We start from the raw sequence: 114,202 nt of genomic DNA on the forward strand, positions 1-114,202 counted from the left end.
CGGGTTAGCCATGGCGGCCTCGCGACACCCCGCTCCGGCATGGCGCGATGGCAAGCCTGCGTGCCGCCGCGTTTGCCGGAGTGGCTTGGCACTGAACGAGCCCCGCGTCACACTCGGACGAACACCACTGCAAGGGCGCATATGACCGAGTCGGCCGAGCTGCTCAAGTCGCTCAAGATCGACCGTTCGGCTCCGCCGGAGCCACGGAAACGGGGGCCGTGGCTGGTCGCGGCCGCGGTGCTGCTGGTGCTGATCCTCGCTGCCGGGTTCTTCCTGCGCGGCCAGGGCGGTGTCGAGGTACGCACCGCGCCCGCGGTGGCGATGTCCAGCGGCAGCGCGGCGGTGCTGGACGCCACCGGCTACGTCGTTGCCCGCCGCATGGCCACGGTGTCCTCCAAGGTCACCGGCAAGGTGCGTGAGGTGATGATCGAGGAGGGCCAGCAGGTCGAGGCCGGCGACATCATGGCCACGCTGGACCCGATCGATGCCAACGCCGAGCGCAGCCTTGCCCGGGCCCAGCTTGCCGCCGCGCGCAGCCAGATCGACGCGGCCCAGGCCCAATCCCGCGAAGCCGGCGCCAACGCCGCCCGCCTCGCGCCACTGGCGCGGCAACAGCTGGTGCCCGCCGCGCAGTACGACCAGGCCGTGGCCGCGCGCGACGCCTTGCGCTCGCAACTGCTGACCGCGCAGCGCAACGCGCAGGTCGCCGCCGACCGCCTGGCCATCGCCGACAACGGCGTCGACAACACCGTGGTGCGCGCGCCCTTCACCGGCGTGGTCATCGCCAAGGCGGCCCAGCCCGGCGAGATCATCTCGCCGCTGTCAGCCGGTGGCGGCTTCACCCGCACCGGTATCGGCACCATCGTCGACATGGACTCGCTGGAGGTGGAGGTGGATGTCGGCGAGGCCTACATCGGCCGGGTGACGCCGAAAATGCCGGTCGAGGCCGTGCTCAACGCCTACCCGGACTGGCGCATTCCCGGCTCGGTGATCGCGATCATCCCCACCGCCGACCGCGGCAAGGCCACGGTGAAGGTGCGCGTCGCGCTGGACGAGAAGGACCCGCGGATCGTGCCCGACATGGGCGTGCGCGTCAGCTTCATGGAAAAGGCCGGCGAGGAAGCGCCGCCGGGGGTACGCGTGCCTGCCGCGGCCGTGGCGAGCCGGGACGGCAAGGACGTCGTCTTCGTGCTGGGCAACGACGACACCGTCGCCCTGCGGCCCGTCGAAGCAGGCATCACCACCGGCAGCGACCGCCAGGTGCTCGCGGGCCTGAAGGCCGGCGAGACCGTCGTGCTGGACCCGCCAGCGGAACTCAAGGACGGCGACAAGGTCCGCCTGGCCAGGGACGCGGCGCCATGACGCCGCTGGTCAGCCTGCGCAACCTGACCAAGACCTACCAGCGCGGGCCGGAGAAGATCGAGGTGCTGCACGGCATCGACCTGGACATCGCCGAGGGCGACTTCGTGGCCCTGATGGGGCCGTCGGGTTCGGGCAAGACCACGCTGCTGAACCTGATCGGCGGCTTGGACACGCCCAGCGGCGGCGAGATCTCCATCGAAGGCGAGCGCATCGACCGCATGGGCGCCGGCCAGCTGGCCAATTGGCGCAGCCGCCACGTGGGCTTCGTGTTCCAGTTCTACAACCTGATGCCGATGCTGACCGCGCAGAAGAACGTCGAGCTGCCGCTGCTGCTGACCTCGCTCAAGGCCGCGCAGCGCAAGCGCAATGCCCGCATCGCCCTGCAGCTGGTCGGCCTGGCCGATCGCACCTCGCACAAACCCAACGAGCTTTCCGGCGGCCAGCAGCAACGCGTCGCCATCGCACGGGCGATCGTGTCCGACCCGACCTTCCTGATCTGCGACGAGCCCACCGGGGACCTGGACCGCCATTCCGCCGAGGAGATCCTGGCCCTGCTGCAGTCGCTCAACCGCGACCACGGCAAGACCATCATCATGGTCACCCACGACCCGAAGGCGGCCGAATACGCCAGTCACACCGTCCACCTCGACAAGGGCGAGCTGGTGGACGCGCCCGGGCTGGCGCGCTGAGTCGGCGATGAAATACCTCTGGCTGGTCTGGGCCCAATTGCGGCGGAGCAAGACCCGCACCCTGCTGACACTTCTGTCGGTGGTCGCCGCCTTCCTGCTGTTCGGCATGCTCGACTCGGTCCGGGTGGCCTTCAATTCCGGCGGCAGCGTGGACGGTGCCAACCGGCTGGTGGTCGCTTCGCGGCTGTCGATCACGCAGACGCTGCCGATCCGCCTGCTGCGCCAGATCGAGGGCGTTCCGGGCGTGCGCAAGGCGACCTACGCGATGTGGTTCGGCGGCATCTACCAGGACCCGAAGAACTTCTTCCCCAACTTCTCGGTGGCCGACAACTACTTTGACGTCTACACCGACTTTGACCTTCCCGCCGAACAGCTGAAAGCCTGGCAGGCCAACCAGACCGGCGCGGTGGTGGGCGAGGCGCTGGCGCAGAAGTTCGACTGGAAGATCGGCGACACCATTCCGCTGCAGGCGACCATCTTTCCGCGCAGCGGCAGCAACGACTGGCCGCTGCAGCTGGAGGCGATCTACCGCGCGCGCGACCGCGACAACGTCGGCGCCGAGCAGCAGCTGCTGATGCACTGGAAGTACTTCGACGAGGCCAACGACTACATCAAGAACCAGGTCAGTTTCTTCACCGTGCAGCTGGCGGACCCGGGCCAGGCCTCGCGCGTGCCGCAGGCGATCGACGCGCTCTCGGCCAACTCCGACCACGAGACCAAGAGCCAGACCGAGTCGGCCTTCCAGCAGTCGTTTGCCAAGCAGTTCGCCGACATCGGCCTGATCGTCACCGCGATCATGGGCGCGGTGTTCTTCACCCTGCTGCTGCTCACCGGCAACACGATGGCCCAGGCGGTGCGCGAGCGGGTGCCCGAATTGGCGACGCTGAAGACGCTGGGTTTCCGCGACTCGACGATGCTCGGGCTGGTGATGGCCGAGTCGGTGCTGCTGGTGATGATCGGCGGGCTGACCGGGCTCACCCTGGCCGCGCTGGCGATGCCGGGAATCTCGGCTGCCAGCGGCGGGATGATCGGCCTGCCGCAGGTGCCGGCGCAGACCTGGCTGGTCGGCATCGGCCTGATGGTCGCCATCGGTGTGGTGGTGGGCCTGCTGCCGGCGCTGCGGGCCAAGCGGCTGAAAATCGTCGACGCGCTGGCGGGGAGATGAGGATGCGGGCCGTGAACAGGCAGCGCCTGTGGAACCTGCTGACCGTCGTGCTGCTGGTGGCCGGACTGGCCGCGTGGATCGTGCTGCCGTGGTGGGGCCTGCTTGTCCTTGCCGTCGCGCTGGCGACCTGGCTGGTGCTGACCCGCAGCGGGCGGCTATCCCTGGCGGCCACGCGGATCGGCATTTCCAGCCTGCCGCAGCGGTGGGGCGCCTGTTCGGTGATCATCGTCGGCATCGCCGGCGTGGTCGGTGTACTGGTCGCGATGCTGGCGATGGGCGAAGGCTTCAAGGCGACCCTGCAGGCGACCGGCAGCGACGACACCGCGATCATCCTGCGCGGCGGGTCACAGGCGGAAACCAACTCGGTCATCCTGCGCGACCAGGTGCCGCTGGTCTCCAGCCTGCCCGGGATCGCGCGCGACGCGGATGGCAAGCCGCTGCTGACCGCCGAGCTCTCGCAGGTGGTGGCGCTGAAGGCACGGTCCGATGGCAGCGATTCCAACGCGCAGCTGCGCGGCGTCGGCGAGGAAGCCTGGCAGGTGCGTCCGGGCGTGCGTCTGGTGGAAGGCCGCAGGTTCCAGCCAGGCCTGCAGGAGCTGGTGGTCGGCCAGGGCGCGCAGTCGCAGTTCCGCGGCCTTGAAGTGGGCAATACGCTGGAGTTCGCCAACCAGCAGTGGACGGTGGTCGGCAAGTTCGCCTCCGGCGACGCCTACGATTCGGAGCTGTGGGGCGACGCGCAGACCATCGCCTCGACCTACCGGCGCAATGCCTACCAGTCGATCACCGTGCGCACCGAGGGTGCGGACGGCTTCCAGCGCCTCAAGGCGGCGATGGACGCCGACCCGCGACTGAAGCTCGACGTGGAGACCACCCGCAGCTACTACCGCAAGCAGTCCGGCCAGCTGAGCACGCTGATCAGCGTGCTCGGCACGGTGATCGGCGCGATCATGGCGGTCGGTGCGGTGTTCGGCGCGCTTAACACGATGTACGCCGCGGTGGCCGGCCGCGCGCGCGAGATCGCGACCATGCGTGCGATCGGCTTCCGAAGCCTGCCCGTCGTGCTCGCGGTGATGTTGGAGACGATGCTGCTGGCGCTGCTGGGCGGCGTGCTGGGCGGCTTGATCGCCTGGGCGATCTTCAACGGCTACACAGTGTCCACGCTGGGCAACAACTTCAGCCAGGTGGTGTTCCAGTTCAAGGTCTCGCCGCAGTTGCTGTGGACCGGCCTGAAATGGGCGCTGGGCATCGGCCTGGTGGGCGGCCTGTTCCCGGCATTGCGGGCCGCGAGTCTGCCGGTGACGGTCGCGTTGCGCGACGGCTGAAACAAAGCGGGCACCCGAAGGTGCCCGTTCGACGCTTGCAGCGGGACAGGCCCGCAAGCCCGACCGCCGCTGGCCTTCAATCCGCCCAGTGCCCCGCGCGGGTCGAGATCGGCAGCACCAGCGCCGACAGCTTGCGGTCGTTGGCCAGCAGGTGGATCGCATCGGCCAGGATCGCCGCGGACTCCTGCAGCAACGGGTCGGGACGGTCCTCGGCGGCCTTCTCGCGCGCGGCGTCCTGGACGATGTCGCGCTCGTTGGCGGTCAGCCCGTCATCGGCGGAAATCAGCGCCAGCGGATCCAGCGCCAGCCCGAGCTCCTCGCGGGTTTCCTGTCGCTTCTTGCGCCGCGCCTCGCTGGCGTCGCGCTCGCGGCGCCGCTCGGCCTCGTTGAGCGAGATCGTGGTCTTCGCGGACTCCTCGCGGAAGCGCGCCACGTCCTCGCGCCACCACTGGAACTCCAGGTTGTTGGCGACGCGGGCGGTGTGCAGTTTGTCCAGCGTGCCCAGGATGTGGCTGAAGTCGCCGTAGACCTTGTGCGGCACCGCGGCGATCCGCGTCCACGGCAGCGCGTTGTCGTAGGTGCTCTCGCCGTATTCGGTGGCATCCACCGAGGCCGGGAACTGGATGTCCGGCACCACGCCCTTGTTCTGGGTCGAGCTGCCGCCGGGCAGGAAGAACTGGGCCACGGTCAGCTTGACCTGCCCGAAACGCTCCTCCTCACCGCCCGGCCAGCGGTCCAGGTCCACCAGGTTCTGCACCGTGCCCTTGCCGAAGGTGTTCTCGCCGATCACCAGCCCGCGGCCGTAGTCCTGGATAGCACCGGCGAAGATCTCCGATGCCGACGCGGAGCCGCGGTTGACCAGCACCGCCAGCGGTCCGTCCCAGGCCACGCCCGGCTCGTCGTCGCCATTGACGGTGACCCGGCCACCGGACTCGCGCACCTGCACCACCGGGCCCTGGTCGATGAACAGGCCGGTCAGCTCGATCGCCTCGTTCAGCGAGCCGCCGCCGTTGTTGCGCAGGTCCAGCACCACGCCGTCCACGCCCTGCTTCTTCATGTCCACCAGCAGCTTGGCGACGTCGCGGGTGGCCGAGGCGTAATCGCCGTTGTTGAGGCGGCGGCCCTCGAAGTCCTGGTAGAAACCGGGCAGCTCGATCACGCCCACGTGCTTGGCCGGCGCATCGCCGATGCCGGGAATCTCCAGCACCTTGGATTTGGCGGCCTGGTCCTCCAGGCGCACCTTGTCACGGGTGATCACCACCCGCACCGGCTCGCTGTCCAGGCCGGCGCTCGCCGGCACCACGTCCAGCCGCACCTTGGAATCCTTGGGCCCGCGGATCTTCTCGACCACGTTGTCGATGCGCCAGCCGATCACGTCTTCCATGTTGCCGCTGGTGCCCTGCCCGACCGCCACGACGCGGTCGCCGGGAGCAAGCACGCCGGACTTGTCGGCCGGGCCACCGGGCACGATCTCGCGGATCGCGACGATGTCGTCCTGCTTCTGCAGCACCGCACCGATGCCTTCCAGCGACAGCGACATGGACAGGTTGAAGTTCTCCGCCGATCGCGGGGTGAAGTAGCTGGTGTGCGGATCGATCGCGTTGGTGTAGCTGTTGAGGAAGGTCTGGAACACGTCCTGGCCTTCCAGCTGGGCCACGTTGTCAGCCAGGTTCGCGTAGCGCTTGTCCAGCGTCTTCGCGATGTCTTTGGACTCCTTGCCCGCCAGTTTCAGGCGCAGCCAGTCGTTGCGGACCGACTGCTTCCACAGCTCGTCCAGCTCGGCGGTGTCTTCCGCCCACGGCGCCTTCTTGCGGTCGTAGTGAAATTGCTCATCACCGCTGAAATCGAAGATGTCTTGCTTGAGCAGTCCGCGGGCGTGGCGGATGCGCTCGTTCACCCGCTGGCGGTAGAGCGCGAAGATCGCGTAGCCCGGCTCCAGCTTGCCGCTCTTGATGGCGTCGTCCAGCCGCGTCTTGTAGCGGTCGAACCCGGCGATGTCGGCGGCGGTGAAGAACTGCTTGCCGCCGTCGAGCGCCTCCAGGTAGCGCTTGTAGATGTCCGCCGAGAGCGCGTCGTCCAGCGGCTGCGGCCGGTACGCGTAGCGGCTGTCGGACAGCAGGCCGTAGACCAGCTTGGCGGCGGTGGCCTGGTCGGCGGTCGGGCCGCTGGGCAGCACCGCCGGCTTGCTGCCGCTGGCGCGAGCCACGGTGACCGGTGTTTCCACCGCGGTGGGCGCGACCATCGGTGCATTGTCGGCACGCGCCAGCAGCGCCAACGGGGCGGTCAACAGCAGGGCAAGCAGGGGGGTCTTGGCGATCATGAAATAGGGGCGGGGCGGCCGACTAGTGGGAGGGGGTGCAACGGACTGGCGCAGTACGGGAAGATCGAGATTGCAAGCAGCTTGGACTACCTGACAGTGCCGAAAGTTGCGGGCGCTGTCACCTCGTCAGGGCACGGTCAGGAAACGCTACGGCCTTGTCGCGCAAAGCCGAGACGGAAGCTTAGACAGGTGGATGCGAAGACCGCGTACGCACGACGCACGAGGCGGGCAAATTGCTGCGGCGATCGCCTGCTGCCGCACCCGGGTACTGATGCGACAGGGACGTCCGGCTCAGGCTGAAACCGCCAGGCCCGCCTCCGCCGCGCTGCGGTCGGCATGGTAGGAGGAGCGCACCAGCGGGCCGGACGCGACGTGGGTGAAGCCCAGTCCCAGGCCGAACGTCTCGAAGTGCTTGTACTCCTCCGGCGTCCAGTAACGCATCACCGGATGGTGGTGGGCGCTGGGTTGCAGGTACTGGCCGATGGTGATCATGTCCACGTCATGGGCGCGCAGGTCGCGCAGGGTCTGCTCGACCTGGTCGCGCTCCTCGCCCAGCCCCAGCATGATCCCGGACTTGGTCACCACGTCGGGATGCTGGGCCTTGAACTTCTGCAGCAGAGTCAGCGACCACTGGTAATCGGCGCCCGGGCGCACATTGCGATACAGCTCCGGCACCGTTTCCAGGTTGTGGTTGAACACGTCCGGCGGGTTGGCCGCGAGGATTTCCAGCGCGCGCTCCATCCGGCCCTTGCCGCGGAAGTCCGGGGTCAGGATCTCGATCCGGGTGCCCGGGCTCTGGGCACGGATGGCGGCGATGCACTCGACGAAATGGCCGGCGCCGCCGTCGCGCAGGTCGTCGCGGTCGACCGAGGTCACCACCACGTACTTCAGGCCCATGTCGGCGACCGTGCGCGCCAGGTTGGCCGGCTCGGCGGCGTCCGGCGGCTTGGGCCGGCCGTGGGCGACATCGCAGAAGCTGCAACGGCGCGTGCAGACCTCGCCCAGGATCATGAAGGTCGCGGTGCCGTGGCCGAAGCACTCGTGGATGTTGGGGCAGCTGGCTTCCTCGCAGACCGTGACCAGGCGGTTCGCGCGCAGCTTTTCCTTGAGCTTGGCGACCGCGTTGCCGGACGGGATGCGCACCCGGATCCAGGACGGCTTGCGCAGCACCGGTGCCTCGGCGAACTGCACCGGCGAGCGGCTGATCTTGTCGCCGGCCAGCTGCTTCACGCCCGGCTGCAGGGACGCCGGTGCGTCGCCGCCGACAATCGCGAGGGGAATGGACTTGCTGGCGCTATCGCTCATGGACAATCCGGGACGTGAATGCGGGGGTGCCGGTCAGAGCATGGGCAGGGCCGGCGACGGGGCCTCGTCGACCTTCAGGCCAAACTGCGCGGCGAAGTGTTCGACCAGCGCCGGCTTGACGGCCTGCAGCCCCGAGGGACCGCCCAAGTCTACCATCGAGGTCACCCGCAAACCCGCGTAACCACAGGGGTTGATGCGCGTGAACGGGGACAGGTCCATGTCGATGTTGAACGCCAGGCCGTGGAAGCTGCAGCCGCGGCGGACGCGAATGCCGAGCGCGGCGATCTTGGCCCCGGCCACGTACACGCCGGGCGCGCCGTCGCGGCGGCCGGCCTCGATGTTCCAGTCCGCCAGCGTGTCGATCACCGCCTGCTCCACCCGGGCCACGTAGTCGCGTACGCCGACCTTGACCCGGCGCAGGTCCAGCAACGGATACAGCACCAGCTGGCCGGGGCCGTGGTAGGTCACCTGGCCGCCGCGGTCGACCTGGACCACGGGGATGTCGCCAGCCGCCAGGACGTGCTCGGCGCGACCGCTCTGGCCGAGGGTGAACACCGGGTCGTGCTCCACCAGCCACAGCTCATCGGGCGTGTCGACGGTGCGGCGATCGGTGAAGTCCTGCATCGCGCGCCACACCGGCTGGTAGGGCTGCCGGCCCAGGTCGCGCAACAGGGCGTGCGGCAGCGCTCGCGCGGCTCCTACCGGGGCTGCCGGCGTGGGCGTGGGCGCGAGTGCGGATGCAGGCGCGGGTGCGTTCAAGGCGAATCCGCCATCGCCGGATTCCGAGGCGGTGGCAGCCGGCGTTACAGCGTCCACTTCACTTCCGGGTGATCGCGCAACAACTGGTGGGCATGGTCGTACTGCTCGCGGCTTTCGGCGCGGAAGGTCAGGCGCACCGACACGTAGCGCCCGTTGCTGGAGTGCTTCCAGTGGATGCGCTCGGTCAATACCTCGATGCCGCCATCGGTCAGGCGCTGCGGCAGTTCCGTCTCCAGCCCAGCGTCGGCCGCGCCCATCGCGCTGAGCTCGAACTCACCGGGAAACTGGAAACCGTGCTCGGGGTTGTCGGATATCAGTTCCATCGCTCACTTCGCTGTGGTCCGGGTCAGGGTGGGGGTCAGATATCGGGGCTCAGGTGGATTTCCACCACAGCAGCAGCTCGTGCCACAGGCGCTTGAAGAAGCCTGCGCGCTCGACCGCCTGCAGTGCCACCAGCGGGCGCTCGGCAACGACCTTGCCATCGAGCATCACCTTCACCGTGCCGATCGCCTGGCCCTTCTCGATCGGGGCGACCAGCGTGGCCGGCACGTCCATGGTCGGCTGCAGCTGCTCGTAGCGGCCGCGCGGCACGGTCACCAGCAACGGCTCGGCGACGCCGAGCTCCAGCGTGTCCACGGCGCCCTTCCACAGCTTGTGGGTCGCCACCTCGGTGTCGCCGTCGTACAGCTTGTGGGTTTCGTAAAAGCGGAAACCCCAGTTGAGCAGCGCCTGGCTGTCGCTGGCGCGCTGCTTCTCGGAGGTGGAGCCCATGACGACGGACACCAGGCGCTGCTCGTCGCGCTTGGCCGAGGCCATCAGACAGTAGCCGGCGCCGGAGGTGTGGCCGGTCTTGATGCCGTCCACGGTGCTGTCGCGCCACAGCAGCACGTTGCGGTTGGGCTGGGTGATCGGCCCGACCGTGAACTCCTTGATCTTGTTGTAGGAGTAGGTCTCGGGGAAGTCGCGCGACAGGGCGATCCCGAGCAGCGCCAGATCGTGCGCCGAAGACACGTGCCCGTCGTCCGGCAAGCCGGTGGCGTTGGCGAAGTGGGAGTTTTTCATGCCCAGTCGCTTGGCGTACTGGTTCATCAGCGCGGCGAAGGCGGATTCGCTGCCGGCCACATGCTCGGCCAGGGCGATCGCGGCGTCGTTGCCGGACTGCACGACCATGCCTTTTTCCATCTCCAGCAGCGGCGCGGTCTGGTTGACCTGGAAGCCCGAGTAGCTGCCGTCCGTGCCCGCCCCGCCCTTGCGCCAGGCGTTCTCGGTCATCATCACCTGGTCGGTCGGCTTGACCTTGCCGCCGGCCATCTCGGCGGCGATGACGTAGCTGGTCATCACCTTGGTGATGCTGGCCGGCTCCAGCGGTTCGTCGATGTTCTCGCCCGCCAGGACATTGCCGCTGGCGGCATCCATCAGGATCCACGCGGTGCCGACGATCGCCGGAGGCGGCGGTACCGGCAACGCCTCGCTGGCGGGCGCCTGTTCGGCGGCCTGCGGCTGGGGAGTCGGTTGCGGGGTGGGCTGCGGCGCCGGGGTCTGGGCGAAGGCGAGGCCGAAAGCAAAGGTGGTGAGCGCGGCGATGCCAATTGCGCGGTAGGACTTCATTGGTGAACTGCTCCGGGTCGGCGCGGGGCCGATGGGTATCGATATTGGAAGGGAAGCGAAACTACTCTTTGACGCGTTGGGGTGTGCCGAAGCCGAGGCCGGCGATGCGGCTGGCCAAGCCATTGGCGGCCGCCGCTTCCAGCGGACCGACCCGCACCCGCCAGACTTGGCGGCCGTTGGCCATGCCGTCGTGCAGGTTGGCGGCGGCGATGCCGGCGCCGCGCAGGGTGGCCAGGGCCCGGTCGGCATTATCGCGCGCGGTGAAGCTGGCCACCTGCAGGACCACGCCGTCGCCGACCTCGCTGGCCTGGATCACGCCAGCGGTGGCCGCGGCCGTCGGCGGCGGTGCACTGGATGGGGCGCTGGGCGAGCTGACGGCCGGTGCAGTCGATGCCACGGTCGCCTGTGACAGGGTTTTGCCGGGCACGGCATCGTCGCGTACGACCCGTCCACCAACGATGCTGATGTGGCGCTCGGCCATCCACGCATCGAAGTCGTCGGCGGTCATCGCCCGGCCATCGCGGCTCATCTGGAAGCGCCAGTCCTCGGTCCCGCCGGTGGTCGCGACGGGCGCGGCGGCGGCCACGACCGTCGGGGCAGCGACGGGCGCCACAGCGGTGGGCAATTTGGCGACCAGCGAATCCATCGATGAGTCCGGCACGCGCGCGGTGGCTGCGGGCCGGGTCGCGGCGGTCTGAACCGCCTTCGCCGGCGGCGGCGTTGCAGCGGCCGCATACCGGGTTGGCGGCGCCTCACCCGGCTGCAGCGCGCGCACCTCGACCCGGCCGGTACCGGCCGGATGGACGCCGAGCTTGACCGCCGCGGCATAGCTCAGGTCCACCACCCGGCCCTCGTGGAACGGGCCGCGGTCGTTGACCCGGACCACCACCGAGCGGCCGTTGTCCAGGTTGGTGACCCGCGCAAAGCTGGGCAGCGGCAGCGACTTGTGCGCGGCGGTGAAGGCGTACATGTCGTAGACCTCCATGTTGGAGGTGCGCCGGCCGTGGAACTTGTTGCCGTAGTACGAGGCCGTGCCGCGCTCGACGAACCCCCTGGTGTCGTTGAGCACCTGGTAGTTCTTGCCCAGCACGGCATAGGTTGGCCGGTTGCCGTAGGCCGACCGCGGCTCGGCGACCACTTCGGGCTCGGGAATCAGCGAGACATCGATGTCGATGTTCGGCGCGGAGTCCTTGATGTGTGGCGCGTAGAGCCCGCCGGCCGTGTAGTGGCCGCGCTTGGACAGGTCCTCCTGCGCCGGCGGATACGGCGACTTTCCGCGCACCGTGTGACCGGCCGCCTTGGCCGTGCCCGCCGTGTCAGCCGGAGGATCGGATTTCTTGCCGGGACCGCTGGCGCAGGCGGCCAGGCCGAGGACGAGACCGGCCCCCAGCAGCCGCTTCATGCGCCCGGACGGCCACTGGCCGGAACTGCCGCGAGCGGATTCTCCCGCCCCGCAATCGCCTCGGACAGCTGGTACACCGCCATCGCGTAGTGCTTGGAGATGTTGTAGCGGGTGATCGCGTAGAAGTTCTGGTAGCCCAGCCAGTACTCCGGCCCGTTCACGCCGTCCAGGTTGAGCAGGGTCGCGTTGCCGGGACCGGCGATGGGCGTCTGCGGTTTGTAACCCCGTGCAGCCAGCTGCTCCAGCGTGTAGCGCGGCTCCAGACCTTCCGGCTCGAACGCCGCGGCACCCTTGGCCCGCACCGCTCGCGAGACGATCGGCTCGCCGCGCTTCCAGCCGCCCTTCTTGACGAAGTAGTTGGCGACCGAGGCGAACACGTCATCGAGGTTGTTGAACAGGTCGACCTTGCCGTCGCCATTGCCGTCCACGGCGTAGTCGCGGTAGCTGGACGGCATGAACTGGCCCCAGCCCATCGCCCCGGCGTAGCTGCCCTTGAGCGCGGTCACGTCGAAGCCGTTTTCCTTGCCCATGGCGAACAGCTGGGCGAGCTCGTCGCGGAAGAACTGCTCGCGGTTGTTCTCGCGCTCGATCCGGCCTGGCTCGTTGGTGCGCGGATAGGCGAACGCGAGGGTATAGAGCGCGTCCACCACCGGATAACTGCCGGTGTTGCCGCCGTAGCTGGTTTCCACGCCGATGATGGCGACGATGATCTCCGCCGGGACGCCGTACTGCGCCTCGACCTTGTCCAGCGCGGCGCGGTGCTTGGCGAGGAACGCCTTGCCGGCGGTGATGCGCTGCTGGGAGATGAAGATCGGCCGGTAGTCCTTCCACGGCTTGGCCTCGGCCGGCCGCGACATGGCCGCGATGATGCCCTCGCGCATCTGCGCCTTGGCCATCACCGAAGTGATGTAGGCGGCATCGACGTCGTACTTGGCCGAGGTGGTGCGGATGAACTCGGGTACCGCGACCGCGATCGGCTGCGCGTTGGACACCACCGGCTGGCTCGGCGGCTTCGGCGGGGAGGTCTCGTCGGGCACCAAGATAGTGGACGCGGAGGAAGGCTTGTCAGTGGGCTGGACGGGCGTGGCGCAGGCGACCAGGGCGAACGGGAGCGCACATAGCAGGGCGCGGCTGGCAAGGGTTCGGCTCATCTGGATGAGGTTAGCACTTGTTCGCAAAGGCCTGAACCGCTCGCGCAGCATCGACGGCGTCCAGTCAGCCTGTGTTGTTGAAGCATCCGGGCCGCGCTTTTCAGTGCCCGTGGACCGGCCGGTGGGCACGCACCGCCATCACCACGCCCATCCCGGCCAGAAGCGACACCGCCGAGGTGCCGCCATAGCTGAGCAGCGGCATCGGCACGCCAACCACCGGCAGCATCCCGGCAACCATGCCGCCGTTGACCACCACGTAGACAAAGAACGCCAGCCCGAGCGCGCCGGTCAGCAGCCGCGAATACCCGTCGCGCGCCTGCGCCGATACCCACAGGCAGCGCCCGACCACGAACAGGTACAGGCCCAGCGTGATTGCCACGCCGATCCAGCCGAACTCCTCGCTGAGCACGGCGAAGATGAAGTCGGTGGTGTGCTCGGGAATGTAGTTCAGGTGCGACTGGCTGCCATCGCCCCAGCCCTTGCCGGTCAAGCCGCCGCCACCGATGGCGATCTTGGACTGGATGATGTTCCAGCCCGCGCCCAGCGGATCGCGCTCGGGATCCAGGAACATCAGGATGCGGTCCTTCTGGTAGGGCATGAACATCCAGAACCACGCCGCCGGCGCGGCCACCGCGATGCTTCCCGCCGCGGCAACGAACCACCACCACGACAGGCCGGCCAGGTAGAGCACGAACGCCCCGCTGATGCCGACCAGCAAGGCCGTGCCCAAGTCCGGTTGCAGCAGGACCAGCCCGGTCGGCAGCCCGATCAGGACCATCGCCACCACGGTCGCGCGGAAGGACGGCGGCAACGGACCACGGTTGAGTTGCCAGGCCACCATCATCGGCAGGCTCAGCTTGAGCACCTCGGCCGGCTGGAAGTAGAACACTCCCAGGTTGATCCAGTGCCCGCCGTGGCGGCCCTGGCCGATGAACAACACGATCAGCAGGGGCACGATCGTCGCGGCGTAGGCCAGCGGCGTCCAGTTGCGCAGTTGCAGCGGCGATACCCGCGAGAGCAGCCACATCACGCCCAGACCGATGACAAAGCGCGAGGCCTGCGCCATCACCAGCGCCTCGGACTTGCCGCCGGCGCTGTAGAGCACGGCCAGGCCGATGCCCATCAGCGCCAGCAGGGCGGCCAGCAACGGCAGGTCAAGGGTGCGCGTGAAGCGCGCAATCATATCCAGCAGCCAGCGCAGGATCGTCCTCATTGCGCCGGGTCCGTGGTGGAGTCAGCCGCGGCTTCGGCGTCCGCGCCCGCTTCCGTCGCAGCCTCGGCATCGTCCGCGCCCGCTTCCGTCGCAGCCTCGGCATCGTCCGCGTCCCGGGCCATCTCCACCGCCGCCTCCAGCGGATCGGTCACCACATCGTCGGTGGGCTCCATGCCCTCGGGCATCTTGCCCAGCAACCACGCATCGAAGATCGTGCGGGCGATGGGCGCGGCCGCGCTGCCGCCGTAACCGCCGTGCTCCACCACCACCGCCACCGCGATCTGCGGATCCTCGGCCGGGGCGTAGCCGGTGAACAGCGCGGTATGGCGCAGGTGGTAGGGCAGCGTGTGCGGGTTGAGGCTGATGTTGCCCTTGCGGCTGGAGCGCTGAGCGGTACCGGTCTTGCCGGCCATCGTGTACGACGCGCCAATGGCCATGCGGCGGGCGGTGCCGCCGGGCCCGTTGATCGTGGCGATCATGCCCTCTTGCACCGCGCGCAGGTTGGCCGGCTTGTCGGTGATCCGGTGGCTGGGCGTAGGCGGCAGGTCCTGCCACGGCGACTCGTAGCCGTCGCGGCGCGACTGCAGCAGGCGCAGCTCGTGCAGGTCGCCGCCGTTGGCGACCGCCGCGGTGGAGCGGGCGATCTGCAAGGCGGTGGCGATCCAGTAGCCCTGCCCGATCCCGGAGATCACCGTCTCGCCCGGGTACCAGGACTCCTTGCTGATGGTCCGCTTGTACTCCCGCGAGGGCACCACGCCGGCGTTCTCGCCCAGCAGGTCGATGCCGCTCTTCTCGCCGAACCCATAGAGGTGCATGTACTCGGAGAGCCGGTCGATGCCCAGGTCCAGGGCGAGCTTGTAGTAGTAGGTGTTGACCGAGCGGGAGATCGAATCGCGCAGGTCCGTCCAGCCGTGGCCGCCGCCGGAGGCATCGCGGTAGCCGCGCGCCTGGCCGGGGATGCGGAACTCGCCGGTGGAGAGGATGCGGTCGGACGGCGTGCGCAATCCGCTGTCGAGCCCGGCCAGCGCCATCACCGGCTTGATCGTCGAACCCGGCGGGCCACCGCCGAGCACATTGCGGTTGAACAGCGGGCGCGAGGGGTTGTTGATCAGGCCGTTGTAGTCGGCGTGGGAGATGCCATTGACGAACAGGTTGGTGTCATACGAGGGCAGGCTGACCATCGCCAGCACCTGGCCGGTTTTGGTATCCACCGCGATTGCCGAGCCGTCGGCATCGCCGAACGCCGCCACCATCGCGCGCTGCAGGTCCAGGTCCACCGACAGGCGCAGGTCCGCGCCGGGCACCGCCGGCACCCGGCCAACGATCCGCATCGGCCGGCCGTCGACGTTGGTCTCGACCTTCTCGTAGCCCAGCTTGCCGCGCAGCGCCTCCTCGTAGGAGCGCTCCAGCCCGGTCTTGCCGGTGTGGCTGAACACGCTGCCCGCCTCGCCCATCTCGGCCAGGTCGGCCTCGTCGATGCGGCCGACGTAGCCGATCACGTGGGCGAACAGCTCGCCGTGCAGGTAGCGGCGCTGCAGGTAGGAGACCACCTCCACGCCGGGGTATTTCCAGCGGTCCACCGCCAGCCGCGCCAGTTCGTCGGGCTTCACCCGCAGCTTGAGGATGATCGGCTTGTAGCTGCGGGTGACCTTGCGCGCGGCGAGGAAGTCCTCGATCTCCTGCTCGGACAGGTCGATGATGCCGGCCAGCCCGGGCAGCCAGTCTTCCGGATCACCGGCTTCGCGCGGGGTGACCTCCAGGCGGAACGCGGGCACGTTGTCGGCCAGGATGCGGCCCTTGCGGTCGTAGATCAGCCCGCGGCCGGGCACCACCGGGCGCAGCTTGATCCGGTTCTGCTCCGCGCGCGTGGCGTACTCGTCGTGATGCCAGACCTGCAGGCGGTAGTAGCCCAGCGCCAGTCCCGACAGGACCAGGGTCACGCCGATGAAAGCGATGATCACGCGGGTGCGGAAGTGGCGGACTTCGGCCGCGGCGTCCTTGAGCACGCGCCGTGGGCGGCGCCGGATCGGGCGCACTTCTCAGCTCCTGCGCCAGCTGCCCAGACGCAGCGCGTCCAGCAGCAGGAACACCGGCGGCCACAACGCCATCCCGGTCAGCGGTGCCAGCCAGAACATCGCCGGCAGCGAGGGAATGCCGAGGGCCACATGCACCGCGGCGACCACGATGCGGTCATTGAGCAACAGGCCGCCGATCGCCAGCGCCTGCTGCCACAGCGGAAAGAAGCGCAGGCGCGCGCGGAAACGCTGGATGATGAAGGTCATCACCACCAGCCGCAGTGCCTGCTCGCCGAGCAGGCCGCCAAAGGTGATGTCGGCCAGAACGCCGGCCAGGAACGCGAACCCCAGCCCCACGCGCTCGGGATCCTCGATCACCCAGTAGGCGACCACCAGGGCCAGCCAGTACGGGCGCAGGCCCTGCAGCAGCAGCGGCAGCGGCAACAGGCCCAGCAGCAGGGCGGCGACGATGCTGGCCGGCAGCAGCCACGGCTGGTAGCGACGGGTCACCGCCGGTCACCGGAGGCGGGGGCGGCCGCCGGTACGGGCGGCGCATCCGGGGCGGACTTCGGTGCAGCGTCCGCGGTGCCGTTCGCGGCGCCAGGAGCAACGTCCGGCGCTTCTTCCGCATCGCCGTCCAGGGAATCGCTTCCGGTGGCCCATGACCGCTCGTCCGGACCGCCGCGCAGCAGGAGTACGTCGCGGCCACGATCCAGCTGCGCTGCCGGCATCACCTCGCCGATCAGGAACGCGCGGCTGTCATCGGGCTGCAGGGACACGATCGTCCCCACCGGGAAGCCGGCGACGAAGCGCCCGCCCAGCCCGGAGGTCAGCAGGCGGTCACCGACCTTGACGTCACTGGACAACGGGATGCTGTGCAGGCGCAGCATGTCGCTGCGTCCCTCGCCGTAGGCCACCAGGCGAACGCCGTTGCGCTCGATCGCCACCGGCACCGCGTGCGCCGCGTCGGTGACCAGCAGCACGGTGGCCACCGCCGGCTGCACGTCGATGATCTGGCCCAGCAACCCGCCGGCGTCGATCACGCTCTGGCCCAGGCGGACCGACTCGTTGCTGCCCGCGCCCAGCACCAGCCGTTGCCGGGTGGGGTCCAGGTCGATGTCCAGGATCGGCGCCAGCTGCACGTCCAGCTGGTTGTTGTGGGCCGCATCGAGCAGTCCGCGCAGGCGCGTGTTGTCAGAGGCGAGCGTCTGCAGCCGGGCCATGCGCGCGCTGTTGACCAGCAGCTCGTTGCGCAGGCGGCGGTTGTCCTCGGTCAACTGGCGCATCGTGCCGGCGTCGTCGTACAGGCGGGTGATCGCCCGGCCCGGCCAGCCCGCGGCGATCCACAGCGGCTGCACCAGCAAGGTGGCGTGCCCGCGGGCCTGGCTCAGCCAGCCGCCGCGGTGGTCCAGCACGATCAGCACCACCGCCAGCGCCAGGTAGGCCGACAGCCACAGCGTTGCGGACACGTCGCCTGGACGGTTCGGAGTCGAAGGGCTGGCGTAGGAGCGCAATGGAAGGGAAACCGGTTGATCTGGCGTGACGGACCGTCAATGGTGGCACAGGCCGCCGGTCCACCCGCCGCGGCATGCTCCGGTGTGGCGGCGATCAGGCACGGCACCCAGACCGTGCCGGTCACCGCATCACCATTACTCGGGAGCGAAAAACTCGTTGCCGTGCATGTCCAGCAGGTCCAGCGCGCGACCGCCGCCACGGGCCACGCAGGTCAGCGGGTCCTCGGCGACCTGCACGTGGACGCCGGTTTCCTCGCTCACGAGCCGGTCGAAGTCGGCCAGCAACGCACCGCCTCCGGTCAGCACGATGCCGCGCTCGGCGACGTCCGCACCCAGCTCCGGCGGGGTCTGTTCCAGCGCCAGCTTGATCGCGGTGACGATGCCGGCCAGTGGCTCGTGCAGCGCCTCCAGCACTTCGTTGGCGGTGATGGTGATCATCTTCGGCACGCCCTCGGCGAGGTTGCGCCCGGTGATCTCCATGCTGGTGTTCTCTTCCTGCTGGTAGGCGCAGCCCAGCGTTTCCTTGATCCGCTCAGCCGTGGCCTCGCCGATCAGGGTGCCGTAGGTGCGGCGGACGTAGGCGATGATCGCCTCGTCAAACCGGTCGCCGCCGATGCGTACCGACGCGGCATACACGATGCCGTTGAGCGCGATGACCGCCACTTCGGTGGTGCCGCCGCCGATATCGACCACCATCGAGCCGCGCGCCTCGGCCACCGGCATTCCGGCACCGATCGCCGCCGCCATCGGCTCCTCGATCAGGTAGACCTCGCGGGCACCGGCCTCCTCGGCCGACTCCTTGATCGCGCGCCGCTCGACCTGGGTCGAGCCGCAGGGCACGCACACCAGCACCCGCGGGCTGGGCCGCAGGAAACGCGACTTGTGCGCCTTGCGGATGAAATGCTTGAGCATTTCCTCGGTGTAGGTGAAGTCGGCGATGACGCCGTCCTTCATCGGCCGGATCGTGGTGATGTGGCCCGGCGTGCGGCCCAGCATCAGCTTGGCCTCCATGCCGACCGCCGCGACGGTGCGGTTGCCGCCGACCACGCGGTCCTGGCGCACCGCGACCACCGATGGCTCGTTCAGCACGATTCCCTGGCCGCGGACGTAGATCAACGTGTTTGCCGTGCCCAGATCGATGGACAGGTCGTTGGAAAACATGCCGCGAAACTTCTTGAACATCGTCGATTGGGCCGTGGGAGGGGTGCCGGAAGCGGCCGACAAGACTAGCAACCGCCCCCTTGCCGGGCAAGGAGAAATGGCGTAACCCGTCGCTAATGGGCGTTTTTGGTCGCCCACCGCGGCGGCGATCCGGCGCCCTGCGCGGAAGCCCCTCGACCAGGGCGGCAACGCGGCGCGGCTGGCCGCGACCCCGGCCAGCGGATATTCTATGCGGTGCGCACCAAGCGGTGACCTGCGCCCCACCCATCCGTCAAACCACGCTCCCGCCAGGAACCTGCCGGCGGAGCTCCCCGGAGTGCGATTACCGATGTCAGCCCTGATCTGCGGCTCGCTGGCCTACGACACCATCATGGTGTTCCCCGACCAGTTCAAGAACCACATCCTGCCGGACAAGGTGCACATCCTGAACGTTTCCTTCCTGGTGCCGCGGATGCGCCGCGAGTTCGGCGGCTGCGCGGGCAACATCGCCTACAACCTCAAATTGCTGGGCGGCGACCCGATCCCGATGGCCACCGTCGGCCAGGATTTCGGCCCGTACCGCGAGTGGTTCGAGCAGCAGCAGATCCGTCTGGACCACGTCAAGGTGATCGACGAGCTGTTCACTCCGCAGGCGTTCATCACCACCGACCACGACAACAACCAGATCACCGCCTTCCACCCCGGCGCGATGATGCGCTCCTACGAGAACCACGTGCGCGACGTGCCCGGCGTGAGCATCGGCATCGTCAGCCCGGACGGCTACGAGGGCATGATCCAGAACGCCAACGAGTTCGCCGAGGCCGGAATTCCCTTCATCTTCGATCCCGGCCAGGCGATGCCGCTGTTCAACGGCGAGGAACTGCGCGCCTTCATCGAGCAGGCCGACTACGTGACCGTCAACGACTACGAGTCCAACCTGCTGCAGGAGCGCACCGGTTGGGACGAGGCGACAATCGCCAGCAAGGTCAAGGCCTACATCGCCACCCGCGGCCCCAAGGGCGTGATCATTCACGCCGACGGCCAGGTGCATGACGTCGCTCCCGCGCACGAGAGCCGCATCACCGACCCGACCGGCTGCGGCGATGCGTTCCGCGCCGGGCTGATCTTCGGCATCCAGAAGGGCTACGACTGGCCGACCATCGGCCGCATCGGCAACCTGATGGGCGCGCTGAAAGTCGAGCATCCCGGCACCCAGAACCAGCGCTTCGACTACGACGAGTTCGCCGAACAGTTCGTGCAGCAGTTCGGGTACGCGCTGTAGCAGCACGCCGACGGCGCATGCGAATCGACCGGTTTCCAGCGCGGTTCGCACTGCTTGCCGCACTGACGCTGGCGCTGGCGGGCTGTGGAATCCGGCAACTGGCGCGCGCCGAGGCCTTGGTGCCGGATCACGGTGGGCACGCCGTCAGGGTGCTGACGATCGGCAATGTGGCGCTCTACGACTTCATGTCGGTACTGCCCGGCGGCGCAGGTGATCGTTGTCCGTTGGCTGAAGCCAGCTCCAAAAGGATCACGGTTCGCGGCTGCGGCAGCGATGCGCGGGAGATGCTGCCCTGGCTTGAGGCCTCGCTGCCTGCGATCGAGGCCTACCTTCGGGAGATTCACGTATCCCGGCTGCGGGTGTCCCTGCACCGGCCCGGCTCCAGGGTGCTGAAGAGGGGATGGCGATCGTCCGCACTGGACAACATGACGGTGGCGATGTCATTTCGCTACGCGCCGGGGAGCGAGCGACATGCGAGATACGCGGTGCGCGTCCTGGCGCACGAGCTGACCCATGTCGCGCACAAGCGCAGACCCGCGCAGGGCGAATCAGAAGAGTATTTCGGCGCGATCGCCGAATCGTGCGTTGAGTACGCCGTATTCGGGTCCACGTCTGGCTACGCATTCGAAACCGACGTGAAGGGAACGATCTCCGACGACTTTGACGACGCGCAACGGGAATCGGCGACGGAGGCCCAGCGCGCTTACGGGTGGGTCATCGAGTTTGCGGGGGATGACGGAACCGTCCGCCAGCCCAACGGGCACTTTGAAGCGTTTTGTACTGCAAGCATTGGAGTCAGCAGGGCATGAGCATCGCGGGGGTCGCAACAAAGGCAAATTGCGCGACGCAACTCCGACGACCCGGCACTTAGTTCCAGCCGGGCATCCGCTCCGGATCCAGGCCACCGACTTCGAATGAGGCGGTGCGTTTGCCGCCGGCTTTGACCGGGAACTCGATGCTGAGCACGCGCGCCTGTTTGGCCAGCTTCCAGAGAGTCTTCTCGTCCTCGACGAACATCGCGATCGCATCATCGGTGTCGGGGCGGCTGCCGGCCATGGAGCGCGGCTTTTCCCCGTCGACGGTGACGGCGAGCTTGCAGCCCTTGTAGCAGTCGAAGTCACCGGCCTCCAGGACGAGGTAGCTGCTGCGGCCCCACTCGGGGTGGTCGCGGAAAATCAATCGCACGGGCCGGGCGGCGGTGCCGTCGGTCTCGACGTTTTCACGCGCGTAGATCGCCGCCGACAGTTGCTCCTTCTTGCCGACCGGCTGGGTCTGGTAGGACCACAGCCCTGTCAGCCGCCGCGTCTCCCGTATCTCATTGGCTTTGGCCGCCGCCTCCTCGTGCCGACCGGCGATGCGTTCGGCGGCCGCGCTGTCGGGGTATTCGGCGATCAGCACGTCGCCGTGGGCCTTGGCCAGATCCCACTTGCCGGCATCGAACTGGGCGTCGAACTCGGCCGCCATCGCCTCGGCCTGGCGGTCCAGCGCGGCGGCCTGCTCGGTGCGGGCGATCTCGGGGTCGGGCTCGGGCTTGCACCCGCCAAGGAGCACCGCGCACGTCAGGGCGACGAGCATCGGCAATCCGCGCGTCACTTGCGGACCGGATTGCGGCGAGTGGTCGGCGGGCTCGAACGGCTTACAGGTCATTGCGGGGTTCTCTTTCAGTTCAGGACTCAAGCGTGCCTGATTTTCAGTGGTTCTTCCCGCATGCGACGGGGCCGCCGTGGCTCTATAGCGTCGATGGGATCTTTGGTTGGGGCTTTCGCGGGAGAGCCGGGGATGAACGCCCTTGGGGCGAATGTCCCCCGGCACCAATGAAGCCGGTGCCTCCTCCTTTATTTCGCCCCAAGCGCATTCACCCCCGTCATGACGAGAACGCGGTAGTTGCAGGAGCGAGAATCCACCAGTTCCGGCGCGGTCTGTATGCCTTCCGGGCGAAGTAAAGGAGGAGGCCTGCGCCGCAGGCGGAGGCCGGGGGGACATTCGCCCGGAAGGCATACAGGCCACGCCCCGCGAAAATCAACCGGATGAGCGCGGAGACGAAAGCCGGATACAACGCGACCGCCCGGAGGCGGCCGCGAGGAGGACGTCCAATCAGCTGGCGATCAGTCGACCGGCTTGGTCACCGACTTGTCGCCCTTGGCCTCGGCGATGACGGCGTCCACCGAACCGGTGGTGATCGGGTGGTAGCCGGGACGTGCCTGGGCGAGCACTTTCTCGGCCATTGCCAGGCCTTCCGGAGTCTTCACCAGCTCGGCGTAGGTCGGCATGATCAGCTTGCGGCGACCGACGCGCTCCAGGAACGCGGCAATCGCGTCATTGGCTTCCGGATAGCCGCTACGCACGGTCAGCGGGTACCAGCGCATCGCGATCTCGCCGTTAGGCGTGCCGGTGAACTTGTAGGCGGCGTCCAGCGCGGCCAGCTGCTCGTGGCTCAGCGTCTGCGGCATGCCTTCCAGGAAGTGCAGCCACTCCTGCGTGCTCCACTTGGCGGTGACGTCGCTGGCCGGCAGGGTGCCGTCGTCCAGCCAGGCCTTGCGCACGGTGTCGACCGCGTCGAACTGCGGCGACTTGGTCACCGGCGCGGACCCGGGGATGCCCTGGCCGTAGATCCACTCGTCCAGCTCGGCCTCGGTGACCTTGCCGGGGTGCTTGGCCAGCAGGTTGTCCTTGGCGTACTGGATGAAGGTCGTGGTCGGGATCGACTGGAATGCGAAGTGGTCGAAGTAGCCGCGCAGGAACGGGTCGAAGTCCTCGCGGCCGAAGCGGTGCTCCAGGAACATCATGAACCAGGCGCCCTTGTCGTAGGCGACCTCGGTCAGGGTGTCGCCGGCCTTGACGTGGATGTCAGGACGGATCGCCAGCGCCTGCGCCTGCGGCTCCATGTCGCCGATGGTCTTGCGCAGCTCGTTCTGGGCGATCGCCGCTTCCATGTCGGCGAAGTCCTTGCCGTACAGCGACTCGATGATGCGGTTCTCGACGTAGCTGGTGATGCCCTCGTTCATCCACTGGTCTTTCGGGCTGGAGAAGGTCACCAGGTTGCCGGCCCAGCTGTGCGCCAGTTCGTGCGCGATCAGCGAGACCAGCGACTTGTCGCCGACGATCACGGTCGGGGTGGCGAAGGTCAGGCGCGGGTTTTCCATGCCGCCGTAGGGGAAGGACGGCGGCAGCACGAGGATGTCGTAGCGGCCCCAGCGGTACGGGCCGTACACGGCCTCGGTGGCCTCGATCATCTTCTCGGTGTCGGCGAACTCGGCGGTGGCCCTCTCGACCATGGCCGGCTCGGCCCACACGCCGCTGCGGTCGGAGATCGGCTTGAACTCCAGGTCGCCGGCGGCGATCGCCAGCAGGTAGGACGGAATCGCCTGCGGCATGGCGAAGGTGTAATCGCCGTCACGCTCGGCCTTGGGATCGTTGTCGGCGCTCATCAGCACCATCACGTCCTTGGGGCTGGTCACGTGCGCGGTGTAGGTGAAGCGCACGCGCGGCGTGTCCTGCAGCGGCACCCAGGAGCGCGCGTGGATCTGCTGCGACTGGCTGAACATGAAGGGCTGCTTGCCGCCCTCGGTCATCGCCGGGGTCAGCCACTGCAGGCCGGATGCGTCGGGCGAGGTGCGGTAGGTCACGCGGACGCGCTCGTTGCGGTCGGGCACCTGGATGGTCAGCTTGCTGCCCAGGCGCTTGTCGGCATCGGCCAGCTCGTACTTGAGGTCGGTCCACTTGTCGTCGCTGCGCTCACCGACCACCTTCTCGATGGTCAGGTCGCGGGTGTCGAGCACCAGTTCGTTGGCGTCATCGGCAACCCAGTCCAGGTCGTACGTCGCGCTGCCGCTGATTTCCCTGGCGTCGAAATCGACGTTGAGGGCGAGCGCGAGGTCCTTGATGCGGACCTTGTCGGGCTCGGCGTAGGAAAGCGAGTCGTACTCGGCCGGTGCGGCGGTGGCCACATCGGCATCGGGTTTGGCGGCCGTATCCGCGGCCGGCGCGTTGTCGCGCGAGCAGCCGCCCAGTACCACGGCGGCGGCAAAAAACAGGGTCAGGATCGAGGAGCGCATGGGCAGGCCCGGGGTTGCAGGACAATCCCCGAGTGTAGCCGCGCCCGCGCGGGGCGCGAAGTGACTTCCGTCCTACACCTTGTAGCCGGTGTGGATGGCGACGATGCCGGCGGACATGTTGCGGTAGCTGCAGCGGGCGAAACCCGCGCCCTCCATCATCGCTTTGAGCTCGTCCTGCGGCGGGTGCTTGCGGATGCTCTCGGCGAGGTACTGGTAGCTGTCGGCATCCCTGGCGAACAGCTGGCCCAGGCGCGGCAGGATCTTGAAGGAATGGAAGTCGTAGATCGGCTTGAACCACTCCGGCTTGACCTCGGAGAACTCCAGCACCCGTGCCTGGCCGCCGACCTTCAGCACGCGGTGCATCTCGGCCAGCGCCGCGTCCTTGTCGGTCACGTTGCGCAGGCCGAAGGCGATGGTGACCAGGTCGAAGCTGGCGTCCGGGAACGGCAGCTTCTCGGCATTCATCTGCACGTAGTCAAAGCCGGCGACCTTGCCCTTGTCGGTCATCCGGTCGCGGCCCACGCGCAGCATCGCGCCGTTGATGTCGCCCAGCACGATCGAGCCGGTATCGCCGACGCGATCCTTGAGCAGCAACGCGATATCGCCGGTGCCACCGGCCAGGTCCAGCACCCGGTCGCCGCGCTTGACCTGCGCGGTGGCGACGAAGAAGCGCTTCCAGATCCGGTGGATGCCCATCGACATCAGGTCGTTCATCAGGTCGTAGCTGCCGGCGACCGAGGAAAACACTTCCCCGACCAGCTTCTGCTTGTCCCCGGTGGGAACATCGCGGAAGCCGAAATGGGTCGTGCCGGCGGGATTGGCCTGCGGCGCCGGCGCCGCCGTGGACGCATCGTGCGCGCGCGCGGTGTCGGCGACGGAATCGGGGGCGCTGCTGGGGTTTGGATCGTTCATGGGCCGATTATCGCACCGCCCCGCCGGCGTTGCGCTCACGCGCTCGACATCCCGCGTGGGCGCGGCGACGATCCCTCCATCCACCGCTACCGGCCGACCGATGATCAGCACCCCCGACTATCCCGCCCTGCTCGCCACCGCCGTCGCCGAGGCCCGCCAGGGCCTGGCCGAAGGCGGCATCCCGATCGGCGCCGCGCTGTACCACGCCGACGGCCGCCTGCTGGGCTGCGGCCACAACCGGCGCGTGCAGGACGGCGACCCGTCCAGCCACGGCGAGACCGACGCCTTCCGCAAGGCCGGCCGCCAGCGCAATTACCGCGACACCATCATGGTCACGACGCTCGCGCCCTGCTGGTACTGCAGCGGCCTGATCCGACAGTTCAATATCGGCACCGTCGTGGTGGGCGAGTCGGAAACATTCCGCGGCGGGATCGACTGGTTGCGGGAGAACGGCACAACCGTGATCGATCTGGCGGACAAGGATTGCATGGAGATGATGCATGGGTATATTGCGGCTAATCCCGAGGTCTGGGATGAGGATATTGGGGAGTGAGGGGCGTTTGTTACCCAAAACAGACGGAAGTTTGCCTGGGACGGATTGATTGGGGTGAGGCGGCTCCCGCACATTGCGTCGGGTAGTTGGAAATCGACAGAACGAATAGGCACCCGTTTGGCGCCTGACAGGTGTGAAACAGCTTTGGGAGTAGGTCGCGGACATGGATAAGACGCAAGCTGATGCGATGGCTCAGGTGATACTCGATCGTGAGCCACTTGCAAAAGAGGAATCTCGCCGTAAGCGAGCACGCGAAGCGGAGAAGGTTGCAAGCCAAAGACGGCAAGCTAAATTCGTCCTCGCAGGGTACGCGTTGGGTGCCGCCAGCGGCTACTTCATCTCCGGAAGCGTTGGGTCTTTTGGGCTATTGGGCGCGTTAGTTGGCATATTACTCAGCATCGTATTGAAGCGGTTCCATGAAAGCGCCGCTGTCTAGCTCGCTCAGGCCTAGCTCACGAAGTCCCATTTCCAAACAGAATCATGGTTCGATTTCAATCAACACACGGCCAACTCGCTGCGGGCCGGCTTAACTATGGCGTTAGATGGACAACGTAACCATATTGCAAAAAGCGTCTGGAATACTGGGATGCTTACTCGGTCTAGGGCTGGCCTTTTCGCACGGCGGCCTTATTGGTGTCGGCATCATCGCTCTTTCGCTCGCTGTGTTTAATGGTCTCGCGCACGATGCCTGGAGGAGCTTTGACCCGAGCGGAGACGATGACTTTGGGGACGGATCAGACGGTGCTGACGGTGGTGGAGGAGATGGCGGTGACTAGCGGTTGGACACTAAGAACTCGTTCAAGTTGAAACGGTAACTCTTTCCGCCCAGTGGACCGGCGCCACGGCGGATTCTGACCCCTAATACCTCAGCAGCGAGGCTTTTTTGCTCAAGGTCGGCGCCGGCTGCTCGGCGGATGGAGTTCATAGTTGCCCGCAATATCATGCCGCGGCTGCCTCTAGCTATCGAACGTAGACTTGCTCCCTCCCCACGCGGACATTTCCGATGATCAAACTGGTAGGCGGCGTCTAGGTCCAACCCATCCACCGGACGTCATGCCATTGCGGCGCGGTCGAGCTGGAGCTCGACCTGCCCGACGGGATCGTCAATCCGCGGCGCTGCGATTGCTCCATCTGCCGGCGCAAGGGCGCAATCGTCGCCTCGGTCCCGTTGGACGGCCTGCGTGTTACGAAGGGCTCGGAGCAACTGACGCTCTACCAGTTCAACACCCATACGGCGAAGCACTACTTCTGCCGGATCTGCGGGATCTACACGCATCACCATCGTCGGTCCGATCCCATGCAGTACGGCTACAACGTCGGCTGCCTGGAGGGTATCAACCCGTTTGACCTGCCCGACGTCGTCACCGAAGACGGCGTCCACCACCCTGCGGATGGGCGCGATCAATGAAAGCCTATTGCGGTGATTCAGCGGTGGCGTAGCGCTGCGATGGGTCGCCCTCGGGCGCCACGGCATTGCGGTTGCGGCCCGCGCGCTTCGCTTCGTACAGCGCGCGGTCTGCGCGCTCGAGCAGGTCGTCGGCGGTCTCTTCACGGCGGTGTTGGGCGACGCCGGCGGAGAAGGTGATGCACCGGCTGTCGGTCCCGCAGTTCGCCACCGCCCTTCGCATCCGTTCCAGCAGGCGGCAGATGCCGTCGACGTTGCCGCACGCCAGCACCACGAATTCCTCGCCGCCCCAGCGGCCGATCGCGTCGGTGGTGCGCAGCATCGCCGTCGCGCGGCGGGCGAATTCCCTGAGTACCTCGTCGCCACCGGCGTGTCCGAGCTCGTCATTGATGGCCTTGAAGTGGTCGATGTCGATCAGCGCCACGCAAAACGGCGCGAACTCGCGCGAGGACAGCGCGGCGCTCCGCTCCAGCAGCGTTCGCATGGAACGCCGGTTTGCGATGCCGGTGAGTTCATCGCTCACCGCCAGCCGCTCGACCTGCGAGAGTGCCTGCATGAGCGCTTCGCGCTGGCGGTGGAGCTTGCGCCGGACACTGGACAGGCGCGCCACGATGAACCCCAGCGGCGGCAGCACCACCAGCAGCATCAGCACATTATTGATGTCGACCATGAGCGGCGTCATCGCGCCGTGCTGCGGGATCCATTGCGGGAACCACGCACGCAGTGTCACGGCCGCGACCAGCGCGAACAGGTTCAGGACCGTCAGGAACGCGATCTGTCGCCACTGCAGGGTGAATGCGCCGAATACGATGGTCACGACCATCGGCAACAGGGCCGCGGTGCGCATCGGGCCGATGAGCAGGTAGCCCCAGTTGGCACAGAGCACGCCGATCGACAGTTGCCAGATGGTCAGCGACGGGTCCTGGAACCGCTCGGTCCAGCCGCTGCGAAGGGCGACATAGCCGGCCAGAAGTCCGGCGAAGACGAAGCCCAGCCAGAGCAGGGCGGCGGTCTTGCTCATCCATCCCTGCAGCACGCCGGCGATCAGCCAGATCGCCGCGCCCATGTAGATGTAGCCCGCGATCAGCCATTGCATCAGTCGTTCCCTGCGCCGCGGGTGGGCGCTGCCCACCAGGTCCACCATCCGGGAAAGTAGCGATTGCATTGTTCTGGCGCTCCAGCACGGCTACCGGGAGGGTTGACCTATTGGACCTATCGGCCGGCCCGGCAGAACCTGAAGGGCGTTCGCGAAATTTGTGTGTTCCACATTCACAGCCCGTGAAGTGCGGCCAGGCCTCAACTTGCCTGCACCGGGGCGACGGGCTACAACTCCCTGTTCACAGGGGAGGTCACAATGGGTTTCTTGAAACGGCTTTTCGGCACGCAGGCGCCTGAACCCGCGGCGCCGGTGTTGCCTGAGCCAGGCAACGCCGCACGCACCATCCGCTACGACGAGACCCTCGTCGACAGCCTCAAGCACGACCACGAAGAGCTCGTCGCGATGTACACGCGCATGGGCGAGGACGCGGCTGCGGGCCGCTTCGATGGGCTCGACGCGGCGCTGCAGGAGTTCAAGGTGCGCCTGGAATCGCACCTGCTGACGGAGAACGTGCGCTTCTACGTCTATCTGGAACAGATGCTGGCCGACGACGCCGAGAACACGGCGCTGATCCGTGGTTTCCGGCGCGAGATGAACTCCATCGCGCGCGGCGTGGTCGACTTCGTCGCCCGGTACCGCAAGGAGCCGGTGAACGCGGCGAACCAGGCGGAATTCCTGGCCGCCCATGGCGAAGTCGGGCGGCTGCTGACCCAGCGCATCGCGCGCGAGGAGTCGGAGCTGTACGTCCTGTATCACCTATGAGGTGCGCAGCGCGTTTTAAGAGATGATGTCGGCCTCTTCCCCTGCACTCCCGGCGGCACAGGTGCCCAAACCGATTCCGACCACCAGCGACGGCCCCGGCCGCAGACCGGCGATCAGCCGTGAAGACCTGATCGAGGCCGCGCTGGCGATTCTGGGCCCGAACCGCAGCGTCTCTACGCTCGGCCTGCGCGAGGTGGCGCGCGAGGCGAAGATCGCGCCCAACAGTTTCTACCGGCATTTCCGCGACATCGACGAGCTGGCCGTGGTGCTGATCGAGCGCGCCGGCACGTCCTTGCGCGCCATCATCGGGCGGGCGCGCAATCGCGCCGACCCCAACGGCGGCGTGGTGCGCAGTTCGGTGGAGGCGTTCTTCGATCAGCTGCGCGCCGACGACAAGCTGCTGCACCTGCTGCTGCGCGAAGGCCTGGTGGGCTCGGATGCGTACAAGGAGGCAGTCGACCGGCAGTTGCGCTTCTTCGAGGAAGAGCTGCGGGTGGACCTGATCCGGCTCTCCAAGCTCAACCGGGTGCCGATGCACGAGCCGGCGCTGGTGGCCCGCGCGATCACGCGGCTGGTGTTTGCCGTCGGTGGCAGCGCGATGGACCTGCCGCCGGAGCGCTACCCGCAGCAGATCGACGAGCTCACCACGATGGTGCGGATGATCGTCAACGGCGCCCAGGCGACGAATCTGGCGACCGGCTGACGATCAGCGCAACAGCTCCGCCCGCTCGCGGCGCAGGCTGCGGATCCTGCGCAGCATCTGCCAGGTGCGCGCAGCCAGATACGGCAGATACAGCACGGCTGACATGACGGTGCCGCCCTGCACCTTCTCAAGTTGGATGCTTGGAATCAGCACCCACGCACAGGCGACCATCACCAGCGCGATGGGCACTCCGGCCCAGTGCGTTGCCAGGATGAAGCGGGCGCGGCCAATCTCGGCGTCGATCAACCCCACCAGTCCGCGCTCGGGCGAGCCGAACAGGCGATAGCACCGACGCAGCAGCAGGTAGATCCCCTGGCAAGCCACCAACAGCACGCCGGCGACCACCAGCCAGCGCCGCATGCCGGGATCGTCCACCCACGCCCACCCGATCATCGCCAGGGCAAGCACGAACGCGCCCAGCTCGCCAATCAGTCCAAGGTGCGTGCGGCGCGCATGGCGACGCAGCCGCTGCTGCAGGACTGCCGGATCGCCCACGCTCATCGAGTCCCATTGCGCGGCGAGCGCGTCCCATTCCTGATTGCTCATTTCGCGGGCTCCAGAAGCGTGCGCAGATGCTGTCGCGCCCGCGACAGGCGTTGATCGACGGTGTTGCCGGGCATGCCGAGGATCTCGGCGATCTCGCGATTGGCGAAGCCCTCCAGCACCAGCAGCACGCACTCGCGCTGGCCGACGGGCAGGCCGCGCACTGCCTGCAGCAAGCGCTGCCGGCGCTGCGATTGGCCGGCGTGCTCGTCGGGACGCGGGTCGTGGCTCTCAAAGCTGTCGTCGATGGCGTCACCGTCGAAGCGGTTGGAGCGCTTGCGCACGTGATCCAGCGCAGCGAACTGCGCGGTACGCGCGACGAAGGCCTTCAGCGGGCCGTCGCCGCGGAAGGCGGGAAGCGCCTTCCAGACCGCCACGGACATTTCCTGGGCAAGGTCGTCGCGCGCCGCGTTGGTGCGTGTGTAACCCGAGGCGATGCGGAACAGCATCGCGCCGTGCTCGCGCAGCACCGCATCGATATCGGTCACCGGCTGGGCGCGACTCATTCTGTCGCGCCCTGCCCGTGCACTGCTGTTTGCGAGCTCCATGCGCGCCTCGTTTGCATCCCCATAGCCTTGTTAGACGTGGCGGTCGCGGAAAACCTGACACATGCGCCGCGCGAGCGCTCGTGCGATCGCGTCATCAACCCCAAAGATGGGGGACGTCCCAAGAAAAAAGCCCGCCGGGTGGCGGGCTTTCAGTCCAGCGACTTAGAGGATGTAGCGGCTCAGATCCGGATCCTTCACCAGCTCGCCCAGGTTGGCATCAACGTAGTTGCGGTCGATGGTGATCGCCTGGCCGTCGCGGTCGGGCGCCTCGTAGCTGAGGGTGTCCAGCAGGCGCTCCAGCACGGTGTGCAGGCGGCGGGCACCGATGTTTTCCTGGCGCTCGTTGACCAGCGCGGCGATCTCGGCGATGCGCTCGATGGCATCGTCGGTAAACGCCAGGCTGACGCCTTCGGTCTTCATCAGCTCGATGTACTGGACGGTCAAGGCCGCCTTGGGCTCGGTCAGGATGCGGATGAAGTCGCCCTTGGTCAGCGCCGACAGCTCGACCCGGATCGGGAAGCGGCCCTGCAGTTCCGGGATCAGGTCCGATGGCTTGGCCATGTGGAACGCGCCGGATGCGATGAACAGGATGTGGTCGGTCTTCACCGAGCCGTACTTGGTGCTGACGGTCGAGCCTTCCACCAGCGGCAGCAGGTCGCGCTGCACGCCTTCGCGGCTGACGTCGCCGCCACCCACGTTCTCACCGCGCTTGGCGACCTTGTCGATCTCGTCCAGGAACACGATGCCGTGCTGTTCGCACGCCTCGATCGCGGCCTCGCGGACCTCGTCCTCGTTGACCAGCTTGCCGGCTTCCTCTTCGATCAGCAGCGGGCGAGCGGCCTTGATGGTCATGGTCTTGGTGTTGGTCTTGCTGCTGCCCAGCTGGGAGAACATCTGCCGCAGCTGCTGGCCCATCTCCTCCATGCCCGGCGGCGCCATGATGTCCACGCCGCTGACGTGGACCGCGGTCTCGATGTCGATCTGGCGCTCGTCCAGCTCGCCAGACCGCAGCTGGCGGCGCAGCTTGATGCGTGTCTCGGACTCCTGCGCCGACGGCTCCTCGGCGGCCGCCTTGGGATCGAAGCCGATGCCACCGCCCAGCCCCTTGGTGCGCCTGGGCAGGAGGGCATCGAGGATGCGGTCCTCGGCGCGCTCTTCGGCCTCGGTGCGGACCTTCTGCTTGGCCTGCTCGCGATACAGCTTGACCGCGGTATCGGCCAGGTCGCGGATGATCTGCTCCACGTCCTTGCCGACGTAGCCGACCTCGGTGAAGCGCGTCGCCTCGACCTTCACGAACGGCGCATTGGCCAGGGTCGCCAGGCGCCGCGCGATCTCGGTCTTGCCCACGCCGGTCGGGCCGATCATCAGGATGTTCTTGGGCATGACCTCGTTGCGCAGGTCATCCGCCAGCATGCTGCGGCGCCAGCGGTTGCGCAGCGCGATGGCCACGGCGCGCTTGGCGTCCTGCTGGCCGATGATGTGGGTGTCGAGCGACTGCACGATCTCGCGCGGTGTCATCGTGGCGCTGGTGTGGTTGAACTTCATGCTTACAGCTCCTCAACCACGACGTTGCGGTTGGTGTAGATGCACACGTCGCCGGCGATGTTGATCGCCTCGGTCGCGATGGTGCGGGCGTCCAGTTCGGTATGCGCGTACAGCGCGCGGGCGGCGGACAGGGCGTACATGCCACCCGAACCGATGGCGATGATGCCGTCGTCGGGCTCGATGACATCGCCCGTGCCGCTGATGATCAGCGAGGTTTCCCTGTCGGCCACCGCGAGCAGCGCCTCGAGCTTTCCGAACCGGCGCTCGGTGCGCCAGTCCTTGGCCATCTCGACGGCGGCGCGGGTCAGCTGGCCGTGTTTCTCGAGCTTGGCTTCGAAGACCTCAAACAGGGTGAACGCATCGGCGGCCGCGCCGGCGAACCCGGCGATGACCTGCTCGTCGCGGCCGAGGCGGCGGATCTTGCGGGCGTTGGACTTCATCACCGTGTTGCCCAGGGTGACCTGGCCGTCACCGGCGATGGCGACGCGGCCGTTGCGGCGCACCGAGACGATGGTGGTGGCGTGGAAGACGGTGGGGTTCTGGCTGGGATCCATGTGGGCTCCGTGGTCGAACCTCATGGATGGGGGTCGCGCGGCGCTGTTCAAGCGCTGGGGGCTGAATGGTGGGGATGCGCGAGGCGGCCGCCGGGTACCGGCCGAGGTGCTGGCTGGTTGCGTATGGGATGCGCGGGGGCGGCTGCCGGGTACCGGGCCGAGGTAGTGGCTGGTTGCGTATGGGATGCCCGGGGGCGGCTGCCGGGCACCGGCCGAGGTGCTGGCTGGTTGCGTATGGGATGCCCGGGGGCGGCTGCCGGGTACCGTTTCCAGTCGCTCCACGAAATTCGCTTTGTGGAAACGGCACCCGGCAGCCGCTCTCGGAGCGCGCCGCGATCTGGTGGGGCAAGCAAGATCGGAGCGCCGATGTGTGGACCTTTTCGGTGACAAATAGCGTTGCTGCTGCGACGACTCGCAACCGACGTTCTGCGGCGAGGCAAGATGCGATGTCCGTTGCGATTACATAGAAGGCCGCGCGCTCCAACAACCCGCGGTCATCGGCGCCTGCCAAAGCAGACGCGAGCAAACGCGAACGCAGTGAACGAGGCTGGCCCCCCAGGCCGCGGCGTGAACCGTTGGGCGGGGCGGGGGATCCGGTTCAACCAAGCGAATATCGTGGAGCGACTTGAACCGGGTCCCCCGCCCCGCCCGCTCGTGCTTTCTACCCGGCGCACGTCAATCAGACGAAGGCTTCCGTTTCGCACGTGGGTGGGCCGCGTCGTACACCGTCGCCAGGTGCTGGAAGTCGAGGTGGGTATAGATCTGCGTGGTGGCGATGTCCGCGTGGCCGAGCAGCTCCTGCACCCCGCGCAGGTCGCCGGAGGACTCAAGGATGTGGCTGGCGAAGCTGTGGCGGAGCATGTGCGGGTGGACGGCTTTGGTCAGGCCCTGGCGCTGGGCCAGTTGGCGTAGCCGGTATTGCACCGCGCGCGGTGTGATCGGGCCGTTGCGGCCGGGGAAGACCGGGCTGTCATTGCCGGCGCCGGTCGAGGCGCGCCACTCGGCCAAGGCGGCGCGGGCGTAGGAACCCAGCGGCACGCTGCGTTGGCGGCTGCCTTTGCCGAGCACGGTGACCAAGCCGTCGTCGAGATCCAGGTCGCGCCAATGCAGGGCGCACAGCTCCGACAGGCGCAGGCCCGAGGAATAGAACAGCTCCAGCAGGGCGCGGTCGCGCAGGCCGAGCGGCGCGTCGGTGGGGACCTCGACCAGCACCTTGACCTCGTCGGCGTCCAGGACCTGCGGCAGCTTGCGCGGCGCGCGCGGGGCGCGGATCGCGGCGGCGGGACTGGCGGTGATGCGACCGTGGCGCAGGAGCCACGCGTAGAAGCTGCGGCAGGCGGACAGGCGGCGCTGCAGGCTCTTGGGCGCGAGTCCGCGGCGGTGTTCGGCGGCGATGAACCTCCGCAGCGAGTCGGCCTCCAGCCCGACCAGGTCGAGTGCCTGCGCGGCGGCCCACTGCGCCAGCGCGGTCAGGTCGCGGCGGTAGGCATCCAGCGTGTGCGCGGAGACTCCGCGCTCGACCTGCAGGTGCTCGAGGAACGCGGCGACGTTCGTGTCGAGCGGCGCGGCCGGTGCGGGCGCGGGGGTGCCGGAATCAGCGGGCATACCTCGCCAGCGCCGTTTCCAGCGCCTCGCCCATCATCTGCAGGAACAGCGTGCCCATACCGGGGAAGAACCGGTTGGGATCGCGGCTGCCCACCGCTACCAGCCCCAACGCGGGCAGCGGCAGCAATGCGGTGGACTGCACCTGGTCGGCGTTGTCGCCGTAGAGCAGCGCATGCTTTTCCGGCTGCAGGCGACCGCACAAGGGCTCGCCGTCGGCCAGGCAATCGCGGAACGGTTGCAGGCGCGCGTCATCGCGCTTGACCACCTGCAGCCACTCGTTCTCGTCCAGTCCGTCGATGGGCTCGAACAGGACCATCTGCACCAGGTCGCCGTTGAAGTCCTCCGCCAGCGTCGCCGCCATCGCGCGTACGGTGTCGGCGGCGGTGTCCTGGCGCATCAGGGCCAAGGCCAGCTGGTGGGTACGCACCGCCAGCCGCTCGTTTTCCTCGGCGTTGGCGAACAGCTCGCGCAGGCGCTTGGACAGTTCGCGGTTCTTGTCGCGCAACACCTCCAGCTGGTAGCTGGCCAGCGAGGCGGCCGAGCCCTCTTCGCGCGGGACCACCAAGGTGAGTGACAGGTCGGGGAACTGCTGCAGGAAGGTGGGATGGCGGCGCAGCCACGCGGCGACCTCGTGCGCACCCAGGGTTTCGGTGGTCTCGCTCATGCGTTCCATTCTCCTTCAAATACGAATGCGGCCGCGCCGGTCATCACCATCGGCTGGTCGTCGGTGGGCCAGCTGATCTGCAGGTCGCCGCCGGGCAGCGACACTTTCACATCGCGATCGACCAGGCCGCGCCGGGCGAGGATGGCGACGGCCGCGCACGCACCGCTGCCGCAGGCCAGGGTTTCACCGACGCCACGCTCATACACGCGCAGGCGGATGCGGTCGCGGCCGAGGATCTGGGCAAAACCGACGTTGACCGATTCGGGAAACGCCGGATGGTCCTGCAAGCCGGGTCCGGCCAAGTCCAGCTCGGCGGTATCAATGTCGTCGACTTCGATCAGCGCGTGCGGATTGCCCATGGACACCGCGCCCACCGGCATGATGCTGCCGCGCACCGGCAGCACGTACGGATCGCGCGCGGCGTCGAAGCCCACCATCGGGATCCGTGCCGGCTCGAACTCCGGCACGCCCATGTTGACCCGGTAGCGGCCATCCCCGAGGCGCTGCACCGTGTGGGCACCGATCGGGCTGTCGAGCTGGAACTCGCCTGCCGCTGGCGCGCTGCCTTCGCGCACCAGCCAGGCGGCGACGCAGCGGGCGCCGTTGCCGCACTGCTGCGAGCTGGAGCCGTCCGCGTTCCAGATGCGGTAGCTGGCGATGGCGGCCGCGGTGCGTGGCGCCTCGATGGTCAGGATCTGGTCGCAGCCCACGCCGTGGTGGCGATGGGCGATGGCGCGGCACAGGTCCGGTTGGGGTGCGTCGCGGTCACCGCGCAGGTCCAGCACGACAAAGTCGTTGCCGGCGCCGTGCATCTTGCTGAAAGGCAGGGCGGAAGTGGATCCGGTCCCCGCCGTTTCAGTCATTCCCGTCGTCGTCACCGCCCACCTCGGGGATCGGGTCGGCACCGGGTTCCTCGATGGTGTCGTCGGTCGTGGCGTCGTCCTCGACCGGTTCGGTGGCGTCGACGTCCCGCTCGTCGACATCGCGCTCGTCGACATCCTGGTCGTCGCTGTCGACCGGGGCATCGGCGGGAACGGCCTCGGGCAGGACCAGGGGTCCACTGTTGCCGCAGCCGGCAACGGCGAGCGGCAGGGCGAGGACGAGGGCGAGCAGGCAAATCGGCAGTCGTGCGTTCATCGCCGCAGTGTAACGGCGCCAGCGGGCAAGGCGATACCGCTCAGCGCTCCGGCTCGGGCCGCAGCCACAGCCAGCAGGCGATGACCGCCATGCTGATCGTGGCGACGGCGGCGATCCACAGGTGCGGAGCCGTCAGGAACGCGATGGCAGCGGCCAGCAACATCGACGCGCTGGCGAGCCACTTGGCGCGTCGCGAGACCGCTCCGTGGCGCTGCCAGTCACGGATCATCGGACCGAACACACGATGGGTCAGCAGGCGCTGGTGCAGCTGCTTGGAGCCCCGCGCTGCCGCGTACGCCGCCAGCAACACGAAGGGCACCGTGGGCAGCAGCGGCAGGACCACGCCGGCCGCCGCCAACCCCAGGCTCAGGTAGGCGAGCAACAACCAGGCCCAGCGCACCGGACCATGCGGGTCGCGCCCCATCGGCATGGCGGCTAGCGGGAAGCGGCTGTCTCGACCGCCAGCTGGTCGAGCATGAACGCGTACATCTCGGCCAGCTCCCGGTAGCGGCGGAAACGGCCGGACTTGCCGCCGTGGCCGGCGTCCATGTTGGTGCGAAACAGGATCGGCGCGCTGCTCGTGTCCAGGTCACGCAAGCGGGCGACGTACTTGGCCGGCTCCCAGTACTGGACCTGAGAGTCCCACAGGCCGGTACCGATGAACATCGCCGGGTAGTCCTGCGCGACCAGGTTGTCGTACGGCGAATACGCCAGCATCACGTCGTAGAACGCCTTGTCCTCCGGATTGCCCCACTGGTCATACTCGTTGGTGGTCAGCGGAATGCTGGCATCCAGCATGGTGGTGACCACGTCCACGAACGGCACCTGCGAGAGGATCACGCGGTAGTCGCCCGGCGCTTGGTTGGAGATCGCGCCCATCAGCAAACCGCCGGCGCTGCCACCGTAGGCCGCCACGCGATCCTTTGCGGCGTAGCCCTGCTCCACCAGGAACCGGGTGACGTCGATGAAGTCGTTGAAGGTGTTCTGCTTGTGCTCCAGCTTGCCGGCGTCGTACCACTTGCGGCCCATCTCCTGGCCGCCTCGGACGTGGGCAATCGCGTAGACCATGCCGCGATCCAACAGGCTGACCACCGGCAGGTTGAAGGCCGGGTCCATCGAATAGCCGTAGCTGCCGTAGGCGTACTGCAGCAACGCGGCGGTGCCGTCCTTCTTGAAGCCCTTGCGATAGACCACCGAGACCGGCACCTTGCTGCCGTCGCGCGCACTCGCCCACAACCGCTCGGTGGTGTAGAGCGCGGCGTCGTAGCCGATCACCGGCTGCTGCTTGAGCTGGCGGCGCTCGCCGGTGCGGGTGTTGAGTTCGTAGGTGGTGTCCGGCGTGGTCAACGAGGTGTAGCTGTAGCGCAGCCAATCGGTGTCGGGCTCGGAGTTCGTCGCCAGGCCCATCGAGTAGGCGCTCTCGTCGGCCTTGACGTATTCGGAGGCCGGATCGGCCTGGCCGACGGCGCCGCGAATCAGGCGCAGCCGCTCCAGGCCGCCGGAGCGCTCGGCCACGGCGGTGAAGCCGTCGAACAGCTCGAAGCCGTCGATGAACACGTCCTCGTCGACGCCGATCCACTCCTGCCACTGCGCGCGCGAGGTCGCGTCGCTGGGCGCGGTCATCAGCTTGAAGTTGTCGGCCGGCCTGCCGTCCGCGCCGGGTGCGTTGGTGCGGATGACCCAGCGTCCGTCGTGGTGGTCGGCGCTGTACTCCACGTCGCGCTCGCGCGGGGCCAGCACGGTGAACCTGCCCGGGTCGGCGGCCGGCGCGCAGCGGCTCTCGCTGGACACGGTGCTTTCCACGCCGATGCAGATGTACCGGTCATCGCGGGTGCGGCCGATGCCCATGTAGAAGCTGTCGTCGTGCTCCTCGTAGACCAGCACGTCATCGGCGACCGGGGTACCGAGTACGTGCTTCCTGACGCGCACGGTGAGCAGGGTTTCCGGGTCGTTCTCGACGTAGAACACCGTGCGGTTGTCATCGGCCCAGACCACGTTGGCCGACACGCCCGGGATGGCATCGTCGAGGATCCTGCCGGTGTCCAGGTCCTTGAAGCGGATCACGTACTGGCGCCGACCGACATCGTCTTCGGCCCAGGCCAGCAGGCGGTTGTCCTGGCTGACCTGGTAGTCGCCGACGCTGAAATAATCCTTGCCGGCGGCCATCGCATTGACGTCGAGCAGGATCTGCTCGTCGGCGTCCATGGAGCCCTTGCGACGCGCGTGGATCGGGTAGTCCTGGCCGGTCTCGAAACGCGTGTAGTACCACCAGCCGCGCTCGCGGTACGGCACCGAGCTGTCGTCCTGCTTGATGCGCCCGACGATCTCCTCGTACAGCGTGTCCTCCAGGCCTTTCAGAGGCGCCATCACGGCATCGACGTAGGCGTTCTCCGCTTCCAGGTAGGCCAGCATCGCCGGGTCCTTGCGGGTGTCGTCGCGCAGCCAGTAGTACTCGTCCTGCCGCGTTGCACCGTGCGGGGCGGTAACCACGTGCGGGCGTTTCTCGACATCGGGCGGGGTGAGGGGCGCGGCGGGGGACGGTGCGGAATCGACAGACATGGAAGAACTCGTGGCGAGGGCCGGCGTGGCGGCGGTCATCAGGACGGCAAGCAGCAAGGCGGGCTTCATGGATGGGGGCTCCGGGGAGAAAGCGCGACGGCGAAGCAACTGGAGGTCGGCGGACAGCTTGCCCGCAGGCGGACAAAAGGTGGTCCCTGGCACTCGACATTCCATGAAGAGAGGCCGGGCGACAGACCCGGCCTCTCTGAATGCGGTGGCGTCTCACCTGCCACACGGACGCATCAATCGGCCAGCTGGTTCCACAGGAAGGTGTAGGCCAGCGCGCTCATGTGCGCGGCCTGCTGGTTGTTGGCCGAACCGCCGTGGCCGCCTTCGATGTTCTCGTAGTAGCGCACGTCCTTACCGGCGTCCAGCATTTTGGCCATCATCTTGCGGGCGTGGCCCGGGTGGACGCGGTCATCGCGGGTGGAGGTGGTGAACAGGGTGGGCGGGTAGTCCTTGTCGGCATCGAACAGGTGGTAGGGCGAGAAGGTCTTGATGAACTCCCATTCCTCCGGCTTGTCGGGATCGCCGTACTCGGCCATCCACGACGCGCCGGCCAGCAGCTTGTGGTAGCGCTGCATGTCCAGCAGCGGCACCTGGATCACCACCGCACCAAACAGCTCCGGGTACTGGGTCAGCATGTTGCCGGTGAGCAGGCCGCCGTTGCTGCCGCCCTGGATGCCCAGGTGCTTCGGAGACGTCACCTTGCGGGCGACCAGGTCCTTGGCCACCGCGGCGAAATCCTCATACGCCTTGTGCCGGTTGGCCTTCAGCGCGGCCTGATGCCAGCGCGGACCGTACTCGCCGCCGCCGCGGATGTTGGCCACCGCGTACGCGCCGCCCTTCTCCAGCCAGCCCTTGCCGACCGCGCCGGAATACCCCGGCGTCAGCGAGATCTCGAAACCGCCGTAACCGTACAGCAGGGTCGGCGTGCTGCCGTCCAGCGGCATGCCCTTGGGGTGGACGAGGAAGTACGGCACGCGGGTGCCGTCCTTGCTGGTGGCGAAATGCTGCTCGACCACCTCGTTGGAGGCGTCGAAGAAGGTCGGCATGGTTTTCAGCACTTCCGGCGCCTGGCCGATGGTCGCCAGCGACAGCGACTGCGGGTTGAGGTAGTCGGACGCCATCACCCACAGATCGTCGTTGTTGTCGGCGTCCACCGCGGCGACGCTGACCGTGCCTTCAGGCTGGTCGACAAAAGCACTGCGCGTCCAATCGCCGCCCACCTCCCTGGGCGGGGTCAGCACGCTGAGCCGGTTCTTGACGTCTTCCAGCACGTTCAGCACGAGGTGGTTGGCGGTCCAGGTCGAGCTTGCGAGCGATGAGGTTTCCGTCGGCTTGAACAGGCTGGTGAAATCGCGCTTGCCGGCCATGAAGTCGTCGAAGTTGATCGCGATCAGGCTGCCTGCCGGCCAGGTCTTGCCGCCGGCTTCGTACGGGGCGCGCAGCTCCAGGACCATCCAGTCCTTGTGCACGGACTTCATCGCCGAGTTGGGCGCATCGACCTTGGTCAGCTTGCCGTCGGCGCCGCGCAGGTAGAGCTCGTCGTTGTAGAACGCCAGGGTGCGGGTGACGAAGTCGCGCTCGTAGCCCGGCGTGTGGTCGCGACCGGCGGCGATGTACATGTCGTCGGGCTTGCCCTCGTAGACCAGCGTCGCGCTGTCCATCGGCGTACCGCGCCGCCACTGCTTGACGATCCGCGGGTAGCCCGATTCGGTCATCGTGCCGGGGCCGAAATCGGTGAATACGTAGACGGTGTCGCGGTCGATCCAGCCCAGGCCGCCCTTGGCCTCGTCACGGAAGAAGCCGTCCTTGACCCAGCCCATCGTGCCCAGATCGAACTCGCGGGTGACGTCCGCATCGGCGCCACCGCGCGACAGCGCGACCAGGCAGCGCTGGTACTCCGGCTTCAGGCAGTCCGCACCGTGCCAGACCCAGTTCTCGCCCTCGGCCTTGTTCAGCGCGTCCAGGTCGATCACCGTCTGCCACTGCGGCTTGTCCTTGCGGAACTCGGCCAGCGAGGTGCGACGCCACAGGCCGCGCTGGTGCTGCGCGTCCTTCCAGAAGTTGTAGTAGTAGTCGCCGATCTTCTCGACGTAGGGAATCTTGGCGTCCGAATCGAGGATCGCCAGGATCTGCGATTCCAGCTGCTTGAAGGCGGGCGTGGCGGCGAGCTCGGCTTCGGCCGCGGCATTGCGGGCCTTGACCCACTCCAGCGCCTTGGGCGCTTCGACGTCTTCCAGCCATTGGTACGGGTCGGACACGGGGGCCTCCTGGGCGTGGGCGCTGCCCATCGCCACTGCGAGGCCGGCGACAAGGATGGCGGCCCGACGGGCCTTCAGCAGCTGCGACATGGGCGCTCCGGTGTTCAAAGTGGGGACAGGGTGGGACAACCATGGAAAGTTAGCACAGCCCCACTTCCCCCCCCGGCCGGTGGCGCCAGCTATGCGGCCTCGGCGATGCGTCGGCGCGCGCCGCCGCGCGCCGGACGCAGCGGCAGCGTCGTTGAAGCGCGGAGATGGGCTGCGGGCCATGCCTGCGTGCCGGCCCGCGCTCCGCGCCGCAGCACCGGGGCGGCATCGCGCCGGCGACCGAGCCAGTGCAGCACGGCCAGCGCACTCAAGGGCATGCCGAGCAGCCACAGCGGTAGCCAGCCGATCAGCTCGTGCGAGCCACGTGCGGCAGGCAGCACGATCAGCAGCGTTACGCCGACCGCCAGACCGTGGCACAAGGCCGCATGCAGGCGTGGCGCCAGGCGATGGGCGGGCAGCGGGCGGTTGGCGGGTCGGATCATGGCAGAGCTCCTCGGTGGCGATGCGCCGAGGATTGCGCTGGACCATCTCAGAGGCTGCGACCGCGCAGCGAACCAGCCACCGCCGGCGTCAGCCCGCGAGCCGGCGGCTCAGACCGGATCGCGGTCGTAGTTGCTGATCGCCAGGCTCAGCAGCGCCCGCGCCTGCTCGCGCAGGGACGGCGGCGCGGTGATCTCCGCATCGCTGCCGTAGTGCAAAACATCCATCAGCAACTCGCGGCCGGAGCTGAAGGGGATTTTCAGCTCGTAGCGCCCGTCCGGCAGGAAGCGGCCTTCCTGCTGCGAGTGCCAGTGCTCATCGGCGACCCAGCGCGCCGCCTTGGCACTGAAGACGATCGTCGCCCAGCCCTTGGGCGTGCCCGAGAAGATGCCGTAGCTGGAGGCCAGCTGGCGGTCGAGCTCCTCGTTGGGCACGTCGCGGGCAACCTCCTCCAGCTGGCGGGCGGCGCTGATCCGGTCCACGGCGAAGCTGCGCAGCGCGTCGCGGTCGTGGTCGAACGCATCCAGGTACCAGTTGTCGCGGTAATGGGTCAGCCGCTGCGGCGACACCGTGCGTCGGGTCAGCTGGTCGGTCGAGCGGGCGCGGTAGTCGAACACCAGCTGGCGCCGGTCCAGCACCGCGGTGGCGACGTGGCGGAACGCGGTTTCCTCCAGCCGGCGGGTGCGATGGGCGACCACCCTGACCCGCTCCACCGGCACCCGCCGTCCGCCGGCGTGGTCGTCGAGCAGTTTCTCGATGCGCTGCTGCAGCGGCGCCAGCGCATTGGCCAGCACGCCACCGCCGCTGCGCAGCATCAGTTGCTGCGCAGCCAGCAAGGAATGCAGCTCGTCCGAGCTCAGCCACAGGCCCGGCAGCTCGAAGCGGTGGCTGTCCTCGGGGTCGTAGCGGAAGCCGGCCTCGCCGTTGCCGATCACCGGCGCCATCAGCTGGTCGCGCAGATAAGCCAAGTCGCGATAGACGGTGGCGCGCGAGCACTCGAGCTCTTCCTGCAGGCGCGGCACCGTGACCGGATAGCGCGCGCCGGTCAGGATGCGGTGCAGGGCGTGGATGCGTTCGATGCGTTCCATGGTGCGCACTTTAGACGGTTCCGGCACTTCCTACGCCAACAACGCATGACGGCGCAACTCGCCCAGCCCCGCCCCTGCGGGCACAATGCGCCCCATGCATGACAGTCCCCGCCCCAAGACAGCGCCGGCCCCCGCCATGCGAACCATGCCCGAGCCCTGCACCGCGCGAGCCCGCCGCTGATGCAGATCGACCTGTGGCTGACGCTGGCCGTCCTGGCCGGCGCGGTTTACCTGTTCGTCAGCGAGAAGCTGGCCACCGACGTGGTCGCCCTGCTGGTGCTGGCTTCCCTGCTGGTGCTGGGACTGGTGACGCCAACGGAGGCGCTGTCGGGTTTCAGCAGCGAGGCGACGATCACTGTCGCGGCCATGTTCGTGCTCAGCGCGGGGCTGCAGCGCAGCGGCGCGCTGGAAGGCTTGGGCGAGGCGCTGGCGCGGATCCGCTGGAGCTGGCTGTTCGCGCTGGTGATGATGGTGGTGATCGCCTTCATCTCCGCCTTCGTCAACAACACCGCGGCGGTCGCGGTGTTCCTGCCGCTGGTGATCGCCGCTGCCATCTCCCAGCGCCGCGCGCCCTCCAAGCTGCTGATCCCGCTGTCCTATGCCGCCCAGTTCGGCGGCGTGTGCACTCTGGTGGGCACCTCGACCAACCTGCTGGTGAACTCGCTGGCGGTGCAATCGGGCCGCGAAGGCTTCGGCCTGTTCGAGTTCGCGCCGCTGGGAATCATCTTCGTCGGCATCGGCATCACCTACCTGATGCTGTTTGGCAACTTCCTGCTGCCCGACCTGGGCGTGCCGGAGGTCGATGACGGCGGCCTGGACGGCATCTTTTTGGTCGAACTGCGGGTGCCGGAAGGCTCGCCGGTCATCGGCACGGAGGCGATGAAGGCGCTGCCGGAGGACATGGCGGCCAAAATGACCCTCAAGCTGGTCCGCGACGGCGCGATCCGGCCGCGCCGCAACGCGACCATCGAGGGCGGCGACCGGCTCCTGCTGCGCGGCGAATGGAGCCTGATCCAGCGCCTGCGCAAGCAGCTCAAGCTGGAATTCGACCACGTCGCGCGCGACCTGGAAGGCGACGTGGAGGCGGTCCGCCTGCACGCCAAGGTGATGATCGCGCCGGGCTCGCACCTGGTCGGCCACACCCTGGCCAGCCTGCGCTTCGGCCATATCTACCGGGCCCGCGTGCGCGGCATGCAGCGCCAGCAGCGCGCGCCGTTCTGGCAGCATATCGACCATGCGCCGCTGGCGGTGGGCGACATCCTGCTGGTCGACAGCACCGAGGCTGCGCTGTCGACCCTGCGCGACGATGCCAACTTCGTCGTCCTGGGCGAGCGCGCGCAGCCGCGGGTGGACAAGCAGCGCGCGTGGACCTCATTCCTGATCATGTTCGCGGTGATCGGCGCGGCCGGACTGGGCCTGCTGCCGATCGTGGCCTCCGCGATCCTGGGCTGCGTGGCGCTGATCGTGCTGCGCTGCCTGGAGCCTGACGAGGCCTACGCCGCGGTGGACTGGCGGGTGGTGATGCTGCTGGCCGGCGTGCTGCCGCTGGGGATCGCGCTGGAGCGCTCCGGCGGCGCGGACTGGCTGGCCCAGAACGCGATCGGCCTGGTCGGTCACATGGGTCCGGTGGTCTCGCTGGCGGTGATCTACCTGATGACCTCGGTGCTGACCGAGATGATGAGCAACAACGCCGCCGCGGTGCTGATCGTGCCCATCGCCATTGCCACCGCCGAGTCGCTGGGCGTGGACGCCAAGCCATTCCTGGTCGCGGTCGCCTTTGCCGCCTCGACCGCGTTCGCCACCCCGGTCGGTTACCAGACCAACGCCATGGTCCACGCAGCCGGCGGCTACAAATTCTCCGACTTCATGCGCATCGGCCTGCCGCTGACCGTGATCTTCTGGGTCACGGCGGTGCTGCTGATTCCGCTCTATTTCCCGTTCTGAGCTCGCTCCGCCGATCGCGCCGGCACCGGCAACGCGCCAACTGGCCGACGGCGACGCAAGCGGGGACAATGGCGGCATGGAAACCAACGCTGCACTGCTCGAGACCGTCGAGCACGAAACCGGCCCGGCGCCGGAATGGTCGGTCATCTGGCTGCACGGCCTGGGCGCGGACGGCAACGACTTCGCCCCGATCGTCCCGGAGCTGGTGGGCCGCGACTGGCCGGCGCTGCGCTTCGTATTCCCGCATGCGCCGGTGCGCGCGGTGACGGTCAACAACGGCGCGCGGATGCGGGCCTGGTACGACATCCGCGATTTCGACCTGGCCAACCGCGCCGACGAGGTCGGGGTGGAGGAATCCGTCGCCCAGGTCGAGGCGCTGATTGCACGTGAAGTGCAGCGCGGGGTGCCGGTCGGGCATATCCTGCTGGCCGGGTTTTCGCAGGGCGGCGCAATCGTGCTGGCCACCGGGCTGCGCCGGCGCGAACCACTGGCCGGGCTGGTCGCGCTGTCGACCTATCTGCCGATGGCCAACCGTGCCGCCGAACTGCTGCAGCTGGGCGCGGGCGCGCAGCCGATGTTCATGGCGCACGGGACGCACGATCCGGTGGTGCCCTTCCAGGCCGGCGAGCGCAGCGCGGAGGCGATGCGCAAATTGGGTTTCAATGTCGATTGGCATGCCTATCCAATGGCGCACCAGGTGTGCGCCGAACAGATCCAGGCGCTGGGTGAGTGGATGGCGGCGCGTTTCGCCGTGGCGTGAAGGGGCGGCGGCTGCACGGCCGCGTTGGGGAGAAGCGATGAAGGTGGTCATAGCCGACGATGAGCCGCTGGCGCGCACGCGCCTGCGCAGCCTGCTCAGCGACATGCCGGGGATCGAGCTGGTCGCCGAGGCCGGCGACGGGCATCAGGCGCTGAAGGCGTGCGCCGAGCACGCACCCGACCTGCTCCTGCTCGACATCGCCATGCCGGGGATGGACGGGCTGGAAACCGCGCGCCACATCGCCACCCTGGAAGCGCGCCCTGCGGTGGTGTTCTGCACCGCCTACGACGCCCACGCGCTGTCCGCCTTCGAGGCGGAAGCCATCGACTACCTGGTCAAGCCGGTGCGTGCGGAGCGGCTGACCGCGGCGCTGGACCGCGTGCGTACCTTCCGCGCCGGCGCGGCCCGCAGCGGGACCGCGTTTGACCATGTCACCCCGTCATCCACCGTGGACACGGCGCAGCGCAGCCACCTGTGCGCGCGGCTGCGCGGCGGCCTGCGGCTGATTCCGCTGGACGAGGTGCGCTACCTGTTCGCCGACGAGAAGTACGTCGTCGTCCACCATGCCGGCGGCGAGGACCTGATCGAGGAATCGCTGCGCTCGCTGGAGGAGGAATTCGGCGAGCGCTTCGTGCGCATCCATCGCAACTGCCTGGTCGCGCGCGACCGCATCCTGGAGCTGCGGCGCAGCCCCGAGGGCCAGGTCACGGTGGTCCTGCGCGCGGTGGAGCAGGCGCTGGAAGTCAGCCGACGCTGCGTGCCGGCGGTGCGCGAAACGCTGCTCCAGCTGTAACCGGCGATAATGCCCGCATGACCACACTGCGCATCGCCACCCGTAAAAGCCCGCTCGCCCTGTGGCAGAGCGAACACGTCGCCACCGCCCTGCGCGCCGCCCATCCCGGCCTGCTGGTCGAGCTGGTACCGATGAGCACCCGCGGCGACGAGGTGCTGGACCGGCCGCTGGCGGCGATCGGCGGCAAGGGGTTGTTCCTGAAAGAGCTCGAAGTCGCGATGCTGCGCGGCGAGGCCGACTGCGCGGTGCACTCGCTCAAGGACGTGCCGATGGACCTGGAGCCCGGTTTCGCCCTGCCCGCCATCCTGGAGCGCGCCGACTACGCCGATGCCTTCATCAGTAACCGCTTCGAGGATATCGGCAGCCTGCCCCAGGGCGCGGTGGTCGGCACCTCATCGCTGCGCCGACAGGCCCAGCTGCGCGCGCTGCGCCCGGACCTGCAGTTGCGCGACCTGCGAGGCAACGTCAACACCCGCCTGGCCAAGCTGGATGCCGGCGACTACGACGCCATCGTGCTTGCCTGCGCCGGCCTGCACCGGCTCGGCCTGGGCGATCGGATCCGCTCCCGGCTGCTGGTTCCCGACTGGCTGCCGGCACCCGCCCAGGGCGCGATCGCGATCGAGTGCCGGGACGACGATCCGGCCATCGCGGCGCTGTGCGCGGCGCTCGACCATGCCCCGACCCGCACCTGCGTGGAGGCCGAGCGGGCGATGAACCGCGCTTTGCACGGCAGTTGCCATGTGCCGGTCGCCGGCTACGCCGCGCTGGACGGTGATGCGTTGTCGCTGCACGGGATGGTCGGTTGCGCCGAGGACGGCCGCTCGGTGCGCGCGTTCAGCACCGGCCGCGCCGATGACCCTGCGGCAGTCGGTCGAGACGTGGCGGAAGGGCTGCTCAGGCAGGGTGCGGGCGAGTTCCTGCCGCCGCGCGACTGACGCTCGCACGCCACGCCAGCTGTTCGTGCCGCCGTCCGCACTCGCGTTGGCGGTGACGGCCGGGCGGCCTGACCGAAGACATCAGAACCGCCGACGCAGCTTGAGCGTCGACTCGGCCGACTCCGATCCGCTCTGCCCGGTTTCCCGGTGGCGGATCTGGAAATCGCTTTCCAGCGTCCACTCCGGCCACAGCGACACGTCCAGCCCGAAGGACTGTTTGACGAAGGTGCTGCCGTCCTGGCCGGCCTCGAACTGGATCCGCTGCGACCAGTTGGCGCGGTCGTTGATGCGGTGGCCAAAATCCACCGCCCCGCGCAGCACCGCGCCGCGGTGGTCGATGCCGTCATCGTTCAGCGGCGCCAGCCGGTAGCCCGCCCCCAGCTGCAGGCCCAGGCGGGTCGGACCGTCACGCAAGGCATCCACGTGGTAGCGCGTGCCGACGCGCCAGTTGTTGGAGTAGCTGGCGGTGTGATCGCGCGGCCGGGCCGGTGCCCACAGGCTGATCCAGCGCTGGCTGCCGGGCAGCGTCGGCCGGCCCTTGCGCTTGCCCTGAAAGCTCAGCGACGGTGCCAGCGCGGACCCGCGCCGCCACTCCTCATCGCCACAGCGGGTGGAGTAGCAGAACTGCCGCAGCTGCGCCGGATCGCTTCCCAGCTGCACCAGCATGGGATCACCGGGTACGGCGGAGGCGGCAGGCAAGGTAGTGAACGGGATGACCGCCAGGGCCATCCCCAGTACGACGCTCATCGGTGGACATGCTTAACGGGGCACATGAGTATGCCCCGAAGGCCGCGACCGGTTGGATACCGCGCTTAAACGGGCGGCCGGCGGCGGATACCGCTACAGGCCTTCGCGTGGGCGGGGGTCGGGCTGGCCCTCGTCGGGCAGGTCGCGCTGCGCGCGCACGATCCCCCATGCGCCCAGGCTCATGCCCAGCGCGACGAAGATGCCGGCGGCAAACACCATGCTCGAGCCCAGCACCGCGATCGCCTTGTGCAGCCAGACGAAGGTCAGGTCACCGCCGCGGTAGACCACCGTGTCGATCACCGCCTTGGCTTTGTAGCGCGACTCGCGGTCGACCCGGGTATACAGCGTCTCGCGTGCGGGCTTGGCCAGCGAGAACTCACCGGAGCGGGTCACCACCTGCACGATCGCCACCATCAGCGGCAACGGCGAGGCCGCCAGCAGGCAGTAGCCCAGCAGGATCGCAATGGCCGGGCCCAGCAGCGCCGGCGCCACGCCGAAGCGCTGCAGCAGCGAGCGCGTCACGAAGACCTGCACCAGCAGGGTCACCCCGTTGACCGCCCAGTCGACCGTCGCGTAATACCAGGTGCCCGCCTCCGCGCCGGGATAGAACTGCTTCACGATCGCCGCCTGCTCGTTGTAGAGCAGCGTGCCGACGCCGACGCCAAAGAACATGGTGATCGCCAGCGCGCGCAGCAGCGGCCGCTGCCAGACTAGTTTCAGCCCGGCCAGCATCGAGCCACCCATCGCCTGCTCGCCGCCGGTCTCGCCGTGCTGCTCCTCGCGCCGCCGCGCCCACGGCCGCAGCTTGAGGATGCACAGCAGGCAGATGGCGAGGAACCCGGCGGACACCAGCAGCAGGTTGGCCACGCCGATCACCTCGACCAGCAGGCGGGTGATGCCGGGACCGACCAGCGCACCGATCGTGCCGCCCGCGCCGATGTAGCCGTACACCAGCTTGGCCTGCTGGTTGTCGAACACGTCGGCCATGAAGCTCCAGAACACGGTCACCGCGAACAGGTTGAACACCGCCGTCCAGATGAAGAACGCCCCGCCCCGGCCGGCGACGCCGGTATGGAACAGGCCGAAGAAAAACACCAGGCAGGCGATGAAGAACAGGTACACGACCGGCAGGAACACGCGCCGCGGAAAGCGCGCGACCAGCGCGCCGTACACCGGCTGCAGCACCACCATCGTGACGAACGTGCCGGTGAACAGCAGTTGCAGGGTGTACTCGCCCAGGGCGAAGCCCGCGCCGTCGGCCAGGTCCAGCAGCCACTGCGGAAACACCGTGCTGGGATCGCCGGAGGCGCCCATCGCATCGCGTACCGGGCGCACCACGTAGTAGCCGCACAGCAGGCTGAAGAAATACAGGAGTGACCACCACAAAGGCGGCGAGTCCGCCAGCGCGGCGCGCAATCGGCGGATCCGGCCCAGCCCGCTGGAACCGCTCACGCCTGCGCCAGCATCGGCGGCAACGGGCAGTGCAGCACGCCGCAGACGGTGCGCAGCAGTTCGGATTCGGCGACCGTCACGCGGCCGTCGTGACCGATCGCCAGGGTGATCGCCTCAACCAGCAGGCGCTTGGCCAGCGGGTCCAGGGAATCCAGCGGAACCCACACATCTTCCAGCGCGAGCACTCCCTGTGGTGGAACCACGTACGGCAGGGTCGCCTGCGGCAGTATCCGCTGCATGCCGGCGATGTAGGCCCGCCGCGCCACCGCGGCATCGGGATGACCGTACGAGGCCACCACCGCGAGCATGATCGCGATTTCCTGCTTGACCTTCGGCGGACTGCGTCGGCCGGTCCGGGCGTAGCGCGACGGATCCAGCGACTCGCGCAGCTGCACTGTCAACAAACGACCCAGGCAATATTCAAACAGCGACACGCTGCCATCGGCGAGCACCATCGCATTGGCAGCATCCAGGAACAGCTCCAGCTCGGGCCGGGGCCGCCGGCGCAGTACCGGAAACGCCAGTGCGGCCAGCGGCATCCGCAACGCCGGGTGCAGGCCCCGCAATGGCTCTGCCATCGTCGCCAGGTCGACGGCGACCGCCCGACCCAGCCGCGCGCCGACCCCGAAAAGCTGTTTGTCGGCAATCGGCTTCTGGTCGTCCAGCAACAGGCCGAGGATCAACGGCATGACCTTTTCGCGGTCGGCGGCGAACACCCGCAGCTCTTCGGGAATCGCGGCCACGATGCCGCCCGCATGGCGGTAGTCGGTCGCGTCGGGCTGGCCTACGTGGCCCGACACCCGCTTTTCGTCGACGCGATAGGCGGCGCCGCTGGCCGGAAGCGGGGTGCCGTCATGCAATCCCAGTTGCACGTCCTCTTCCAGCCCATGCGGCGGATGGTCCATCCAGCGCCGGGCCAGGGTGTCCAGTCGGGCGTTGGTAAATGAAGGATCCAATGCCTTGATCCGTTCCAGCACAGGCGGGTGCGTGGCCAGCAACGGACCAAACAGGCTGCCAAAACGCAGGCCCTCGCCAAACAGCATGTGGCTGATTTCCTCCGCGTCCGCGACGGCGAACAGATGCGAGCCGTCGGGCAACCCGGCGATCTTCTTCAAAGCCCCTGCCAGGCCCGTCGTCTGGCGCGTGAACTGGACAGCGCTTGCATCGGCCAGCCGCTCGCGGCTGCGGCTGATGCCGGCGCGGATCATGCGCGCGAAGAACAGGCCGATCCAACCGACCACGAGGGCCACCACTGCACCGGCCATCATGAAGATCGCCGCGGTGGGACCGCGCCCGCCGTCGCGCGAACCGTACAAGCCGAAATGCAGGACCTTGTGCCCGATCAGGGCGATCATCGAGATCCCGAACAGCACTCCCACCAGACGCAGGTTGAGGCGCATGTCGCCATTGAGGATGTGGCTGAACTCATGCGCCACCACCGCCTGCAGCTCGTCGCGGTTCAGCCGCTCCAAGGCGCCACGCGTCACCGCGACCACCGCATCGGACGGCGAGTAACCGGCGGCGAAGGCGTTGATCCCGGCATCGTGCTCCAGCACATACAGCCGCGGCATCGGCACACCGGAGGCGATCGCCATTTCCTCGACCACATTGCGGAAGCGCCGCAGGTCCGGATCGGTGCTGTCTTCCGGCGCCGGCTCGCCACCCATCTCCATCGCGATCGACTCGCCGCCCCGACCCAGGCTCGCCAGGCGGTACAGCGAACCCATCCCGATCACCAGCAGAGTCAACACGGTGCACCAGGCCAGAACCGTCACGTTGCTGCCGGCCACCGACCACGCAACCAGGTCTACCGCCAGCACCACCGACACGACGGCGAGTGAAAACAATGCCAGCAGGCGCGCGGAACTGCGCCGGGCAGCCGCCTGGTGTTCGAAGAAGTTCATCCGATCAACCCATCGACGACGGCTTGACGCCGGTCAGAACGCGACTTTCGGGCTCTGCCGCATCTCGGCCTCGTCGATCGGAATGGCGAGCAGCCCGGCCGGCCTGAAGCCGCAGTTGCCGGCGATCAGGCTCGCCGGGAACACTTCGCGGCGGTTGTTGTAAGCGGTCACCCCGTCGTTGTATGCCTGACGGGAGAACGCTACCCGGTTCTCCGTGCTGCGCAGCTCTTCGGTCAACTCGCGCATGGTCTGGTTGGCCTGCAGTTCGGGGTAGGCCTCGGCCACCATCATCAGACGTCCCAGCGCGCCGCCGAGAACACCTTCGCTGCTGCCAAGCCGGGTCATCGCCGCAGGGTCACCCGGCACGCTCTTGGCCGCGGCCGCACCGGACATCGCCGCCGAGCGCGCGGTCATCACCGCTTCCAGGGTCTCGCGCTCGTGCGCCATGTAGCGCTTGGCGATCTCCACCAGGTTGGGGATCAGCTCAAAACGCCGCTGGAGCTGCACGTCGATCTGGGCGAACGCGTTCTTATATGCATTGCGCGCGCCGATCAGACCGTTGTAGATCCCCACCGCCCAGAAGATGAACAGGAGAATTAATCCCAATAGAATCAGGAAGCTGAACGTCATTGCTCGCAAACCTCTGGAAAACGGCGTTATGATCGGGTGAACCCAGCATACGCAGGCGATGCGACCGATGAAAGACGAATCGAACCGGCGAACCCGACTCGCCCGGCGCGCAGCCGCCCTGACCTTCCTGTTGACGGTGGCGCTGGCTTCCACGGCGCAGACCCCGCTGTTGGGCGCGGATGCGCAAAGCGGTTCGCCGCTGCCGGCCACCAGCTCGGCGATGGACACCTTCATTGCCACCCAGGTGGTGCCCGACCTGCGTGCAGAGCAGGCGCTGCAGGCACCGCCGCCGGCCAAGCCCAAGGGCCCCGCACTGCCGGCGGAATTCGACGTGGCCACCTTTGAAGCGATCGCCCAGCAGATGGTCGCCGACCAGCGCGTGCCGGGCATGGCGATGGCGATCGTGCACAACGGCCAGGTGCTCAGCGCCCGCGGCTACGGCATCACCGACGTGAGCGACGCGCAACCGGTCGATGCGCACACCGTGTTCCGCCTGGCCTCCTTGTCCAAGGGCTTTGCCGGCACGATGGCCGGGCTGCTGGTCAACAACGGCAACCTGCGCTGGGACAGCCACCTGACCGACTACGTGCCCGAGTTCCGCATGAGTCAGCCCGGTGCCGCCCAACAGATCACCGTGGCCGACATCCTCAGCCACCGCGTCGGCCTGACCAACAACGCCTACGACCGCGACCTGGAGGGCTACGTGCCCTACCGCGAACTCAGCCGCAAGCTGGCGGCGGCGCCGATGAAGTGCGCGCCGGGCACCTGCTACGCCTACCAGAACGTCGCCTTCAGCCTGATCGGCGACATCGTGTTTGCGACTACCGGCGACTTCTACAGTCAGGAAGTCAGCCGCCGACTGCTCAAGCCGCTGGGCATGAACGACGCCAGCCTGGGCCTGGAAGGGATCGAGTCGAGCGCGCGCTGGGCCAAGCCGCACGTGCGCGGCAAGGGCGGCTGGGTGTCGGTGATGCCCAAGTCGACCTATTACGAAGTCGCGCCCGCCGCCGGCGTCAACGCCAGCGCCAGCGACATGGCGCAGTGGCTGCTGGCGCACACCGGTCATCGCCCCGACGTCCTGCCCGCGCCGCTGCTGGCGACGCTGCATGCGCCGCTGGTCGACACCCCGGACCAGACGCGCTCTTCGGCCTGGCGCCGCGCGCGCCTGGATTCCGCCGGCTACGCGCTGGGTTGGCGCGTCTACGAGTACGGCGGCCATCGGGTCGTGTACCACGCCGGCGCCGTCCAGGGTTACCGCGGCATGATCGCGCTGGTCCCCGACACCGACCTGGGCATCGTGATGCTGTGGAACGGCGAGAGCACGCTGCCGACCGGCCTGCTGCCGACGATGCTCGACCGGGCCTTGAACATCCCGTCCTCGCTGACCGCGTGGCTGGATCCGAAGATCGATCCCAACATCCGCTACGCCGCCCGCCCGCAGGAGAACAGCGACGCGCCCGGCTCGACCGCGACCCGCTCGACCGCCGCCCCGCAGTAACCGGGGGGCGCTCTTCCGCGACGTAACGATCTGACGCCCGCCCCGCTGACGCGGACCTGATGGAAAAAGCCCTCTACCGCACGCGTCGGTAGAGGGCTTTTTTGTCGCCGCCTGCTTGGCGCGACGCCGCTCCCTAGAGCAGGGCCTTGGGCGTCTCGGGCGTCGCGGTCGGCGGCATGACCGGCTTCTTCTTGCTGGCGGACTTGCTGGCCGGCTTGCTGGCCGCCTTCTTGGCTGCAGCGGAGTTCCCCGCGGACTTTGCCGCGGTCTTTGCCGGGGTCTTCGAGGCGCCCGAAGTTGGGGACTTCTTCGCGGCGGCCTTGCTTGTCGGAGCCTGCTTGCCCGCGGTCTTGCCGGAGGCTGCCTTCTTCGCAGGAGCCTTCTTTGCCGGAGCCTTCTTTGCCGTGGCCTTGCTGGACGCGGGCTTCTTTGCCGCGGTCTTCCCGGCTGTGGTTTTCTTCGCGCCGGTCTTCGCTGCGGCGGCGCTACCCGATGTCTTTTTCGCCGCGCTCGACTTGCTCGCCGTCGACTTGCTCGCCGTCTTCTTGCTCGCCGTCTTCTTGGCGGCGGTCTTCCCGGCTGCCACTTTCTTTGCCGGCGCCTTCTTCGCCGCGGCCTTCTTCACGGTTGCCTTCTTGGCGGCTGCGCTCTTGGTAGCCTTCGCTGCGGTCGACGCCTTTGCGGTTGCCTTCTTCGCAGGTGCCTTTTTTGCTGTCGCCTTTTTCGCCGTCGCCTTCTTGGCGCTGGCGCTCTTTACCGTCGCCTTCTTGGCCGCGGCTTTTTTCGCCACCGGCTTTTTCACACCGGCCGTTTTCGCCGTCGCTTTTTTTGCGGCGGTCTTGCTGCTGGCGGCTTTTTTCACCGTCGCCTTTTTCGTCGTGACGCCGGCGGCGGCCGACTTGCTGGCTGCCTTCCTGGCCGGCGCCTTTGCCGTGGCGGTCTTTCCGGCTGGCGTCTTGCGCGTTGCCGGCTTGCCGGCGCCTGCCGCCCCGTCGGTAGCGGTCGAGCCGGCATCCATGCCATCGGTGGCAGCGCCGTTGCTGCCGGAGTTGGTGGCCGATGATTTCGCGGCAGACCTGCTGGCCGTCTTTCTCGGGGTGGGCGACTTGGTTGCAGCTTTTCTCATGGCCATGCGATGGTTCCTCGTCAGTGGTCTATCGTGGATACAACCCGGTTCCAGGCAACGCCGTCTGCGCGGCTTTCCGACGCCGACACGCCGTACCCGGAAAAACAAAAACCCGATTCTCCGCAAGGGAAGAACCGGGTTCGGCGCGATACGTTTTCCGGAGCTTATACGCCGCCGCGCGCGTCAGCGACGACGGAGACCGGACCGCCGCGCCGTCGATCGGTGCGTTGGTCGGTTTGGCAATACGACTGGCCGTCGTGAATTTGCTCACTCTTATCCGCGCAAGTGTGTCCTTCGCGCAACCTAGTCACGCGGTTTGTCGGTGTCAACAAAGTTCAGGGCGCGCGCGCGTTGATCCATCGGCGCGACGCGGGAACGCGCGATCAACGCATCGACGGCTCATCGCGCGGAACGTCGTGCGAAGTCCAGGCAGAGTGCTGCGTGCAGCGCTACAGACCGCGCGGTACAAGGCTGACGGCACTGCGTGCCCACCGCGGATCAAGTGGTGAAGTTTTCACCAGCGCGTATTCACTGGTGAATTATTGACCAGTGCGCAAGCAACCGTAATGACGCGAAGGCGATGCCGGTTTCGCGCTGCACCAAACCAATTGCGCGGTACAAGGGCACTTCGCGCGCCGCTTGCGCACCGTGATGTGGACAAAAAAACACCCGCGCCGTTTCCGGCGCAGGTGCGATCAGGCCATGTCGCGAAACTCAGGCGTCGTCGTCTTCCACCATCGCCGCGTACGCGTCGGGATCGAGCAGGTCGTTGAGCTGGTCGGGATCCTCGATCTTGATCGTGAACATCCAGCCTTCGCCGAACGCGTCCTCATTGATCGTCTCCGGCTTGTCCTCGAGGGCGTCGTTGACCGCCTCGACGGTGCCGGTGACCGGCGCGTAGATGTCCGATGCGGCCTTCACCGACTCCACCACCGCGCAGGCGTTGCCGACCTCGACGCGATCGCCCACCGCGGGCAGTTCGACATAGACCAAGTCGCCGAGCATGCCCTGGGCGTGGTCGGAAATACCGATGGTCACCGTGCCGTCGTCTTCGACGCGCACCCATTCGTGTGATTTCAGAAACTTCAGGTCGCCGGGGATCTCACTCATGGCATTGCTCCGCTTACCGCTGGTGGATGGAAGGGTCGCTAGTGTAACCAGGCCTGCCGGCCGCAAGCGCGCGGCTTGGGCGCGACATCAGTCAAGCACGTCGGGCTGCGCCTGGCCATCGCGGACGAACGGGAATTTGACCACGCGCAGCGGCACTTCCTTGCCGCGGATGTCGGCGCGCACGTTGCCGGCGCGGCCCAGGGCGATCTCGCCGGCCGGCACCCGGGCGAAGGCGATGCCCTTGCCGAGCGTGGGCGAAAAAGTACCGGAAAGGATCTCGCCGTCACCCAGATCGGTGAGCACTTTCTGGCCGTGCCGGAGCACGCCGCGATCGTCCATCACCAGCGCGATCATCTGCCATCCGGCACCGTCGCGGTGTTGGCGCTCGAGCACGTCGCGGCCGATGAAATCACGCCCTTCGTCCAGGCTCACCGTCCAGCCGAGCGCGGCCTGGTAGGGCGTGACGTCCTCGTCCATGTCCTGCCCGTAGAGATTCATCCCCGCCTCCAGGCGCAGGGTGTCGCGCGCGCCCAGGCCCGCCGGTTTGACGCCGGCATCCAGCAACGCCTGCCAGGTGGACACGGTGGCCGACTCGGGCAGCACCAGCTCGAAGCCGTCCTCGCCGGTGTAACCGGTCCGCGCGATGAAGATGTCGGTGCCATCGCTGCCGCGGGTCTGGGTGAAGGAGAACTTGGGCAGCTTGCCGATGCGCTCACGCTCGGCGGGATCCAGCAGTTCGATGACCCTGTCGCGCGCCTGCGGTCCCTGCACCGCGATCAGGCCGAAGTCGGCGCGCTCGTCGACGCTGACATCGAAAGCCTTCGCGTGGCGTTCGATCCAGGCCAGGTCCTTGTCGCGGGTGGACGCGTTGGACACCAGGCGGAAGAAGTCCTCGGCGATGAAGTAGATGATCAGGTCGTCGATCACGCCACCGCGCTCGTTGAGCATGCAGCTGTAGAGCGCCTTGCCCGGCTTCTTCAGCTTGTCGATCGAGTTGGCCATCAGCAGCCGCAGCAGCTCGCGGGTGCGCGGGCCGCGCAGGTCGATGACGGTCATGTGGCTTACGTCGAACATGCCGGCGGACTGGCGCACCAGGTGGTGCTCGTCGATCTGCGAGCCGTAATGGATCGGCATGTCCCAGCCGCCGAAATCGACCATCTTGGCGCCGAGCGCGCGGTGATGGGCGTTGAGGACAGTGTGCCGTGTGGCCGTGGTGGAGGTCATGGTCGATCCTGGCAGGAATGATCCGGCCATTATCCCAGACCGGACGGCGGCGACGTGGCACCGGCGTACGGTGGCGGCGGCGGCGTGCGAAACGCCGCGCCTACTCCGCCGATTGCACCCGCAGGGTCATGCCTTCGCTGCCGACCACGCGCACCCTCGTGCCGGCGGGAAGCTCCGGCCCGGTCACGTCCCAGTACGCATCGGCGATCTGGACCCGGCCGCGCCCCTGCACGATGTCCGTGTGCAGGGTGGCCACATGGCCGACCAGCGCATCGGCGCGGCGGTTGAGGCTGGGCCGGTCACTCTGGCGGCCGCGACCGCGGAAGCGGGTGCGATAGATCTGGATGGAGATCACGCTGAGCACGACGAACGCCACCGCCTGCGACAGCAGCGACAGGTCGAACAGCAGCAGCAGCACGAACACCGCCGCGGCGGCGACGCCGAGCCAGAGCATGAACGCGCCCGGTATCAGGGTTTCGGCGGCGATCAGCACCAGTGCGACCACCGCCCATGTGACCGCCTGCCAATCCCAGTGCATGGCTCAGCGCCCGATCCGCGGCGCTGCGGACGCCGCGCCGGGTTGCGCGCCCAGCGCGTCCTTGGCCAACTCGGCGATCCCCGCCAGCGAGCCGATCACGCCGGCCGATTCCATCGGCATCAGCACGAACTTCTGGTTGGGTGCCTCGGCCAGCGCCTTGAACGCCTCGATGTACTTCTGGGCGACGAAGTAGTTGATCGCCTGCACGTTGCCGTTGGCGATCGCGTTGGACACCATCTCGGTTGCCTTCGCCTCGGCCTCGGCCAGCCGCTCGCGCGCTTCGGCTTCGCGGAAGGCGGCTTCCTTCTCGCCCTCGGCGTGCAGGATCGCGCCCTGCTTCTGGCCCTCCGCCTTGAGGATCTCGGCCTGGCGGAAGCCCTCGGCCTCCAGGATGTTGGCGCGCTTCTCGCGCTCGGCCTTCATCTGCCGCGCCATCGCATCAACCAGGTCGCGCGGCGGTGCGATGTCCTTGAGCTCGATGCGGTTGACCTTCAGCCCCCACGGGTGGGTCGCCTGGTCCACGGCGACCAGCACCTTGGCGTTGATCTCGTCGCGCCGCGACAGCGACTCGTCCAGGTCCATCGAACCGATCGAGGTGCGGATGTTGGTCATCACCAGGTTGAGCGTGGCGATCTCCAGCTGGGCGACCTCGTAGGCGGCCTTGGCGGCGTCCAGGACCTGGAAATAGACCACGCCATCGACCTTGACCACCGCGTTGTCCTTGGTGATCACGTCCTGGCTGGGCACGTCGAGCACCTGCTCCATCATGTTGATCTTGCGCCCGATGCTCTGGTAGATCGGCACCAGGAAATGCAGGCCCGGCGAGAGCGTGTGGGTGTATTTGCCGAACGCCTCCACGGTCCATTCGTAGCCTTGGGGAACCATGCGCACGGCCTTGAACACGACCACCACGCACACCACCAGCAACACCACCGCCAAGCTCGTTCCCAGATTCATCCCTGCATCCCCTTCAGTGAGAACGCGAGTATAGGCACGCGCCGGGCCAGCGGCGCGGCTCGCGATCCGCGGTGGGCGCGGCCGCCCGCCGAAGACGTGCCGTCAGCTGGCGACCACGCGGACCTTGTGCCAGCAGGCCTCCTCCAGCGTCTCAAGGATGTCCAGTGCCTGCAGGTTCTGCAGCAACTGATCCACGCGCGTCGCGCCCAGGATGACGCTGGAGACATGCGGGTTGCGCAGGCACCAGGCGATCGCCAACGGCGCCGGCGCAACGCCAAACTCGCCGGCCAGGGCAGTGAACTCGCGCGCGCGCTCGAGCCGCCGCTGCTCCGGATCGCCGATGACCATCCCGCGCAGCCAGCCAATGGACGGGTCGGCCAGGCGGCTGTGCTCCGGGATGCCGTCGTTGTATTTGCCGGTCAGCAGGCCCGAGGCCAGCGGCGACCACACCGTCGCACCCATGCCGTATTCGGCGTACAGCGGCGCGTATTCGAGCTCGACGCGCTCGCGGTGCAGCAGGTTGTACTGCGGCTGCTCCATCGTCGGCGCGACCAGATGGTTCTGCCGCGCCACCTTGTGCGCTTCGCGGATCTGGCCGACCGACCATTCCGAGGTGCCCCAGTAGAGGACCTTGCCCTGGCGCACCAGCGCGTCCATCGCCCACACCGTTTCCTCCACCGGCGTATCGGGGTCGGGGCGGTGGCAGTAGTACAGGTCCAGATAGTCGACCCGCAGCCGGCGCAGGGCGGCGTGGCAGGCGTCGGTCACGTGCTTTCGCGAGAGGCCGCGCTGGGTCGGCCGCGGCTCTTCGGTCGCGCCGAAGAACACCTTGCTCGACACGCAATAGCCGTCGCGCGGCAGGCGCAGGTCGGCGATCACATCGCCCATCAGCGATTCGGCCGCGCCGTGGCCGTAGCCCTCGGCGTTGTCGAAGAAATTGATGCCGTTGTCCCAGGCGGCCGCGATCAGCTCGCGCGCGGTCGTTCGTCCCACCTGACCACCGAAGGTCACCCAGGCGCCGAAGGACAGGGCCGACAACTGCAGGCCGGATGAACCGAGGCGACGGTATTGCATGGTGGCTCCTTGCTGGATGGCGCGGCGGCGGACGCCTGCAGTGTAAGCGCCGGCCCTCGAAAACACGGCGAGCTGGCCGTCTTGCCGGCGCCGGGCTAGACTGCCGGCGCTGTTCCTCCGGGGAGTAGCTCGTCTGCGCACTGCGCAGAAGCACGCATCAACATACTTGGCCCGCCGGCCATGGTGCATGCGGCCCGCGCCCAGTCGCGCAGGCTGAGCGAGACCGAAGGCAGGTTTGCGCGAACAACCCATGCTGGCCACCGGCCATCGGGGCCGGGCCGCGCGGCCTGCTTTCGCCTCGCCGCCCGGCCCCTTGCAGAATCCATGATTGATGCGCTTCCGTTTTCGACCGCACTGATTTCCACCGCCACCGTTGCGTTGGCGGAGATCGGCGACAAGACCCAACTGCTGGCCCTGCTGCTGGCCGCGCGATTCCGCCGGCCGTGGCCGATCATCGCCGGCATCGCCGTGGCGACAGTGCTCAACCATGCCGTAGCCGCCTGGGCCGGCAGCGCGGTGGCCCACTGGCTGCAGCCGGACGTGCTGCGCTGGGTGGTTGCCGCCAGCTTCATCCTGGTGGCGCTGTGGACCCTGAAGCCCGACACCCTGGACGAGGACACCCCGATTGCCACGCGCAGCGCGTTCATGGCCAGCACGGTGGCGTTCTTCATCGCCGAGATCGGTGACAAGACCCAGATCGCCACGGTGCTGCTCGCCGCCAGATACGTTCCGCTGTGGGAGGTGGTGGTCGGCACCACGCTGGGCATGCTGCTGGCGAATGTCCCGGTGGTCCTCCTTGGCAGCCGGTTTGCGAACCGCTTGCCGCTGGCCGCCGCGCGTCGGGCCGCCGCGGCGGTGTTCCTGCTGATCGGATTGTGGGTGGCGCTGCGCGGCGTGGGCTGAGCCGCATGCCGCCGGCGCGCGCTATCCTCGCCGCTACAGGCGCGGGAAACAGGGATGGATCAGAACCGCAACATCGGCGGCACGTTCAGGACCGTACTGTCGCGGCCTGACGAGATCATGCTCGCGGCCGGCGCCTCGGGCGAACTGCTGGCGGCGCGCCTGCGGGTGGCGCTGGCGGCCTGCCTGTTCCTGCTGCCCGTGACCAATGCGCTGACCGGCGGCCTGCCGGGAGAAAGCGTGATCGGCTTTGGCGGCGCCGCTTTCGTCAACATCTTCGCGCTCCTGTGGTTGCGGCTGGCCCGCCGTCCGCGCCATTACCGATGGCTGCCGTTCGCCACTGCGGCCTTCGACGTGACCGCCACCACCGTCGTGCTGGCACTGCTGGGCGCGCAGTACCTGCCGGCGGCGCTCAACTCGATGGTCGTCTGGTGCTGCTACGTACTGGCGATCCTGATGACCGCGTTGCGCAGCGACGGACGCATCACGGTCTTTGCCGGCGCACTGGCACTGGTGCAGTACGGCATGCTCATCGCGATGGTGTTCCTCACCGCCTCGGCCGATCAGCTGCTCTCGCCCGAGTATGGCGCGGTGACGCCGGGCAGCCAGATCCAGCGCCTGATCCTGCTCGCCCTCACCACCGCGCTGACGGCCACCATCGTCTACCGCATGCAGCGGCTGGTGCAGATGTCGGGTATCGATGGCCTGACCGGCCTGCCCAACCGGACGTGGCTGCTGCACCGGATGCCATGGCTGCTGGAGGCCGCGCACGAACAGGGCCGGAGCCTGAGCCTGGCGTTGATCGACCTGGACCACTTCAAGGCCATCAATACCGATCTCGGTCATCGCGTGGGCGATCGCGTGCTGTGCCACGTCGCGGCGGTCCTGCAGGATGCGCTCAACGAGAGCGAGTGGCTGGTACGACTGGGCGGGGAGGAACTGGTGCTGGTCATGCCGCTGCCGGTCGGCGCGGCCTGGGAACGCATGGAAGTGCTGCGGCAGCGCGCGGCCGCCCACCCGTTCCATCCGGGCACGCCCCGGGGCGAGCCAATCCGCATCACGGTCAGCGTCGGCGTCGCGGCCAGCCCCCACGATGGCCACGACACCTCGCAGCTGCTGGGTCGCGCCGATCGCCGGCTCAAACACGCGAAGCGCGGCGGTCGCAACCGGGTGGTCGCACGCGACGAGTGAGCGGGCGCTTCACTACGCCGTCGAATCCCACTACGCTGGCCGATTGCTGCGCGCTGATGCCGTGCACCCAGAGGAAGCGAACCGGTGAGCCTGAAACTCCGACTGATCCTGCTGAACTTTCTGCAATTCTTCATCTGGGGCTCGTGGCTGCTGACCATCGGCGCGTACTGGTTCCAGAACAAGGGCTGGTCGGGCACCGGCTTCGGCGCGATCTTCTCGACCATGGGCATCGCCTCGCTGTTCATGCCCTCGCTGATGGGCATCGTCGCCGACAAGTGGATCAACGCCGAGCGGCTGTACGGCATCCTCCACCTGTGCGGGGCGGCGGTGCTGTTCTACCTGCCGCAGGTGGACAATCCGCAGACGATGTTCTGGGTGATGCTGCTGTGCATGCTGTTCTACATGCCCACCATCGCCCTGGCGATCACGGTGGCCTACAACGCGCTGATCGTGGACGGCCGCGACGTGGTCAACGACTACCCGCCGATCCGGGTCTGGGGGACGATCGGTTTCATCGTCGCGCTGTGGACGGTCAGCCTGCTGCAGCTGGAGCAATCGGCCGCGCAGTTCTACGTCGCCGCGGGTGCGTCGCTGGTGCTGGGCCTGTACGCCTTCACCCTGCCCAAGTGTCCGCCCAAGCTGGGCAAGGGCGAGAAGCGCAGCCTGGTCGACGTGCTGGGGCTGACCTCGTTCCGCCTGTTCCGCGACCGCAACATGGCGGTGTTTTTCGTCTTCGCGATGCTGTTGGGCGCGGCGCTGCAGCTGACCAACGCCTACGGCGACACCTTCCTGCACGACTTCGCCAACGATGAGCGCTTTGCCGGCCTGCTGGCGGTGCGCTACCCGGCCATCATCATGTCGATCTCGCAGGCCTCCGAGGCGCTGTTCATCCTGACCATCCCGTTCTTCCTGAAGCGATTCGGGATCAAGGCGGTGATGACGATGAGCATGCTGGCCTGGTTCCTGCGCTTCGGGCTGTTCGCCTACGGCGATCCGGGCCCGGGCCTGTGGATGATCGTGCTGTCGTGCATCGTCTATGGCATGGCCTTCGACTTCTTCAACATTTCCGGCTCGCTGTTCGTGGAAAGCCAGAGCGATCCGAAGATCCGCGCCAGCGCGCAGGGCCTTTTCATGATGATGACCAACGGCTTCGGCGCCGTGCTGGGCAGCGTGCTCAGTGGCTACATCATCGAGCACTTCTTCACCTATCCCGACCAGAGCAAGAACTGGCACGGGATCTGGATGACGTTCGCCTTGTACTCGCTGACCCTGGCGGTGCTGTTCGTGCCCCTGTTCAAGCACAGGCACACCCGCGGCCCGGCGGCCGAACGCGCTGCCGCCCGTCTCGGTGTCTGAGGCCGCCGCGTTGGACACGGCCGTGCCCGCGCAGGTGGTGGTGATCGGGTCGTTCAACATCGACCACGTATGGGCACTGGCCGCGTTGCCACAGGTCGGCCAGACGCTGGTCGGCGAGTACCACACCGGGCCGGGCGGCAAGGGCTTCAACCAGGCCACCGCCTGCGCGCGGGCCGGCGCCGCCACCGCGTTCGTGTGCTCGCTGGGATCCGACGCGGGCGGCCAGGTAGCACGGGAACTGGCCGATGCGGACGGCATCGCGCTGCACGTGCAGGCCAGCGTTGCGCCCACGGGCACGGCCGGCATCTACGTCGACGCGCACGGCCGCAATACCATTGTTATCGGCGCGGGCGCGAACGCCTCTCTCGATGCCGACTTCATCGGGGAGCAGTCAACGGCGCTGGCGGGCGCGGCAGTGGTTATCGCCCAGCTCGAATCACCCGCCGCGGCGGTGGAAGTCGGATTCCGCCTCGCCCACGATGCCGGCGCGGTGACGGTGCTGAACCCGGCGCCGGCGGATGCCCAGCTCAGTGCCGGGTTGCTCGCGTTGAGCGACGTGATCACACCCAACGAGTCCGAGTTCTGTGCGCAACTGCAGCGACAGCAGGGTCTGGAGGTCGGCGCCGACACGGTCGCCGGGCTGGACGACGCGCAGTTGCACCGGTATTGCCGCGCCCTGCTGCCCGGCGGCAGCGTGGTCATCACCCTGGGCGCGGCGGGCTGTTTCGTCTCCCACCCGGAGGATCAGTGCCGCGGCGACGACGACGCGCACTACCGCGTCGCCGCCTCGCCGGCGAAGGCGATCGACACCACCGGCGCGGGCGATGCGTTCAACGGCGCACTGGTCGCGTCGATGGCGCAGTTTCCGGCGCGCGCGTTTTCGCGCCATGTCGCCTTCGCGACGGCGTACGCAGGCCGCGCCACCGAACGGCGCGGCGCAGCGGCGGCCATGCCCCGGCAGTCGCCACCGGCGGACTGATTTCGGCGCAAGGCCGACCTTCGGCGCAGCGGTAGAATGGCGCCATGCAGATCGGCCCCTACACGATCGACCCCAAAGTGATCCTGGCACCGATGGCCGGGGTCACCGACAAGCCGTTCCGGGTGCTGTGCAAGCGGCTGGGCGCGGGGCTGTGCGTGTCGGAGATGACCACCTCGGATCCGCGTTTCTGGACGACCAGCAAGTCGCTGCACCGCATGGACCACGCCGGTGAGCCGGCGCCGATCAGCGTGCAGATCGCCGGCACCGTGCCGGCGGTCTTGGCCGACGCGGCGCGCCACAACGTCGACCAGGGCGCGCAGATCATCGACATCAACATGGGCTGCCCGGCAAAGAAGGTCTGCAACGCGTGGGCCGGCTCGGCGCTGATGCGCGAGCCGGCGCTGGTGGCGGCGATCCTCGAGGCCGTGGTCAGCGCGGTCGACGTGCCGGTGACGCTGAAGATCCGCACCGGCTGGGCGGCCGACCACCGCAACGCGCTGGAGATCGCCCGCATCGCCGAGTCGGCCGGCATCGCCGCGCTGGCGGTGCACGGGCGCACCCGCGACCAGCAATACAAGGGGCTGGCGGAGTACGACACCATTGCCGCGGTCAAGGCGGCGCTGTCGATCCCGGTCATGGCCAACGGCGACATTGACTCGCCGCTCAAGGCCGCGCACGTTCTGGACTACACCGGCTGCGACGCGGTGCTCGTTGGCCGCGCCGCGCAGGGCCGGCCGTGGATCCTGCGTGAGATCGCCCACTACTTGGCATCCGGCGAGCTGCTGCCGTCGCCGGGCCTGGGCGAGGTGCGCGACGTGCTGCTGGAGCACCTGCACGATCTGCACGCCTTCTATGGCGAGCGCTCCGGCGTGCGCATCGCGCGCAAGCACCTGGGCTGGTACGCCAAGGATCACCCGGAAAACGCGGCCTTCCGCGCCGTGGTCAACCGCGCCGAGACCGCCGAGCTCCAGCTGCGCCTGACCCGGGACTACTTCGATGCGTTGATTGCGCGCGTCCCGCCGGAGCTGTCCGCCGCCGCCTGATCGCGCCGCCCGTATCCGGATTAACGGCGGACAAACCCGGGGCCCGGATCCATGCGCGGCGCGGGCGATGCCTGTATGATTCGCACCCATCCCTCTATCCGAATGCAAGGATATAGCCCTGATGTCCAGCTACCTGTTTACCTCCGAATCGGTCTCCGAAGGCCACCCCGACAAAGTCGCCGACCAGATTTCCGATGCGGTGCTCGACGCCATCCTGACCCAGGACAAGCGCGCCCGCGTGGCCTGCGAGACCATGGTCAAGACCGGCGTGGCGATTGTCGCCGGCGAGATCACCACCTCGGCCTGGATCGACCTGGAGGAGCTGACCCGCAAGGTCATCGTCGACATCGGCTATGACAGCTCGGAAGTCGGTTTTGACGGCGCAACCTGCGGCGTGCTGAACCTGATCGGCAAACAGTCGCCCGACATCGCCGCGGGTGTGGACGGCAGCGACAGGAATCTGAAGAAGCCCGAGGAGCAGGGTGCCGGCGACCAGGGCCTGATGTTCGGCTACGCCTGCAACGAGGCGCCCGAGTTCATGCCCGCGCCGATCTACTACAGCCACCGGCTGGTCGAGCAACAGGCGAAAATGCGCAAGAAGCGCAACTCGCCGATGCCCTGGCTGCGCCCGGACGCGAAGAGCCAGGTCACCCTGCGCTACGACAACGCCGGCCAGATCGCCGGTCTGGATGCGGTGGTGCTGTCCACGCAGCACGATCCAGGCATCAAGCAGAAGGACCTGATCGAGGCGGTACGCGAGCACATCCTCAAGCCCGTCCTGCCCAAGGAGTGGCTGGACACGCTGCCCAAGAACAAGATCCACATCAACCCGACCGGCATCTTCGTGATCGGCGGCCCGGTGGGCGACTGCGGCCTGACCGGGCGCAAGATCATCGTCGACACCTACGGCGGCATGGCGCGCCACGGCGGCGGCGCGTTCTCGGGCAAGGACCCGTCCAAGGTCGATCGCTCGGCGGCGTATGCGGCGCGCTATGTGGCCAAGAACCTCGTCGCGGCCGGGCTGGCCGACAAGTGCGAAGTGCAGCTGTCGTATGCCATCGGCGTGGCCGAGCCGACGTCGATCTCGGTGACGACCTTCGGTACCGGCAAGCTCAGCGACGACAAGATCGAGCTGCTGATCCGCAAGCACTTCGACCTGCGTCCGTACGGCATCGTCAAGATGCTCGACCTGATCCATCCGGTCTACCAGTCCACCGCTGCCTACGGCCACTTCGGTCGCAAGCCCAAGCTCGTCAAGTACAAGGACTCCGACGGCGCCGAGCACGAGGCGACCGCGTTCTCCTGGGAGAAGACCGATCGGGCTGAAGACCTGCGCAAGGCCGCCAAACTGAAGTAGCCGCGCGCCAGTCCCAGCCGGACGTCGACACGAAAACGGACCGCATAGCGGTCCGTTTTTTTTTGCGTGGAATTCACCCGCGCGATGGGCCGTATTCGACGGGCTGAAACGACCTGCTGGGGCTGCCATACGTGACGCAGTTCACGGATTACGCGGATCGCGGTCACCTCCGCAAAATTGCGCATTTCGTCGCGGGTGACTCCCGGGGTCACTTATTGACGCACCGCACAAAGCTGTACGGACCAACCGCGGAAAACCCTACAACCATGCGCCTTGCGGCCCCTTGGGCTGCAACGGCGGTGATGGACGCGAAGAATACTGTTCACCACACAGTCATTTTGTGTGCTATCGCTATATCCGATCCGGTCGGAATGTGACGCCAGACGTCATCTCTTCGGATTACGCGCTTGATCACCTTCGCAGGGATCAAGCGCGCGCCGTTTTGGCGGTCGCGCGCCGTTTCTCCAGCTGCGCGATCACAACGCGGCCCTCATGGGGAGCCGGTGCGATGCGCGCAGGGCTCCAAACCTGACGCCCCAACGAGAGAAGACCATCCATGCCCGTCTCGAAGACTCCCAACAGCGCCATCCCGGCCGATGCCAAGCGTCATTCCCTGACCCGTCGTGCACCCCTGTACGCCGCTCTCGCCACCGTGCTGGCGATGAGCTCGACCGGCGTCATGGCCGCGGAAACTTGCAAGACCACCGATCCGGCGAACGGTTCGGTCGCCAGCGGCGCCCAGGCACTGGCCTGCGGCGAGGGCAGCGTCGCCAGCCGCAAGGGCGCCACGGCCATCGGCGCCTACAGCAGCGCAACGGGCAAAGAGGCGACGGCGGTCGGCAACAACGCCAGCGCCTCGAAGGCCTCCGCCACGGCACTGGGAGCCAATTCGTCGGCCAGCGCGAAGAGTGCCACCGCAGTCGGGGCCTCGGCCGACGCCAGTGGCAGCGACTCGATCGCCATCGGTGACTCGGCCGACGCCGAAGGCAGCGGCAGCAGCGCCCTGGGCAGCGGCAGCTACGCCAGCGGTGATGAATCCACAGCACTCGGCTACCTGGCCGAGGCCACGGCGGACAACAGCGTCGCGCTGGGAGCCAACTCCATCGCGGATCGCCAGAACAGCGTCTCGGTCGGATCGACCGGCAACGAGCGCCAGATCACCAACGTCGCCGCCGGTACCGAGGGCACCGATGCGGTGAACCTGGACCAGCTCAACGATGTGGCCGCAGTCGCGGAGGAGACCAACAAGTACTTCAAGGCGACCGGTGACAGCGAGGCGATCGTCGATGGCGAGGACGCAGTCGCCGCAGGCAGCAACGCCTACGCCGGCGCCGACTACGCCACCGCGGTCGGCTCCAGCAGCAGCGCGCTTGGCGAAGGGGCTTCCGCGTTTGGCAGCGGCGCCTTCGCATCTGGCGATTACGCCACCGCCAGCGGTTACAACGCCACCGCCACCGGTACCAACAGCCTTGCCAGCGGCAGTGGCAGCCAGGCCACGGGCGAGATCAGCACCGCCGTCGGCTCCGGCGCGACCGCGCTTGAGGTCGGCAGCACCGCGATGGGTGCGGATGCCCAGGCTTCCGGTGCCTACGCCACCGCCAGCGGCAGCGAGTCGATCGCAGCGGGCACCCAGGCGACCGCCAATGGCTTCCGCAGCGAGGCCGATGGCGATGGCAGCAGCGCCCTGGGCAGTTACTCCAGCGCCTCGGGCTTCCTGTCCTCGGCGATTGGTTACAGCGCCGACGCGTCCGGCGATTACGCCACCGCCGTCGGTATCGGAGCGGCCGCTGCCGGCACCAGCAGCACCGCGGTCGGAGAGTCGGCTGACGCGTCCGGCATGGAGAGCACCGCCGTGGGCGGTACCGCGTACGGGTTCATCGCCACCGAAGCCACCGGCGATGGCAGTGCCGCCTTCGGTAACGGCGCCTGGGCCAGCGGCGATGAGAGCACCTCGATCGGCTGGATGAGCAGCGCCGACGCTGACGGCTCCACCGCGCTGGGCGCCGGGGCCTGGGCGGCCGAGCAGGACTCCACCGCCCTGGGCTACGGCGCTTACGCCGATGCAGCCAACAGTGTCGCGCTCGGTGCCGGTTCGGTCGCCGATCGCGAAAACAGCGTCTCGGTCGGTGAGGTCGGCGGCGAGCGCCAGATCACCAACGTCGCCGCCGGTACCGAGGGCACCGATGCGGTGAACCTGGACCAGCTCAACGATGTGGCCGCGGTCGCGGAGGAAACCAACAAGTACTTCAAGGCGACCGGCAGCGACAACAGCGATGCCGGCGCCTACGCCGACGGAGATGACGCCACCGCCGCCGGCGAAGCCGCCAATGCGATCGGCGATGGCGCTTCCGCCTTCGGTGCCGGCGCCAACGCCATTGCGAACGGTGCCACTGCCGCCGGCTACAACTCGCTGGCCCTTGGCGAGGACAGCACCGCCGTCGGCTCCGGCGCGGCCGCGCTTGAGGTCGGCAGCACCGCGATGGGTGCCGATGCCCAGGCCTCCGGCGCCTACGCCACCGCCAGCGGCAGCGAGTCGATCGCAGCGGGCACACAGGCGACCGCCAATGGCTTCCGCAGTGAGGCCGACGGCGATGGCAGCAGCGCCCTCGGCAGTTACTCCAGCGCCTCGGGCTTCCTGTCCTCCGCGATTGGTTACAGCGCCGACGCGTCCGGCGATTACGCCACCGCCGTCGGTATCGGAGCGGCCGCTGCCGGTACCAGCAGCACCGCGGTCGGTGAATCGGCCGACGCGTCCGGCATGGAGAGCACCGCCGTGGGCGGTACCGCGTACGGATTCATCGCCACCGAAGCCACCGGCGATGGCAGTGCCGCCTTCGGTAACGGCGCCTGGGCCAGCGGGGATGAGAGCACCTCGATCGGCTGGATGAGCAGCGCCGACGCTGACGGCTCAACCGCGCTGGGCGCCGGGGCCTGGGCGGCCGAGCAGGACTCCACCGCCCTGGGCTACGGCGCCTACGCCGATGCAGCCAACAGCGTCGCGCTCGGTGCCGGTTCGGTCGCCGATCGCGAGAACAGCGTCTCGGTCGGTGAGGTCGGCGGCGAGCGCCAGATCACCAACGTCGCCGCCGGTACCGAAGGCACCGATGCGGTGAACCTGGACCAGCTCAACGATGTGGCCGCGGTCGCGGAGGAGACCAACAAGTACTTCAAGGCGACCGGGGACAGCGAGGCGATCGTCGATGGCGAGGACGCGGTCGCCGCAGGCAGCAACGCCTACGCCGGCGCCGACTACGCCACCGCAGTCGGCTCCAGCAGCAACGCGCTTGGCGAAGGTGCCTCCGCGTTTGGCAGCGGCGCCTTCGCATCCGGCGCTTACGCCACCGCCAGCGGCTACAACGCTTCCGCCCTCGGCAACGACAGCGTCGCCAGCGGCAGCAGCAGCGAGGCTTCCGGCAACTCCAGCGTGGCGGTCGGCGGACGCCGCGCCGTGCTGGATGAGGATGGCAACCCGGTCCTGGATGCCGACGGCAACCCCGTCTACTCCAACACCGTGGCCGCCGCGGACGACAGCACCGCGATCGGTGCCGGTGCCAACGCGTCCGAGACCGGCGCCACCGCCCTGGGTGCAGGTGCCGATGCATCGGCTGCCTACGCGACCGCCAGCGGCAGCGAGGCCGTCGCTTCGGGCCTGCAGAGCACCGCCAACGGCTTCCGCAGCGAGGCCAGCGGCGACGGCAGCAGCGCGATCGGCGGCTACTCCAGCGCGAACAGCTTCCTGTCATCGGCGATCGGCTACGGCGCCGAGGCCAGCAGCGACTACGCCACCGCGGTGGGCGCCAGCGCGTCCGCCAGCGGTGCCGACAGCACCGCGGTGGGCAGTTCCAGCATCGCCAGCGGCACCAACAGTGTCGCCGTGGGTGGCGCCCTGTTCGGGTTCCTCCCGTCGGAGGCGTCGGGCGCCTACTCCACCGCCGTCGGCGGCGGCGCCTGGGCCCCGGGCTACAGCACCACGGCTCTGGGCAACGCGGCAATGGCCACGGCCGACAACAGCGTTGCCCTGGGTGCCGACTCGTACGCCGACCGGGAGAACTCCGTCTCGGTGGGCGATGTGGGCAACGAGCGCCAGATCACCAACGTCGCTGCGGGTACCGAGGACAACGATGCGGTGAACCTGGGCCAGCTCAATGCCATCGCCGGTGTCGCCGACGAAACCAGTCGCCTGTTCAAGGCGAGCGGTGAAGGCGAGGCCCTGGTCGATGGGGACAATGCGGTCGCCGCCGGCAGCGACGCCCTGGCCGAAGGTGACTACACGGTCGCAGTGGGCGCCAGCAGCACTGCGATCGGCGAAGGTGCCAGCGCGATGGGCTCCGGCGCCACCGCGCTGGGTGATCAAGCCACTGCCAGCGGCTTCAACGCCGTTGCCGCAGCCGACAGCGCCAGCGCCTACGGTGCCGGCAGTGCCGCGGCGGGCGAAGGGGCCACGGCAACCGGCGCCTACAGCAGCGCCTCGGGCGAGCTCGCCACCGCGACCGGCTCGGAAAGCGAAGCGTCAGGCTATCTGGCCACGGCAACGGGAGCGGGTTCCGTCGCCAGCGGTGATGGCGGCGTGGCAACCGGCGCACTAAGCGAGGCATCCGGGGTGGAATCCACCGCGTCGGGCTTCTACAGCGTGGCCAGCGGCGACGCTGCGACCGCACTGGGCGCCGAGGCATACGCCAGCGGCGTTGAGTCGGCAGCAGTGGGTTTCCTCGCCGAGGCCAGCGGCGGCTTCGCCACGGCAGTCGGCGCGGAGTCGATCGCCACTGGACTGGCGTCCGCGGCCGTCGGGGCATTTGCCGAAGCCAGCGGCGACTTCACGACCGCGGTCGGCGGGCTGTCCGCAGCAACGGGCTACAACAGCAGCGCGCTCGGCAGTGCCGCGGTCGCGGACGGCGAGGACAGCACCGCACTGGGTTCTGACAGCCTTGCCGAAGCCGACGGCAGTGTCGCCCTGGGCGCCGGCTCCTATGCGGACCGAGCCGATACGGTCTCGGTCGGCAGCAGCGGCAACGAGCGGCAGATCACCAATGTCGCCGCGGGCAGCATGGACACCGACGCGGCCAACATGGCGCAGATGGGCGCCATGGCCAGCGCCCTGGGCGGTGGCGCCGGCTTCTCCGGCGGCGTGTTCAGCGCACCCAGCTACATGATCCAGGGCAACACGTACGGCAACGTGGGCGATGCCTTCTCCGCCGTGGATGGACGCTTGACCTCGCTGCAGAACAGCGTTGACAACTTCACCGGACCGCAGGGCCCGGCAGGTCCGCAGGGCCCGATGGGTCCAACCGGGCCGACCGGACCGCAGGGCGCGGACGGTCCGACCGGGCCAACCGGCCCCACCGGACCGACCGGTCCGCAGGGTCCCAAGGGTGACAGCATCGTCGGCGATACCGGCCCACAAGGTCCGCAGGGGCCGACCGGCCCAACGGGTCCCACTGGGCCAACGGGCCCGACCGGCCCGCAGGGGCCGCAGGGTCCGCAGGGACCGCAGGGGCCGGGCTCCAACGCCGGGAACGGCTACGACCCCAGCCCCATCGCCATCGGCCTGGATGACGAGCCCGTGCCCGTCGCTTCCGCCGGCCTCGCCATCGGCGAAGGCAGCGTCGCCGTCGACGGGAATGACACCGCCATCGGCAACCACGCTTTCGTCGGCGCTGCCAACAGCACCGCGCTGGGCAACAACAGCAACGTGGATGCCGCCGCGAGCAACGCGGTCGCTATCGGCGCCGACACGGATGTCACCGCCAGCGAAGGCACGGCGTTGGGCCAGGGGGCGGCGGTATCGGCGAAGGGCGCAGTGGCCCTCGGCCAGGGTTCGGTCGCCGACGAAGCCAACACGGTGTCGGTGGGCTCGGCCGGCAACCAGCGCCGGGTGACCAACGTCGCTGCCGGCACCCAGGCCAGCGATGCCGTCAACGTAGGCCAGATGCAGGCCGGCAACGCTGCGACGCTGGATGCGTCGCGCAGCTACACCGACACCACCGCCACGCAGACGCTGAACGCGTCGTACAACTACACGGACACCAGCACGACCAACGCGCTGAACTCGGCCAAGGCGTACACGGACCAGCGCATGACCGTCATCACGGACGACTTCAACATGCTCCGCGGTGAAGTGAACGATCGCTTCTACGAGGTCGACAAGCGCTTCGACCAGATGGGCGCGATGAGCGCAGCGATGTTGAACATGGCCACCAGTGCCGCCGGAGTGCGGACGCAGAACCGGGTCGGCGTGGGCGTGGGCGTGCAGGGCGGCCAGACCGCGCTTTCGCTGGGCTATCAGCGGGCCCTGTCGGACCGCGCGACGGTCACCTTCGGCGGCGCGATGAGCGGTGACGACACCTCCGTCGGCGCCGGTGTCGGCTTCGGCTGGTAAGGCTGGGGCGTCGCGGGTTCCGGCCCGCGACGCCAGCACCGTATTTGAAATGTTGTTCCCGCTTAGTTTTTCTCCTGATCCCGCAACTGTTCCCACCCCTGCTTCGCGCAAGACCTGACAAACACCACAACCAGGAAGAACCAGATGACTCGCAAGAACCCATCGTTCCGCATCAGCCTGCTCGCCACCGCGGTTGCCGTGACCCTCGCCGCCCCCGCAGCGATGGCCGCCAGCTCCACCAAGCTGGAGACCCGTGAGGCGCCCAGCGCCGCCACCGCCGCCGCTCCAGGCGCGCGATTGATCGTCACCTATCGCGACGCGGCAGCCCCCAAATCCGTCAAGCTGCGCACCGTCAACAATGCCGCCGCACGCAGCCGCTCCATGACCTCCGCTTCGGCCCGCACCGGCAGCACGGCGCCGTCGGCGATGCTGATGCGCAAGCTCGCCGTTGGCGCCGACCTGATCCGCCTGGACCGCAAGCTGGGTACCGCCGAGCTCAACAACCTCGTGCGCGAGCTGAAGGCCGATCCGGCGGTCGCCTCGGTGGAAATCGACGAGCTGATGCAGCACACCGGCGTCGCGCGCATCAAGACCGACGTGCAGCCGCAGCTGACCCCCAACGACCCCTACTACGCCCAGTACAACTGGCACCTGCAGGACAATGCGGGCGGCATCCGCGCCCCGTCGGCGTGGGACGTTTCCACTGGCGAGGGCGTGGTGGTGGCGGTGATCGACACCGGCATCGTCGAGCATCCCGACATGGACGGGAACATGCTGTTCGGCTACGACTTCATCAGCGACAAGGAGGTTTCCCGTCGTCCCACCGATGAGCGCGTGCCGGGTGCGCACGACTACGGCGATTGGAACGATGATGCCGCCCGCTGCCAGGTCGGCGAGAGCTCCTTCCACGGCACGCACGTCGCCGGCACGGTGGCCGAGCTGACCAACAACGGCATCGGCATGGCGGGTATTGCCCACAACGCCAAGGTGCTTCCGATCCGCGCCTTGGGTCGCTGCGGCGGCTACACCTCCGATATCGCCGACGCCATTGTCTGGGCGGCTGGCGGTGAGGTTCCGGGCGTGCCGACCAACCCCAACCCGGCCGAGATCATCAACATGAGCCTGGGCGGTTCGGGCTCGTGCAAAGCGATCAGCCAGACGGCGATCAACAAGGCCGTCGCCCTGGGCACCACCGTCGTGGTCGCCGCGGGCAACAGCAACTCGGAAGTGGCCAACTTCAGCCCGGCCAGCTGCGACAGCGTGATCTCGGTCGCCGCCGGACGCATCACCGGTGGACGTGCGTCCTACTCCAACTTCGGCGCCAAGATCGACCTGACCGGCCCGGGCGGCGGCGGCGGTGTGGATGGCAACCCCAACGGCTACGTGTGGCAGGCGGCCAACGACTCGCCGACCTCACCCGAAGAAGGCGAGCCCACCTACATGGGCATGGCCGGCACCTCGATGGCGTCACCGCACGTGGCCGGTGTTGCCGCGCTGGTGCAGAGCGCGGTGGTCGCCGCCGGCGGCGCGCCGAAGACGCCCGCCGAGCTGGAGGCGATCCTGGTCCAGAGCGCGCGTGCGTTCCCGGCCACGCCGGACAAGCCGATCGGCAGCGGGTTGCTGGACGCCCCGGCCGCTCTGGCCAAGGCAATGGAAGTCCCGTGTGACCCGGCGGTGGAAGAGTGCGCGCCCGACGCGATCGAGCTGACCAACATGGTTCCGGTCGGCAACCTGTCGGGCACCTCTGGCACCGAGACGCTCTTCAGCTTCGAGGTTCCCGAGGGTACCCGGCTGTTCAACCTGATGACCTACGGTGGCACCGGCAACGCCAGTGTCTATGTCAGCGCCGGCGAGGCGCCCACGGCAGACACCCATGACTTCAAGTCGACCCGCCCGGGCAACAACGAGACCATCCGCGTGAGCAATCCGCCGGCAACCACCTACTACATCCTGGTGACCGGCAGCTACAGCGGCATGACCATCCAGGCGCGCGCGAACTGATGCAGGTGGACTGACGCCACACCCCACAGATGGACCACGACCCCGGCTTCGGCCGGGGTCTTTTTTTTGTCCGCACGGCCGGTTCTACCGGCTCGGCTACACTGACCCTCCCGTTCATTGCGGTCATTGCCCATGCGCCAATACGTGTCTGCTTCGCCGTTGCTGGCGACGCTGCTGCTGCTCGCAGGCTGCCAGCACACGGCTGCCGTGCCTGACCGGGAGCCGGTCGGTTCCCCCAGCAGCGCCAGTTCGGCGGCACCGGCGGCCGATGACAATCTGCATGCGGTCACCTGGATGCAGACCTCGGCGGAATACCGGGCCAATGCGATGCAGACCTACCGCGCCGCGCTGGCGCAGCTGGATGCCGCGCTGGCCGACCCGCAATGGGATGCCCTGGTACCGGCGGACCGCGTGGTTCCCGCGACCGGCCTGAAGCCGGCGGTGGTGGTCGACATCGACGAGACGGTGCTGGACAACTCGCCCTACCAGGTCCGGCTGATCCGCTCCGGACTCGCCTACGACGACGCGACCTGGGCGCAATGGGTCGCCGAGCAGAGCGCGCGCCCGGTACCCGGGGCCGTCGAGTTCGCCCAGGCCGCCGATGCGCGCGGCATCACCGTGATCTACCTTTCCAACCGCACCCTGGACCAGCGCACGGCCAGTCTGGCCAACCTGCGCGCGGTTGGCTTCCCGGTCGCCGACGAGTCCGTGTATCTGGGCAAGGGCATGCCGGTCGAGGGCTGCCAGCAGGCCTCGGGCAGCGAGAAACACTGTCGGCGGCAGTGGGTCAGCCGCCATTACCGGGTGTTGATGCAGTTCGGTGACCAGCTCGGCGATTTCGTGCAGCCGCGTCCCAACACGCCCCAGAAGCGCGCCGAACTGCTGGAACAGTACGGCCAGTGGTTCGGCGAGCGCTGGTGGATGCTGGCCAACCCGAGCTACGGCGACTGGCAGCCGGCCCTGTTCGAGAACGATTGGAGCCTGCCGCCTGCGGCGCAACGCGCGGCCAAACAGCGTGCACTGGATGCGCGCGACTGATCCAGCCGCGCTTCCCGCAGGCCAAAGGGTGATTCCGCGACCGGCTTGGCTTGTAGGCCCGGCCGTCGAGCTTGAAGATGGCCGATTGCGACTGGGGAGCCGCAACGCATGATCCTGACTCCACGCAGTATTGCCGCGTCCGCGGCGGCGGCGGTGTTGGCCGCAGCGATCCTCGCCGGCGGCTGCAGCCGGCATCCGCAAGCCGCATCCGGTGCCACCACCGGTGACACCCCGGTGGCAGCGGTCAACCAGTTGGTCAAGGACCTGCGCGGCAATGACCTGGTCGCCTACGCCGATCACGCGCTGCCGCCAAAGCTGCATCAGGAGATGGCGATGGCGTGGTCGGAGGGCCGCACCACCTGGCCGCTGTCGGAACTGCCGCTGAGCGAGCAATTGCCGGGCTTCATCATCACTCTGGCCGAACCCGACGCCGAGAAGACCCTGCTGGCCGCCTTTCGCCGCCAGTTCGCCGGCGCCGGGCGGGAACTGCGCACTGCCGCCTCCACGCTGGGCCTGTTTGCGGCGCAATACGTGGAGCGCAGCAGCAGCTACAGCGACGCGGAGCGCGAGCACTACGTGCAGCTGATCGTCGCGCTCAGCACCTGGGGGAAAAACGCCCCCCTTGCCGATCCGGCGCTGGCCAAAGCCGCCGTTCCCCAACTGGTCGCCGCCGCCCGCCTGACCGGGCTCGGCCATCCGGGCGCGCTGCGCGAGGCCGGCATGGAGCGCAGCCTGACCCGGCTTGGTCCGTTGCTGGCCCGCCTGAAAAGCGTCCTGGACGCGTACGGCCTGGATATCAACGCGACCCTGGATGGCGCCCAGGTGCGCCTGATCGAACAGACCGGAGACACGGCGCAGGTCAGTCTGTCCTACCCGTTGGCGGGCGCGACGGTGGATGCGCAGATCGCACTGGAGCGCCGCGACGGTCGTTGGTACCTGAGCAACCTGCTTCGCCACGCCGAGCAGGAGGCGGCGGCTCCTTCCCCTGCAGCCACCCCGGCAGCGCGCGAGGCCCGGTCGAGGCCCCTGCCGCACTGAGCGGCGGTCGCGGCCAGCGAACCGGCATAATGGCGCCGATGCCAAACCAGCCCTCCCTGCCATCCTCCCCGGAGGAGCGAACCGCGTCCGACGACGCGGCGATGACGCACGACGATGTCCCCAGCCTCGAGTCCGCCGGCGAGCGGGCGTCCCCCGGCGCGTTCGAGCCGGGCACGACCCTGGGCGGTGATTCGGAGTCCGCGGACGCCGGGGAAGCGACCGCACCTGTCGTGGCGCGCGCCACCGGGCGTCGGCCCTGGTGGGCGCGGATGCTGGGAGGGCTGCTGTCGCCGTGGATTTCCCTCACGGTCGAGCCGGCCAACCCGCTCAGCCATGCGCCCGAACTGGGCGAGAAGCCCGTGTGCTACGTGATCGAGCACTACGGGATGTCCAACGCCCTGATCCTCGACCAGGCCTGCCGCAGCCAGGGCCTGCCCTCGCCGCTGCAACCATTGCCCGGCGACCCGCTGGGTCGAAAGCGCGCCTACGTCGCCCTGTCGCGGCGCAACGCCAGCGCGCTGGGACCGCTGCAGCATCCGCTCAGCCCCCAGCAACCCACCTCCAAGAGCCACTCCACCTCGCTGGCACGCCTGCTGGACGCGCATCGCGACCACCCGGCGCTGGATGTGCAACTGGTGCCCGTGTCGATCTTCGTCGGCCGTGCGCCGGACAAGACCAGTGGCTGGTTCTCGGTGCTGTTCTCGGAAAACTGGGCGCTGGTGGGCCGCTTCCGCCGCTTCCTGGCGATCCTGCTCAACGGTCGCAGCACCACCGTGCGGTTCGCGCCGCCGATCAGCCTGCGCGGGATCATCGCCGAGGACCTGCCGGCCGAGCGCACCGTGCGCAAGCTCTCGCGCGTGCTGCGCACGCACTTCCGCCGTATCCGCGCCGCGGTGATCGGGCCGGATCTGTCCACCCGGCGCCTGCTGGTGGACAAGGTGCTGGCCACCGACTCGGTCAAGGACGCGATCACCGACCAGGCGCGGCGCGACAATTCCACCGCCGGCGAGGCGTGGAAGAAGGCCCATGGCTACGCCTACGAGATCGCCGCGGACTATTCCCACCCGGTGGTGCGTTCGGCCAGCTTCCTGCTCACCCCGGTGTGGAACCGGATCTACCGCGGCGTCCTGGTCCACCACCTGGACAAGCTCAAGCAGGTCGCGCCCGGCCATGAAGTGATCTACGTGCCCTGCCACCGCAGCCACATGGATTACCTGCTGCTGAGCTACCTGCTCTATACCCGCGGGATCGTGCCGCCGCACATCGTCGCCGGCATCAACCTCAACCTGCCGGTCATCGGCACCCTGCTGCGCAAGGGCGGCGCTTTCTTCATCCGTCGCAGCATCCGCGGCAGTGCGCTGTACTCCACCGTGCTCAGCGAGTACGTCGCCAAGCTGGTCTCGGGCGGCTACTCGATCGAGTATTTCGTCGAGGGCGGTCGCTCACGCACCGGCCGCCTGCTGCCGCCCAAGGGCGGCATGGTCTCCATGACGGTGCGCGCGTTCCTGCGCCAGCCCACCCGTCCGGTCCTGTTCCAGCCCGTCTACATCGGCTACGAGAAGCTGATGGAAGGCAACAGCTACCTGGACGAGCTGTCGGGCAAGCCGAAAAAGGGCGAGTCGATCTGGCAATTGCTGGGCGGCATCCCCAAGGTGCTGCGCTCCAACTACGGCCAGGTGGTGGTCAACTTCGGCGAACCGATCAAGCTGGACGAGGTGCTGGTCGCGCACGCGCCCGACTGGGACGGCAAGGCGCTCGGCGATGACGAGAAGCCGGCGTGGCTGTCCGGGGCGGTGGATGCGCTGGCCCAGCGCATCCAGGTCAACGTCAACCGCGCCGCCGACGTCAATCCGATCAACCTGCTGGCGCTGGCGCTGCTGTCCACGCCCAAGCACGCGATGGGCGAAGGCGACCTGCTCGCCCAGATCGCCCTGTCCAAGACCCTGCTGGCCGAGCTGCCCTACTCCGACCGCACGACGGTGACCCCGCACACGCCGGCGCAGATCATCGCCCACGGCGAGGACATCGGCGTGCTGACCCGCACCGCGCATCCGCTGGGCGACGTGCTGCTGGTGGCCGGCGACCAGGCGGTACTGCTGAGCTATTTCCGCAACAACGTCGTCCACCTGTTCACCGCGACCTCGTGGATCGCCTGCTGTTTCCAGAACAATCGCCGCATGGCGCAGGACAGCGTCCTCCGGCTCGGCCGCAGCGTCTACCCGTTCCTGCAGGCCGAACTGTTCCTGCCCTGGAGCGAGGAGGAGTTCGTCCAGCGGCTGATCCGCACCATCGACGTGTTCGTGCGCGAGGGATTGCTGGAGCGCGTCAACGAGGAGGAAGGCGGCGTGCTGGCCCGCAACGCCGGCCAGACCGACGAGGTCTTCCGCCTGCGCGCCATCGGCCACTCGCTGCAGCAGGCCTTCGAGCGTTACTACATCACCATCTCGGTGCTGGTGAAAAACGGCAGCGGCACGCTGTCCACCGGGCAGCTGGAGAGCCTGTGCCAACTGGCCGCACAGCGCCTGAGCCTGCTGTACGCGCCGGCCGCGCCGGAGTTCTTCGACAAGACGCTTTTCCGCGGCTTTATCCAGAAACTGCGCGAACTCGGCCTGGTGCGGCTGGACGAAAACGCCAAGCTGGTGTTCGACCTGCCGCTGGAAGCCTGGGCGCGCGACGCGCGCTTCATCCTGGGGCGCGAGCTGCGTCACAGCATCGAGAAAGTGAGTCCGGAAGCGGTGCGCCCCGACGAGGACGGCGTCGCGCTCGAATGACTGCGTTCAGCGCCAAGAACCGCTTTGCCGACCGGCCAGCGCAGCGCTAGGATGAGACGGTAGCGATCGGCACCGTCGCGAGCCGAATGCTGGAAGCACGACGATGTGATGGATTCACCGCGACCCCTGCTTGAGGTTGCTGCCATGTCGAGCCCGTCTCCGGTTCCGTCCTCCCAGACGCCCGTTCCGCCGCCGCGTGTTCCCGCTCCGCCACCACCGGCTCCCGCCCCGGCCCTGGATACCGCCCCGCAACAGCTGGTCGCCGGCCTGCTGGGCAAGGCGGATATCCGCATCAACGGCGACCGCCCCTGGGACATGCAACTGCATGACCCGGCCGCACTGGAGCGGGCGCTGGCCGAGGGCAACCTCGGCCTGGGCGAGGCGTACATGGCCGGTGCATGGGACTGCGAACAACTCGATGTCTTCTTCGAGCGACTGCTGCGCGCGCACCTGGATCGCGAGGTCCACCCTGCCCGCATCGCCTGGCACGCGCTGCAGGTGCGGATGTTCAACCGCCAGAGCCGCACCCGGGCCTGGCAGGTCGGCCGGGCCCACTACGACCTGGGCAACGATTTCTACGAAGCGATGCTGGACCCGCGCATGGTCTATTCCTGCGGCTACTGGAAGGACGCCACCGACCTGGCCGGCGCGCAGGAGGCCAAGCTCGAGCTGATTTGCCGCAAGCTTGGACTGCAGCCGGGGATGCGGGTGCTGGACATCGGCTGCGGCTGGGGCAGCTTCATGGGCTACGCCGCCGAGCGCCACGGCGTGGAATGCATCGGCGTGACCGTGTCGGCCGAGCAGACCCGCTACGCGCAGGAACGCTACGCCGGGCTGCCGCTGGAATTCCGCCTGCAGGACTACCGCGAGCTGGACGGCGACAGCCTCGGCGGCCGGGTGGACCGCATCGTCAGCGTCGGCATGTTCGAGCACGTGGGCCACAAGAACCACCGCGACTACATGGAGGTCGCCCGGCGCTGCCTGTCTCCGGAGGGCCTGTTCCTGCTGCACACGATCGGCAAGAACGAGCGTGATGCCACACCGGACCGCTGGATCGACAAGCACATCTTCCCCAACGGCGAGACGCCCTCGATCGGCCAGATCGGCGATGCCATCGATGGCCTGTTCATCGCCGAGGACGTGCACAATTTCGGCGCCGACTACGACCGTACCCTGATGGCCTGGCACGCCAACTTCGAGGCCGCCTGGCCGCGTTTCGCCGACCGGCTGGACCGTCCGTTCCAGCGCAAGTGGCGCTATTACCTGCTCTCGTGCGCCGGTGCGTTCCGGGCCCGGGAGCTGCAGTTGTGGCAATGGGTCCTGTCGCCGGAGGGCGTGCCCGGCGGTTACCACCGGGTGAGCTGACGAGGTCCCCGCAAAACCGGCGCGCCCAGGCGGACCTGGGCGCAGGAATTTCCCCGACCCAGTGAGGCGGCCATGTACATACCCCCGGGCTTCACCACCATCACCCCGTATTTCTTCGTCGACGATGCGGAGCGCTTCGTCGATTTCCTGACCAGCGCGTTCGGTGGCGTGGAAGAACTGCGCTCGCTGCGGGCCGACGGCCGGATCGCCAACACGCAGGTGCGGGTAGGCACGGCCACGGTGATGATCAGCGAGGCGACCGCCCGCTACCCGGGGATGGCGTTCTCGTTTTACCTCTATGTCGAGGACGCCGATGCCGCGATGGCACGCGCCATCGCAGCGGGCGCGACCCACGAGATGGACGTGGCGGACATGCCGTATGGCGACCGCCAGGGCGGTGTCCGCGACCCGCGCGGCAATATCTGGTGGATCTCCCAGCGTCTGGTCCAGGAGCCGTACTCGGCGTAGGCGCGCGACAACGACGGTCCGAGACGGAACCGGACCGGGGATCGCACGCATCAGGCGTGCCGGTAGAATGGGAGTCCAACGACGCCGCCCGGCCCGGTCTGCTGCCTTCCACACCGGTGACGAGCGCACGTCTTCCCCAAGCGCACCGCTGCGGCCCGGCCGGCAGCGCCTGTCCTGTGCGACCCCAACCTGGATTCCGTCTGCATGTTTTTCCGCAACCTGACCCTGTTCCGCTTCCCCACTTCCACCAAGCTCGATGACCTGGACGCCGGCCTGCAGGAGTGCGCGCTCAAGCCGGTCGGCGCGCTGGAGCTGTCATCGCGCGGCTTTGTATCGCCCATTGGCCGTGATGGCGAGGAGCTCGCGCAACGCCAGGGCGACGCGATCTGGCTGACCGTGGGCGGCGAGGACCGCCTGCTGCCCGGTGCCGTGGTCAACGACATGCTGGCCCGCAAGCTGGAGGAGATCGAGCAGACCGAAGGCCGCAAACCCGGCGGCCGCACCCGCAAGCGCCTCAAGGACGAGCTGATCACCGAGCTGATGCCGCGGGCCTTCATCAAGCCCAGTCGCACCGATGCCCTGCTGGATCTGGAGCACGGCATCCTCGTCGTCGACAGCTCCAGCCGCAAGAGCGCGGAGAACGTGGCCTCCGAGATCCGCCGCGCGCTGGGCAGCTTCCCGGCCATGCCGCTGAACCCGGAGATCGCGCCGCGCTCGATCCTGACCGGCTGGGTCGCCGGCGAGCCACTGCCCGACGGCCTGAGCATCGGCGATGAGTGCGAGCTGCGCGATCCGGCCGACCAGGGCGCGGTGGTCAAGGTGCAGCGCATGGAGCTGGACAACGACGAGATCGCCAAGCATCTGGAAACCGGCAAGCAGGTGACCCGCCTGGCGCTGATGCTGGACGATCACGTGTCCTTCGTTCTGGGCGAGGACCTGATCGTGCGCAAGTTCAAGCTGCTCGACGGCGCCGTGGACCAGCTGGAGTCCACCGACCACGACGACGTGCGCGCGGAGATGGAAGCGCGCTTCGTGCTGATGAGCGGGGAGGTCAAGCGCCTGTTCGCGGTGTTGCAGTCGGCCTTCAAGCTCAGCGCGGCCGACTGAGGCGCGGGGCGCAGGCACCACCATGCTTCGCCGCCTGCACGGCCTGGTCGGCACCAAACGCGCGCCCGCGGGGCGCGCCGTGCAACGCGACACCTTCGAGCTCACCCTGGACGACGGCCAGTCGCTGGAGGTGGAGCGGCGCCGGGACCCGCGCGCGCGCCGGATCAAGCTCTCCGTCAGCGACCGCGGCGTGCGCCTGACCCTGCCGCCGCGCGCCAGCGCCAGTGCGGCGGCGCGCTTCGCCCACGAGCACCGGCAGTGGCTCGCGCTGCAACTGGAGCTGCACACGCGCGACGTACCGGCGCCGCTGCTGCGGGATGTCTCCGCGACGCTGCCGTTGCGCGACGCCGAACGTCCATTGCGCTGGGAACGCGGCCGGTTCACCCGGATCGAGTCCGCGCCCGACGACGCACTGGTGTTCCTGCTGCCCGAGCGGGCCGGACCGGCGGCGCAGGCCCGGGCATTGCGGGATTTCTACGAGGGCGAGGCGCGCGCCGACCTGGCCCGCTGGATGCCGGACTACCTGGACGGACTGCCGCGCGCACCGCGCCGGTTCCGCTTCAAGCTGATGTCCTCGCGCTGGGGCTCGCTGGCACCTGACGACTCCGTCGCGCTGGACCTGTCGCTGGTGCTCGCCCGGCCTTCGGCCTACCGCTACGTGCTGGTGCACGAGCTTTGCCACCTGCGCCAGGCCAACCACTCGCCGGCATTCTGGGCCGAGGTGGAAACACGCATGCCGCATTGGCGCGAGGAGCGTGAGTATCTGCGAGTGCACGGCTCGCGTCTGAAGGCAACGATGCGCTCGCTGCTTGCCACAGGGACCGACAAGGCGTAAATCGGCAACGCCGGCCGCGCTCTGGAGCATGGCGATCGGAGTGCGCTGATCTGACCGTGGCTTGAACCGCGCTGATCAGGCCCGGTGATCAGACCGCGCTGAAAAAGTCCGCGAACACCGCCGCGACCTCCGCCGGCTGCTCCATGTGCAGGTGATGGCCGCCCGGCATGGTGCTCAGTTGCGCATCGCGCAGGCAATCGAAGCGCGCCCGGCGTTGCTCTTCGGGGAAGTAGACCTGCGCCGGTTCGGCGTAGAGCACCCGCACCGGGCACTCCACCGCGCGCAGCAACTCGCGCACCTGCTCCTCGCTGATGCGGATGGCCGTCGGCCGCGTGAGGCGGGGATCGCTGCGCCAGCTGAAACCGCGCGGGCCGCCCTCGCCGCGTACCGGAACCAGGCCGCGTTCGACCAGCAGGCGCGCCGCGTCGGGCTGGATATCCCCGGCCTGCAAACGCGCGCGGACCGCTGTGGCCGGATCGGGAAACACGCGCAATGGCTTGCGCGGACCGCCCGGGCGCGCGAATGCCTCGCGCAGGGATTCCACGTGGCGGCCCTGCTCGGCCGACAGCGCGCCCAGTGCCTCGATCGTGCCCAGGCGCTGGATGCGCTGCGGCGCGGCCGCCGCCATCAGGCTCGCCACCGCCCCGCCCAAGGAGTGGCCCAGCAGCGAAAACGCGTCCCAGCCCAGTGCATCGGCGGCGGCAAACACCGAGCGCGCGGTGCTGACGACGGTGTATTCGGCGGCCTCGGGAAAATGATCACTGGCGCCATGGCCGGGCATGTCCAGTGCGACCAGCTCGATGCCCGGCAGATACGGGTGCAGCGGGATGAAGCTGGCCGCGTTGTCCAGCCAGCCGTGCAGGGCCAGCACGCGCGGCACCGCCCGCCCGGCGGGCGCGGAGCGCAGCCCGGCCAGTCGGCCCAGCCGGGTATCCAGGACGAAGTCCTGCAGCCGGGTCACGGCTGGGCCATCGGCCAGGCGTCCAGGCCGCGCCGCGCAATCCCGGCGATGACACGCGCATGCGCCGGCGAATCGTTGAGGCAGGGAATGTAGCGCAGCGTGCCGCCGCGTCCGGCGACCTCGGCCGCCAGCTCCATGGAGATCTCCTCCAGCGTCTCCAGGCAGTCGGCCGCAAACCCGGGCGCGACGACGTCGATGCATTGCACGCCCCGCTCGCCCAGCGCGGCCAGCGCGGTGGTCGTCGCCGGTTCCAGCCAGCGCTCGGCGCCAAAGCGCGACTGGTAGCTGATGGTCCACTGGTGGGGTTCCAGCTCGAGTGCCCTGGCGATCGCCTGTGCGCCGGCCTCGGATTGGCGCTGGTACGGATCACCGTTGCGGATGACCCGCTTGGGCAGGCCGTGGAAGGAGAACACCAGGTGATCGCCGGCGCCGTTGCGGGCGCGATGCTCGCGGATCGAGTCGGCCACCGCCGCCACCCAGCCCGGATCCACGTGGTAGTCATCGACCATGCGCACCTGCATCGCCGTCTCGCGCGCGAGCACGTCGCCGACGGTCGCCGTGGTGGTGGTCGAGTACTGCGGATACAGCGGCAGTCCGAGCACCCGGCGGATGCCGCGCCCGCGCAGGTCCTCCAGCACTTTGGTCAGCGCGGGGTTGCCATAGCGCATCGCGTCGACGACCAGTACCTCGGGCATTTCGCGCTGGACGCCTTCGGCCAGGCGGCGGGTGTAGACCGCCAACGGCGATCCGCCTTCCAGCCACACGCTGGCGTATTTGAGCGCCACCTTCGGCGAGCGGCGCGGCAGGATGATCCCGTGCAGCAACGGCAGCCAGAACAGCCGCGGCAACGCGACCACGCGGCGGTCGGACAGGAACTCGCCCAGGTAGCGGCGCACCGCGTCCGCGGTGGGCGCGTCGGGCGTGCCAAGATTGATCAGAACAACGGCGGTATCGGGGGAGGGGGCAGCGGATTGAGTCATCCGTATAGGATGCCAGCTGCCGTTAGTTCCCACAGGATTCATCGCCGCGTCACTAGCCTGAATAAAGCTCCGGTACGAACTTCGCCGCCCGCGTGCGGTCGATGGGGATGTGCCGGCACCCGTCGGGTTCCATCCGCAGTTCCGTTTCCGGAGTCCTCCATGTCGATCGTCCCCCGTCTTGCCTTGATCCTGCTCGCGTTCGTCGTTGCCGCCCCCGCCGTTGCCGGGGTAACCGAGGACGAGCGCGCCCGCAACGCGGTCCGCGTGCTCAATGAAATCCAGGCCATTCCGGAGTCCGGCATCCCCGATGCGATGCTCGACCAGGCCAGGGCCATCGTGGTCGTGCCCGATACCCTGAAGATCGGCCTGGTGCTGGGCGGCCGCCGCGGCCACGGCCTGGTGTCGATCAAGACCCCGCAGGGCACCTGGTCCAACCCGGCCTTCGTCAAGCTCACCGGCGCCAGCATCGGCTTCCAGGCCGGCGTGCAGTCCTCCGACGTGGTGCTGGTGTTCACCAGCCAGCGTGGGCTGGACTCGATCGTCAACGGCAAGCTGACCCTGGGCGCGGACGCCAGCGTCGCCGCCGGGCCGGTCGGCCGCACCACCGGGCTGGCCACCGATGGGCAACTGAAGGCGGAAATCTGGTCGTGGTCGCGCGCGCGCGGCCTGTTCGCCGGCGTTGCCCTGGACGGCGCGGTGCTCAGCATCGATGACGCCGCCAACCAGAGCGTTTACGGCGGCGGCACCACGCCGCGGATGATCTTCGAGGACCGCGCCGGCCAGCGCGCCTCCGACGCGGTGGTGGCTTTCCGCGACCAGCTCGAGGAAGCGACGGCAACCGCCCGCGCCGCGCGCAGGCAGCAGCCGGCCCCGGCCGCACCCGTTGCCTATGGATCGCCGGCGGCAACGGTCAATGCGCCCGCCGCGGGCACCTCGACCGCGCCGGTTACCAACGCGCCGCTGAACGCGCCTCGCGACACGACCTACGACACCAACCGCCCGCAGCCGCAGCCCTTCGAAACCGTGGACAGCCCGCAACCGCCGGCAATCCACACCGAACCGCTGCCGCCCAACGGCTGAACGGCCGCGCCCGCCGGCAGTGGCCGGTGATTGCGGGTATTCTGGAACCTCTGGTTTTTCTGCGGACACGTCGATGGGTAGTATGAGTATTGGGCACTGGGTAGTCGTGCTGTTGATCGTGGTGCTGGTGTTTGGCACCAAGCGCCTGAAAAACGTCGGCAAGGACCTGGGCGAGGCGGTGAAGGGCTTCAAGAAGGGCGTGCACGACGATGACGATCTCGATGCCGACCGCCCGCCGGCCCGCCTTGGCGACGACGCCCGCCGCGAAGAGCCGTCCACCCGCCGCCCGGCCGACGTGCGCGATGCGCGCGACGACGAGCAGATCCCGCGCTAGCGGACTGCCCTGATCGGGGCGTGTACCCCGGCGGCCTGCCATGTTTGACATCGGTTTTTCCGAGCTTTTTGTCGTCGCGATCGTCGCCCTGATGGTGCTCGGTCCCGAGCGGCTGCCTCGCGCGGCGCGCTTCACGGGGCTGTGGGTGCGGCGCGCGCGCGCGCAGTGGTACTCGGTCAAGTCCGAACTGGAGCGCGAGCTGGCCGACGATGAGCTGAAAAAGAGTCTGGCCCGGACCCGTGACGAACTGCGCGAGCTGGGCACGGAGCTGAAAAACCAGGGCCGCGATCTGCACGATGACCTGCGCCGCGAAGGCCAAGGCATCGAGAAGTCGGTGAAGCACGCCGAAAAGTCGGTGAAGGACGCGGTGGCTCCGGTCACGCGTGCCGCGGCCACCGCTGCGGCGCCTGCGCTGGGGCACGACGCGGCGGAGCAGGACGGCGACGCAATTCGGGGCGATACCCCTGACGCCGGCCCGGCCGAACCGGTCGCGGGCGCGGGCGCGGGCACACCGGATCCGCAACCATGAGCCCGAACCCGGCAGACGACGCGCGCGAGCCGCGCGAACCGATGGACAACGATACCGAGGCCGCGCCCCGACTGATCGACCATCTGATCGAACTGCGCGGCCGCGTGCTGCGCGCGGTGACCGGTCTCCTCGCCGTGCTGTTGTTGCTGCTGCCGTTCGGCAACAAGCTCTACGCCGCGCTGGCCGCGCCATTGCTGGCCAAGCTGCCGCCGGGCGGGCAATTGATCGCGGTCGAGGTCGCCAGCCCCTTTTTCGCGCCGTTGAAGCTGGCCTTCTTCGCCGCCCTGATGATCTCGATGCCATGGCTGCTGTACCAGGCCTGGGCGTTCGTCGCGCCCGGCCTGTACCAGCGCGAGAAGCGCCTGGCCGTGCCGCTGCTGGCCTCCTCGGTGGCACTGTTCTACGCCGGCTGCGCGTTCGCGTTTTTCCTGGTGCTGCCAGCGGTGTTCGGTTTCCTGACCAAGATCGCGCCTGAAGGCGTGGCGATGATGACCGACATCAGCGCCTACCTGGACTTCGTGCTGGTGATCTTCCTGGCCTTCGGTGCCAGCTTCGAGTTGCCCGTGGCGATGGTCATCGCGGCCTTGCTGGGCTGGGTCACACCCGACCAGTTGAAGGAATCGCGCGGCTATGCGGTGGTCGGGATCTTCGTCCTGGCGGCGGTCATCACGCCGCCCGACGTGGTCTCCCAGCTGATGCTGGCCGCGCCGATGTGCGCCCTCTACGAGGTCGGCATCATCGCCTCGCGCTGGCTGGTGCGCGGGGACAGGACGGCGGCCGCCAGCGACGCGGAATGACCGTGTCGATCCAACCGGCCGGGCTGTGGCAGCGCAGCGCCGCGTGGACACTGGATGCCGTCGTGCTCGGACCGCTGTCACTGCTGCCGGCCTGGCCGCTTGTCTCCGGTCGCGCTGCAGCGTTTGCACAGCAGATGAACGCACTGCTGGAAGCCTGCGGCAATGCCATGGGCCGGGCGATCATCGAGGGCGTGCCGCTGCCGGCCTTGGCACTGACCGTGATGCAGGACCCGTCGATCAGGGCGTCGACCGCCGAGCTGGAGCACGCGTTGTGGGCGCTGGGATGGCCACCAGCGGCGACTTTGTTCGTGGTGTCGGCGATCTACCACATCGCATTGGAAGCCGGGCCGAGGCAGGCCACGCCAGGGCAACGATTGCTGGGCCTGCAGGTCACCGATGCCCGGCGGCACCGGCTGAGCCCGGGCCGCGCGCTGCTGCGGCATGTCGCCGGCGTCGCGTCGTGGTTGACCCTCAACATCGGCCACCTGATGGCCGCCGTCCCGCCGCTGCACCAGACCCTGCCCGATCGCCTCAGCGGAACCCGGCTATGGGCTGCGCGGCCGCGGATGCCGGCCTGGGCGGTCGCCTGGCTGGCGCTCGTCGGTACCCTTGCCATGGCGCTGGGCGTCTGGTGGATGGCAAACGCGATGGCCACCATGCAAGGCGCGCTCGAACAATCGCTGCGGTGATGCCCCGGAGGCGCATGCCGCCCGGGGCGTGATTGCGTGTCCTCAGGCGGCGATGCCGTCGGTGGCCACCGGAGCCGTGACAGCAGCCGCGCCGCCACCGCAGACATCGCGCCACAGGTGATACATCGCGCCGAACATGACCACGTACATCGCCAGCATGCCCGCTACGTACAGCGGGATCGCCAGCACGACCGCCAGCCAGGCGCCGGCAAACTTGGCCAGCACGCCGATCAGCATGGCCAGCAGGAGGACCGCGATGGATACCAGGATCATCGCCACGATGGCGGCGATCACGAACACCAACAGCGGGAGCAGGTTCTTGAACGTGCCCACGACTCCGTCGCCGAGTGCGGAAAACACCCCGCGCCCGCGCAGCACTACCTGGCCCAGCGCGATCGCCTGCACGCCGTAGGACACCAGCCCGACCACCAGCATCGCCACGCTGGCGATGCCCATGCCCGCCGGCAGCTGGTCCAGCATCGCCGGGTCGCCGCCGCCGGCCATCGAGGACTGCAGCATCTGCAGATACCACTGCACGAATCCGCCGGCGAAGGTCATCAGCACGGCGATCAGGATCACGTTCTGCAGCACCGCCAGCATCACCATCAGGCCGATCGTGCGCAGGGACGTGGCGAAGTCACCGAAACCGGCGAACACATCGGTGGCGCGCGCGCCGCTGCCACTTTCCACCCTGTCCAGCAGGCGCAGGAAACCGACCACCATCATCGCCATGACCACGATCACCAGCACGCTCATCACGGCGGTGCCCAGCATCATGCCGGTGAGCCCGTCTCCCATCGTCGCCGCCAGGGCGAACTGCAAGGCGACACCCGCGAACACCGCCGCGAGCACGACCACCGTCATCAGCGCGGCACCGCCGAAAACCGCGCCCGGACCGTTGCGGCCGACATTGATTGCGCGCGTCAGCCAGCCGAGACCGGCCATGGGCCCCATTGCACGAGTGCTCATCGTTTTTCTCTCCCCTTGATTGATCCCTGGAAACCCCGCGACGCAGGGCCGTAAACGCTCTCCCCCGAGAGCTCGCGCGCCGCGGTCAGGCCTCGAAGCCGCCCGCGACCGTTTCAGTCACCGGCGCGTCGCCCACCATCTGGCGCCACGCAAGATACACCGCGCCGCCCAGCACCGGCAGCAGGATCGCCATCAGCAGCAGTTGCACGGCGAACATCGACGCATGGGCGCCGATCGCGAAGGCCAGCAGCGCGCCCACCAGCTGCAGGGCGAGGCTGAGCGCGATCATGCCGATCACCAGCAGCACCAGCATGACCAGCAGCGCGCCCAGGTTGCGCAGGCAGGCACGCAGGCTCAGCTGCATCGCCGCGAAGGCCGTGCGCGGGGTGAAGATGATCTCCGGAATCGCCACGAAGGTGAAAAACCCGGCGACGACGCCGACGACCATCGCCGCCACCATCCAGCCGAACAGTGCGCCCAGCGGCAGGGACTCCACCAAGGCCGGGTCGGGATTGGTCTGCAGCTCGATCATCACCGTGGAAAGGCGCTGCAGCTGCTCCGGCCCCACCATCGCCACCAGCAGGATCACCAGAACGACCATGGCCACAAGCTGCGGCAGCAGCATCGCCAGCAGGCGCGGCGCCTTGCCGTCGCGCACGCCCTGCAGCAGGTGTCGCGGGCTGGCCGGCAGGCCACGGTCCACCTCGCGCGCGGCATAGATGATTCCGGCAAACAGGATCGGCCCGGCCACCGCCATCAGCGCGCTCAGCCACACCTGCCCGCCCAGCGAGCCCAGCGCCGAGAGGCCGCCCCAGATCAGGCCCAGCAGTCCCAGCGTCAAAGGCGCCCTGCGCAGCAAGGCAATGCCGCCGAGCAACCACTCGGCCCCGGCGCCCTTGGGCACTTTGCGAATCTCGTTCATCCCGCTCATCTCCCTGATACCGCTGATCCGTGGCCGCACCTGCGGCGCCGTGTCGCGCCTGCTGTTGGTTCCCCGCCCGCGCGCCGCCTGAGTCCGTGTTTTCAACCGTTCGTGCGCGCCAGCCCGGTGGCATGGTGCACGAACCGGCGCATCACCCGCCGCCCCTCCGGCGTGGCGGCGACCTGGGCCACCATCGCTGCAGGATCCAGTCCCTCGCGCTGCAACGCAACCTTGCGCGCCTGGATGTAGCCGCGCATGTGGGTGGCGCTGAACTCGGGGTGGAACTGCACGCCCCACGCATTGTCGCCCCAGCGGAATGCCTGGACCGGGTCCAGCGCGGAGCGCGCCAGCACGACGGCGCCCTCCGGCACCTTCAGGACGCTCTGCTGATGGGTCAGTTGCACCGCGAAGCGCTCCGGCATGGGGCCAAGCAGGACATCATCGGCCGCCGGCGGCAGCAGTTCCATCTCGAAGGTGCCCATTTCCCGCCCGGCCGGGTTGTCGCCCACCACACCGCCCAGCGCATGCGCCAGCAGCTGGTGCCCGTAGCAGATGCCGAAAATCGGCAAACCCGCACGCGCCGCGTCGGCCAGCCAGGCCGCGGTGGCTTCGCTCCAGTCGCGGCGCTCGGTGACCATCGCGCCCGAGCCGGTCACGATCACCCCGGCGAAGCCCGCGGCGGTCGGCAGGCTTTCACCGGCTTCCACGTTGATCGACACCACGCGCTCGCGCGGCAGCCCGCTGGCCACGCGGATCCAGTGCGGGAAACCGCCGTGGCGGCGCATCGAGGCGACCGGCTGGCCGGTCTCGATGATCAGGAAGGGAGCAGTCAACGGCAGGGTTCCAGTCAGGTGCGGCCCACCGCGCGGGGGCGACAGGCCGGTGTGAAAAAGCGGCCCTCGCAGGGCCGCACGTATACTACCGTGCTTTGTTCCCACGGCCTCTCCAGCATGTCGAAGACCGCTCCCGGCACCCCGGCTCCGCCGACCTTCCAGCAGCTGATCCAGCGCCTGAACGAGTTCTGGGCCAACCAGGGTTGCGTGCTGATCCAGCCGCTGGACCTGGAGGTGGGCGCGGGCACCTTCCACCCGGCGACCTTCCTGCGCGCAATCGGACCGGAGCCATGGAACGCCGCCTACGTGCAGCCCTGCCGGCGTCCCACCGACGGTCGCTACGGCGACAACCCCAACCGCCTGCAGCGCTATTACCAGTACCAGGTAGCGATGAAGCCGAGCCCGGACAACATCGTCGAGCTGTATTTCGACTCGCTCAAGTCGCTCGGCGTGGATCCGCTGGTGCACGACCTGCGCCTGGTCGAGGACAACTGGGAATCACCGACCCTCGGCGCTTGGGGCCTGGGCTGGGAGGTCTGGCTCAACGGCATGGAAGTGACCCAGTTCACCTACTTCCAGCAGGCCGGCGGGATGGAGTGCCGGCCGGTGCTGGGCGAGATCACCTACGGCCTGGAGCGCCTGTGCATGTACCTCCAGGGCGTGGACAACGTGTTCGACCTGGTCTGGACCCATGGCCCGGACGGCCATCCGGTCACCTACCGCGATGTCTACCACCAGAACGAGGTCGAGCAGAGCACCTACAACTTCGAGCACGCCAACGTGGAGGTGCTGCTGCGCCGGTTCGACGAGTGCGAGGCCGAGGCGCTGGCGATGGTCGAACTCAACCTGCCCCTGCCGGCCTACGAGCAGGTGATGAAAGCCAGCCACTGCTTCAACCTGCTGGACGCGCGCCGCGCGATCTCGGTGACCGAGCGCCAGCGCTACATCCTGCGGGTGCGCAAAATCTCCCACGCCGTCGCGGAGGCGTACTTCGCCCAGCGCGAGAAGCTCGGCTTTCCGGGTGTCCGGAATGCTTCCACTTCGGTCCCTTCGGAGGCCGTGTGATGGACACCACCACCGAGTTTGTCTTTGGCGGCTTCCTGTTCGGGGTCTTTACCGCTTACTGGGCCCAGACCACCCATCGCAATCCGTGGCTTTGGCTTTTTTTCGGCTGGTTCCTGCCCCCGGTCGCCGGCGTTCTGCTGCTGTTGAAAAACAGCGCGCGCCCTGCTCCGCGCAATCTTGATGCAAGGGGTCGTGACGATCTGATCGCCGTACGCAAGGACATTCCATGAACACCATGCAGCCCCTGCTGATTGAACTGGGCACTGAAGAACTGCCGGTCAAGGCGCTGCCGGGCCTGGCGCGCGCTTTTTTTGGCGGCGTGATCGAGGGGCTCGCCAAGCGCGGCATCGCCTTCGAGCGCGACGAGGCCAAGCCGCTGTACACACCGCGTCGCCTCGCCGTATTGCTGCCAGGCGTAGCCAGCGAGCAGCCCGAGCAGTCGGCCGAGGTGATGGGCCCCTACCTCAACATCGCCCTCGACGGCGAAGGCCAGCCGACCCGCGCGCTGCAGGGCTTCGCGGCCAAGGCCGGCGTCGAATGGACCGCGCTGGAGAAGACCACCGACAACAAGGGCGAACGTTTCGTCCACCGGTCGGTAAAGCCCGGCGCGCGCACCGCGGATCTGCTGGGCGACATTGTCCGCGACGCGCTGGCGGCCATGCCGATCCCCAAGCCGATGCGCTGGGGCGATCACGACTACAGCTTCGCCCGGCCGGTGCATTGGCTGGTCGCGCTGCTGGGCAGCGAGGTGGTCGAGATCGAGCTGCTGGGCGTGCGCAGCGACCGCATGAGCCGCGGCCACCGCTTCATGCACGACAAGCCGGTGTGGTTCACCGCGCCGGACGATTACGTGGAATCGCTGCGGGCCGCGAAGGTGCTGGTGGATGCCGACGAGCGCCGCGAGCGGATCGTGCAGCAGGTGCGGGCGGCAGCGAGCGCGTGCGGCGGCGAGGCGCGGATCGATCCGGGCATCCTGGAAGAGGTCAACGGGCTGGTGGAATGGCCCAGCGCGGTGACCTGCGGGTTTGAAACCGAATTCCTCGCGATCCCGGCCGAGGCCCTGATCGCGACCATGGAAACCAACCAAAAGTTCTTCCCCGTGCTGGGCGAGGACGGCAAGCTGAGCGAGCACTTCGTCGGCATCGCCAACATCGAGAGCACCGATGTGGAGCAGGTGCGCAAGGGCTACGAGCGGGTGATCCGGCCACGCTTCAGCGATGCGAAGTTCTTCTTCGTGGAAGACATGAAGCAGGGGCTGGCATCGATGGTCGAGGGGCTGGCCCAGGTCACCTACCAGAACAAGCTGGGCAGCATGGCCGACAAGGTCGCCCGCGTCGCCGCGCTGGCCGAGGCGATCGCCGGCCAGATCGGCGCCGATCCGGTGCAGGCGCGACGCGCCGCCGAGCTGTCCAAGGCCGACCTGCAATCGCTGATGGTGGGCGAGTTTCCGGAGCTGCAGGGCATCGCCGGGCGCTACTACGCCGCGGTCGAGAACGAGCCGGAGGCGGTCGCCAACGCGATCGACGAGGCCTACCTGCCGCGCGTGTCCGGCGACGCCATCGCGCCCTCGCCGCTGGGCCAGGTGCTGGCGATCGCCGAACGGCTGGATACGCTTGCCGGCGGCTTTGCCGCGGGCCTGAAGCCGACCGGCAACAAGGACCCCTTCGCGCTGCGCCGCAATGCGCTGGGCCTTGCGCGCACGCTGCTCGAAGGCGGGCACGAGCTGTTGCTGCACGACCTGGTGGAGCGCGCGCTCGCCGCGCAGCCGGTCCAGCATCCCGACATCGGCGCCTTCGATATCACCGCCTTCGTCTACGACCGCCTGCGTGGCTATTACGCCGACCGCGGCGTGTCGCCGCAGCAGTTCGAGGCGGTGAGCCATGTCGCCCACGACTCGCTGCCCGACTTCGGCCGCCGCCTCGCCGCGATCGGCGAGTTCGCCACCCTGCCCGAAGCGGCGGCGCTCGCCGCGGCCAACAAGCGCAGCCGCAACATCCTGCGCAAGGCCGACGGCGTGGTACCCGATACCGTCGATGCCGCGTTGTTCGCCGAACCCGCCGAGCGCGAGCTGGCCGATGCGATCGATGCCGCCATCGCCGACACCGACCCGCTGCTGGACGCGGGCGACTACGTCGCGGTGCTCGGGCGCCTGGCGCGGTTGCGCCCACAGGTGGATGCCTTCTTCGAGCAGGTGATGGTCAACGCCGACGACCCGGCGGTGCGCAGCAACCGCCTCGCCCTGCTGCGCCGCCTCAGCGACCGTCTTGGCAGCGTGGCGGCGATCGAGCATCTGTCGGTCTGAGGGCGCGTAAGCGCTGGTTCTGGCGCCGATTGCGCGACCCGTTACGCCTCTCGCGGCCGCTAGCGGGCGGCGGAGGCGAGGGGCGCAGCAGTTGCGTGCAGGGCTGTCACCAACCTCGACGGCGACTGCGGCGAACGACCACGACCCGGTGTGCCGCGACGTTTAACGGCGTCGGGTCACTGCTTCGTGGCTGCCGCCCAAACGGCCAGCTTCTCGCGTCCGATCTTGGCGTTGTGGCGGATGTCGACCGGGAATCCCGGGTGCAGGGCAAAGCGATCGATCGTGACCGACGGATGCATGTTCGCGATCCCGCGCAGGTCCTGCTCGATGGCGGGCCATTCGTTCCGGCGCACGCCCGCCTCCAGTTCCACACACAGCACCGGCTGCTGCGCACCGACGGCACCGACGCCGACCAGCGCCGTCCGCCGCACCTGCGGATGCGTGTTGAACACCGGCTCCACCTGCTCGGTGTACAGCGGGCCGGCGGCGCTCTCCACCCGGTGCGACTTGCGACCGCAGAACCACAGCCGGCCCTGCGCATCGAGATAGCCCAGATCGCCCATGCGGTGGACGATGCGCTCGTCATTCCCACTCCGAACGCTTCCGGGGATGGCGTTGTCCAGGTAGACCGCATCCGACGCGTGGACCCGGGCACCTGTGCTGCCCACACGCTCGCGGATCTTCGCAGCCCGCGTCTGCGCGTCGCGGTTGAAATAGGTGTCGGTCGCGGTCGGTCCGGTAACCGTGATCTCGCCGACCTCGCCGTCGGGCAGGCACAGCGCGTCGGACCACTCGGCGATCGGCGCGTCGGTGATCGCGATGATGCGCACCACGTTGGGCGCGGTCGGCCGCCCAACGCAGGTGCCCGCCCCGGCCTCGGTCGCCTCGCGCGTGGCCTGCAGCTCACGGCCCTCGATCATCGCCACCGGCAGGCATTCGGTCGCGCCGTACGGCGTCCAGAACCGCGCGTCATCGGGCAACAACCGGCGCAGTGTCGCCACCGCATCGGCCGGCACCGGCGCACCGGCTGACATCACCCGTTTCAGTGTCGGCAGGGGCTCGCCGTGGCGCGCCAGCACCGCCATCAGCGCCGGGGATCCAAACAGCTGGTCCACGCCGAACCGGTCGATCGCATCGTGCAGCTTGCGCGGGTCGGCCTCGGCAGGCCGGGTCGGATCCATGTCGGGAATGATCGAGGTCACCCCCAGCGCCGGGTCGAACAGGGCAAACGGCGGGAAGGTCGGCAGGTTCACCCCGCCGGGGACGATGCCGAACGCGTCGCGCAGCATCGCCACCTGGGCGAGGAAGTGCCGATGCCGGTAGACCACGCCCTTGGGCACGCCGGTGGAACCGCTGGTGAAGAGGATCGCGGCGAGGTCGTCGGCGTCTGTCGCGGCTGGCGAAACCGCATCACCGGTCGCGATTGCCCGGGCCCCGTCTTGCTCGACCTGCGCGAGCGTCGCATCGCTCAGCCACGGACGCGCGGCGGTGGTGATCGCCAGCCGAGCGGACTTCGCCCAGCCCAGCAGGCGGCGCGCAACCTGCGCCAGGCCGATGCCGATGAAGGCATCCGGCTGCGCCTCGTCCAGGCATTGGCGCAATGCGCGGCGGTCGATGCCCGGATCGACCAGTACCGGCACGGCGCCGGCCTTGAACAGCGCGAACATCAGCAAGAAGAATTCCGGCGACGGCCGCACCATCACCACCACGCGGCTGCCGTGGCCGACCCCGCGCAGCGCCAGTCCCGCGGCGATCGCGTTGCTGCGCGCGTCCAGCTGGGCATACGTCAGGCTGAGGTCGTAACTCGCCCGGCCGTCGCGCCGGCGCGTGCCGGGGCAGCGCATCGCGATCCGATCCGGATGCTGCGCCGCCAGCCGTGGCAGCGCGTCGGCGATGTTGGCCGGCTCAGTCACGGGGCAAGGGATGGCCGTCCAGGCGATGTTTGTCCACGGTATTCCCATCCAGGAACTCGCGGATCGCCGGCACCAGCACTTCGTGGCGGTCTTCCAGCACGTAGTGGTCGGCGTCCGCGAAGGCGTGCACCTCCGCGTCAGGAAGCGCGTCGGTGAAGCCCTTGAGGAAGTGGCGGTCGAACACGAAATCCCTCAGGCCCCAGCCCAGGAATACTGGACGGTCGGCGAACTCCGGCAGGCGGCGTCCGGCCTCGGCGACCAGCGGCCAGGCCCGGTCGCCCTCGCCCAGCGGGATGTCCTGCATGAAGCGCAGGGTGCTGATGGCGTTCTTCCAGCCGGTGTAGGGCGCGATGTAGCCGCGGCGCACGTCGGCCGGTAACGAGCGCCTGGTGCCCATCCACGCCGCGCCGCGGGCGAACAGGTTGAAGCGGCGGATCAGGTAGCCGCCGATGCGCGAATCGCGACCGAAACTCAGCCGCTTCGGCATCCGTTTGGCGGCCGGCAGCGGGAACGCGGCAGTGTTGAGCACCACCAGCCGTTTGACCTGGTCAGCGTGAGTCAGGGCCCAGCCGAAGCCGATCATGCCGCCCCAGTCGTGCACCGCCAGCGTCACCGGTCCAGTGATGGCCAGGTGTCGCAACAGCGCGCCAACGTCCTCCACCCGCGACTGCAGGGTGTAGTCGTAGCGCGGCGAGGCATCCGGCCCGTCGTCCGGCCGATCCGACAGGCCCATGCCGACGTGGTCCGGCACGATGCAGCGGTAGCGGTCCGACAGGCCGCGCACCAGGTGCCGCCAGTAGAAGCTCCACGACGGGTTGCCGTGCAGCATGACCACCACCTCGCCGTCGCGCGGGCCTTCGTCCAGATAGCTCATCGCGATGCCCGGGCGGACCTCGAACCGGGCTGGCGTGAAGGGGTAATCGGGGAAATCGCTCGCTGTCATCGCCGGCTCTTGCAGGTCCCGCACGACGACCCGAGGCCAGGCGGAGAGTGGGCCATTATCGGCGGCTGCGACGGCGAATGCACCGCGACGCCGCCCTGCGCCTCCAGCCCCTGACCTGTGGCCGCGGGCCCCCGCCGCGGATACGGCAATAAACCACGGGCACCGGCCCCCCGCACCGACCTCCCCTCCATCGCTTCAAGCCTCGCCAGACCGTCCGGACGCGCCGTGGCGAACCGGGTAAAATGGCCGGTTCCGCCGCACCGTCGAGTTTCCGTGAAAGCCACCCTGCACGCCCTGATCGCGCACGCCATCGACGCCCTGCGCGCCGCCGGCACCCTGCCCGCAGATCTGCCGACGCCCGATTTCGTCATCGAGCGACCGAAGGCGCGCGTGCAGGGTGACTTCTCGACCAACGCCGCGATGCTGCTGGCCAAGCCGGCGCGCTCCAATCCGCGCGCGATCGCCCAGTCGATCGTCGACGCCCTGCCGGCCAATGCCGATATCGGCAAGGTCGAGATCGCCGGTCCGGGCTTCATCAACTTCCACATCGACGAGGCCGCCTGGCGCCGGCAGCTGGGCGAGGTGTTCGCCCAGGGCGCCCGCTACGGCCGCAACCTCACCGGCCAGGGCCGGTGCGCCGGCGTGGAGTACGTCTCCGCCAACCCGACCGGTCCGCTGCATGTCGGCCACGGCCGCGCGGCGGTGATCGGCGACTGCATCGCCCGCGTGCTCGACGCCAACGGCTGGGAAGTGGCGCGCGAGTACTACTACAACGATGCCGGCGTGCAGATCGAGAACCTCGCCCTGTCGGTGCAGGCGCGTGCCCGCGGCATCGGCACCGATGATCCGGCGTGGCCCGAGAACGGCTATCGTGGCGACTACATCGCCGACGTGGCCCAGGCCTACCTGGACGGCGCGAGCGTCGAGCTCGACGGCGAGACGCTTACCGGCGCCCGCGATGCCGACAATCTCGACGCGATCCGCCGCTTCGCCGTCGCCTGGCTGCGGCGCGAGCAGAACAGCGACCTGGCCGCCTACGGCGTCGGCTTTGACGTCTATTTCCTGGAGAGCTCGCTGTATACGCAAGGCAAGGTGGAGGAGACGGTCGCCGCGCTCACCGCGAACGGCCACACCTACGAGGACGGCGGCGCGCTGTGGCTGCGGACCACCGCTTTTGGTGACGACAAGGACCGCGTGATGCGCAAGTCCGACGGCACCTACACCTACTTCGTGCCCGATGTCGCCTACCACCTGAGCAAATGGCAGCGCGGCTACCAGCGCGCGATCACCGAGCTGGGCGCCGACCACCACGGTTCGCTGGCCCGCGTGCGCGCTGGCCTGCAGGCACTCGATGCCGGCATCCCGCAGGGCTGGCCCGAGTACGTCCTGCACCAGATGGTGACGGTCATGCGCGGCGGCGAGGAGGTGAAGCTGTCCAAGCGCGCCGGCAGTTACCTCACCCTGCGCGATCTGGTCGACGAGGCCGGACGCGACGCCACCCGCTGGTTCCTCGTCGCGCGCAAGCCCGACTCGCAGCTGACCTTCGACATCGACCTGGCCCGCAGCCAGTCGCTCGACAACCCGGTGTATTACGTCCAGGTCTCGCACGCGCGGATGTGCGGGTTGATGCGCCAGCTGGATGAGCGCGGCCTGTCGTTCGACCGCGACGCCGGCCTGCAGCTGGGCTTGGAAGACGACGCCGCGACCCACGAGCTGGTGACGACGATCCTGCGCTACCCCGATGTGGTGGAGACCGCGGGGCGCGACCTGGAGCCGCACCAGGTCGCCGCCTATTTGCTGGAACTGGCGCAAGTCTTCCAGTCGTATTACAACGACCATCAGTTCCTGGTGGATGATGCCGACCAGCGCCACGCCCGTCTGGTGCTGGCGATGGCGACCCGACAGGTGCTGGCCAACGGTCTGGAATTGCTGGGCGTAAGCGCCCCCGAGGTGATGTAAGTGGCAGCACGACGCGGTAAATCACAGGCGCGACGCAATCAGGGCAACAGCGGCATGCCCGGCTGGGCATGGATGATCCTGGGCATCCTGATCACCATCGTGGCGATCCTGCTGCTGCCCAAGGTGCTCAAGTCCGACGGCGATGGCTTCTTCCGGCCGCAGCCCAATCCCGACGCGCAGCCGGCCCCGGTTGCGGTGGACGACAGCGTGGTGGGTCCAGGCCCCACCGGCAAGCCGCCCGCCAGCGACGGGCCCAAATACGATTTCTACACCCTGCTTCCCGGGAAGGAAGTCGCCGTCAGCGACGCCGAGCTGGCCGCTACCGAGCGCGCCGAAGAGCAGCGCGCGGAAGCCCTGCGCGCTGCGGCCGCGTTGCGCGGCGAGACGCCGGCGGCAGCGGTCGCCCGCAATCCGGACGCGGCCGATCCGGCGCTGCCGACGCCGGTAAGCGAAGAGCCGACGACTACGGCGCCGACGCCAACCACGCCAGCGGCCAGCACCGCCGCGACAACAAGCCCGGCGGCCACGCCCGCGGCCGCGGCGGCAGAGCCCAGGCCCGTCGCCGCTGCCGCCGATGGCAGCCGTTACCTGCTGCAGGCCGGCGCCTTCCAGGCCTCCGGCCAGGCGGAGGAGCTGAAGGCGCAGCTGGCAATGATGGGCCTGAGCGCCCGCGTGGAGCCGGCGCAGATCAACGGCAACACCGTCTATCGCGTGCGCATGGGGCCCTACGGCAGCGCCGGCGATCTGGCCGATGCCAAGCGCAAGCTCGCCAGCAGCGGCGTGTCGGCGATGGCGATCAAGGCCCAGTAGGGCCGCCTGCCGCACTGCCGGTGGCCGGTAACTGGTAGCGGCTCGCGGCCGCACGCACCGGTGGAGGTCGCGCCCGCAGGCGCGGCGAAACTCAGTTGCCGCGCTTGAGCTTGATCAGCGCCGACGTATCGCTGTCACCGTCACCCTGATCGACCAGACGACCGTAGTCGGCCAGCGCCAGCTCCAGGGTGGACAGCTGGATCGACGCCTCGCGGGCGATGTCACGGACGATGCGCAGATCCTTGAGCATGTGCGCGCTCTTGAAGCCGGGCGCGAACTCGCTGCGCATCATCGTCCCGCCGCGTTTCTCCAGGAACCAGTTGCCGGCCGCGCCCGCCATCAGCGTGGGCAGCAGGCGCTCGGCGTCCAGGCCGAGCTTCTCGCCGAGCGCGAGACCCTCGCAGACCGCCTCGTTGATGCCGGCCACCAGCACCTGGTTGACCGCCTTGGTCGCCTGGCCGGCGCCGGTCGCGCCCATGTGGCTGATCCGGCTGGCGTAGGCCTCCAGCACGGGCCGCACCTTCTCCAGCGCGTCGCCCTCGCCGCCGGCCATCACCGACAGCTTGCCGTTGCGCGCGCCTTCCACGCCGCCCGATACCGGCGCGTCGACGAAGCCGATGCCGTGCTCGTGCAGCATCGCCGCCGCGCGGCGCGCCGTCTGCACAGAGACGGTGGAGTGATCCACCACCACCGCGCCGGGCTTGAGCACCTGCGCCAGCGCCTGGACGTTCTCGAGCACGTCGGCGTCCAGCGAGACACACATCGCGACCACGTCGCAGTCGGCGAAGTTGTCGGCCGAGCGCGCCGCGCGCACTTCCAGCTCCCTGGCCAGTGCGTCGGCCTTGGACTGGGTGCGGTTGCCGACCACGGTCAACAGGCCGCGCGCGTGCAGGTAGCGAGCCATCGGTGCGCCCATCGCGCCCAGGCCAATGAATCCGGTTTTCATGCAGCTCCTCGTGCCTGGTCCAGGCGTTGATGCAGGGCCCCGCGACTACGCCAGTGGCGCGTCGCTGAGGTAGGTGTATCCGGTCAGGCCGGCTTCCAGCGCGGCGTTCAGGCGATCGGCCTCGTCGGCGGGTAGATCCGCGGCGGCAACCTTGGCCCGGTAGCTGGCGCGCAGCTCGCCAAGCGAGTAGCCGACGTAGTCGAGCATCACGTCGGTGGTGTCGCCGCGGCGCTGCTGGGTCAACTGGTAGCCGTCGCCGTCGATCTGCACCGCGACCGCGTCGGTGTCGCCAAACAGGTTGTGGATGTCGCCGAGGATCTCCTGGTAGGCGCCCACCAGGAAGAACCCCAGCCGGTAGCTCTCGCCGGGATTGAGCGAATGGATCGCCATCGAGGTGTCCAGCGTCTCGTTGCCGACGTAGGTGTCGATGCGCCCGTCCGAGTCGCAGGTCAGGTCGGCGATCACGCCGCGCCTCTGCGGCGCCTCGTCCAGACGCTCGATCGGCATGATCGGAAACACCTGCTGGATCGCCCAGACATCGGGCATGGATTCGAACACGCTGAAGTTGACGAAGTACTTGTCCACCAGCCTCTGGTTGAGCTCGTCCAGCACCGCCTGGTGGCTCTTCTCGCCGGGGCTGAGGCGCTCGCGCACGCCGTGGGCGATCAGGTAGAACAGGTCGTCGATGCGGGCGCGGTGGACCAGGTCGATCTGGCCCAGCGCGTAGGCGGTCAGGCCTTCGGAGTGGAAGTGCACGGCCTCGTGGAACAGCTCCACGGCCGGGCGCGAATCCAGCTCGGCGTGGATCCCGCGCAGGTGGCGGATGACCGCCGGCTCATCGTCGTGCTCGTCGGGCACGCGGCCTTCCGGCGCGGGCTCGACCTCGGAGACGTTGGCGATCAACACCGCGTGATGCGCGGTCATCGCGCGGCCGCATTCGGTGACAATCCGCGGCGGCGTCAGGCCGTGTTCGATGCACGCATCGGCCAACGGCTGGACGATGCTGGATGCGTACTGCTGCACGCCGTAGTTGATCGAGTAATAGCTGCGCGAGCGGGTGCCCTCGTAGTCGATGCCCAGCCCGCCTCCGACATCCATGTAGCGGACGTTGGCGCCCAGCTTGGACAGCTCGACGAGGTAACGGGTCGCCTCGCGGATGCCGCTGGCGATGTCGCGCACGTTGGAGATCTGCGAGCCCATGTGGAAATGCAGCAGGCCCAGGCAGTCGGTCATCCCGTCCTCGCGCAGGCTTTTCCACAGGTCCAGCACCTGGCGTGGGGTCAGGCCGAACTTGGCCTTGTCGCCGCCGCTGTTCTGCCACTTGCCCGCGCCCAGGCTGGCCAGGCGCATGCGCACGCCGATCCCGGGCTTGACCCCGAGCGCCTTGGACTCCTCCAGCACGAGCGCCAGCTCGGAGGGCTTCTCGATGACGATGAAGGTCTCCATGCCTAGCTTGCGGCCGATCAGCGCCAGGCGGATATATTCACGATCCTTGTAGCCGTTGCAGACGATCAGGCCGCCGGGCCGGCTCAGCGCCAGCACCGCCATCAGCTCGGGCTTGCTGCCCGCCTCTAGGCCGAAGCCCTCGCCGTGGTGCGAGGCCAGCGTGCCGGCCACGCCCTGATGCTGGTTGACCTTGATCGGGTAGACCGCGGTGTAGCCGCCGGCGTAATCCGCATCGGCCATGGCCTGGGCAAACGCCGACTGCAGCTTGCCGAGGCGGTCGCCGAGGATGTCGGGGAAGCGCACCAGCAGCGGCAGCATGGCGCCGTTGGCGCGCGCCCGGTCGACCACCTGCGGCAACGCCACCTCGGGTCCATTCGCCCCTCGCGGCCGCACCGTCACGCGGCCCTGGTCGTCGACGTCGAAGTACCCCTCGCTCCAATGCGGGACGGAGTAGGTCTTGCGGGCCTGATCGATCGACCAGTGGGACATCGGCATGCTACCGGCAGCGGGGGGACGGGCATTCTATCGCCCCACGCGGGCCCGGGACGTCACGACGCAGATCACGGCCTGTTGCGGCGCGTTGGTTACAATTCGCGCCCTTCCCTCCGCCACGCACTCGGTGTCCGCCGACCGGAATGTGGCCGCCAACACTGGACGAACTGCAATGAACGCTGAGACCACGTGGCACTACGAGAACTTCGAGCCCTCCGGCTCGGCGATCGGCTTCCGCATCACCCGCAAGCTGGACGAGGTGCAATCGCCGTTCCAGAAGATCGAGATCTTCGAGACCACCGACTGGGGCAACCTGATGCTGATCGACGGCGCGGTCATGCTGACCAGCCGCGACAACTTCCTCTACCACGAGATGATGTCGCACCCGGCGCTGTTCACCCACACCGATCCGAAGCAGGTCGTCATCATCGGTGGCGGCGACTGCGGCACCCTGCGCGAGGTGCTGAAGCACCCGGGCGTGGAGCGCGCGGTGCAGTGCGACATCGACGAGCAGGTCACCCGGATGTCGGAGAAGTACTTCCCCGAGCTGTGCGATTCCAACGACGATCCCCGCGCGCAGCTGCTGTTCGATGACGGCATCGCCTACATGAAGCACTGCGAGCCCGGCAGCTTGGACGTGGTCATCGTCGATTCCACCGATCCGGTCGGCCCGGCTGAGGGCCTGTTCAACAAGTCCTTCTTCGAGTCGTGCTTCCGCGCGCTGAAGGACGACGGCATCCTGGTCCAGCAATCCGAATCGCCGCTGGTGCTGCTGGACTTGATCAAGGCGATGCGCGCGGAGATGGGCAAGGCCGGCTTCACCTCGTTCCAGACTCTGCCCTTCCCGCAGCCGTGCTACCCCACCGGCTGGTGGAGCTGCACGCTGGCGCGCAAGGGCCAGGGCTTCGACTTCCGCGAGGCCGATGCGCGGGCCAAAGCCTTCACCAGCAAGTACTACAGCGCCGATATCCATCGCGGCGCGGCAAGCTTGCCGCCGTTCGTGGCCGAAGCACTGGAGGGCTGATTCCGCTCAGTCGGCCGGATCGACGGCATCCGCCGGCTCGGGCGGATCGCCTTTGCCGTCCGCATCGGCGGCATCGACCCGATCAGCGGAATCGATTTCGGCAGTCGGCTCGGCCGGCTCGGCCGATGGCTCCTCGATCGCATTGCGCTGCCCGGCAACCTCCAGGTCCGGCCACCGCCGTGGAACCAGTTTCACGTCGCCGCGGCGCAGCGCATCCGCGAGCGTGCGCTTGGCGTTGTCGAACATCACCACCGGGGCGAGGTCGTTCCAGGTGCCGTTATCGCGCGCGTGCACGCGGCAGTGCACGGTGTGATCGACGCCCAGGTGGCACAGCAGCACGTCCAGCGCGCCGTCCGCGTCCAGGTCGCGCACGATGGCGACGCAGTCACTGCCCGGTTGCCCACAGGCGATGGAGTCCAGATTGCCTGCCGCCATCGCGTCCCACCAGCCGGCCTCCGGCTCCGGCCCGATCACCGGAATTGCGCCGGGCTGCAGCGACGCGCGCTCTTCCGCCGTGGGCTTGGCCTGGTCGTCCGAATCCCATGGCTGGTAGCGCCCGGTCTGCAGCAGGACCCGCTCGATACGGTCGGACAGCTCGGCATTCGACGCGACCTGCGGTGCCTTCGACAGTTCCTGCAGCGTCCTGTAACCCGTGCGACCGGCGCGGTAACGCAGGTAGACCTCATCGAAATCGTCCGCGCTGGTACGCGCGTCCAGCAGACGCTGGGCCTGGCTGGCGGCGGCGATGCGCTGCGGGTCCAGCACCGGCGAATTGACCAGCAATACCAGCAGCAGCGCGGCCAGCGCAGCGGTCACGTTCACCGGCTCGATGCGCGCCAGCCAACGAGCGCGTCGGTCCAGCGCCGTCCATGCGTAGCCGAAGGCGTGCACGGTGAGGATCGCCGCCGCGATCCCCGCCCAGATCCGCTCCACGCTCCAGCCGTACTGGCCGACGCGCAGGCCCAGGGCGACCAGCGCCAGCACCGCAAATACCGGCAGCACGACCAGCCCCGCCCCCGCCAGCAACCGCAACGGGCGCGGATACGGCGCCGGATCATCACCGTCCTGATAGACCGCGTTGGCAAACACCACCATGGCCACGAGCAGCGCCATCAGGACCGTGGCCGCCGAGGCGGTGCTCCACAGCGGCTCCAGGCCGGTAAACGGCAGGGTGGCCACGAACAGCACCGCGATGGCCGCCAGCAGCGGAAACAGGCCGGTGAAGATTGCGATCAGCAGTCGGCGCATCATCTGCACCGGTCGCGCCTGGCTGCGTCCGACCAGCACGCCCAGACCGCCGAACAGCCCGGTGGCGAGATAGGCGAACGCCGTGCCGGTAAACAGGTCGGCAAAGAACTCCACGCCGATGAGCTTGAACAGGCCGGCCCACAGGCCCAGCACCGCCCAGCAGATTCCGGTAAAAACACCGGCAACCAGCAAGGTCAGCAGGTTCTGCCAGGCGTGCGCGAACAGTTCCGGGTAGGGCGCGCACCAGCGGCCGTGGGCCTGCCGGCACTGCAGGAACGGGCCGGCCACGAACAACGCCGCGGCCATGCTGATCGCGAACGGCGCCAGCACCGCGGAAGCCTCCAGTCCCGGCGCGCCGGTGGCCGACCGCGCCGCCCAAGCGCCCAGGCCGAGGAAGACCAGCGCCACCAGCGCGGCGTTCTGCCAGAAGCGCGCGTCGTCCAGACGGCGCACCGACAGCGCCATCGCCGTGGGCACCGCGAGCACGAGCGCGTACCAGCACACGCGGGTGCCCAGCGCGCCGAGCACCGGCCAGCCCCGCTCCGCACCGACCCAGACCACCCACAGCGCGAGCGATTGCAGCAGCGCCAGCAGGACGATGAAACCCTGCGCCTGGCGTGACAATGGCTCCTCGGCGGGACTCATCGCGTCGCCGGCGGCAGCGTGCTCAGAGCGCATCGGCATCCAGCTCGCCGGTGCGGATGCGGACCACCCGGTCAAGGTCCCAGACGAAAATCTTGCCATCGCCGATCTTGCCGGTGCCGGCGGTCTTCATGATCGCCTCGACCACGGTGTCGACCTGGTCATCGGTGATCGCCACTTCCAGCTTGATCTTGGGCAGGAAATCAACCACGTACTCGGCGCCTCGGTACAGCTCGGTGTGCCCTTTCTGCCGACCGAAGCCCTTGACCTCGGTGGCCGTGATGCCGGCTGCACCGGCCTCGGCGAGGGCCTCGCGCACGTCATCGAGCTTGAACGGCTTGATCACCGCCATGACCATCTTCATCGCGAACTCCGGGGCTGCAGGGCATCGTGGCGACGAGGATAGCGCGAAGCCCGGCGACCGCTGCGGTAAACTGGGCATCTGGCCTGTCAGATTTTTCCGACAGCCCATCGCGGGCCCGGCCGATTGTGGTGCGACTTCGCGCGACCCAGTGTTGAACCATTGCCGGAGGAGCCAACATGATTGATCTCAACCACATCGATGAACTTGCACGACGTCTCAGCGGCCTGGTGCCGCCCAGCCTTCGCGAGGGTCGCGAGGAGCTGCAACAGAACTTCAAGTCCGTCCTGCAGTCGGGTCTGTCGCGGCTGGATCTGGTGACGCGCGAGGAGTTCGATGTGCAGCGCGCGGTCCTGTTGCACACCCGGGAAAAACTCGACCAGTTGCAGCGCACCGTGACCGAGCTGGAAGCGCAGCTGGGCTCACGCGTGAACGCCGGCGCGGAAAGCGCCGACCCATCCGCGCCTCCTCGCCACTGACCTGCCCCGATGAACCTGGCACTCGTGCACAGCCGTGCGCGATCGGGCATCCGTGCCGCTCCGGTCCGCGTGGAGGTGCATCTGGGCGGCGGGCTGCCGTCGATGTCGATCGTCGGCTTGCCGGAAACCGCGGTGCGCGAATCGCGTGAGCGCGTGCGCGCCGCGATCCAGTGCGCCCAGTTCGAATTCCCGGCCCGGCGGATCACCGTCAACCTCGCCCCCGCCGACCTGCCCAAGGGCGGCGGTCGCTTCGACCTGCCGATCGCTCTGGGGATCCTCGCCGCCAGTGGGCAGATCCCGCCGGAGGCCCTGGGTGAGTACGAGTTCCTCGGCGAGCTGGGCCTGACCGGCGAGTTGCGCGCGGTGGACGCGGTGCTGCCGGCCGCGCTGGCCGCGGCCCAGGCCGGACGCAAACTGGTCGTACCGCCCGCCAACGGCGCCGAAGCCGCACTGGTCAGTGAGGGTGAGACACGGACCGCGCGCACGCTGCTGGAAGTGTGCGCGATGCTGTCCGGGCACAAATCGCTGCCACGCGCCGACGCTCCAGCCCCGAGTCGGCGCGTCGGACCGGACCTGGCCGACGTGCGCGGCCAGGCGCATGCGCGCCGCGCACTGGAGGTCGCCGCGGCGGGTGGCCACCATCTGCTCCTCGTGGGGCCGCCAGGCTGCGGCAAGACCCTGCTCGCGTCCCGTTTGCCCGGTCTGCTGCCGGTGGCCAGCGACGCCGAAGCGCTGGATTCGGCGGCCGTCGCTTCGCTGGGCGGACGTGGCGTGGACGCGTCGCTGTGGCGGGAACGCCCGTTCCGCTCCCCGCACCACACGGCCAGTGCGGTCGCGCTGGTCGGCGGTGGCGCCGAGCCGCGACCGGGCGAAATTTCCATGGCGCACAACGGCGTACTGTTCCTGGACGAGCTGCCCGAGTGGAGCCGGCGCACGCTGGAGGTGCTGCGCGAGCCACTGGAGTCGGGCACCGTCACCATCGCGCGCGCCGCCCGCAGCGTCGAGTTCCCGGCGCGCTTCCAGCTGGTCGCAGCCATGAACCCCTGTCCCTGCGGCTGGGCCGGCGACCCCAGCGGGCGCTGCCGCTGCAGCCCGGACATGGTCTTGAACTACCGCGCGCGCATCTCCGGCCCGCTGATGGACCGGATCGACCTGCACGTCGAGGTACCCAGGCTGCCGCCATCGGAACTGCGACCGGATGCCGCGCCTTCCGAGAACAGCGATACCGTCCGCGAGCGAGTGGTTGCCGCCCGCGAGCTGCAGCTGGCCCGTTCCGGCAAGGCCAACGCCCACCTCAGTCAAGCAGAGACCGGGTCGACTTGCCGTCTGGCCGAGACCGATTTTGCCCTACTGGAACGCGCGATCGACACCCTCCACCTGTCGGCGCGCTCGATGCACCGGATCCTGCGGGTGGCGCGGACGATCGCCGACCTGGCCGGCAGTCCACAGATCCAGACCACGCACCTGAGCGAGGCGATCGGCTACCGGCGAGTGGATCGCGGGATGCCCTTGGCAACCGCCTGAAGGATTGACCGCGCATCAACCCGTCACCGGTGATTCGGCGGCGGCCGCTCGCCTATTTGGCGATCTTTTCCAGTGCGCTGCCCTTATGCGCGGCGATGTGATCGGTCTTGTCGCTCTTTATCTCGTACTGCGGCTCCTCCGCGCTGGCGCGATGGGTGTGGCCCTTGTAGTCGAAATCACGCTTGTGAACCTTGGTGATCCTGCCGCTGACGTGGCCGGCTTCCGAGTTCCAGCGCACGTGGTCGCCCACCTTGAATTCCGCCATGACACCCTCCTCTCGCTTCAACAGGGGGCGGGGACGCGCGGTAGCCGATACTCCCGGCGCGCTCAAAACCAGTGCCGCCCCTTCCATGGGGCAGCATCCTCCCGCGCGGGTGGTGGGCGCGTCAGCGTCAGGCCAGCGCCGGCTCGCTCTGGAACTGCTCCTCCTCGGTCGACCCGGTCAGGGCGGTGGTCGAGGACTGTCCGCTCTGGATGACCTGGGTGACCGAATCGAAATAACCGGTGCCGACCTCGCGCTGGTGCTTGACCGCGGTGAAGCCTTCGCTGGCAGCGGCGAATTCGGCCTGCTGCAGCTCGACGAAAGCGCTCATCTGGCGCTGCGCGTAGCCGCGGGCGAGGTGGAACATGCCGTAGTTCAGTGCGTGGAAGCCGGCCAGGGTGATGAACTGGAACTTGTAGCCCATCGCCGCCAGTTCGATCTGAAAGCGGGCGATGGTCGCGTCGTCCAGGTTGGCCTTCCAGTTGAAGCTGGGCGAGCAGTTGTAGGCCAGCAGCTTGCCCGGGGACCTGGCGTGGATCGCCTCGGCGAACCGGCGCGCAAACTCCAGGTCCGGCTTGCCGGTCTCGCACCACACCAGGTCGGCGTAGGGCGCGTAGGCCAGGCCGCGGCTGATCGCCTGGTCGATGCCCTTGCGGGTCTTGTAGAAGCCTTCGACGGTGCGTTCGCCGGTGACGAACGGGGCATCGGTCGGGTCGATGTCGGACGTCAGCAGGTCGGCGGCTTCGGCGTCGGTACGGGCGACGATCAGGGTCGGCACGCCCATGACATCGGCGGCCAGACGCGCGGCGACCAGCTTTTCGATCGCCTCCCGGGTCGGCACCAGCACCTTGCCGCCCATGTGGCCGCACTTCTTCGCACTGGCCAGTTGGTCCTCGAAATGCACCCCGGCCGCGCCGGCCTCGATCATGCCCTTCATCAGCTCGAACGCGTTCAGCACGCCGCCAAAACCGGCCTCCGCGTCGGCGACGATCGGCTGCAGAAAGTCGATGTCACCGCTGCCTTCGGCGCACTGGATCTGGTCGGCGCGCAGAAGTGTGTTGTTGATGCGCTTGACCACCGCCGGCACCGAGTCGGCCGGGTACAGCGACTGGTCCGGGTACATCTGCCCGCCCAGGTTGGCGTCGGCGGCGACCTGCCAGCCGGAGAGGTAGATCGCCTTCAGTCCGGCCTTGACCTGCTGCATGGCTTGGTTGCCGGTCAGCGCGCCCAGGGCGTTGACGAAATCCTCGCGCTGCAGTGACTGCCACAGCTTGTCGGCGCCCAGGCGGGCCAGGCTGTGCTCGACGGCGACGGTGCCACGCAGACGCACGACCTCCTCGGCCGAGTAGGGACGGGTGATGCCCTTCCAGCGGGGGTTGGTGTTCCAGTCGTCACGGATCTGATCGGCGGTGGGTTGAGTGCTCATGGCGATGTCCTGTGTGGGGTTGCATTCGGGGCGGAGCAGGAAGAAGCGGCGCGCGTCACTCGAGGCGGCGGTAGGCGGGAACGGTGAGGAAATCCTCGAGGGTGTCGGCGTGGCAAAGGCGGTCGAGCATGCCGATGGCTTCCTCGATCCGGCTGCCGCCGATGAGCTCGCGGCGGTCGCCCAGGCGCACCGGCAGACCAATGAAGGCGCGCTCCAGTAGGGTGAAGTCGATCGGGGTGCCGTCCTCCAGTTGCGGCGGCTCGGCCTGCGGATTGCCCGCAGCGATCGCCTGGGCTTGGCAATGGAGCCACTGCCACAGCTGCGTGCGGGCGATCTCGGCGGTGGCCGCGTCCTCCATCAGCCAGTGGATGGGCACGCAGCCGTTGCCATCCAGCCAAGCGGCCAGGTAGCGCACGCAGACCTCGACGTTGCCGTCGAAGCCGGCGCGGGTGATCGTGCCCAGTGGCTGGGTCAGCAACTGGTCGCGCAACTGGCGCTGGGTGAAGGCCTGCACGTCTTCTCGCAGCACGTGATGCTGGTGCGCGCCGGGCATGCGCTCGTCGAAGATGCGGCGGGCGAGCGGGATCAGCGCCGGATGCGCGACCCAGGTGCCGTCGTGGCCGGCGGTGACCTCCCGCAGCTTGTCGGCGCGCACCTTCGCCATCGCCCGCTCGTTGGCGGCCGGATCGTTGCTGATCGGGATCTGCGCGGCCATGCCGCCCATGGCGTGGGCGCCGCGGCGGTGGCAGGTGTGGATCAGCAGCTCGGAATACGCGCGCAGGAAGGGCTGGTCCATGCCAACCTGGCCGCGCTCGGGTAGCACCCGGTCCGGATGCGCTCGGAAGGTCTTGATGTAGCTGAAGATGTAGTCCCAGCGCCCGCAGTTGAGGCCGGCGATCCGGCTCCGCAGGGCGTGCAGGATCTCGTCCATCTGGAACACCGCCGGCAACGTCTCGATCAACACGGTGACCCTGATCTGGCCTTCGGCCAGGCCCAACGTGCGCTCGATGTGGTCGAGCACGTCGTTCCACAGCGCGGCCTCTTCCATCGACTCCAGCTTGGGCAGGTAGAAGTACGGGCCGCGATCGCGCGCCGCCAGCGCGGCGGCGTTGTGGAAGGCGAACAGTCCCAGATCGAACAGGCTCGCCGACATGGGCCGGCCGTCCACCTGCACGTGCTTCTCGTCCAGATGCCAGCCGCGCGGACGCACCAGCAGCACGGCCTGCCCGGCGGCCGGTTTCAACGCGTAGTGCTTGCCGGGAGTGCCTTCGGCGCGGGCCGGGGCGTGGAACTCCAGCGTCCCATCCACCGCGCCGCGCATGGCGTGCTGGCCGGCGATCATGTTCTTCCAGATCGGCGAGGTGCTGTCCTCGAAATCGGCCATGAAACAGTTGGCCCCGGAGTTCAGCGCGTTGATGACCATCTTCGCGTCGACCGGACCGGTGATCTCGACCCGGCGGTCACGCAGGGCGGCTGGCAGCGGCGCGACCTTCCAGTCGCTCTGGCGGATGTTGCGCGTGTCCTCGCGGAAATCCGGAAGCCCGCCGTTGTCGATTTCGGCTTGGCGGGCAATGCGGGCGGCCAGGCAGTCCAGGCGGCGGGCATCGAATCGCCGATGCAGCCCGGACAGGAACTCGCTGGCCGACGCGCTCAGCAATTGATCCTGGTCCTCCGCGACGGCGCGGACGCTGAACCCTTGCGTGGCCGGTTCGCTCTCGCGTCTCATGACTGCCGACATGCCGTTGCTCCAGTGCTTGGGGCACTCGACCATGCGTCGCCGGTCGCTTTATTTACAATTCAGATATATCAATACGATGTATAAGGTCCGCTTATACCCGGTACCGGAACCGACGTTGGACCGGTGAAACCGGGCACAGGAGTACCCATGAGCATCGAGCCATCACCGGCGACGCCCCGCTTTTCCTACAAGGGCGATCGACTCAAACCGCTTCGCGCGTTCTGCCAGACGGTGCGGCTGGGGTCGGTTTCCCGCGCCGCCGAGGCGCTGTTCCTGAGCCAGCCGGCGGTGAGCCTGCAGTTGCAGGCGCTGGAGCGCGACCTGGGCGAACGGTTGCTGGAGCGCAGCGGCCGACGCCTGGTGATGACCCGCCAGGGCGAGGCCCTCTACGACCTGGCGCGACCGTTGGTGGAGGGCATCGACGAACTGCCGGACGCGTTCCGCAAGCAGCTGCGCGGGATGGATGGCGGCGAGCTCAACGTCGCGGCCGGCAGCTCGACCATCCTCTACCTGTTGCCGCCGATCGTCGCCGCTTTCCGGGCCGCGCATCCGGAGGTACGCCTGAACCTGCACAACGTGACCGGCGCCGGCGGGCTGGAGCTGCTGCGCTCCGACGAGGTGGACCTCGCGGTGGGTTCGATGCTCGACGTTCCCGGCGACCTGGATTACGCGCCGGTGATGCGTTTCGAACCGATGCTGATCACCCCGCCGGACCATCCGCTGGCGACCCGGGCCAAATTCGACCTGGCCGACCTGTCCCCCTACGGACTCATCCTGCCGCCGCAGCGCCTGACCACGTATCGCATGGTCGATCTGGTGTTCCAGCGCCATCAGGTGCCCTACACGGTCGCCCTGGAAGTCGGCGGCTGGGAGGTCATCAAGCAGTACGTGGCGATGGGGCTGGGGATCAGCATCGTCACCGCGATCTGCCTGACCGAAGCCGACAAGGACCGGTTGGCGTCACGCTCGCTCGCCGAATGGTTTCCCTACCGCAGCTACGGCGTGGTGGTGCGGCGCGGCAAGTACCTCAGCCCACAGGCGCGCGCATTCACTGAACTGATCAAGCCCGACCTGTTTACCCGCCGCGACCGCGACGACAGCGGCCCGTCGGAGCGCTGATTCTCAATGGCGGATCGCGCGCGGCCGGCGACGCCCCCTCGCGTCGCGTCGGACATGCCAGTCCAGATCGCGCTTCCACCACCGGCGGATCGCGAACCAGCCCAGTGCGATCGGCTCCTGCAGGATCAGCAGATAGCGGACCGGCGCCCATGCGAGCGCCTGCAGGGCTGCGCGCAAACGCGGGCCGGAGGCGAAGCGCGCGGCAATGAAGCAGGTGGCGAGGACTTCGAGAGCGACGACGATCGCCAGCGCCGTCCATTGTCCTGCCAGGGTCAGCACCCACAGCAGCACCGGGTAGCCGATGCGCTCCAGCGCGATCAGCGCCAGCGGCGTTCCCAGCGGCCGCCCGCTCTCACGGGTGATCCGCTCGCCGAATCCCTGTCGGTAGGGCTCCTGGACCCGTCGCTCCGCCTTGCCCCGGCGCCACTGTGCGGCATCCTCGCGGCGCGCTCGACCCGGCATGCGCAAGCGTCGCAGCGGACTGCGCAACAGCACGTCGAAATAGTGGTGGAGCTGCAGGAACCCCGCGCTCCAGCGCCGCGAGTGTTCCGGCAGGCGCAGGAGCGACGGCGCTCGCGTGCGGGCCACCACATCGGGCACGCGGATGTTGCGGTAGCCGGCGTTCATCAGCGCCAGCGCGATGAAATGGTCCTCCAGCGCGGTGAAGTCGTCCCCGCGGATCGGCTCGTAGCGGTGGAAGAGGTCGCGCAGGTAGCGGCGCCGGTAGGCCACCGCGCCACCGCTGCCAATCGGCACGCCCCCGTCCACACGCGATACGCCGGCGTCGAGGAAGTCCTGCTGCAGCACGGCCATGTGCGCGTGGTAGCCCTGCGACATACGCTGCAGCGCGGTCTGCCAGCGATTGTCCGGTCGTTGGCGATGCGCGTAGTCGTCGTCACCTAGCCAGTTGCGGAACGGCGCGGAGGTTTCCAGCCGTTCACGCGCGGACTCCTGCAAGGGCAGCATCCGTCCGCTGGCACTGGCGATGCCCACGCCCTGGTACAGCTCGCAGATGCAGCGCTCGATATAGTCCGGCGACTCAAGCACCGCGTCCGCGTCCAGCACCAGCAGCACGTCGCCCTCGAACTCGCGCGACTGGCGCTTCAGCGTGACCACGC

At 68.4% G+C, this 114,202-nt stretch carries 99 protein-coding genes, 1 pseudogene and 1 riboswitch (2 of these 101 cut by a window edge); of the genes and pseudogenes, 46 read left to right on the top strand and 54 right to left on the bottom strand.

Annotated features, from left to right (window positions below):
• From INQ41_RS11995 to INQ41_RS12015, 5 genes are all read left to right on the top strand, one after another.
• Positions 1-8, top strand: the end of a protein-coding gene (locus tag INQ41_RS11995) for a winged helix-turn-helix domain-containing protein (protein WP_193984778.1). The gene continues 292 nt to the left of window position 1, outside the view; only the last 8 of its 300 coding nucleotides appear in the window; the start codon falls outside the window, past its left edge; it ends in the stop codon at positions 6-8.
• Between the two features lie 133 nt (positions 9-141).
• Positions 142-1,362 carry an efflux RND transporter periplasmic adaptor subunit gene (locus INQ41_RS12000; protein WP_193984780.1) on the top strand — a complete coding sequence of 407 codons (1,221 nt, stop codon included), beginning with the start codon at positions 142-144 and terminating at the stop codon, positions 1,360-1,362.
• Positions 1,359-2,051, top strand: coding sequence for an ABC transporter ATP-binding protein (locus INQ41_RS12005; RefSeq protein ID WP_193984782.1), 693 nt, complete (start codon positions 1,359-1,361; stop codon positions 2,049-2,051). The genes INQ41_RS12000 and INQ41_RS12005 overlap by 4 nt, the downstream gene beginning before the upstream one ends.
• Positions 2,052-2,058: 7 nt before the next feature.
• On the top strand, positions 2,059-3,216 hold the full coding sequence (locus INQ41_RS12010) for an ABC transporter permease (protein WP_193984784.1): 1,158 nt from the start codon (positions 2,059-2,061) through the stop codon (positions 3,214-3,216).
• 11 nt (positions 3,217-3,227) lie between these two features.
• Entirely contained in the window at positions 3,228-4,538 is a 1,311-nt protein-coding gene (locus INQ41_RS12015; RefSeq protein WP_407074236.1) for an ABC transporter permease, read from the top strand.
• A 76-nt stretch (positions 4,539-4,614) separates the two neighbouring features.
• Here the strand turns inward: INQ41_RS12015 and INQ41_RS12020 are convergent, their stop codons facing one another.
• The 12 genes from INQ41_RS12020 to INQ41_RS12075 form a co-directional block, all read right to left on the bottom strand.
• A complete protein-coding gene (locus INQ41_RS12020) occupies positions 4,615-6,858 on the bottom strand; it encodes a carboxy terminal-processing peptidase (RefSeq protein ID WP_193984788.1) in 2,244 nt (747 codons plus the stop codon).
• Positions 6,859-7,149: 291 nt separating this feature from the next.
• A complete protein-coding gene (lipA, locus tag INQ41_RS12025; protein ID WP_193984790.1) occupies positions 7,150-8,163 on the bottom strand; it encodes a lipoyl synthase in 1,014 nt (337 codons plus the stop codon).
• Between the two features lie 33 nt (positions 8,164-8,196).
• Positions 8,197-8,847, bottom strand: a complete 651-nt coding sequence (lipB, locus tag INQ41_RS12030; protein ID WP_228076818.1) for a lipoyl(octanoyl) transferase LipB — start codon at positions 8,845-8,847, stop codon at positions 8,197-8,199.
• Between the two features lie 119 nt (positions 8,848-8,966).
• Positions 8,967-9,245 (bottom strand): DUF493 family protein, encoded by a 279-nt coding sequence (locus tag INQ41_RS12035; protein WP_193984794.1) that lies wholly within the window; start codon positions 9,243-9,245, stop codon positions 8,967-8,969.
• Between the two features lie 49 nt (positions 9,246-9,294).
• Positions 9,295-10,530, bottom strand: coding sequence for a D-alanyl-D-alanine carboxypeptidase family protein (locus INQ41_RS12040; protein ID WP_193984796.1), 1,236 nt, complete (start codon positions 10,528-10,530; stop codon positions 9,295-9,297).
• Positions 10,531-10,591: 61 nt separating this feature from the next.
• Entirely contained in the window at positions 10,592-11,932 is a 1,341-nt protein-coding gene (locus tag INQ41_RS12045) for a septal ring lytic transglycosylase RlpA family protein (protein ID WP_193984798.1), read from the bottom strand.
• The gene (gene mltB, locus INQ41_RS12050; RefSeq protein ID WP_193984799.1) at positions 11,929-13,083 is read right to left on the bottom strand and encodes a lytic murein transglycosylase B; all 1,155 of its coding nucleotides are present in this window, start codon (positions 13,081-13,083) and stop codon (positions 11,929-11,931) included. Before mltB ends, INQ41_RS12045 begins: the two co-directional genes overlap by 4 nt.
• 100 nt (positions 13,084-13,183) lie before the next feature.
• Positions 13,184-14,296 (bottom strand): rod shape-determining protein RodA, encoded by a 1,113-nt coding sequence (rodA, locus tag INQ41_RS12055; protein WP_193984801.1) that lies wholly within the window; start codon positions 14,294-14,296, stop codon positions 13,184-13,186.
• Positions 14,293-16,323, bottom strand: a complete 2,031-nt coding sequence (gene mrdA, locus INQ41_RS12060; RefSeq protein WP_193987375.1) for a penicillin-binding protein 2 — start codon at positions 16,321-16,323, stop codon at positions 14,293-14,295. Before mrdA ends, rodA begins: the two co-directional genes overlap by 4 nt.
• Positions 16,324-16,335: 12 nt before the next feature.
• Entirely contained in the window at positions 16,336-16,821 is a 486-nt protein-coding gene (mreD, locus tag INQ41_RS12065) for a rod shape-determining protein MreD (protein ID WP_193984803.1), read from the bottom strand.
• A complete protein-coding gene (gene mreC / locus INQ41_RS12070; protein WP_228076605.1) occupies positions 16,818-17,780 on the bottom strand; it encodes a rod shape-determining protein MreC in 963 nt (320 codons plus the stop codon). Before mreC ends, mreD begins: the two co-directional genes overlap by 4 nt.
• A 180-nt stretch (positions 17,781-17,960) precedes the next feature.
• Positions 17,961-19,007, bottom strand: coding sequence for a rod shape-determining protein (locus INQ41_RS12075; RefSeq protein WP_043957283.1), 1,047 nt, complete (start codon positions 19,005-19,007; stop codon positions 17,961-17,963).
• 307 nt (positions 19,008-19,314) lie between these two features.
• On the opposite strand from INQ41_RS12075, the gene INQ41_RS12080 reads away from it, so the two are divergent.
• Complete coding sequence (locus tag INQ41_RS12080; protein WP_193984807.1) at positions 19,315-20,247, top strand: carbohydrate kinase family protein; 933 nt, start codon at positions 19,315-19,317, stop codon at positions 20,245-20,247.
• 17 nt (positions 20,248-20,264) lie between these two features.
• Complete coding sequence (locus INQ41_RS12085) at positions 20,265-21,056, top strand: hypothetical protein (protein ID WP_193984809.1); 792 nt, start codon at positions 20,265-20,267, stop codon at positions 21,054-21,056.
• 58 nt (positions 21,057-21,114) lie between these two features.
• On the opposite strand, the gene INQ41_RS12090 is transcribed toward INQ41_RS12085, so the two are convergent.
• The 3 genes from INQ41_RS12090 to ubiE all read right to left on the bottom strand — a co-directional run bounded on the left by INQ41_RS12090 (position 21,115) and on the right by ubiE (position 25,214).
• On the bottom strand, positions 21,115-21,822 hold the full coding sequence (locus INQ41_RS12090) for an outer membrane protein assembly factor BamD (protein WP_193987376.1): 708 nt from the start codon (positions 21,820-21,822) through the stop codon (positions 21,115-21,117).
• 530 nt (positions 21,823-22,352) lie between these two features.
• Positions 22,353-24,302 carry a M1 family metallopeptidase gene (locus INQ41_RS12095; protein WP_193984811.1) on the bottom strand — a complete coding sequence of 650 codons (1,950 nt, stop codon included), beginning with the start codon at positions 24,300-24,302 and terminating at the stop codon, positions 22,353-22,355.
• Between the two features lie 72 nt (positions 24,303-24,374).
• The gene (ubiE, locus tag INQ41_RS12100; RefSeq protein ID WP_193984813.1) at positions 24,375-25,214 is read right to left on the bottom strand and encodes a bifunctional demethylmenaquinone methyltransferase/2-methoxy-6-polyprenyl-1,4-benzoquinol methylase UbiE; all 840 of its coding nucleotides are present in this window, start codon (positions 25,212-25,214) and stop codon (positions 24,375-24,377) included.
• 100 nt (positions 25,215-25,314) lie between these two features.
• Here ubiE and INQ41_RS12105 point away from each other — a divergent pair, with 100 nt between their 5' ends.
• From INQ41_RS12105 to INQ41_RS12110, 3 genes are all read left to right on the top strand, one after another.
• Positions 25,315-25,767, top strand: coding sequence for a nucleoside deaminase (locus INQ41_RS12105; protein WP_193987377.1), 453 nt, complete (start codon positions 25,315-25,317; stop codon positions 25,765-25,767).
• Positions 25,768-25,930: 163 nt separating this feature from the next.
• Positions 25,931-26,203 carry a hypothetical protein gene (locus INQ41_RS13310; protein ID WP_228076607.1) on the top strand — a complete coding sequence of 91 codons (273 nt, stop codon included), beginning with the start codon at positions 25,931-25,933 and terminating at the stop codon, positions 26,201-26,203.
• Between the two features lie 603 nt (positions 26,204-26,806).
• Positions 26,807-27,175: a GFA family protein gene (locus tag INQ41_RS12110; protein ID WP_228076819.1), complete on the top strand. Its 369-nt coding sequence runs from the start codon at positions 26,807-26,809 to the stop codon at positions 27,173-27,175.
• Between the two features lie 4 nt (positions 27,176-27,179).
• On the opposite strand, the gene INQ41_RS12115 is transcribed toward INQ41_RS12110, so the two are convergent.
• A complete protein-coding gene (locus INQ41_RS12115; RefSeq protein WP_193984814.1) occupies positions 27,180-28,337 on the bottom strand; it encodes a GGDEF domain-containing protein in 1,158 nt (385 codons plus the stop codon).
• Positions 28,338-28,526: 189 nt separating this feature from the next.
• Between INQ41_RS12115 and INQ41_RS12120 the strand changes: the two genes are divergently transcribed.
• Both INQ41_RS12120 and fabR read left to right on the top strand, forming a co-directional pair.
• On the top strand, positions 28,527-29,033 hold the full coding sequence (locus INQ41_RS12120; RefSeq protein ID WP_193984816.1) for a hemerythrin domain-containing protein: 507 nt from the start codon (positions 28,527-28,529) through the stop codon (positions 29,031-29,033).
• 25 nt (positions 29,034-29,058) lie between these two features.
• Positions 29,059-29,736: an HTH-type transcriptional repressor FabR gene (gene fabR / locus INQ41_RS12125; RefSeq protein WP_193984818.1), complete on the top strand. Its 678-nt coding sequence runs from the start codon at positions 29,059-29,061 to the stop codon at positions 29,734-29,736.
• Positions 29,737-29,739: 3 nt separating this feature from the next.
• On the opposite strand, the gene INQ41_RS12130 is transcribed toward fabR, so the two are convergent.
• The 13 genes from INQ41_RS12130 to INQ41_RS12190 form a co-directional block, all read right to left on the bottom strand.
• Positions 29,740-30,282 carry a hypothetical protein gene (locus INQ41_RS12130; RefSeq protein ID WP_193984820.1) on the bottom strand — a complete coding sequence of 181 codons (543 nt, stop codon included), beginning with the start codon at positions 30,280-30,282 and terminating at the stop codon, positions 29,740-29,742.
• The gene (locus tag INQ41_RS12135; RefSeq protein WP_193984822.1) at positions 30,279-30,785 is read right to left on the bottom strand and encodes an RNA polymerase sigma factor; all 507 of its coding nucleotides are present in this window, start codon (positions 30,783-30,785) and stop codon (positions 30,279-30,281) included. Before INQ41_RS12135 ends, INQ41_RS12130 begins: the two co-directional genes overlap by 4 nt.
• Positions 30,786-30,989: 204 nt before the next feature.
• Positions 30,990-32,372 carry an ATP-dependent protease ATPase subunit HslU gene (gene hslU / locus INQ41_RS12140; protein WP_228076608.1) on the bottom strand — a complete coding sequence of 461 codons (1,383 nt, stop codon included), beginning with the start codon at positions 32,370-32,372 and terminating at the stop codon, positions 30,990-30,992.
• A gap of 2 nt (positions 32,373-32,374) precedes the next feature.
• Positions 32,375-32,926: an ATP-dependent protease subunit HslV gene (gene hslV, locus INQ41_RS12145; protein WP_193984824.1), complete on the bottom strand. Its 552-nt coding sequence runs from the start codon at positions 32,924-32,926 to the stop codon at positions 32,375-32,377.
• Between the two features lie 675 nt (positions 32,927-33,601).
• Positions 33,602-34,531, bottom strand: a complete 930-nt coding sequence (gene xerC / locus INQ41_RS12150) for a tyrosine recombinase XerC (RefSeq protein ID WP_193984826.1) — start codon at positions 34,529-34,531, stop codon at positions 33,602-33,604.
• Complete coding sequence (locus INQ41_RS12155) at positions 34,521-35,195, bottom strand: DUF484 family protein (protein WP_193984828.1); 675 nt, start codon at positions 35,193-35,195, stop codon at positions 34,521-34,523. The genes xerC and INQ41_RS12155 overlap by 11 nt, the downstream gene beginning before the upstream one ends.
• Positions 35,192-36,058: a diaminopimelate epimerase gene (gene dapF, locus INQ41_RS12160; RefSeq protein ID WP_193984829.1), complete on the bottom strand. Its 867-nt coding sequence runs from the start codon at positions 36,056-36,058 to the stop codon at positions 35,192-35,194. The genes INQ41_RS12155 and dapF overlap by 4 nt, the downstream gene beginning before the upstream one ends.
• Positions 36,051-36,332, bottom strand: a complete 282-nt coding sequence (gene lptM / locus INQ41_RS12165) for an LPS translocon maturation chaperone LptM (RefSeq protein ID WP_193984831.1) — start codon at positions 36,330-36,332, stop codon at positions 36,051-36,053. Before lptM ends, dapF begins: the two co-directional genes overlap by 8 nt.
• Before the next feature lie 40 nt (positions 36,333-36,372).
• Positions 36,373-36,762, bottom strand: coding sequence for a YbaN family protein (locus INQ41_RS12170; protein WP_193984833.1), 390 nt, complete (start codon positions 36,760-36,762; stop codon positions 36,373-36,375).
• Between the two features lie 5 nt (positions 36,763-36,767).
• On the bottom strand, positions 36,768-38,891 hold the full coding sequence (locus INQ41_RS12175) for a S9 family peptidase (protein WP_228076609.1): 2,124 nt from the start codon (positions 38,889-38,891) through the stop codon (positions 36,768-36,770).
• A gap of 242 nt (positions 38,892-39,133) precedes the next feature.
• Positions 39,134-41,248, bottom strand: coding sequence for a prolyl oligopeptidase family serine peptidase (locus INQ41_RS12180; RefSeq protein ID WP_193984837.1), 2,115 nt, complete (start codon positions 41,246-41,248; stop codon positions 39,134-39,136).
• Between the two features lie 89 nt (positions 41,249-41,337).
• Positions 41,338-41,688 (bottom strand): hypothetical protein, encoded by a 351-nt coding sequence (locus INQ41_RS12185; protein ID WP_228076610.1) that lies wholly within the window; start codon positions 41,686-41,688, stop codon positions 41,338-41,340.
• Between the two features lie 108 nt (positions 41,689-41,796).
• Positions 41,797-42,774: a helix-turn-helix transcriptional regulator gene (locus tag INQ41_RS12190; RefSeq protein ID WP_193984839.1), complete on the bottom strand. Its 978-nt coding sequence runs from the start codon at positions 42,772-42,774 to the stop codon at positions 41,797-41,799.
• Positions 42,775-42,954: 180 nt separating this feature from the next.
• Between INQ41_RS12190 and INQ41_RS12195 the strand changes: the two genes are divergently transcribed.
• From INQ41_RS12195 to hemC, 4 genes are all read left to right on the top strand, one after another.
• Positions 42,955-44,718, top strand: coding sequence for an SLC13 family permease (locus tag INQ41_RS12195; protein ID WP_193984841.1), 1,764 nt, complete (start codon positions 42,955-42,957; stop codon positions 44,716-44,718).
• Between the two features lie 76 nt (positions 44,719-44,794).
• Positions 44,795-45,478, top strand: a complete 684-nt coding sequence (locus INQ41_RS12200; RefSeq protein WP_193984843.1) for an alpha/beta hydrolase — start codon at positions 44,795-44,797, stop codon at positions 45,476-45,478.
• 37 nt (positions 45,479-45,515) lie between these two features.
• On the top strand, positions 45,516-46,271 hold the full coding sequence (locus tag INQ41_RS12205; protein ID WP_193984844.1) for a LytR/AlgR family response regulator transcription factor: 756 nt from the start codon (positions 45,516-45,518) through the stop codon (positions 46,269-46,271).
• A gap of 17 nt (positions 46,272-46,288) precedes the next feature.
• Positions 46,289-47,206 carry a hydroxymethylbilane synthase gene (gene hemC / locus INQ41_RS12210; protein ID WP_193984846.1) on the top strand — a complete coding sequence of 306 codons (918 nt, stop codon included), beginning with the start codon at positions 46,289-46,291 and terminating at the stop codon, positions 47,204-47,206.
• Between the two features lie 81 nt (positions 47,207-47,287).
• On the opposite strand, the gene INQ41_RS12215 is transcribed toward hemC, so the two are convergent.
• The 4 genes from INQ41_RS12215 to INQ41_RS12230 all read right to left on the bottom strand — a co-directional run bounded on the left by INQ41_RS12215 (position 47,288) and on the right by INQ41_RS12230 (position 51,939).
• Positions 47,288-47,953: a DUF481 domain-containing protein gene (locus INQ41_RS12215; protein ID WP_193984848.1), complete on the bottom strand. Its 666-nt coding sequence runs from the start codon at positions 47,951-47,953 to the stop codon at positions 47,288-47,290.
• 93 nt (positions 47,954-48,046) lie between these two features.
• Complete coding sequence (locus tag INQ41_RS12220) at positions 48,047-49,405, bottom strand: NTP/NDP exchange transporter (protein ID WP_228076611.1); 1,359 nt, start codon at positions 49,403-49,405, stop codon at positions 48,047-48,049.
• Positions 49,402-51,309, bottom strand: a complete 1,908-nt coding sequence (locus tag INQ41_RS12225) for a M48 family metallopeptidase (protein WP_193984850.1) — start codon at positions 51,307-51,309, stop codon at positions 49,402-49,404. Before INQ41_RS12225 ends, INQ41_RS12220 begins: the two co-directional genes overlap by 4 nt.
• 33 nt (positions 51,310-51,342) lie before the next feature.
• Positions 51,343-51,939 carry a LemA family protein gene (locus tag INQ41_RS12230; protein WP_193984852.1) on the bottom strand — a complete coding sequence of 199 codons (597 nt, stop codon included), beginning with the start codon at positions 51,937-51,939 and terminating at the stop codon, positions 51,343-51,345.
• 67 nt (positions 51,940-52,006) lie between these two features.
• Between INQ41_RS12230 and INQ41_RS12235 the strand changes: the two genes are divergently transcribed.
• The gene (locus INQ41_RS12235) at positions 52,007-53,437 is read left to right on the top strand and encodes a serine hydrolase domain-containing protein (RefSeq protein WP_193984854.1); all 1,431 of its coding nucleotides are present in this window, start codon (positions 52,007-52,009) and stop codon (positions 53,435-53,437) included.
• Positions 53,438-53,570: 133 nt separating this feature from the next.
• On the opposite strand, the gene INQ41_RS13395 is transcribed toward INQ41_RS12235, so the two are convergent.
• The 6 genes from INQ41_RS13395 to INQ41_RS12265 all read right to left on the bottom strand — a co-directional run bounded on the left by INQ41_RS13395 (position 53,571) and on the right by INQ41_RS12265 (position 59,466).
• Positions 53,571-54,569, bottom strand: a complete 999-nt coding sequence (locus INQ41_RS13395; RefSeq protein WP_193984856.1) for a histone H1-like repetitive region-containing protein — start codon at positions 54,567-54,569, stop codon at positions 53,571-53,573.
• A gap of 708 nt (positions 54,570-55,277) precedes the next feature.
• The gene (gene gcvH, locus INQ41_RS12245; RefSeq protein WP_193984858.1) at positions 55,278-55,673 is read right to left on the bottom strand and encodes a glycine cleavage system protein GcvH; all 396 of its coding nucleotides are present in this window, start codon (positions 55,671-55,673) and stop codon (positions 55,278-55,280) included.
• A gap of 87 nt (positions 55,674-55,760) precedes the next feature.
• Positions 55,761-56,897 carry a glycine cleavage system aminomethyltransferase GcvT gene (gcvT, locus tag INQ41_RS12250; protein WP_193984860.1) on the bottom strand — a complete coding sequence of 379 codons (1,137 nt, stop codon included), beginning with the start codon at positions 56,895-56,897 and terminating at the stop codon, positions 55,761-55,763.
• A gap of 100 nt (positions 56,898-56,997) precedes the next feature.
• Positions 56,998-57,435: an NfeD family protein gene (locus INQ41_RS12255; protein WP_193984862.1), complete on the bottom strand. Its 438-nt coding sequence runs from the start codon at positions 57,433-57,435 to the stop codon at positions 56,998-57,000.
• 3 nt (positions 57,436-57,438) lie between these two features.
• Complete coding sequence (locus INQ41_RS12260; RefSeq protein ID WP_193984864.1) at positions 57,439-58,392, bottom strand: SPFH domain-containing protein; 954 nt, start codon at positions 58,390-58,392, stop codon at positions 57,439-57,441.
• 102 nt (positions 58,393-58,494) lie between these two features.
• Positions 58,495-59,466 carry a potassium channel beta subunit family protein gene (locus tag INQ41_RS12265; RefSeq protein ID WP_193984866.1) on the bottom strand — a complete coding sequence of 324 codons (972 nt, stop codon included), beginning with the start codon at positions 59,464-59,466 and terminating at the stop codon, positions 58,495-58,497.
• Positions 59,467-59,580: 114 nt separating this feature from the next.
• A riboswitch (yybP-ykoY riboswitch) is annotated at positions 59,581-59,681 on the top strand.
• A 109-nt stretch (positions 59,682-59,790) separates the two neighbouring features.
• On the opposite strand from INQ41_RS12265, the gene INQ41_RS12270 reads away from it, so the two are divergent.
• From INQ41_RS12270 to INQ41_RS12390, 15 genes and pseudogenes are all read left to right on the top strand, one after another.
• Positions 59,791-60,369, top strand: a complete 579-nt coding sequence (locus INQ41_RS12270; protein ID WP_193984868.1) for a TMEM165/GDT1 family protein — start codon at positions 59,791-59,793, stop codon at positions 60,367-60,369.
• A gap of 54 nt (positions 60,370-60,423) precedes the next feature.
• On the top strand, positions 60,424-61,557 hold the full coding sequence (locus tag INQ41_RS12275; protein ID WP_193984870.1) for a GGDEF domain-containing protein: 1,134 nt from the start codon (positions 60,424-60,426) through the stop codon (positions 61,555-61,557).
• Positions 61,558-61,641: 84 nt separating this feature from the next.
• Complete coding sequence (locus INQ41_RS12280; protein WP_193984872.1) at positions 61,642-62,913, top strand: nucleoside permease; 1,272 nt, start codon at positions 61,642-61,644, stop codon at positions 62,911-62,913.
• A 22-nt stretch (positions 62,914-62,935) separates the two neighbouring features.
• On the top strand, positions 62,936-63,892 hold the full coding sequence (locus INQ41_RS12285) for a ribokinase (protein ID WP_193984874.1): 957 nt from the start codon (positions 62,936-62,938) through the stop codon (positions 63,890-63,892).
• Between the two features lie 44 nt (positions 63,893-63,936).
• Positions 63,937-64,935 (top strand): tRNA dihydrouridine synthase DusB, encoded by a 999-nt coding sequence (dusB, locus tag INQ41_RS12290; RefSeq protein WP_193984876.1) that lies wholly within the window; start codon positions 63,937-63,939, stop codon positions 64,933-64,935.
• Positions 64,936-65,056: 121 nt separating this feature from the next.
• Positions 65,057-66,292, top strand: a complete 1,236-nt coding sequence (gene metK / locus INQ41_RS12295) for a methionine adenosyltransferase (RefSeq protein ID WP_193984878.1) — start codon at positions 65,057-65,059, stop codon at positions 66,290-66,292.
• Positions 66,293-67,055: 763 nt separating this feature from the next.
• Positions 67,056-72,668 (top strand): annotated as a pseudogene (locus INQ41_RS13315) (ESPR-type extended signal peptide-containing protein); the annotation flags it as partial.
• 144 nt (positions 72,669-72,812) lie between these two features.
• Positions 72,813-74,669, top strand: coding sequence for a S8 family peptidase (locus INQ41_RS12355; protein ID WP_193984882.1), 1,857 nt, complete (start codon positions 72,813-72,815; stop codon positions 74,667-74,669).
• Positions 74,670-74,801: 132 nt separating this feature from the next.
• Positions 74,802-75,707, top strand: a complete 906-nt coding sequence (locus tag INQ41_RS12360; protein ID WP_193984884.1) for a 5'-nucleotidase, lipoprotein e(P4) family — start codon at positions 74,802-74,804, stop codon at positions 75,705-75,707.
• A 108-nt stretch (positions 75,708-75,815) separates the two neighbouring features.
• A complete protein-coding gene (locus INQ41_RS12365) occupies positions 75,816-76,745 on the top strand; it encodes a hypothetical protein (protein WP_193984886.1) in 930 nt (309 codons plus the stop codon).
• Positions 76,746-76,846: 101 nt separating this feature from the next.
• Positions 76,847-79,516, top strand: coding sequence for a glycerol-3-phosphate 1-O-acyltransferase PlsB (plsB, locus tag INQ41_RS12370; protein ID WP_407074279.1), 2,670 nt, complete (start codon positions 76,847-76,849; stop codon positions 79,514-79,516).
• A gap of 234 nt (positions 79,517-79,750) precedes the next feature.
• The gene (gene cfa, locus INQ41_RS12375) at positions 79,751-80,881 is read left to right on the top strand and encodes a cyclopropane fatty acyl phospholipid synthase (protein WP_228076822.1); all 1,131 of its coding nucleotides are present in this window, start codon (positions 79,751-79,753) and stop codon (positions 80,879-80,881) included.
• 72 nt (positions 80,882-80,953) lie between these two features.
• Entirely contained in the window at positions 80,954-81,349 is a 396-nt protein-coding gene (locus tag INQ41_RS12380; RefSeq protein ID WP_193984891.1) for a VOC family protein, read from the top strand.
• A 204-nt stretch (positions 81,350-81,553) separates the two neighbouring features.
• Positions 81,554-82,456, top strand: a complete 903-nt coding sequence (locus INQ41_RS12385; protein ID WP_193984893.1) for a recombination-associated protein RdgC — start codon at positions 81,554-81,556, stop codon at positions 82,454-82,456.
• Between the two features lie 22 nt (positions 82,457-82,478).
• Positions 82,479-83,291, top strand: a complete 813-nt coding sequence (locus INQ41_RS12390; protein WP_193984895.1) for a YgjP family zinc-dependent metalloprotease — start codon at positions 82,479-82,481, stop codon at positions 83,289-83,291.
• 88 nt (positions 83,292-83,379) lie between these two features.
• Here INQ41_RS12390 and INQ41_RS12395 read toward each other — a convergent pair whose 3' ends face one another.
• Together INQ41_RS12395 and hemH are read right to left on the bottom strand one after the other, a co-directional pair.
• Positions 83,380-84,252 carry an alpha/beta fold hydrolase gene (locus tag INQ41_RS12395; RefSeq protein ID WP_228076613.1) on the bottom strand — a complete coding sequence of 291 codons (873 nt, stop codon included), beginning with the start codon at positions 84,250-84,252 and terminating at the stop codon, positions 83,380-83,382.
• Entirely contained in the window at positions 84,249-85,232 is a 984-nt protein-coding gene (gene hemH / locus INQ41_RS12400; protein ID WP_193984897.1) for a ferrochelatase, read from the bottom strand. Before hemH ends, INQ41_RS12395 begins: the two co-directional genes overlap by 4 nt.
• A 159-nt stretch (positions 85,233-85,391) precedes the next feature.
• On the opposite strand from hemH, the gene INQ41_RS12405 reads away from it, so the two are divergent.
• The 5 genes from INQ41_RS12405 to INQ41_RS12425 all read left to right on the top strand — a co-directional run bounded on the left by INQ41_RS12405 (position 85,392) and on the right by INQ41_RS12425 (position 88,661).
• Entirely contained in the window at positions 85,392-86,312 is a 921-nt protein-coding gene (locus INQ41_RS12405; RefSeq protein ID WP_193984899.1) for a lipid-binding SYLF domain-containing protein, read from the top strand.
• 73 nt (positions 86,313-86,385) lie between these two features.
• Complete coding sequence (gene tatA / locus INQ41_RS12410) at positions 86,386-86,646, top strand: Sec-independent protein translocase subunit TatA (protein ID WP_193984901.1); 261 nt, start codon at positions 86,386-86,388, stop codon at positions 86,644-86,646.
• A 40-nt stretch (positions 86,647-86,686) separates the two neighbouring features.
• Entirely contained in the window at positions 86,687-87,175 is a 489-nt protein-coding gene (gene tatB / locus INQ41_RS12415; protein ID WP_193984903.1) for a Sec-independent protein translocase protein TatB, read from the top strand.
• Between the two features lie 41 nt (positions 87,176-87,216).
• Positions 87,217-87,972: a twin-arginine translocase subunit TatC gene (gene tatC / locus INQ41_RS12420; protein WP_193987381.1), complete on the top strand. Its 756-nt coding sequence runs from the start codon at positions 87,217-87,219 to the stop codon at positions 87,970-87,972.
• 2 nt (positions 87,973-87,974) lie between these two features.
• Complete coding sequence (locus tag INQ41_RS12425; RefSeq protein WP_193984905.1) at positions 87,975-88,661, top strand: RDD family protein; 687 nt, start codon at positions 87,975-87,977, stop codon at positions 88,659-88,661.
• Between the two features lie 42 nt (positions 88,662-88,703).
• Here INQ41_RS12425 and INQ41_RS12430 read toward each other — a convergent pair whose 3' ends face one another.
• The 3 genes from INQ41_RS12430 to INQ41_RS12440 all read right to left on the bottom strand — a co-directional run bounded on the left by INQ41_RS12430 (position 88,704) and on the right by INQ41_RS12440 (position 91,337).
• Complete coding sequence (locus tag INQ41_RS12430) at positions 88,704-89,630, bottom strand: hypothetical protein (protein ID WP_193984906.1); 927 nt, start codon at positions 89,628-89,630, stop codon at positions 88,704-88,706.
• A gap of 85 nt (positions 89,631-89,715) precedes the next feature.
• Positions 89,716-90,552: a BPSS1780 family membrane protein gene (locus INQ41_RS12435; protein ID WP_193984908.1), complete on the bottom strand. Its 837-nt coding sequence runs from the start codon at positions 90,550-90,552 to the stop codon at positions 89,716-89,718.
• 101 nt (positions 90,553-90,653) lie between these two features.
• Positions 90,654-91,337, bottom strand: a complete 684-nt coding sequence (locus INQ41_RS12440; protein ID WP_248285378.1) for a glutamine amidotransferase — start codon at positions 91,335-91,337, stop codon at positions 90,654-90,656.
• Positions 91,338-91,502: 165 nt separating this feature from the next.
• Here INQ41_RS12440 and glyQ point away from each other — a divergent pair, with 165 nt between their 5' ends.
• The 3 genes from glyQ to glyS are packed head-to-tail and all read left to right on the top strand — an operon-like array spanning position 91,503 to position 94,752.
• Positions 91,503-92,450 carry a glycine--tRNA ligase subunit alpha gene (gene glyQ, locus INQ41_RS12445; protein WP_193984912.1) on the top strand — a complete coding sequence of 316 codons (948 nt, stop codon included), beginning with the start codon at positions 91,503-91,505 and terminating at the stop codon, positions 92,448-92,450.
• Positions 92,450-92,680, top strand: coding sequence for a hypothetical protein (locus INQ41_RS12450; RefSeq protein WP_193984914.1), 231 nt, complete (start codon positions 92,450-92,452; stop codon positions 92,678-92,680). The genes glyQ and INQ41_RS12450 overlap by 1 nt, the downstream gene beginning before the upstream one ends.
• Entirely contained in the window at positions 92,677-94,752 is a 2,076-nt protein-coding gene (gene glyS / locus INQ41_RS12455) for a glycine--tRNA ligase subunit beta (RefSeq protein ID WP_193984916.1), read from the top strand. Before INQ41_RS12450 ends, glyS begins: the two co-directional genes overlap by 4 nt.
• Positions 94,753-94,928: 176 nt before the next feature.
• Here the strand turns inward: glyS and INQ41_RS12460 are convergent, their stop codons facing one another.
• Complete coding sequence (locus INQ41_RS12460) at positions 94,929-96,665, bottom strand: fatty acid CoA ligase family protein (RefSeq protein WP_193984918.1); 1,737 nt, start codon at positions 96,663-96,665, stop codon at positions 94,929-94,931.
• On the bottom strand, positions 96,658-97,608 hold the full coding sequence (locus INQ41_RS12465; RefSeq protein WP_193984920.1) for an alpha/beta fold hydrolase: 951 nt from the start codon (positions 97,606-97,608) through the stop codon (positions 96,658-96,660). The genes INQ41_RS12460 and INQ41_RS12465 overlap by 8 nt, the downstream gene beginning before the upstream one ends.
• 273 nt (positions 97,609-97,881) lie before the next feature.
• On the opposite strand from INQ41_RS12465, the gene argS reads away from it, so the two are divergent.
• Together argS and INQ41_RS12475 are read left to right on the top strand one after the other, a co-directional pair.
• Positions 97,882-99,567: an arginine--tRNA ligase gene (gene argS, locus INQ41_RS12470; protein WP_193984922.1), complete on the top strand. Its 1,686-nt coding sequence runs from the start codon at positions 97,882-97,884 to the stop codon at positions 99,565-99,567.
• Positions 99,568-100,377, top strand: coding sequence for an SPOR domain-containing protein (locus tag INQ41_RS12475; RefSeq protein ID WP_193984923.1), 810 nt, complete (start codon positions 99,568-99,570; stop codon positions 100,375-100,377).
• Between the two features lie 91 nt (positions 100,378-100,468).
• Here the strand turns inward: INQ41_RS12475 and INQ41_RS12480 are convergent, their stop codons facing one another.
• Together INQ41_RS12480 and speA are read right to left on the bottom strand one after the other, a co-directional pair.
• A complete protein-coding gene (locus INQ41_RS12480; protein WP_193984925.1) occupies positions 100,469-101,323 on the bottom strand; it encodes an NAD(P)-dependent oxidoreductase in 855 nt (284 codons plus the stop codon).
• 45 nt (positions 101,324-101,368) lie between these two features.
• A complete protein-coding gene (speA, locus tag INQ41_RS12485) occupies positions 101,369-103,258 on the bottom strand; it encodes an arginine decarboxylase (protein WP_193984927.1) in 1,890 nt (629 codons plus the stop codon).
• A 175-nt stretch (positions 103,259-103,433) separates the two neighbouring features.
• Between speA and speE the strand changes: the two genes are divergently transcribed.
• A complete protein-coding gene (gene speE / locus INQ41_RS12490) occupies positions 103,434-104,285 on the top strand; it encodes a polyamine aminopropyltransferase (RefSeq protein WP_193984929.1) in 852 nt (283 codons plus the stop codon).
• A 6-nt stretch (positions 104,286-104,291) separates the two neighbouring features.
• On the opposite strand, the gene INQ41_RS12495 is transcribed toward speE, so the two are convergent.
• Positions 104,292-106,217: a DUF4153 domain-containing protein gene (locus INQ41_RS12495; protein WP_228076614.1), complete on the bottom strand. Its 1,926-nt coding sequence runs from the start codon at positions 106,215-106,217 to the stop codon at positions 104,292-104,294.
• Positions 106,201-106,539, bottom strand: coding sequence for a P-II family nitrogen regulator (locus tag INQ41_RS12500; protein WP_043958974.1), 339 nt, complete (start codon positions 106,537-106,539; stop codon positions 106,201-106,203). The genes INQ41_RS12495 and INQ41_RS12500 overlap by 17 nt, the downstream gene beginning before the upstream one ends.
• Positions 106,540-106,715: 176 nt before the next feature.
• Here INQ41_RS12500 and ubiK point away from each other — a divergent pair, with 176 nt between their 5' ends.
• Positions 106,716-107,015, top strand: a complete 300-nt coding sequence (gene ubiK, locus INQ41_RS12505) for a ubiquinone biosynthesis accessory factor UbiK (RefSeq protein ID WP_193984931.1) — start codon at positions 106,716-106,718, stop codon at positions 107,013-107,015.
• Positions 107,016-107,024: 9 nt separating this feature from the next.
• The gene (locus tag INQ41_RS12510; RefSeq protein WP_193984933.1) at positions 107,025-108,539 is read left to right on the top strand and encodes a YifB family Mg chelatase-like AAA ATPase; all 1,515 of its coding nucleotides are present in this window, start codon (positions 107,025-107,027) and stop codon (positions 108,537-108,539) included.
• A 52-nt stretch (positions 108,540-108,591) separates the two neighbouring features.
• On the opposite strand, the gene INQ41_RS12515 is transcribed toward INQ41_RS12510, so the two are convergent.
• The 3 genes from INQ41_RS12515 to aceB form a co-directional block, all read right to left on the bottom strand.
• Positions 108,592-108,804 carry a hypervirulence associated TUDOR domain-containing protein gene (locus tag INQ41_RS12515; protein ID WP_193984935.1) on the bottom strand — a complete coding sequence of 71 codons (213 nt, stop codon included), beginning with the start codon at positions 108,802-108,804 and terminating at the stop codon, positions 108,592-108,594.
• Positions 108,805-108,931: 127 nt separating this feature from the next.
• Complete coding sequence (aceA, locus tag INQ41_RS12520; protein ID WP_193984937.1) at positions 108,932-110,227, bottom strand: isocitrate lyase; 1,296 nt, start codon at positions 110,225-110,227, stop codon at positions 108,932-108,934.
• Between the two features lie 55 nt (positions 110,228-110,282).
• Complete coding sequence (gene aceB / locus INQ41_RS12525) at positions 110,283-111,965, bottom strand: malate synthase A (RefSeq protein WP_193984939.1); 1,683 nt, start codon at positions 111,963-111,965, stop codon at positions 110,283-110,285.
• Between the two features lie 147 nt (positions 111,966-112,112).
• Between aceB and INQ41_RS12530 the strand changes: the two genes are divergently transcribed.
• Complete coding sequence (locus INQ41_RS12530; protein ID WP_193984941.1) at positions 112,113-113,084, top strand: LysR family transcriptional regulator; 972 nt, start codon at positions 112,113-112,115, stop codon at positions 113,082-113,084.
• Positions 113,085-113,087: 3 nt separating this feature from the next.
• On the opposite strand, the gene INQ41_RS12535 is transcribed toward INQ41_RS12530, so the two are convergent.
• Positions 113,088-114,202: the 3' portion of a glycosyltransferase gene (locus INQ41_RS12535; RefSeq protein WP_193984943.1), read on the bottom strand. The gene runs 325 nt beyond the window's last position; only the last 1,115 of its 1,440 coding nucleotides appear in the window; its start codon lies off the right edge, out of view; it ends in the stop codon at positions 113,088-113,090.

It is taken from the genome of Lysobacter ciconiae, assembly GCF_015209725.1.
Classification (GTDB): domain Bacteria; phylum Pseudomonadota; class Gammaproteobacteria; order Xanthomonadales; family Xanthomonadaceae; genus Novilysobacter; species Novilysobacter ciconiae.

Excerpts from the sequence above, each read along its gene's own strand:
- INQ41_RS12090 (WP_193987376.1), bottom strand. The coding sequence starts at position 21,822 with ATGCTCGTCGCCCTGACGTGCGCGGTGCTCCTTGGCGGGTGCAAGCCC.
- INQ41_RS12510 (WP_193984933.1), top strand. The coding sequence starts at position 107,025 with ATGAACCTGGCACTCGTGCACAGCCGTGCGCGATCGGGCATCCGTGCC.
- lptM (WP_193984831.1), bottom strand. The coding sequence starts at position 36,332 with ATGAACGCACGACTGCCGATTTGCCTGCTCGCCCTCGTCCTCGCCCTG.
- INQ41_RS12360 (WP_193984884.1), top strand. The coding sequence starts at position 74,802 with ATGCGCCAATACGTGTCTGCTTCGCCGTTGCTGGCGACGCTGCTGCTG.
- glyS (WP_193984916.1), top strand. The coding sequence starts at position 92,677 with ATGAACACCATGCAGCCCCTGCTGATTGAACTGGGCACTGAAGAACTG.
- INQ41_RS12080 (WP_193984807.1), top strand. The coding sequence starts at position 19,315 with ATGTCAGCCCTGATCTGCGGCTCGCTGGCCTACGACACCATCATGGTG.
- INQ41_RS12205 (WP_193984844.1), top strand. The coding sequence starts at position 45,516 with ATGAAGGTGGTCATAGCCGACGATGAGCCGCTGGCGCGCACGCGCCTG.
- INQ41_RS12515 (WP_193984935.1), bottom strand. The coding sequence starts at position 108,804 with ATGGCGGAATTCAAGGTGGGCGACCACGTGCGCTGGAACTCGGAAGCC.
- INQ41_RS12385 (WP_193984893.1), top strand. The coding sequence starts at position 81,554 with ATGTTTTTCCGCAACCTGACCCTGTTCCGCTTCCCCACTTCCACCAAG.
- aceB (WP_193984939.1), bottom strand. The coding sequence starts at position 111,965 with ATGTCGGCAGTCATGAGACGCGAGAGCGAACCGGCCACGCAAGGGTTC.
- INQ41_RS12265 (WP_193984866.1), bottom strand. The coding sequence starts at position 59,466 with ATGCAATACCGTCGCCTCGGTTCATCCGGCCTGCAGTTGTCGGCCCTG.
- INQ41_RS13395 (WP_193984856.1), bottom strand. The coding sequence starts at position 54,569 with ATGGCCATGAGAAAAGCTGCAACCAAGTCGCCCACCCCGAGAAAGACG.
- INQ41_RS12175 (WP_228076609.1), bottom strand. The coding sequence starts at position 38,891 with ATGTCTGTCGATTCCGCACCGTCCCCCGCCGCGCCCCTCACCCCGCCC.
- ubiE (WP_193984813.1), bottom strand. The coding sequence starts at position 25,214 with ATGAACGATCCAAACCCCAGCAGCGCCCCCGATTCCGTCGCCGACACC.
- INQ41_RS12530 (WP_193984941.1), top strand. The coding sequence starts at position 112,113 with ATGAGCATCGAGCCATCACCGGCGACGCCCCGCTTTTCCTACAAGGGC.
- plsB (WP_407074279.1), top strand. The coding sequence starts at position 76,847 with ATGACGCACGACGATGTCCCCAGCCTCGAGTCCGCCGGCGAGCGGGCG.
- speE (WP_193984929.1), top strand. The coding sequence starts at position 103,434 with ATGAACGCTGAGACCACGTGGCACTACGAGAACTTCGAGCCCTCCGGC.
- tatC (WP_193987381.1), top strand. The coding sequence starts at position 87,217 with ATGGACAACGATACCGAGGCCGCGCCCCGACTGATCGACCATCTGATC.
- INQ41_RS12500 (WP_043958974.1), bottom strand. The coding sequence starts at position 106,539 with ATGAAGATGGTCATGGCGGTGATCAAGCCGTTCAAGCTCGATGACGTG.
- INQ41_RS12390 (WP_193984895.1), top strand. The coding sequence starts at position 82,479 with ATGCTTCGCCGCCTGCACGGCCTGGTCGGCACCAAACGCGCGCCCGCG.
- hslU (WP_228076608.1), bottom strand. The coding sequence starts at position 32,372 with ATGAAGTTCAACCACACCAGCGCCACGATGACACCGCGCGAGATCGTG.
- tatA (WP_193984901.1), top strand. The coding sequence starts at position 86,386 with ATGGGTAGTATGAGTATTGGGCACTGGGTAGTCGTGCTGTTGATCGTG.
- speA (WP_193984927.1), bottom strand. The coding sequence starts at position 103,258 with ATGTCCCACTGGTCGATCGATCAGGCCCGCAAGACCTACTCCGTCCCG.
- lipA (WP_193984790.1), bottom strand. The coding sequence starts at position 8,163 with ATGAGCGATAGCGCCAGCAAGTCCATTCCCCTCGCGATTGTCGGCGGC.
- INQ41_RS13310 (WP_228076607.1), top strand. The coding sequence starts at position 25,931 with ATGGATAAGACGCAAGCTGATGCGATGGCTCAGGTGATACTCGATCGT.
- INQ41_RS12045 (WP_193984798.1), bottom strand. The coding sequence starts at position 11,932 with ATGAAGCGGCTGCTGGGGGCCGGTCTCGTCCTCGGCCTGGCCGCCTGC.
- rodA (WP_193984801.1), bottom strand. The coding sequence starts at position 14,296 with ATGAGGACGATCCTGCGCTGGCTGCTGGATATGATTGCGCGCTTCACG.
- INQ41_RS12035 (WP_193984794.1), bottom strand. The coding sequence starts at position 9,245 with ATGGAACTGATATCCGACAACCCCGAGCACGGTTTCCAGTTTCCCGGT.
- INQ41_RS12000 (WP_193984780.1), top strand. The coding sequence starts at position 142 with ATGACCGAGTCGGCCGAGCTGCTCAAGTCGCTCAAGATCGACCGTTCG.
- metK (WP_193984878.1), top strand. The coding sequence starts at position 65,057 with ATGTCCAGCTACCTGTTTACCTCCGAATCGGTCTCCGAAGGCCACCCC.
- INQ41_RS12405 (WP_193984899.1), top strand. The coding sequence starts at position 85,392 with ATGTCGATCGTCCCCCGTCTTGCCTTGATCCTGCTCGCGTTCGTCGTT.
- INQ41_RS12190 (WP_193984839.1), bottom strand. The coding sequence starts at position 42,774 with ATGGAACGCATCGAACGCATCCACGCCCTGCACCGCATCCTGACCGGC.
- INQ41_RS12010 (WP_193984784.1), top strand. The coding sequence starts at position 2,059 with ATGAAATACCTCTGGCTGGTCTGGGCCCAATTGCGGCGGAGCAAGACC.
- INQ41_RS12440 (WP_248285378.1), bottom strand. The coding sequence starts at position 91,337 with ATGCGCCGCCACGGCGGTTTCCCGCACTGGATCCGCGTGGCCAGCGGG.
- fabR (WP_193984818.1), top strand. The coding sequence starts at position 29,059 with ATGTCGGCCTCTTCCCCTGCACTCCCGGCGGCACAGGTGCCCAAACCG.
- mltB (WP_193984799.1), bottom strand. The coding sequence starts at position 13,083 with ATGAGCCGAACCCTTGCCAGCCGCGCCCTGCTATGTGCGCTCCCGTTC.
- INQ41_RS12130 (WP_193984820.1), bottom strand. The coding sequence starts at position 30,282 with ATGAGCAATCAGGAATGGGACGCGCTCGCCGCGCAATGGGACTCGATG.
- INQ41_RS12200 (WP_193984843.1), top strand. The coding sequence starts at position 44,795 with ATGGAAACCAACGCTGCACTGCTCGAGACCGTCGAGCACGAAACCGGC.
- INQ41_RS12095 (WP_193984811.1), bottom strand. The coding sequence starts at position 24,302 with ATGCGCTCCTCGATCCTGACCCTGTTTTTTGCCGCCGCCGTGGTACTG.
- hemH (WP_193984897.1), bottom strand. The coding sequence starts at position 85,232 with ATGACTCAATCCGCTGCCCCCTCCCCCGATACCGCCGTTGTTCTGATC.
- hemC (WP_193984846.1), top strand. The coding sequence starts at position 46,289 with ATGACCACACTGCGCATCGCCACCCGTAAAAGCCCGCTCGCCCTGTGG.
- INQ41_RS12085 (WP_193984809.1), top strand. The coding sequence starts at position 20,265 with ATGCGAATCGACCGGTTTCCAGCGCGGTTCGCACTGCTTGCCGCACTG.
- INQ41_RS12170 (WP_193984833.1), bottom strand. The coding sequence starts at position 36,762 with ATGCCGATGGGGCGCGACCCGCATGGTCCGGTGCGCTGGGCCTGGTTG.
- INQ41_RS12465 (WP_193984920.1), bottom strand. The coding sequence starts at position 97,608 with ATGACAGCGAGCGATTTCCCCGATTACCCCTTCACGCCAGCCCGGTTC.
- INQ41_RS12120 (WP_193984816.1), top strand. The coding sequence starts at position 28,527 with ATGGGTTTCTTGAAACGGCTTTTCGGCACGCAGGCGCCTGAACCCGCG.
- gcvT (WP_193984860.1), bottom strand. The coding sequence starts at position 56,897 with ATGACCTCCACCACGGCCACACGGCACACTGTCCTCAACGCCCATCAC.
- INQ41_RS12180 (WP_193984837.1), bottom strand. The coding sequence starts at position 41,248 with ATGTCGCAGCTGCTGAAGGCCCGTCGGGCCGCCATCCTTGTCGCCGGC.
- INQ41_RS12275 (WP_193984870.1), top strand. The coding sequence starts at position 60,424 with ATGGATCAGAACCGCAACATCGGCGGCACGTTCAGGACCGTACTGTCG.
- INQ41_RS12480 (WP_193984925.1), bottom strand. The coding sequence starts at position 101,323 with ATGAAAACCGGATTCATTGGCCTGGGCGCGATGGGCGCACCGATGGCT.
- dusB (WP_193984876.1), top strand. The coding sequence starts at position 63,937 with ATGCAGATCGGCCCCTACACGATCGACCCCAAAGTGATCCTGGCACCG.
- hslV (WP_193984824.1), bottom strand. The coding sequence starts at position 32,926 with ATGGATCCCAGCCAGAACCCCACCGTCTTCCACGCCACCACCATCGTC.
- INQ41_RS12005 (WP_193984782.1), top strand. The coding sequence starts at position 1,359 with ATGACGCCGCTGGTCAGCCTGCGCAACCTGACCAAGACCTACCAGCGC.
- gcvH (WP_193984858.1), bottom strand. The coding sequence starts at position 55,673 with ATGAGTGAGATCCCCGGCGACCTGAAGTTTCTGAAATCACACGAATGG.
- glyQ (WP_193984912.1), top strand. The coding sequence starts at position 91,503 with ATGTCGAAGACCGCTCCCGGCACCCCGGCTCCGCCGACCTTCCAGCAG.
- INQ41_RS12450 (WP_193984914.1), top strand. The coding sequence starts at position 92,450 with ATGGACACCACCACCGAGTTTGTCTTTGGCGGCTTCCTGTTCGGGGTC.
- INQ41_RS12185 (WP_228076610.1), bottom strand. The coding sequence starts at position 41,688 with ATGATCCGACCCGCCAACCGCCCGCTGCCCGCCCATCGCCTGGCGCCA.
- INQ41_RS12495 (WP_228076614.1), bottom strand. The coding sequence starts at position 106,217 with ATGCCGATGCGCTCTGAGCACGCTGCCGCCGGCGACGCGATGAGTCCC.
- INQ41_RS12435 (WP_193984908.1), bottom strand. The coding sequence starts at position 90,552 with ATGAACGAGATTCGCAAAGTGCCCAAGGGCGCCGGGGCCGAGTGGTTG.
- dapF (WP_193984829.1), bottom strand. The coding sequence starts at position 36,058 with ATGACTGAAACGGCGGGGACCGGATCCACTTCCGCCCTGCCTTTCAGC.
- ubiK (WP_193984931.1), top strand. The coding sequence starts at position 106,716 with ATGATTGATCTCAACCACATCGATGAACTTGCACGACGTCTCAGCGGC.
- tatB (WP_193984903.1), top strand. The coding sequence starts at position 86,687 with ATGTTTGACATCGGTTTTTCCGAGCTTTTTGTCGTCGCGATCGTCGCC.
- INQ41_RS12255 (WP_193984862.1), bottom strand. The coding sequence starts at position 57,435 with ATGCACTGGGATTGGCAGGCGGTCACATGGGCGGTGGTCGCACTGGTG.
- INQ41_RS12430 (WP_193984906.1), bottom strand. The coding sequence starts at position 89,630 with ATGAGCACTCGTGCAATGGGGCCCATGGCCGGTCTCGGCTGGCTGACG.
- xerC (WP_193984826.1), bottom strand. The coding sequence starts at position 34,531 with ATGCCCGCTGATTCCGGCACCCCCGCGCCCGCACCGGCCGCGCCGCTC.
- INQ41_RS12235 (WP_193984854.1), top strand. The coding sequence starts at position 52,007 with ATGAAAGACGAATCGAACCGGCGAACCCGACTCGCCCGGCGCGCAGCC.
- INQ41_RS12270 (WP_193984868.1), top strand. The coding sequence starts at position 59,791 with ATGATTGATGCGCTTCCGTTTTCGACCGCACTGATTTCCACCGCCACC.
- INQ41_RS12355 (WP_193984882.1), top strand. The coding sequence starts at position 72,813 with ATGACTCGCAAGAACCCATCGTTCCGCATCAGCCTGCTCGCCACCGCG.
- INQ41_RS12230 (WP_193984852.1), bottom strand. The coding sequence starts at position 51,939 with ATGACGTTCAGCTTCCTGATTCTATTGGGATTAATTCTCCTGTTCATC.
- INQ41_RS12260 (WP_193984864.1), bottom strand. The coding sequence starts at position 58,392 with ATGAATCTGGGAACGAGCTTGGCGGTGGTGTTGCTGGTGGTGTGCGTG.
- INQ41_RS12020 (WP_193984788.1), bottom strand. The coding sequence starts at position 6,858 with ATGATCGCCAAGACCCCCCTGCTTGCCCTGCTGTTGACCGCCCCGTTG.
- INQ41_RS12115 (WP_193984814.1), bottom strand. The coding sequence starts at position 28,337 with ATGCAATCGCTACTTTCCCGGATGGTGGACCTGGTGGGCAGCGCCCAC.
- INQ41_RS12195 (WP_193984841.1), top strand. The coding sequence starts at position 42,955 with ATGCAGATCGACCTGTGGCTGACGCTGGCCGTCCTGGCCGGCGCGGTT.
- INQ41_RS12225 (WP_193984850.1), bottom strand. The coding sequence starts at position 51,309 with ATGAACTTCTTCGAACACCAGGCGGCTGCCCGGCGCAGTTCCGCGCGC.
- INQ41_RS12155 (WP_193984828.1), bottom strand. The coding sequence starts at position 35,195 with ATGAGCGAGACCACCGAAACCCTGGGTGCGCACGAGGTCGCCGCGTGG.
- INQ41_RS12105 (WP_193987377.1), top strand. The coding sequence starts at position 25,315 with ATGATCAGCACCCCCGACTATCCCGCCCTGCTCGCCACCGCCGTCGCC.
- INQ41_RS12040 (WP_193984796.1), bottom strand. The coding sequence starts at position 10,530 with ATGAAGTCCTACCGCGCAATTGGCATCGCCGCGCTCACCACCTTTGCT.
- aceA (WP_193984937.1), bottom strand. The coding sequence starts at position 110,227 with ATGAGCACTCAACCCACCGCCGATCAGATCCGTGACGACTGGAACACC.
- INQ41_RS12365 (WP_193984886.1), top strand. The coding sequence starts at position 75,816 with ATGATCCTGACTCCACGCAGTATTGCCGCGTCCGCGGCGGCGGCGGTG.
- INQ41_RS12215 (WP_193984848.1), bottom strand. The coding sequence starts at position 47,953 with ATGAGCGTCGTACTGGGGATGGCCCTGGCGGTCATCCCGTTCACTACC.
- INQ41_RS12075 (WP_043957283.1), bottom strand. The coding sequence starts at position 19,007 with ATGTTCAAGAAGTTTCGCGGCATGTTTTCCAACGACCTGTCCATCGAT.
- INQ41_RS12135 (WP_193984822.1), bottom strand. The coding sequence starts at position 30,785 with ATGAGTCGCGCCCAGCCGGTGACCGATATCGATGCGGTGCTGCGCGAG.
- INQ41_RS12380 (WP_193984891.1), top strand. The coding sequence starts at position 80,954 with ATGTACATACCCCCGGGCTTCACCACCATCACCCCGTATTTCTTCGTC.